The sequence below is a fragment of the Paraburkholderia dipogonis genome, assembly GCF_046027395.1.
GTDB lineage: Bacteria > Pseudomonadota > Gammaproteobacteria > Burkholderiales > Burkholderiaceae > Paraburkholderia > Paraburkholderia dipogonis_A.
This window is the reverse complement of the sequence record NZ_JAQQEG010000015.1, coordinates 114,741-196,213: the sequence shown is the minus strand read 5'-3', so window position 1 is coordinate 196,213 and position 81,473 is coordinate 114,741. Positions and strand designations below refer to the sequence as shown.

Annotated in this window: 77 protein-coding genes and 1 pseudogene (1 of these 78 only partly in view); 27 read left to right on the top strand and 51 right to left on the bottom strand. The window is 62.7% G+C overall.

The features are described from left to right. Positions 1-104 precede the first annotated feature (104 nt). Genes PQR32_RS17490 through PQR32_RS17480 form a run of 3 tightly spaced genes read right to left on the bottom strand, consistent with a single transcriptional unit; the run spans position 105 to position 3,300 of the window. A complete protein-coding gene (locus tag PQR32_RS17490; RefSeq protein ID WP_408229153.1) occupies positions 105-854 on the bottom strand; it encodes an electron transfer flavoprotein subunit beta/FixA family protein in 750 nt (249 codons plus the stop codon). Between the two features lie 30 nt (positions 855-884). Beyond that, the gene (locus PQR32_RS17485) at positions 885-2,024 is read right to left on the bottom strand and encodes an acyl-CoA dehydrogenase family protein (RefSeq protein ID WP_408229150.1); all 1,140 of its coding nucleotides are present in this window, start codon (positions 2,022-2,024) and stop codon (positions 885-887) included. Further along, on the bottom strand, positions 2,017-3,300 hold the full coding sequence (locus PQR32_RS17480) for a CaiB/BaiF CoA transferase family protein (protein WP_408229147.1): 1,284 nt from the start codon (positions 3,298-3,300) through the stop codon (positions 2,017-2,019). The genes PQR32_RS17485 and PQR32_RS17480 overlap by 8 nt, the downstream gene beginning before the upstream one ends. A 92-nt stretch (positions 3,301-3,392) precedes the next feature. Here PQR32_RS17480 and PQR32_RS17475 point away from each other — a divergent pair, with 92 nt between their 5' ends. Then, positions 3,393-4,325: a LysR family transcriptional regulator gene (locus PQR32_RS17475; RefSeq protein ID WP_408229144.1), complete on the top strand. Its 933-nt coding sequence runs from the start codon at positions 3,393-3,395 to the stop codon at positions 4,323-4,325. 17 nt (positions 4,326-4,342) lie between these two features. Here PQR32_RS17475 and PQR32_RS17470 read toward each other — a convergent pair whose 3' ends face one another. Then, positions 4,343-5,074 (bottom strand): DUF899 family protein, encoded by a 732-nt coding sequence (locus tag PQR32_RS17470; protein WP_408229141.1) that lies wholly within the window; start codon positions 5,072-5,074, stop codon positions 4,343-4,345. Between the two features lie 234 nt (positions 5,075-5,308). Here PQR32_RS17470 and PQR32_RS17465 point away from each other — a divergent pair, with 234 nt between their 5' ends. Then, complete coding sequence (locus PQR32_RS17465) at positions 5,309-6,247, top strand: LysR substrate-binding domain-containing protein (protein ID WP_408229139.1); 939 nt, start codon at positions 5,309-5,311, stop codon at positions 6,245-6,247. Positions 6,248-6,355: 108 nt separating this feature from the next. Next, complete coding sequence (locus PQR32_RS17460) at positions 6,356-7,606, top strand: MFS transporter (protein ID WP_408229136.1); 1,251 nt, start codon at positions 6,356-6,358, stop codon at positions 7,604-7,606. A gap of 76 nt (positions 7,607-7,682) precedes the next feature. Here PQR32_RS17460 and PQR32_RS17455 read toward each other — a convergent pair whose 3' ends face one another. Then, positions 7,683-8,288, bottom strand: coding sequence for a peroxidase-related enzyme (locus PQR32_RS17455; protein ID WP_408229133.1), 606 nt, complete (start codon positions 8,286-8,288; stop codon positions 7,683-7,685). 187 nt (positions 8,289-8,475) lie between these two features. Between PQR32_RS17455 and PQR32_RS17450 the strand changes: the two genes are divergently transcribed. The 4 genes from PQR32_RS17450 to PQR32_RS17435 all read left to right on the top strand — a co-directional run bounded on the left by PQR32_RS17450 (position 8,476) and on the right by PQR32_RS17435 (position 12,081). Next, positions 8,476-8,892, top strand: a complete 417-nt coding sequence (locus PQR32_RS17450) for a cupin domain-containing protein (protein WP_408229130.1) — start codon at positions 8,476-8,478, stop codon at positions 8,890-8,892. A gap of 334 nt (positions 8,893-9,226) precedes the next feature. Then, the gene (locus PQR32_RS17445) at positions 9,227-10,246 is read left to right on the top strand and encodes a VTT domain-containing protein (protein WP_408229127.1); all 1,020 of its coding nucleotides are present in this window, start codon (positions 9,227-9,229) and stop codon (positions 10,244-10,246) included. A gap of 108 nt (positions 10,247-10,354) precedes the next feature. After that, on the top strand, positions 10,355-10,888 hold the full coding sequence (locus PQR32_RS17440; protein ID WP_408229124.1) for a MarR family winged helix-turn-helix transcriptional regulator: 534 nt from the start codon (positions 10,355-10,357) through the stop codon (positions 10,886-10,888). After that, entirely contained in the window at positions 10,885-12,081 is a 1,197-nt protein-coding gene (locus PQR32_RS17435) for an MFS transporter (RefSeq protein WP_408229121.1), read from the top strand. Before PQR32_RS17440 ends, PQR32_RS17435 begins: the two co-directional genes overlap by 4 nt. A 40-nt stretch (positions 12,082-12,121) precedes the next feature. On the opposite strand, the gene speB is transcribed toward PQR32_RS17435, so the two are convergent. The 3 genes from speB to PQR32_RS17420 form a co-directional block, all read right to left on the bottom strand. After that, the gene (gene speB / locus PQR32_RS17430) at positions 12,122-13,090 is read right to left on the bottom strand and encodes an agmatinase (RefSeq protein ID WP_408229118.1); all 969 of its coding nucleotides are present in this window, start codon (positions 13,088-13,090) and stop codon (positions 12,122-12,124) included. A 136-nt stretch (positions 13,091-13,226) separates the two neighbouring features. Next, positions 13,227-14,720: an aldehyde dehydrogenase gene (locus PQR32_RS17425; RefSeq protein WP_408229115.1), complete on the bottom strand. Its 1,494-nt coding sequence runs from the start codon at positions 14,718-14,720 to the stop codon at positions 13,227-13,229. An 89-nt stretch (positions 14,721-14,809) separates the two neighbouring features. Then, complete coding sequence (locus PQR32_RS17420) at positions 14,810-15,361, bottom strand: cupin domain-containing protein (RefSeq protein ID WP_132377566.1); 552 nt, start codon at positions 15,359-15,361, stop codon at positions 14,810-14,812. A 446-nt stretch (positions 15,362-15,807) separates the two neighbouring features. Here PQR32_RS17420 and PQR32_RS17415 point away from each other — a divergent pair, with 446 nt between their 5' ends. The 12 genes from PQR32_RS17415 to PQR32_RS17360 all read left to right on the top strand — a co-directional run bounded on the left by PQR32_RS17415 (position 15,808) and on the right by PQR32_RS17360 (position 29,935). Next, positions 15,808-16,029, top strand: coding sequence for a hypothetical protein (locus PQR32_RS17415; protein WP_370577238.1), 222 nt, complete (start codon positions 15,808-15,810; stop codon positions 16,027-16,029). 304 nt (positions 16,030-16,333) lie between these two features. Beyond that, positions 16,334-17,128 (top strand): gamma-glutamyl-gamma-aminobutyrate hydrolase family protein, encoded by a 795-nt coding sequence (locus tag PQR32_RS17410; RefSeq protein WP_408229112.1) that lies wholly within the window; start codon positions 16,334-16,336, stop codon positions 17,126-17,128. A gap of 32 nt (positions 17,129-17,160) precedes the next feature. Continuing rightward, positions 17,161-18,495, top strand: a complete 1,335-nt coding sequence (locus PQR32_RS17405) for a glutamine synthetase family protein (RefSeq protein WP_310818137.1) — start codon at positions 17,161-17,163, stop codon at positions 18,493-18,495. A gap of 27 nt (positions 18,496-18,522) precedes the next feature. After that, complete coding sequence (locus PQR32_RS17400; RefSeq protein WP_408229109.1) at positions 18,523-19,962, top strand: aspartate aminotransferase family protein; 1,440 nt, start codon at positions 18,523-18,525, stop codon at positions 19,960-19,962. A 73-nt stretch (positions 19,963-20,035) separates the two neighbouring features. Beyond that, entirely contained in the window at positions 20,036-21,157 is a 1,122-nt protein-coding gene (locus PQR32_RS17395) for a polyamine ABC transporter substrate-binding protein (RefSeq protein WP_408229106.1), read from the top strand. 213 nt (positions 21,158-21,370) lie between these two features. After that, a complete protein-coding gene (locus PQR32_RS17390; RefSeq protein ID WP_408229103.1) occupies positions 21,371-22,534 on the top strand; it encodes an ABC transporter ATP-binding protein in 1,164 nt (387 codons plus the stop codon). Continuing rightward, positions 22,531-23,505 (top strand): ABC transporter permease subunit, encoded by a 975-nt coding sequence (locus PQR32_RS17385; protein ID WP_012426546.1) that lies wholly within the window; start codon positions 22,531-22,533, stop codon positions 23,503-23,505. The genes PQR32_RS17390 and PQR32_RS17385 overlap by 4 nt, the downstream gene beginning before the upstream one ends. Further along, the gene (locus PQR32_RS17380; protein ID WP_106277415.1) at positions 23,502-24,413 is read left to right on the top strand and encodes an ABC transporter permease subunit; all 912 of its coding nucleotides are present in this window, start codon (positions 23,502-23,504) and stop codon (positions 24,411-24,413) included. The genes PQR32_RS17385 and PQR32_RS17380 overlap by 4 nt, the downstream gene beginning before the upstream one ends. Positions 24,414-24,451: 38 nt before the next feature. Continuing rightward, a complete protein-coding gene (locus PQR32_RS17375; RefSeq protein WP_408229099.1) occupies positions 24,452-26,029 on the top strand; it encodes a DUF3138 family protein in 1,578 nt (525 codons plus the stop codon). Positions 26,030-26,100: 71 nt separating this feature from the next. After that, a complete protein-coding gene (locus tag PQR32_RS17370; RefSeq protein WP_408229096.1) occupies positions 26,101-27,393 on the top strand; it encodes an NAD(P)/FAD-dependent oxidoreductase in 1,293 nt (430 codons plus the stop codon). Further along, positions 27,393-28,724, top strand: a complete 1,332-nt coding sequence (locus PQR32_RS17365; protein WP_408229093.1) for an NAD(P)/FAD-dependent oxidoreductase — start codon at positions 27,393-27,395, stop codon at positions 28,722-28,724. The genes PQR32_RS17370 and PQR32_RS17365 overlap by 1 nt, the downstream gene beginning before the upstream one ends. A gap of 200 nt (positions 28,725-28,924) precedes the next feature. Then, entirely contained in the window at positions 28,925-29,935 is a 1,011-nt protein-coding gene (locus tag PQR32_RS17360; RefSeq protein ID WP_408229090.1) for a DUF2891 domain-containing protein, read from the top strand. A gap of 195 nt (positions 29,936-30,130) precedes the next feature. Here PQR32_RS17360 and PQR32_RS17355 read toward each other — a convergent pair whose 3' ends face one another. After that, entirely contained in the window at positions 30,131-30,556 is a 426-nt protein-coding gene (locus PQR32_RS17355) for a PRC-barrel domain-containing protein (protein WP_408217505.1), read from the bottom strand. Between the two features lie 230 nt (positions 30,557-30,786). Between PQR32_RS17355 and PQR32_RS17350 the strand changes: the two genes are divergently transcribed. Then, positions 30,787-33,162, top strand: coding sequence for a DNA polymerase II (locus PQR32_RS17350; RefSeq protein WP_408229087.1), 2,376 nt, complete (start codon positions 30,787-30,789; stop codon positions 33,160-33,162). Positions 33,163-33,210: 48 nt separating this feature from the next. Next, positions 33,211-34,191, top strand: coding sequence for an LLM class oxidoreductase (locus PQR32_RS17345; RefSeq protein WP_408229084.1), 981 nt, complete (start codon positions 33,211-33,213; stop codon positions 34,189-34,191). A gap of 26 nt (positions 34,192-34,217) precedes the next feature. On the opposite strand, the gene PQR32_RS17340 is transcribed toward PQR32_RS17345, so the two are convergent. The 4 genes from PQR32_RS17340 to PQR32_RS17325 are packed head-to-tail and all read right to left on the bottom strand — an operon-like array spanning position 34,218 to position 39,321. After that, on the bottom strand, positions 34,218-35,486 hold the full coding sequence (locus tag PQR32_RS17340; RefSeq protein ID WP_408229081.1) for an MFS transporter: 1,269 nt from the start codon (positions 35,484-35,486) through the stop codon (positions 34,218-34,220). A 1-nt stretch (position 35,487) separates the two neighbouring features. After that, the gene (locus tag PQR32_RS17335) at positions 35,488-36,042 is read right to left on the bottom strand and encodes a GAF domain-containing protein (protein ID WP_408229078.1); all 555 of its coding nucleotides are present in this window, start codon (positions 36,040-36,042) and stop codon (positions 35,488-35,490) included. A 33-nt stretch (positions 36,043-36,075) separates the two neighbouring features. Next, positions 36,076-37,488, bottom strand: coding sequence for an MFS transporter (locus PQR32_RS17330; protein ID WP_408229075.1), 1,413 nt, complete (start codon positions 37,486-37,488; stop codon positions 36,076-36,078). A 48-nt stretch (positions 37,489-37,536) separates the two neighbouring features. Further along, positions 37,537-39,321, bottom strand: coding sequence for a gamma-glutamyltransferase family protein (locus PQR32_RS17325; RefSeq protein ID WP_408229072.1), 1,785 nt, complete (start codon positions 39,319-39,321; stop codon positions 37,537-37,539). 230 nt (positions 39,322-39,551) lie between these two features. On the opposite strand from PQR32_RS17325, the gene PQR32_RS17320 reads away from it, so the two are divergent. Further along, positions 39,552-40,229 carry a FadR/GntR family transcriptional regulator gene (locus PQR32_RS17320; protein WP_408229069.1) on the top strand — a complete coding sequence of 226 codons (678 nt, stop codon included), beginning with the start codon at positions 39,552-39,554 and terminating at the stop codon, positions 40,227-40,229. Between the two features lie 82 nt (positions 40,230-40,311). On the opposite strand, the gene PQR32_RS17315 is transcribed toward PQR32_RS17320, so the two are convergent. The 6 genes from PQR32_RS17315 to PQR32_RS17290 form a co-directional block, all read right to left on the bottom strand. Beyond that, the gene (locus tag PQR32_RS17315) at positions 40,312-41,079 is read right to left on the bottom strand and encodes a glucose 1-dehydrogenase (protein WP_408229066.1); all 768 of its coding nucleotides are present in this window, start codon (positions 41,077-41,079) and stop codon (positions 40,312-40,314) included. A 78-nt stretch (positions 41,080-41,157) separates the two neighbouring features. After that, positions 41,158-41,925, bottom strand: coding sequence for an SDR family oxidoreductase (locus tag PQR32_RS17310; RefSeq protein WP_408229063.1), 768 nt, complete (start codon positions 41,923-41,925; stop codon positions 41,158-41,160). 93 nt (positions 41,926-42,018) lie between these two features. After that, a complete protein-coding gene (locus PQR32_RS17305; protein ID WP_408229060.1) occupies positions 42,019-42,381 on the bottom strand; it encodes a nuclear transport factor 2 family protein in 363 nt (120 codons plus the stop codon). Between the two features lie 176 nt (positions 42,382-42,557). Continuing rightward, the gene (locus tag PQR32_RS17300) at positions 42,558-43,454 is read right to left on the bottom strand and encodes a 2-hydroxyacid dehydrogenase (protein ID WP_408229057.1); all 897 of its coding nucleotides are present in this window, start codon (positions 43,452-43,454) and stop codon (positions 42,558-42,560) included. 44 nt (positions 43,455-43,498) lie between these two features. Further along, positions 43,499-44,785 (bottom strand): phosphopyruvate hydratase, encoded by a 1,287-nt coding sequence (gene eno, locus PQR32_RS17295; RefSeq protein WP_408229054.1) that lies wholly within the window; start codon positions 44,783-44,785, stop codon positions 43,499-43,501. After that, complete coding sequence (locus PQR32_RS17290) at positions 44,782-45,798, bottom strand: phosphotransferase family protein (RefSeq protein ID WP_408229051.1); 1,017 nt, start codon at positions 45,796-45,798, stop codon at positions 44,782-44,784. Before PQR32_RS17290 ends, eno begins: the two co-directional genes overlap by 4 nt. 272 nt (positions 45,799-46,070) lie before the next feature. Here PQR32_RS17290 and PQR32_RS17285 point away from each other — a divergent pair, with 272 nt between their 5' ends. Together PQR32_RS17285 and PQR32_RS17280 are read left to right on the top strand one after the other, a co-directional pair. Beyond that, positions 46,071-46,847: a fumarylacetoacetate hydrolase family protein gene (locus PQR32_RS17285; RefSeq protein ID WP_408229048.1), complete on the top strand. Its 777-nt coding sequence runs from the start codon at positions 46,071-46,073 to the stop codon at positions 46,845-46,847. 102 nt (positions 46,848-46,949) lie between these two features. Further along, positions 46,950-48,014, top strand: a complete 1,065-nt coding sequence (locus tag PQR32_RS17280) for a LacI family DNA-binding transcriptional regulator (RefSeq protein ID WP_408229045.1) — start codon at positions 46,950-46,952, stop codon at positions 48,012-48,014. Positions 48,015-48,085: 71 nt separating this feature from the next. Here the strand turns inward: PQR32_RS17280 and PQR32_RS17275 are convergent, their stop codons facing one another. The 14 genes and pseudogenes from PQR32_RS17275 to PQR32_RS17210 all read right to left on the bottom strand — a co-directional run bounded on the left by PQR32_RS17275 (position 48,086) and on the right by PQR32_RS17210 (position 58,009). Beyond that, positions 48,086-48,673 carry a VOC family protein gene (locus PQR32_RS17275; protein WP_408229042.1) on the bottom strand — a complete coding sequence of 196 codons (588 nt, stop codon included), beginning with the start codon at positions 48,671-48,673 and terminating at the stop codon, positions 48,086-48,088. Positions 48,674-48,739: 66 nt separating this feature from the next. Further along, complete coding sequence (locus PQR32_RS17270; RefSeq protein ID WP_408229039.1) at positions 48,740-49,591, bottom strand: polysaccharide deacetylase family protein; 852 nt, start codon at positions 49,589-49,591, stop codon at positions 48,740-48,742. A gap of 168 nt (positions 49,592-49,759) precedes the next feature. Further along, positions 49,760-50,209, bottom strand: a complete 450-nt coding sequence (locus PQR32_RS17265) for an IclR family transcriptional regulator (protein WP_408229174.1) — start codon at positions 50,207-50,209, stop codon at positions 49,760-49,762. Further along, positions 50,191-51,024: a shikimate dehydrogenase family protein gene (locus PQR32_RS17260; RefSeq protein WP_408229036.1), complete on the bottom strand. Its 834-nt coding sequence runs from the start codon at positions 51,022-51,024 to the stop codon at positions 50,191-50,193. Before PQR32_RS17260 ends, PQR32_RS17265 begins: the two co-directional genes overlap by 19 nt. A 30-nt stretch (positions 51,025-51,054) precedes the next feature. Further along, positions 51,055-51,198 (bottom strand): annotated as a pseudogene (locus tag PQR32_RS17255) (MFS transporter); the annotation flags it as partial. A 174-nt stretch (positions 51,199-51,372) separates the two neighbouring features. Continuing rightward, entirely contained in the window at positions 51,373-52,191 is an 819-nt protein-coding gene (locus PQR32_RS17250) for a sugar phosphate isomerase/epimerase family protein (RefSeq protein WP_408229033.1), read from the bottom strand. Between the two features lie 15 nt (positions 52,192-52,206). Continuing rightward, complete coding sequence (gene dmpG, locus PQR32_RS17245) at positions 52,207-53,271, bottom strand: 4-hydroxy-2-oxovalerate aldolase (protein ID WP_408229030.1); 1,065 nt, start codon at positions 53,269-53,271, stop codon at positions 52,207-52,209. Beyond that, complete coding sequence (locus PQR32_RS17240) at positions 53,271-54,230, bottom strand: acetaldehyde dehydrogenase (acetylating) (protein ID WP_408229027.1); 960 nt, start codon at positions 54,228-54,230, stop codon at positions 53,271-53,273. The genes dmpG and PQR32_RS17240 overlap by 1 nt, the downstream gene beginning before the upstream one ends. A 21-nt stretch (positions 54,231-54,251) precedes the next feature. Further along, on the bottom strand, positions 54,252-54,470 hold the full coding sequence (locus PQR32_RS17235) for a 2-hydroxymuconate tautomerase family protein (protein WP_408229024.1): 219 nt from the start codon (positions 54,468-54,470) through the stop codon (positions 54,252-54,254). Positions 54,471-54,474: 4 nt separating this feature from the next. Then, entirely contained in the window at positions 54,475-55,242 is a 768-nt protein-coding gene (locus PQR32_RS17230; RefSeq protein WP_408229021.1) for a 2-keto-4-pentenoate hydratase, read from the bottom strand. Then, positions 55,239-56,057 carry a 2-keto-4-pentenoate hydratase gene (locus PQR32_RS17225; protein WP_408229019.1) on the bottom strand — a complete coding sequence of 273 codons (819 nt, stop codon included), beginning with the start codon at positions 56,055-56,057 and terminating at the stop codon, positions 55,239-55,241. Before PQR32_RS17225 ends, PQR32_RS17230 begins: the two co-directional genes overlap by 4 nt. Continuing rightward, a complete protein-coding gene (locus PQR32_RS17220; RefSeq protein WP_408229016.1) occupies positions 56,054-56,266 on the bottom strand; it encodes a tautomerase family protein in 213 nt (70 codons plus the stop codon). Before PQR32_RS17220 ends, PQR32_RS17225 begins: the two co-directional genes overlap by 4 nt. A gap of 46 nt (positions 56,267-56,312) precedes the next feature. Continuing rightward, positions 56,313-57,068 carry a transporter substrate-binding domain-containing protein gene (locus PQR32_RS17215; protein ID WP_408229013.1) on the bottom strand — a complete coding sequence of 252 codons (756 nt, stop codon included), beginning with the start codon at positions 57,066-57,068 and terminating at the stop codon, positions 56,313-56,315. Further along, positions 57,065-58,009, bottom strand: coding sequence for a dioxygenase family protein (locus PQR32_RS17210; protein WP_408229010.1), 945 nt, complete (start codon positions 58,007-58,009; stop codon positions 57,065-57,067). Before PQR32_RS17210 ends, PQR32_RS17215 begins: the two co-directional genes overlap by 4 nt. Positions 58,010-58,218: 209 nt before the next feature. On the opposite strand from PQR32_RS17210, the gene PQR32_RS17205 reads away from it, so the two are divergent. Next, complete coding sequence (locus PQR32_RS17205) at positions 58,219-59,124, top strand: LysR family transcriptional regulator (protein WP_408229007.1); 906 nt, start codon at positions 58,219-58,221, stop codon at positions 59,122-59,124. 109 nt (positions 59,125-59,233) lie between these two features. Here the strand turns inward: PQR32_RS17205 and PQR32_RS17200 are convergent, their stop codons facing one another. The 3 genes from PQR32_RS17200 to PQR32_RS17190 are packed head-to-tail and all read right to left on the bottom strand — an operon-like array spanning position 59,234 to position 60,713. Further along, complete coding sequence (locus PQR32_RS17200) at positions 59,234-59,698, bottom strand: CoA transferase (protein ID WP_408229171.1); 465 nt, start codon at positions 59,696-59,698, stop codon at positions 59,234-59,236. Then, a complete protein-coding gene (locus PQR32_RS17195; RefSeq protein ID WP_408229004.1) occupies positions 59,650-60,390 on the bottom strand; it encodes a CaiB/BaiF CoA transferase family protein in 741 nt (246 codons plus the stop codon). Before PQR32_RS17195 ends, PQR32_RS17200 begins: the two co-directional genes overlap by 49 nt. After that, a complete protein-coding gene (locus tag PQR32_RS17190; RefSeq protein WP_408229001.1) occupies positions 60,387-60,713 on the bottom strand; it encodes an AMP-binding enzyme in 327 nt (108 codons plus the stop codon). The genes PQR32_RS17195 and PQR32_RS17190 overlap by 4 nt, the downstream gene beginning before the upstream one ends. 393 nt (positions 60,714-61,106) lie before the next feature. On the opposite strand from PQR32_RS17190, the gene PQR32_RS17185 reads away from it, so the two are divergent. Then, entirely contained in the window at positions 61,107-62,087 is a 981-nt protein-coding gene (locus PQR32_RS17185) for a M35 family metallo-endopeptidase (protein ID WP_408228998.1), read from the top strand. A gap of 231 nt (positions 62,088-62,318) precedes the next feature. Here the strand turns inward: PQR32_RS17185 and PQR32_RS17180 are convergent, their stop codons facing one another. Then, positions 62,319-63,296 (bottom strand): SDR family NAD(P)-dependent oxidoreductase, encoded by a 978-nt coding sequence (locus PQR32_RS17180; RefSeq protein WP_408228995.1) that lies wholly within the window; start codon positions 63,294-63,296, stop codon positions 62,319-62,321. 121 nt (positions 63,297-63,417) lie between these two features. On the opposite strand from PQR32_RS17180, the gene PQR32_RS17175 reads away from it, so the two are divergent. After that, positions 63,418-63,996, top strand: coding sequence for a TetR/AcrR family transcriptional regulator (locus PQR32_RS17175; RefSeq protein ID WP_408228992.1), 579 nt, complete (start codon positions 63,418-63,420; stop codon positions 63,994-63,996). A 336-nt stretch (positions 63,997-64,332) separates the two neighbouring features. Here PQR32_RS17175 and PQR32_RS17170 read toward each other — a convergent pair whose 3' ends face one another. From PQR32_RS17170 to tssI, 14 genes are all read right to left on the bottom strand, one after another. After that, a complete protein-coding gene (locus PQR32_RS17170) occupies positions 64,333-66,135 on the bottom strand; it encodes a hypothetical protein (RefSeq protein WP_408228989.1) in 1,803 nt (600 codons plus the stop codon). Between the two features lie 115 nt (positions 66,136-66,250). After that, positions 66,251-67,384, bottom strand: coding sequence for a type VI secretion system protein TssA (gene tssA, locus PQR32_RS17165; protein ID WP_408228986.1), 1,134 nt, complete (start codon positions 67,382-67,384; stop codon positions 66,251-66,253). Beyond that, positions 67,381-71,571 (bottom strand): type VI secretion protein IcmF/TssM N-terminal domain-containing protein, encoded by a 4,191-nt coding sequence (locus PQR32_RS17160; protein WP_408228983.1) that lies wholly within the window; start codon positions 71,569-71,571, stop codon positions 67,381-67,383. The genes tssA and PQR32_RS17160 overlap by 4 nt, the downstream gene beginning before the upstream one ends. Before the next feature lie 37 nt (positions 71,572-71,608). Beyond that, a complete protein-coding gene (locus PQR32_RS17155) occupies positions 71,609-72,361 on the bottom strand; it encodes a DotU family type IV/VI secretion system protein (protein ID WP_408228980.1) in 753 nt (250 codons plus the stop codon). 26 nt (positions 72,362-72,387) lie between these two features. Then, a complete protein-coding gene (gene tssK, locus PQR32_RS17150) occupies positions 72,388-73,722 on the bottom strand; it encodes a type VI secretion system baseplate subunit TssK (RefSeq protein ID WP_408228977.1) in 1,335 nt (444 codons plus the stop codon). Between the two features lie 73 nt (positions 73,723-73,795). Next, positions 73,796-74,461, bottom strand: coding sequence for a hypothetical protein (locus PQR32_RS17145; protein ID WP_408228974.1), 666 nt, complete (start codon positions 74,459-74,461; stop codon positions 73,796-73,798). Continuing rightward, positions 74,458-75,876, bottom strand: coding sequence for a dicarboxylate/amino acid:cation symporter (locus tag PQR32_RS17140; RefSeq protein ID WP_408228971.1), 1,419 nt, complete (start codon positions 75,874-75,876; stop codon positions 74,458-74,460). The genes PQR32_RS17145 and PQR32_RS17140 overlap by 4 nt, the downstream gene beginning before the upstream one ends. Then, positions 75,873-76,583 carry a cysteate racemase gene (gene cuyB, locus PQR32_RS17135; protein ID WP_408228968.1) on the bottom strand — a complete coding sequence of 237 codons (711 nt, stop codon included), beginning with the start codon at positions 76,581-76,583 and terminating at the stop codon, positions 75,873-75,875. Before cuyB ends, PQR32_RS17140 begins: the two co-directional genes overlap by 4 nt. A gap of 9 nt (positions 76,584-76,592) precedes the next feature. Next, positions 76,593-77,867 carry a dicarboxylate/amino acid:cation symporter gene (locus tag PQR32_RS17130; RefSeq protein WP_408229168.1) on the bottom strand — a complete coding sequence of 425 codons (1,275 nt, stop codon included), beginning with the start codon at positions 77,865-77,867 and terminating at the stop codon, positions 76,593-76,595. 20 nt (positions 77,868-77,887) lie between these two features. Next, the gene (locus PQR32_RS17125) at positions 77,888-78,865 is read right to left on the bottom strand and encodes an ABC transporter substrate-binding protein (protein WP_408228965.1); all 978 of its coding nucleotides are present in this window, start codon (positions 78,863-78,865) and stop codon (positions 77,888-77,890) included. A 14-nt stretch (positions 78,866-78,879) separates the two neighbouring features. Then, positions 78,880-79,134, bottom strand: a complete 255-nt coding sequence (locus tag PQR32_RS17120) for a hypothetical protein (RefSeq protein WP_408228962.1) — start codon at positions 79,132-79,134, stop codon at positions 78,880-78,882. A gap of 12 nt (positions 79,135-79,146) precedes the next feature. Then, positions 79,147-79,533, bottom strand: a complete 387-nt coding sequence (locus PQR32_RS17115) for a DUF4280 domain-containing protein (protein WP_408228959.1) — start codon at positions 79,531-79,533, stop codon at positions 79,147-79,149. 3 nt (positions 79,534-79,536) lie between these two features. Then, the gene (locus PQR32_RS17110) at positions 79,537-80,289 is read right to left on the bottom strand and encodes a toxin-antitoxin system YwqK family antitoxin (protein ID WP_408228956.1); all 753 of its coding nucleotides are present in this window, start codon (positions 80,287-80,289) and stop codon (positions 79,537-79,539) included. Between the two features lie 26 nt (positions 80,290-80,315). After that, a protein-coding gene (gene tssI / locus PQR32_RS17105; RefSeq protein ID WP_408228953.1) for a type VI secretion system tip protein TssI/VgrG crosses the window boundary here: on the bottom strand, positions 80,316-81,473 show its 3' portion. 756 nt of this gene lie beyond the right edge of the window; 1,158 of the gene's 1,914 nt are visible here — the last part of the coding sequence; its start codon lies off the right edge, out of view — the gene reads right to left on this strand; its stop codon occupies positions 80,316-80,318.

The window sequence follows — 81,473 nt, the reverse complement described above, 5'->3', positions numbered from 1 at the left end:
TATTACAAGATTAACCAGATTCGTCATTTGCTCTGTCTCCGTGTCGACTGGAGTTAGCGCTTTAGCGCTTACTCCAGTCCCATGCAACATAGTTGCCGTTCTACTTAAAGCACCTTGGCTTCGGTTTTCAGCTTATCGACCAGCGTCTTCACATCCGGCACCTTCACACCGGCGGACCGCTTGGGCGGCTCGACAACCTTCAGCGTCTTCAGGCGCGGCGTGACATCGACACCCAGATCTTCCGGCTTGACGACTTCCAGCGGCTTCTTCTTCGCCTTCATGATGTTCGGCAGCGTCACGTAGCGCGGCTCGTTCAGGCGCAGGTCGGTGGTGATGACCGCGGGAAGCTTTAAAGACAGCGTCTCAGCACCACCGTCCACTTCGCGCGAAACGGTTGCCTTGCCGTCAGCAACAATCACTTTCGAAGCAAACGTCGCCTGCGGCAATCCAGCCAGCGCAGCCAGCATCTGGCCGGTCTGGTTCGAATCGTCGTCGATGGCCTGCTTGCCGAGAATGACTAGCGAAGGCTGTTCCTTGTCGACCAGCGCCTTGAGCAGCTTGGCAACAGCCAGCGGCTGCAACTCTTCAGAAGACTCGATCAGGATCGCGCGATCCGCGCCAATCGCCAGCGCCGTGCGCAGCGTTTCCTGCGATTGCACAACCCCGCAAGAAACCGCCACTACCTCGCTGACAAAACCCGCCTCCTTCAACCGCACCGCCTCTTCAACCGCGATCTCGTCGAACGGATTCATCGACATCTTCACGTTCGTGATATCGACACCCGTGCCGTCCGATTTCACCCGGACCTTCACGTTGTAATCGACCACCCGCTTCACAGCCACCAACACCTTCATGTCGCTCTCCTCTCCCAACATCTCAATCGCTCAGGCCAGCATCATCCGCGCAATCACCGTTCGCTGGATCTCCGACGAACCCTCGTAGATGCGCAGAATTCTCGCGTCACGCACCAGCCGTTCGAGCGGCATCTCACGGGTGAACCCGTAACCGCCGTGAATCTGCAAAGCGGTATCGGTAACGAAGCCCACCGTCTCCGACGCATACAGCTTCGCCATCGACGCACAATCGGTGAACGGCTCGCCCGCCCCGCGCCGCACGGCCGCCTGCAAGGTCAGAAGCCAGGCCGCTTCGAGCCGGGTCTTCATGTCGGCGAACATCCATTGCAGACCTTGCTTGCGCGAAAGCGGCTCGCCGCCCACGTGGCGCTGTTTGGCCCATTCGACCGCGCTCGCGCGCGCGGCCTCCGCGATACCGAGACTCGTGGCAGCGACATCGAGCCGGCTATTGTCGAGCACCTTCATCGCCGTGCGAAAACCGGTGCCTTCGGCGCCGAGCCGATTCGCCGCCGGCACGAAACAGTCGAAGGCGATCTCGTGCGCCGGCGCGCCGCGAATGCCCATCAGCTTCTCGGCGGGCGCCACGTCCACGCCGGCGCTGTGCCGGTCGACCACGAACGCGCTAATGCCGCGCGGCCCCGCGTCCGGATCGGTCTTCGCATAGACGACGATGAAGTCAGCCGCCTCCGCGTTCGAGATGAAATGCTTCACGCCGCGAATCCGGTAGCCGTCGCCCTCGCGCGTCGCGCGGGTCGACATGTCGGCGGGATTCGACCCGGCGCGTGGCTCAGTCAGCGCAAACGCGCCGAGTTTCGCGCCCGCTGCTGCTTCGGGTAGATAGCGGTCGCGCAAACCGTCATCGCCGCCGATCAGAATCGAATCGGTCGCGAGATAGTGGGCGCCGATCATCGACGACGTCGACGCGCACGCCTTCGCAATCTCGGCCAGCGACAGAATGATCGCCACCGGCGATGCGCCGATACCGCACCATCGCTCGGGCAGGTTCATGCCCATCACACCGAGTTCGGCGAGTTGCGCGACGTAACGCGTGGTGGAAATTTCATCGCGATCCACCTCGGCCGCGCGCGGCGCCAGTTCGCTTTGCGCAAAGCGTTCGATCGCGTCGGCGAGCTCCAGATCGTTCTGTTCGACGCCCAGTCGTTTAAGCATGATCGGTCTCCTTGTTGAGTGCGTCGGAATGCGCAAATTGCGCACTACCGGCGGCAGCACCGTCGCGACCGAACACGCCCTGCATGCGCAACCCGGCGATTCGGGCCGCATCGAGGCCGAACGTATGCAGTATTTCGGCGGTGTGTTCACCCAATTGCGGCGCGGCGGTGACGCGGTTGCCGTCGTACGCTGAAAATTTGACGGGCTGTGAAGGCAGACGCCGCGTATGGCTCGCAACGCCATTCGCGCGGGGCACGTCGGTCAGCAAGCCTCGAAACGTCGCCTGATCGCTTTCGAGCGCTTGCTGCACGTTGCGGATCGGCGCAACAGGTATGCCGGCGGCGCCGAGAATCCGGTTCACTTCGGCCACCGAGCGCTGAGCCGACCACGCTTCGACGCAAGCCCGCAACGCCGCTTCGTGCACGCAACGCGTCGCATCGTCGGCATAACGGGGATCGCTGGAAAGATGCGGCTCGCCGATCGCCTGAGCGAACGTGTCGAACAGCCTGTTGTTGAGCACCGCGACCACATAGAAACCGTCCTGCGCGCGAAAAGCGCCGAACGGCGCCGACGACGAGTGACGATTGCCCACCCGCTGCGGCGCGATCCCCGTCGCGGCAAAGCGGGCTACCAGCGTTGCGCTGAGGCTCAAGGTCGCGTCGAACATCGAGACGTCGACATGCGTGCCTTTGCCGGTCTTCTCGCGCGACAGCAGCGCGGCGAGCACGCCCCACGACGCGAACAGTCCGCTCACCACATCCGAAACCGATTCGCCGATCAGAGTGGGTGGGCCGTCGGGAGAGCCTGTCGCGTCCATCAGGCCGCACATCGCCTGCAAAATGATGTCGTAGGCGGGACGATGCGATTCGGGACCGGTCTGGCCGAAGCCGGACACGCTCGCATAGACGAGCGCCGGGTTGCGCTCGCCAAGCTCCGCGTAGCCGATACCCAGCTTGTCTGCCACGCCGGGACGGAAATTTTCCACCACGACGTCAGCGCCGGCGCACAGCGTCTGCGCCAGTTCGCGGCCCGCAACGGTTTTCAGATCGATCACGATGCTGCGCTTGTTGCGGTTCATCGCCGCGAACAGGCCGCTCTCGCCATCCGCGAAGGGGCCCACGGCGCGATAGTCGTCGCCGCCTGGCGGCTCGATCTTGATCACGTCGGCCCCCAGATCGCTCAGCAAAGCCGTGCAGAACGGTCCGGCGAGCACACGCGAGAAATCGACGATACGCACGCCGGTGAGCGGCAAATCGGGCAAGTTGGGCAAGGTCACGGCGAACTCCTGTTGGAACAATGCCTCGATTTTCGTCACCCGGACCTATCAAGTAAAATATCGGAATAAATTAGCTGCTATAGGATTTCTTAATGCGTATCTCCCTGCGTCTCCTGCGTTATTTCGCGGCTGCGGCGGAAACCGGCAGCACGACGGCGGCGGCACGTCAGCTCAACGTGTCGCAACCGTCGATCTCTGTTGCGATCCGCGAACTGGAGGCGCTGTTCGAGGAAACACTGTTCGCGCGCGACGCCGGTTCGAAGATGACGCTGACGCGCTTCGGCGCGCGCAAGCTCGCGGAAGCGCGCCAACTGCTCACCGCCGCCAACGCCTTCGAACTCGACGACAGCGGCGACGCCGCGTCGGGAGAAGTCCATATCGGCGTGTTCAGCACGCTGGCGCCGGTCTATCTGCCGGTTTTGCTGCGCATTGCGCGCTCACGCTTTCCGAACCTGACCGTGCGCTTTGTCGAAGGCAATCTGGTGGAACTCGAGGAATGGCTGAACAGCAGCCATATCGAACTGGCGCTAACCTACGATGTGGGTTTGCCCGACGAGCTCGAACTGGAGTCGCTGGCATCGTTGCGCCCGTACGGCCTTGTGCCCGCCGATTCGAAGCTGGCCAAAACGCGTGGCGGCATTTCGCTGTATGAGCTGGCCAAGGAGCCGTTGATCCTCATCGATCTGCCGCACAGCCGCGAGTTTTTGATGGCGCCGTTCTGGCAATGCGGGCTGACGCCGGAGGTGCGTTACCGCGCGACGTCGATCGAACTGGTGCGAAGCATGGTCGCTAACGGGCTTGGCGTATCGCTGCTGATTACGCAAAGCCCCGCGGCGACGGTCAGCGCGGCGGTCGCCGAACGGCCGATCCGCGAAGAGACGATCCGGCAGCCGCTGGTGATCGCGCGCTCGAAACGGGCGGCGCAGACGCAGGCTTCGGAGTTGGTCGCGCAGTGCATCCGCGACGCGGTGCGCGAAGCGATGGCTACGCGCGCCGGCCACGGGCGAAAGAGCAGGAGCGCCTGACCGCCCTCACCGGCGCCCTACCGCGCCGCGGTATCGTATTCCAGCTTCGGATACCAGTCCGTCCCACGGCCGCCGGGCGTCATGTCGAGCACCGTCCAGATCGGCATCACGTCGGGCGCGCCGCGTGGATCCTGGCCGGGGTCCGCTGTCGACGGCCCCATTTCCTCCGCCCAGAAGTGCCGCACGGTACCGCCTGAGCGCGTGAACACATTGAACGCGGGATTGTCGTCACCGGCCGGATCTTCCGCCGCGTAGTCGCGATTGAAGGTGTTGCCGCCCGCCGAATACAGTCGCAGATGCCGCCAGCCCCGCTCCTTCCTGAACGCAACCAGCTTCTCGATCGGCGAGCGGGCGATCACGGCGAACGCCACGCGCTGCAGGATGTCGGGCATTTCGCCATCGTACGCGCTCAGGAGTGACGTGCACATCGGACACGGCCGGGCGCGCTGCGGGCCGAACATCCAGTTGTAGGTGACGAGCGTGTCACGCTCGCCGAACATTTCCGATAGCTTCACTGGGCCGGCTTCGCCCATGAACAGGTAATCCTCGGGCACGGCGCCGCCGGGCGGCAGCGCACGGCGCTGGGCGGCGACCCGTTCGATATGGCGGCGCAATTCGATTTCCTCGGCGAGCAGGTCGTTGCGCGCGCGACGATAGTCGGTGCTTTCGCCGGGAAAGCGGCTCGGCGTGTCAGCCGCTAGTTGCCGGGCCGGCTTCAACGTTGGTGCGGATGCGGGTATGTCAGTCATCAGCCATCTCCTCTTACGGAAAAAGGATAAAGGGCGCGAGCAGCGCGCCGCGACCGCGGGCGCGTTCTCGTCCTCTATATACCCACGACGAGCCGCGCGGCGGCAAATCGACAGCATCGGCGAAATTTTTTTGGCGATGCTTACGCGCAGCCGGACGGCAACCGAAAGCGCCCGGCAAGGTATCCTTGAGCGCAACAGCAGGCGCGCCGGGCGCGCCGTCCATGGGGATGCAACATGCCGCTTCGTCTGCCACCGCTGCCGGCGCTTCGTTTCTTTGAAGCGGCCGGCAGGCATCAGAGTTTCAAACTTGCCGCCGCGGAACTGAATGTCACGCCGAGCGCGATCAGCCACGGCATTGTCGGACTGGAACAGGCGCTCGGCGTCGAACTGTTCGTGCGCGAGCCGCGCGGCATCTCGCTCACGGCGAGCGGCGCGGACTATCTGTCGTATGTCTCCGAAGCGTTTTCGCTAATCGCCGTCGGCACGCAGCGTCTGCCAAATCACCGAGCGGATCGGCCGATCGCGCTGAGCTGCGCGCCGACCTTCGCGTCGCGCTGGCTGCTGCCGCGCCTCGCCGGCTTCCGCGCGCGTTGGCCGAACGTGAACGTGAGCGTCGACACCTCGCATCGTCAAGTCGGCTTTCCCGTCGACGGTTTCGACTTCGCGATCCGCATGAGCCGTGCGCCGGTTGCCGGCACCGCGTGGACGCGGCTGTTCGGCGAGCGCCTCGTGCCCGTGTGCAGCCCCGCGTACCTGGCGAATCTTCGCGACGAGCAAGGCCATGCGGACCTGCGTCGCGCGACGCTCATTCATGTGAACGCCGCCAGCGAGGACTGGCAGGCCTGGCTGGATGCGACCGGGAGCGAAGGCATCGACACCAACGCGGGCCTGCGCGTCGATACGATCCAGCTCGCCTTCGAAGCCGCCGCGATGGGCCTCGGCGTCGCACTCGGCAGACGGCCGCTCGTGGATCGAGATATCGACAGCGGCACGCTTGTGGAAACCTGTTCGGCGACGATCGCCTCCACCACGGCCTATTGGCTGGTCAGCGCGGAAAACGCGGATCGCCGGCCGGAGCTTTTCGATTTCAAACGCTGGCTGGTGAGCGAGGCCGAGCACTTCGACGCGCACAGCAACGCTGCCGACCAGCGACTGCGGAGCGCCGCCAACTAAACTGCATGTCCCGTTCGCACAGGTGAGCCACGCTCACCTGTCGTCGAAAACTTATCTTTTGCCGCTTCTGACGCTCGCTGCGACCATGTGTCGAAGGAGATCAGAACCATGTCCACCGCCAACAGCAGACGCTTCGCCCCCGCGTTCAATCAGACGACGCTCGTGATCCTCGCCGGCGCGCTCATTCTGAGCGCCGCAATGGGCATCCGGCAAACCTTCGGCCTTTTCATCGGACCGTTTTCGTTCGACCGCGGCTTGCCGGTCACGCTGATTGCGTTCGCGATCGCGCTGCACAATCTCGTGTGGGGTTTCGCCCAGCCGTTCGCGGGCGCCGCCGCGGATCGCTATGGTTCGGCGCCGGTGGTCGCGTTCGGCGCGACGACGTTCGCGGCGGGCCTCGGCCTCGCCGCAGTGGCGCCCAGTGGCGCCATGTTGATCGTCGGCATGGGACTGCTGGTGGGCATCGGCGTGAGTTGCACGACCTTCGGCGTGGTGCTGCCGGCGGTCGGCCGCATCGCCTCGCCCGAAAAGCGCAGCATGGCGATGGGTCTGGTCAGCGCCGGCGGCTCCGCGGGCCAGGTGCTGATGGTGCCGCTCGTGCAAGGCATCCGGCTCAGTTCGGGCATTGCCACATCGCTCTTCGTGCTGGCTTTCCTGATGCTGCTGATCGCTCCGCTCGGCATGGTGCTCGACCGGCGCGCGCGGGTCGGCACGCCCGTTCAGGAAGAGCATGTCGCGCCGCTTCGCAAGGTGCTGGGTCAAGCGGCCGGGCATCGTGGCTACCGGCTGCTGACGCTCGGTTTCTTCACCTGCGGTTTCCAGCTTGCCTTTATCGCCACGCATCTCCCCGAATATTTGTCGCTTTGCCATATGCCGGTCGGGCTCGGCGCCACCGCGCTCGCGTTGATCGGGCTATTCAACATGGCGGGCAGTTGGGCGTGCGGCTGGCTGGGCGGCCGGTTCCGGCAGCATCATGTGCTCGGCTGGCTTTACGTGATTCGCAGCGTGACGATCGGCGCGTTCTTTTTACTGCCGAAAAGCCCGGCGTCGGTGGTGATCTTCGCGGCTGTGATGGGTCTGACCTGGCTCGGCACCGTGCCGCTCACGAGCGGACTCGTCGCGAAAGTGTTCGGCACGCGCCACCTCGGCAGCCTGTTCGGGCTCTGCTTTCTGAGCCATCAGATCGGCTCGTTTCTCGGCGCGTGGCTCGGCGGCCTGGTGTTCGATCTGACCGGTTCGTATTCGCTGTTGTGGGAAGCGACGGTGGTCGCCGGCCTCGTCGCCGCGATGCTGCACTTTCCGATCGACGACACCACGGTCAGCACGCCCGCGCTTCGAACTGAACCAGCGGCGGCGTGAGCGTGCATGCCGGCGGTGGCCGCGGACGCAGCCACCGGCTCGAAGTTAAAAGCAGCAGGAAAAGCCCTGTGCGCTGCTATTTTTTCGGCGTGTCTGCCACGGCTTTCGGCACGCGTCCCATCAGATAGAACTCGTCGTTCGGACGCATGGAAATCACGTTGGCCATGCGGTTCGACAACCCGAAAAACGCCGTGATCGCCGCGATATCCCAGATGTCTTCGTCGGAAAAACCGTGTTCGCGCAGTGCTTGAAAATCGGCGTCGCGGACCGTGCCGGACGCGCTGCAAACCTTGACCGCGAAGTCGAGCATCGCCTTCTGACGCGGTGTGATATCCGCCTTGCGATGATTGACGGCGACCTGATCGGCCACCAACGGCGCCTTTTCGTAGATGCGCAGAATCGCGCCATGCGCGACCACGCAATACAAGCATTGGTTGATCGCGCTGGTGGCGACCACGATCATCTCGCGCTCGCCTTTGCTGAGGCCGCCCTCTTTCAGCATCAACGCGTCGTGATAGGCGAAGAACGCGCGGAACTCGTCCGGGCGGTGCGCCAGCGTCAGGAACACGTTCGGCACGAAACCGGCTTTCTCCTGCACTTCGAGAATGCGCGCGCGAATGTCGTCCGGCCATGCGTCCGGTTTGGGCACGGGGTAGCGGCTGATCGGCTGAGGCTTTGCCATGCGATGTCTCCGTCGTATCTGTTTGGGTGTGACGACGATTCTAGCAAGCCGCACAGCCGCAGCACGTCCACGCTCGACAAGGTCCGATATCGACGCCCATATCGTCTAGACTTTCCACTCAAGGGAGCTTGAGGCTTGAGCCGCGCCGCGACGACCGGCGCCGGCCGGATTTCAGCAGGAGCAGACCATGTCAGACGTTTTGCACGACGCGCGAGCGCCCGTCGTCAAGGTGCGCCCCGACCGGGAAACGGCGACGACCCAGCGGCTGCCTTACTTTGTCGGCATTTCCGCCGGCACTGCGGGCACGACGGGTTTGTCCATGTATATGGTCGTGGTGCCGCCGGGCGGTCACGCCGAGCCGCACTTCCACGCCGACTACGAAACCGCGATCTACATGCTCGAGGGCAAGATCGAAACGCGCTACGGACCCGGCTTGCGCGAGTCCGTCATCACCGAACCGGGGGACTTTCTGTTCATTCCGCCCGGCGTGCCACATCAGCCGTTCAATCTGGACGCGGCCACCGCGGCGCGCGCGATCGTGGCGCGCAACCATGCGGACGAGCACGAACGCGTCGTGCCGTACGATCCGGCCTCGGACGCGTGATCCAGCGTCAGACGTGTGATCCAGCAAATGAAGGCTGCGGGGCTAGTACTGGCTAACGGCTGGCTACACACGTCTCGCGGCCGATTGCGACCACGCGCGTTCTCCTCCCCGCCATCCGGCGTCAAGCGCCCCCGCATTCGGCCTCCCCGCAGCGCCGTTTTGCCACCTGTGCTTAAATCCGCTTTTCATATCATTCCCGTATCATGGCGGCCGCCTGCCGACGCAGCACGGTGCTCGCCGTCGTGCGGGAACGGAACATGCGCGGACTGTTCGCCATGCGCCACCCGGGCGCGGACGTTTCAAATCCCTTCATGGCATTCTCAGGAGCGCGGTTGTGTGGCATTTTCCGGTTGCTATTCCACCCTCGCTGGGCGTGTGGGCCGTGTTCATGAGCGTGCTCATCACGCAACTCGGCGTGCCGATTCCGGCCGCGCCGATGCTGATTCTCGGTGGAACCATGGCCGCCATGGGGCAAACCTCGTATACGAGCGTCGTGTGCGCCGCCGTCGCCGCCACGCTGCTTGCCGATTCGCTGTGGTTCTTCACCGGACGGGCCTATGGCCGCCGTTTGCTGAACTATCTCGTACGCTTCTCCCTTTCGCTCGACACCACAGTGCGGCTCGCGCGCAATACCTATGAACGGTACGGCGCGCCGATTCTCACCGTCGCGAAGTTCCTGCCCGGACTCGGCCTGATCTCCGCGCCGCTGCTCGGCACGACGGCCATCAATGTCGGCGTGTTTCTGCTGTGGGATTTTGTCGGCGCGACGCTGTGGGCGAGCGTATGGGTGATCGGCGGCGCCGCGCTGCACGACGAGATCGTGCAACTGATGCTGCTCGTGCGTCACAACGGCGGCACGATTTTCGATGCGTTCGCGGCGATCTTCGTGGCCGTGCTGCTGTATCGCTGGGTGCGCCGCTGGCAGTTTCGCCGCTGGCTCGCGCATACGCGCATTTCGCCGGACCAGCTCGACGAGATGATGAAGTCGAACGAGCCGCCGCTCATTTTCGACGCGCGCCCACGCAGCATCCGTGAAAAGGAATCGCACCGGATTGCCGGCGCGCGGCGGCTGGATCTCGATTCGCCCGAGCCGATCGATCCCGAGTTGCTGAAGCGGCCGATCGTCGTCTACTGCGTGTGTCCGAACGAAGCGACGGCGAAGCGGATCGTCGACCAGTTGCATCGCAAGAATATCCACCATATCCGCGCGCTCAAGGGCGGCCTCGACGCGTGGCAGAAACGCGGTTATCCGGTCGAACCGTTGCCGCCCGACTTCCACACGGCGAAGGCCCACATGATCGAGGACGAGGGCGAAGAAGGCGAATACACGGTGCGCGCGCGGCTGGCGAAGTAACGACACCGCGCCTCGAAGGCCACGCAACGCTCATCAAAAACCGCTTGCGCTTCACGCCCAATGTGTGCAACATGCATATATGCACGTTGCACACATTGAGGCATTCCCATGACGCAGCGCACAGAAAATCTGCTTGGCGTGCTCGCCCTGCTGGTCACGGACGAAATGAACGCGCAACCCACCGTGGACGCGCTCGCCGGCCCCACTGCCCGCGCCATGCTCAACGCGGTCGGTCAATATCCCGATTCATCCATTGAAGTGCTGCGCGAGGCGGTCGATCTGTCGCATCCGGCCGCCGTGCGCGCCGTGGCGGGACTGGTCGAGGCGGGTCTCGTCGAGAAAAAATCGGGCGCGGACAAACGTGCTGTGGCGCTTGCGCTGACCGCATCTGGCAAGCGTGAGGCCAAACGCCTGCAAACGGCGCGCGACCGGATGCTGCAACGCATCGTCGGGCGGCTCGAAGACAGCGAGCGCGAAGTGCTGGAAAGCCTGCTGATCAAGATCTTGTGGAACGAGACCCGTGACCCGGCACATGCCATGCAACTGTGCCGCCTGTGTGACGACGGTCCGTGTCTGAAAGCGGGCTGTCCTGTCGAATGCCGCGAACAGGGATTGCCCATGCCCGCGCGGAGCAGCACATGAAATCCGCCGCGCCGGCGCGCTGGCCGGCAATCGCGGCATTGACCGCGGTGTCGGCGCTCTCGCAGGTCGGCCAGTTCGGCATCGGCTTCATGGTGCTGCCGGTGTGGCTCGCTCATCGCGGCCTGGATGCGCCACGCGCCGGCCTCTTCTCCGCCGCGCAATGGACCGGCATGCTGGCCGGCTTGCTGATCGCGCCGTGGCTGATGGCGCGCATCGGCGCGAAACGTACCGTGTCGCTGGGTCTGCTGGCCACGCTCGTGGCGTTCGCCACCATGAGCGCGCTGTCGTGGCCGCTGTGGCTCGTGCCCGGTCTGCTGACGGGGCTGGGTATCGGCTTACGCTGGATCGCCAACGAAACCTGGCTCTACAGTCTGGTCCCCGCCGAATCGAGCGGACGTGTGGTGGGCGTGCACGAAGCGCTGATCGCCACGGCAGGTGTGATCGGCCCGGCGCTCGCAGTCTGGTGCGATGTCGATGGACGCATCACGTTCGCGGCCGGTGCGGCCTTCACGTTCGCCGCCGCGCTGCCGCTGTGGCTAACTGCATCAGACGAAACATGGCCTGCTTTGCAAGAAGCACCGCCTGTGCGAAGAGAAAGCGCTCAACGACGGTTGCCGATCGGCCCGCTGGTGAGCCTCGGCATGGTGGTCATCGCAGCGGGCGGCATCGGCGATGGCGCGCTTTACGGCCTCTTCCCGCTATTCGCCGACGCGCACGGCCTCAACGCCACGCAAACCGCCACGCTGCTGACGCTGTTCGGCGTCGGCGGCATGGTGCTGCAATTTCCGGTCGGCTGGCTGGCGGATCGCACGGGGCTCGCGGCCACGGTGATCGTGTGCGCCGCGCTCAGCACGCTGGCCATCTGCGGCTTCGCGCTGGCCGCGCCCGCCTCCCGGCTCGCGACCGCGAGCGTGCTCTTGCTCGGCGGCATGAACAGCTCGTTCATCACACTCGGCATGTACGCGGCGGCTTGCAGCGACAAGGCCGCCCTCACGCGCAACATGCGGCTGGTGTCGCTCACGTTCACCGCGAGTTCGATCGTGGGGCCGCTCGCCGCGGGCTTCGCGATGAACGCGCGCGGCAGCGATATGTTGATGTGGCAACTCGCGCTCATGAGCGGCGCGCTGGTGGTCTACACGCTCGGCTTGCGCGAAGGCCGGCGCCAGCCCGAACATTCTTCGTCGATGGGCTGAGCCGGTTTTTTGCATCGATTGGCAGGAAGGTTGGACGTGTCTAAGCCTCGCGTCCTGCAACCTTGCGCTGCCGCCACAAACACAGCAGATCGCACGCGATATGCGCGGCGGCAATCGCCGTGATCTCGCTCTGGTCGTAAGCCGGCGCGACTTCCACGACATCCGCGCCCACCACATTCAACGCGCCGAGCGCGCGCACGATCGCGAGTCCCTGCGCCGACGACAAACCACCCGCCACCGGCGTCCCCGTGCCCGGCGCGAACGCCGGATCGAGACAGTCGATATCGAAGGTCAAATACGCGGGACGTGCACCCACAATCGACACAATCCGCTCCGCCGCCGCTCGCGTGCCATGCTCATGGACCCAGGCTGCATCGAGAATATTGATGCCCATGAAATCGTCATTCCATGTGCGAATGCCGATCTGCACCGAAGTCTTCGGATCGATCAGGCCATCCTTGACCGCCTTGTAGAACATCGAGCCGTGGTTCAGGCTGTCGGGACTGTCGTCGGCCCAGGTATCGCAATGGGCGTCGAAATGAATCAGCGAGAGCGGCTTGCCGTACTTCTCCGCATGCGCGATCAACAGCGGATAGGTGATGTAGTGATCGCCGCCGAGCGTCAGCATCTTCGCGTCCGAACGCAGGATCGTGCGCGCATGCTCGACGATGGATTCCTTGATCGTGAGTGGATTGTGCGCGTCGAACCAGCAATCGCCATAGTCGGTCACGGCGAGGTCATCGAACGGATTGAAACCCCACGGATACGGATGCAACTCCGACAGCTGCACGCTGGCCGCGCGTACCGCCGCCGGCCCGAGACGCGCGCCCGCGCGGAACGTGGTGGCCAGATCGAGCGGCACGCCGGAGACCACGACATCGACACCGTCGAGTTCGCGTGTGTACTTGCGGCGCATGAACGACAGCACGCCCGCATAGGTGTTTTCGATCGACGAGCCATAGAGCGACGTGCGGCGAATCGCGCCGTCGCCGTAGACGAGTTCAGTCATGGATGAGCTGATACCTGATAGACAATCCAGCGTCACGCGCGAGGACGCCAAGGGACACGCGTTATGCCGGCTTCGGATTCATTGGGAACGCGACGGCGCGCCTCACACGCACCGCCGCGCTGGCTGCGCGAATCCTTTAGCGCAGCCGCACCAGCGTGGACTTCAGCTCAGTGTATTTTTCCAGCGCATGCAGCGACTTGTCGCGGCCGTTGCCCGATTGCTTGTAGCCGCCGAACGGGAAGTTCATGTCGCCGCCTTCGTCGTAGCAATTGACCCATACCGTGCCGGCGCGGAGTTGGCGTGAGACTTCGTGCGCGGTGGTCAGGTTCGAAGTCCAGACCGCGGCGGCGAGACCATACTCGCTGTCGTTAGCGATCCTGATCGCCTCCTCCACCGTGTCGAACGTGATCACCGACAACACCGGCCCGAAGATTTCCTCTCGCGCGACCTTCGCGCCGGAGGCCGGAATTTCGAAGATGGTCGGCTCGATATAGAAGCCACCGGATTCCTCGTTGACGCGCGCGCCGCCGAGCAGCAGTTTGGCTTCGGCGCGGCCTGCTTCGATATAACCGAGCACGCGCTCGAGTTGAACCTTGTCGACGATCGCGCCCATCGACGTTTTCGGGTCGAGCGGATTGCCCGGCGTATAGCTGCGCGCGGCGGCGATCAGCTTGTCGAGGAACACGTCTTTAATGTCGCGGTGCACGAGCAGGCGCGAACCCGCCGTGCACATTTCGCCCATGTTGTAGAAGATCGCACCCGCCGCCGCGTTCGCCGCGCGGTCCATATCGGGGCAATCCGGCATCACGATGTTCGGCGACTTGCCGCCGAGTTCGAGCCAGACGCGTTTCAGGTTCGATTGCCCGGCGTACTGCATGATCAGCTTGCCGACGTTGGTCGAGCCGGTGAAGGCGAGACAGTCCACGTCCTGATGCAGCGCCAGCAGCTTGCCCGGCTCGCCCGCGCCCGGCACGACGTTGAACACACCCGCGGGAATGCCTGCGTCGAGCGCGAGTTGCGCGAGGCGGATCGCGGTGAGCGGCGACTTCTCCGAAGGCTTGAGCACCACGCTATTGCCCGCTGCCAACGCCGGGCCGAATTTCCATGATGCCATCAGGATCGGGAAATTCCACGGCACGACCGCGGCCACCACGCCGATCGGCTCGCGCGTGACGAGTCCGACCAGATGATGATCGGCCGGCGCGACTTCGCCGCCGATTTTGTCGATGGCTTCAGCGAACCATTCGACGCAATACGCCGCGCCTGGCACGTCGACGCTGGTGGTGTCGGCGATCGGCTTGCCCGCGTCAAGCGTTTCGAGCAGCGCGAGTTCGTCCATGTGCTCGCGGATCGACGCGGCCCAGCGCAGCAGAATGGCTTTACGCTGGCGGGGATTGAGGCCCGACCACACGCCGGAGTCGAACGCGCGGCGCGCAGCGGCCACGGCGGCGTCGACATCCGCTGCGCCGCTATCGGCGATCTTGGCGAGCAGCTTGCCGTCGATCGGGCTCAGGCAGTCGAACGTGCGGCCGCCTTCGGCATCACGGTACTCGCCGTCGATAAACGCGCGCCCTTCGATCGATAGCGTAGCGGCCTTGTCTTGCCAGAAAGCGAGAGATTTCTTGTCCATCAGGATGCCTCAATGTTATGCGCTCGACGCAAACCGGCATCGACTTCATGCGGCACTGAACTGCGTCGCGGCGCGTTGGCGCGGAGTCTTTAGAAAGTGGGCGGCGAATTGGCCGACACGATCTCGCAGAGATGCTCCGCGCTGGGATTGCGAAAACGGTGCGGAAGACGGCTTTCGAAGTAATAGCTGTCACCGGGGTCGAGCAGCCACGTGGTGCCGTCCACCGTCAGTTCGATCTGACCGCTGACCACCACTCCGCCCTCGTGCCCTTCGTGCTCCAGCATTTCCGGCCCCGTGTCCGACAACGGCTGATAGACCTCGCGCAGAATGCCCATGTTGCGATCTTTCACGCTCGAACCCGCGAGATAGAACTCGATCGACTCATTGCCGAGGTTCGGCATGTCGGCACGGCGCGACACCACCGAACGCTCCGCTTCCACTTCGAAGGTGAAGAATTCGGCGAGACTCATGGGTATGCATTCGAGCAGTTTCTTCAGCGAGCCGACCGAGGGGCTCACGCGATTCTGTTCGATCAGCGAGATCGTGCCATTTGTCACTCCCGCCCGTTTCGCCAGTTCACGCTGGGACAAGCCGTTCTTCTTGCGGATGTATTGCAGACGGGTCGCTACTTCTATGGACATCGCTAGGTTCTCTGACATTGAAGACGATCGGGGCGCTAAGTGACCAGATGAATGGACCACATGACTCGGGCAACGAGAGATGCCCGCGAGTGTTGAATATTCTAATCACTTTGATTGTTGCGCCGCTGGGGAAAACCCTGAAAGGATTCCGAAATATGAATCGCGCAACGAACGTTCCCACTGGGCGGGATTCTAGTCGGACCCTCGGGAAAGCCCTGATAAATGTTTTATCAAAAAGGGTTTGACGGCTTTATTGGCTCGTATATGCTGGTTCCCAGGCGATCGTCATGCCGACGTCGCGAGACACAAAAATGTGTTTTGCAACGCAGCGAATTCACTTCGCACCGGTTCGAGGCGATCATCCCAGCGTCCTGTTTCTTTAAACGCCCCGTGCGGATTTCGAGCAGGCCGTTCAATACTTTCAACGTCGCTAGTCGAGTGTAATCGTGAGAGTCCGAGGCCCTTTGGTGAGATGGAATCGTAGTCAGGCGAGTTGTCCTCGCGCTGACGGCGCCATCGCCGACGGCAGCAGCGGCAGCCTTGCGTTCCGCCGCTTTCTGTCCGTCTTCACGATCCTGTCCCGCCGTTCAGTTCGACGTCACAACTCTATCTCCGCGCGCGCCTTCATTGCCGTGCGCACGGACGAAGTCGCCTCGCTGCTGCCGTAGCGCCTCCCTCTTTTCGCCGTTCGATTCATCCGTTTGCGTGAGCGCGCTCTTTCGAGCCGTGCGTTCCTGCATGGGCGGTGTCGTCTGCCGCCTGCGCGTTTCATGCCCATCGGATCAGTTGCGCACCGCAGCGGATCGAATCGAACAGCCCATCTGACTATCACGCGCGGCGCGTTTCTGTTGACGACGACCGCCTGCACTACCCCGGTGGCCTTGCGCCTTGCGCACGGCTGCGGAATCGTGCCGCGCTGTGTTTAACGTTGTTCATGCCGCGTCCCGCGGGGAACACACACGTCTATTCGTTATGCGAAACAAACCTCTGGTCGGCATCAGCGCCGACAGGACGATGATGGGAGTCCACCCGTCGCACATGGTCGGCGAGAAATACATCGCCGCGGTCGTGGACGGTTCACAGGCGCTGGCCATGCTGCTGCCGGCGCTCGGCGAGCGTCAGTCCGCGGCAGACGTGCTGGCGACAGTCGACGGCCTGTTGTTTACAGGCAGCTATTCCAACGTCGAGCCGCACCGCTACGGCGGCCACGCCAGCACGCCGGGCACGCTGCACGACGCCGCCCGCGATGCGACGACGCTGCCGCTGATGCGCGAGGCGATTGCCGCCGGCGTCCCGGTGTTGGCCGTCTGCCGGGGCTTCCAGGAAATGAACGTGGTTTTCGGTGGGACGTTGCATCAAAGCGTTCACGCGGTGGACGGTCTGAACGACCATCGCGAGAACAAGGAAGACGACCTCGACGTGCAATACGCACCGTCGCATTCGATCACGCTGACGCAGGGCGGCTTGTTGCAGCGCCTCGCGGGCGGCACGAATGAAGCGCGTGTGAATTCCTTGCACGGTCAGGGCGTCGAGCGGCTGGGCGTGGGCCTCACGGCCGAAGCCACCGCGCCGGACGGCTTGATCGAAGCGGTGAGCGTGAAAGATGCGCGCGCCTTCGCGCTGGGTGTGCAGTGGCACCCGGAGTGGAAGCATGCCAACGACGCACTATCTACCGCGATCTTTCGGGCGTTCGGCGACGCCTGCCGCGATCGAATGCGCACCAAGGCCGGCTATGGCGCGGCATCCGCCGCTGCCACGCATGCCTGAGCCGGTCGCGCACCAAAACTGAGAGAATAAACATGCATGACATCGACGATTTTCTGAAGAAGAACCGTGTCACCGAAATCGAAGCGATCATTCCGGATATGGCCGGGATCGCGCGCGGCAAGATCATTCCGCGCAGCAAGTTCGAATCCGGCGAGTCCATGCGCTTGCCGCAGGCGGTGATGATCCAGACCGTCACAGGAGACTATCCGGAAGACGGCACGCTCACCGGCGTCACCGATCCGGACATGGTGTGCGTGCCCGACGCCAGCACCATCCGCATGATTCCGTGGGCCGTCGATCCGACCGCTCAGGTGATCCACGATTGCGTTCACTTCGACGGCACGCCCGTCGCGATCTCGCCACGCCGCGTATTGCGTCGCGTGCTCGAACTCTACAAGGCCAAAGGATGGAAGCCGGTCATCGCGCCCGAGCTCGAGTTCTATCTGGTCGATATGAACAAGGACCCGGATCTGCCGCTGCAACCGCCTATCGGCCGTACGGGTCGTCCGGAGACCGGCCGTCAGGCGTACTCGATTGAAGCCGTCAACGAATTCGATCCGCTTTTCGAAGACATCTACGAGTACTGCGAGGTGCAGGAACTGGAAGTCGACACGCTGATTCACGAAGTCGGCGCCGCGCAGATGGAAATCAACTTCATGCACGGCGATCCGCTCAAGCTCGCCGACAGCGTGTTCCTGTTCAAGCGCACGGTGCGTGAAGCCGCGCTGCGCCACAAGATGTACGCGACTTTCATGGCGAAGCCGATGGAAGGCGAACCTGGCTCGGCGATGCACATGCATCAAAGCCTCGTCGACGAAGAAACCGGCCACAACCTTTTCACCGGCGCGGATGGCAAGCCGACGTCGCTGTTCACGGGCTATATCGCCGGTTTGCAGAAGTACACGCCCGCGCTGATGCCAATTTTCGCGCCGTATATCAACTCGTATCGCCGTCTGTCGCGTTTCATGGCCGCGCCGATCAACGTGGCATGGGGTTACGACAATCGCACGGTGGGTTTCCGGATTCCGCATTCGGGACCGGCTGCGCGCCGCATCGAAAACCGTATCCCGGGCGTGGACTGCAACCCGTATCTGGCGATTGCCGCGACACTCGCCGCCGGCTATCTCGGCATGACGCAGAAACTCGAAGCCACCGAGCCGCTGCTCAGCGACGGTTACGAATTGCCCTACCAGTTGCCGCGCAATCTCGAAGAGGGTTTGACGTTGATGGGCGCATGCGAGCCGATTGCCGAAGTTCTCGGCGAAAAGTTCGTCAAAGCCTACCTCGCTCTGAAGGAAACCGAATACGAAGCGTTCTTCCGCGTGATCAGTTCGTGGGAACGCCGGCATTTGCTGCTGCACGTGTAAGGCAAACGCAAAAAAATTGGAGGCAGTATGAGCTACAGAACAGAAGAAGTCGCATACGTGCAACCGGCCCAGCCGGCCGCGAGCGCGCAAGCCGTGCAACAACAACGCAGCACCGCCGAATATCGCGCACTGGACGCCGCGCATCATATCCATCCGTTTTCGGATATGGGCTCGCTGAACCGCAGCGGCAGCCGCGTGATCGTGAAAGCGCAAGGCGTGTATCTATGGGACTCGGAAGGCAACAAGGTGATCGACGGCATGGCCGGCCTGTGGTGCGTGAACGTCGGTTATGGCCGCAAGGAACTGGCCGATGCCGCGTACAAACAGATGCAGGAACTGCCCTACTACAACACCTTCTTCAAGACGACGCACCCGCCGGTGATCGAACTGTCGGCCTTGCTTGCGGAGTTGGCTCCGGAACCGTTCAATCACTTCTTCTACTGCAACAGCGGCTCGGAAGGCAATGACACGGTACTGCGCATCGTTCACCAGTACTGGGCAACGAAGGGCAAGCATTCGAAGAAGTTCGTCATCTCGCGCAAGAACGGCTATCACGGTTCGACGATTGCGGGTGGCACGCTCGGCGGCATGGGCTACATGCATGAACAGATGCCCTCGAAAGTCGAGAACATCGTGCATATCGACCAGCCGTATTTCTTCGGCGAAGCACAAGGCAATCTGTCGCCGGAAGAATTCGCACTGGCTCGTGCGCAGCAACTTGAAGCGAAGATTCTTGAAATCGGCGCGGACAACGTCGCCGCGTTCATCGGTGAGCCTTTCCAGGGAGCAGGCGGCGTGATCTTCCCGGCATCGACGTACTGGCCGGAAATCCAGCGCATCTGCCGCAAGTACGACATTCTGCTGGTCGCCGATGAAGTGATCGGCGGTTTCGGGCGCACCGGCGAATGGTTCGCGCATCAGCACTTCGGTTTCGAGCCGGATCTGATCACGCTGGCGAAGGGTCTGACGAGCGGCTACGTGCCGATGGGCGCGGTCGGCCTGCATGACCGCGTCGCCAAGGCGATCATCGAAAACGGCGACTTCAATCACGGTCTCACGTATTCGGGTCACCCGGTTGCCGCCGCAGTGGCAGTCGCCAATCTCAAGCTGCTGCGTGACGAGAAGATTGTCGATCGCGTGAAGAACGACACCGGTCCGTACTTCCAGAAGCAACTGCGTGAAACCTTCGCCAATCACCCGATCATCGGCGAAATCTCCGGTGCGGGTCTGGTGGCCGGTCTGCAACTCGCGCAAGACCCGAAGGCGCGCAAGCGTTTCGCCAATGGCGGCGACGTGGGCACGATCTGCCGCGACTTCTGCTTCAACGGCAACCTCATCATGCGCGCCACCGGCGACCGCATGCTGCTGTCGCCGCCGCTCGTGATCAATAAGCTGGAAATCGACGAAATCGTTTCAAAAGCTAAAAAGGCCATTGACGCAACAGCACAACAACTCGGCATTTCGTAACGGCAGTCCGTTCCGGCATGGGCACACCCACAAATCACGCTCATGCCGGTTCTTCATATCAAGGGAAAAAACCATGAGCGTTAGTCATCTTCGTCATGCGGTCGCGGGGGCCGCGCTTCTCGCCTTCACCGGTTTTGCGGCGCTGTCGGTTACGCCGGCCCTTGCGGCCGATACGGAACTGAATGTGTATAACTGGTCCGACTACATCGCGAAGGACACGATTCCGAACTTCGAGAAGCAGGACGGCATCAAGGTCAAATACGACAACTACGATAGCGACGACACCTTGCAGGCCAAGCTGCTCGCCGGCAGCTCGGGCTACGACATCGTGGTGCCGACCTCAAACTACATGGCCAAACAGATCCAGGCCGGCGTGTATCAGAAGCTCGACAAATCGAAGTTGCCGAACCTCGCGAACCTCGACCCCGTGCTGATGAAGATGATTGCCGACGCGGACCCGGGCAACCAGTACGGTGTGCCCTGGGCATACGGTACAGACGGTATCGGTTACAACGTGCAGGCCGTGCAGAAAGCGCTCGGCGTCAATGCGCCGGTGGATAGCTGGGCACTGGTTTTCGATCCGGCCAATCTCTCCAAGCTGAAAGGCTGCGGCGTGTCCATCCTCGACCAGGCCGTCGACGTCTTCGCCGCCACGCTGCAATACATGCACAAGGATCCGAATAGCACGAACCCCGCCGACTATCAGGCCGCGTTCGAAGTGTTGAAAAAGATCCGCCCGTATATCACTCAATTCAATTCGTCCGGCTACATCAACGACCTCGCCAACAACGACGTGTGCGTCGCGCTGGGCTGGTCGGGCGACGTCGGCATTGCCAGCCGCCGCACCGAAGAAGCCAAGCGCTCGTACCAGATCAAGTTCTCGAACGTGAAGGAAGGTGGCCTGCTGTGGTTCGACGTGATGGTGATCCCGAAAGACGCGCCGCACCCTGAAGCCGCGTTGAAGTGGATCAACTACATCTCGGACCCGAAGGTCAATGCCGCAATTACCAACGAAGTGTTCTATCCGACCGCGAACAAGGCCGCACGCCAGTTCGTGACGCCGGCTGTCGCACAGGACAAGACCGTTTATCCGGGCGATGAAGTGTTGAGCAAGATGACGCTGATGAAGCCGATGCCGACCGACATTCTGCGCCTTGAAAACCGTCTTTGGGCGCAGCTTAAAACCGGCCATTAATCCAGCCACTCAAATCGATTATTGATCCGCGCTCAGGGATCGCTTGAACCCTGAGCGCATGAATAGCAGTAACGGTAGTCAGCCTGCGCGCTTCTTTTAAAGTCCCATCCGCGCGCAGTCCCATGTTTTCCGATCGCAGCGCACGTTGCGAGACGCTTCCCGCGCCTCGTATGGAGACACTTGCGCCCGCGATCCGCAAGGAACGGTTACATCATGAACTCGACGACCTCAAAAAGCGCAGCCGGCGCCACCCAGATGGCCCGCCCCGCAGTGACGACAAAATCGAAATCGGACGAATTCGTTCGCATTGAAAATGTCGTGAAGAAATTCGGCGACAGCATCGCTGTCGACAACGTCAATCTGAGCATTGCCAAGAACGAGTTGTTCGCGCTGCTCGGCAGCTCCGGCTGCGGCAAGTCCACGCTCCTGCGCATGCTCGCGGGGCTCGAGACGGTGACCTCCGGGCGTATTTTCGTCGACGGCGAAGATCTCGCCGCGATGCCGCCGTACAAGCGGCCGGTCAACATGATGTTCCAGTCGTATGCGTTGTTCCCGCACATGAGCGTGGAGGCGAATATCGCCTTCGGCCTGAAGCAGGAAGGCACGCCGAAGAACGAGATCAAGGAACGCGTCGCCGATGCGCTCAATCTCGTGCAGATGAGCAAATACGCGCAGCGTAAGCCGCATCAACTGTCAGGCGGCCAGCAGCAGCGTGTGGCGCTCGCGCGTTCGCTCGTGAAGCGCCCCAAGTTGCTGCTGCTCGACGAGCCGATGTCGGCGCTCGATAAAAAGATCCGCCAGAAGACCCAGCTCGAACTGGTGAACATCATCGAGAAGGTCGACGTGACCTGCGTGATGGTCACGCACGATCAGGAAGAAGCGATGACGATGGCCGGACGCCTCGCCGTGATGAGCGAAGGCCGCATCGTGCAGATCGGCTCGCCGAGCCAGGTGTACGAGTTTCCGAATAGCCGCTTCTCCGCCGAGTTCATCGGCTCGACCAACCTGTTCGAAGGCACGGTGGTCGCGGACGAACCGGATCACATTTTCGTCGAAAGCGAAGACCTCGAATCGCATATCTACGTGAGCCACGGCATTACCGGGCCGCTCGGCATGCCGGTGGGCATCTCGGTGCGTCCGGAACGCATCAAGGTATCGCTCGACAAACCGACCACGCCGCACAACTGGGCGCGTGGCGTGGTTTCGGATGTGGCGTACATGGGCAGCTATTCGCTGTATCACGTGCGTCTGCCGAGCGGCAAGACCGTCGTGTCGAATCTCTCCAGCTCGCATCTGATGAGCGAAGGTGCGCCCTCCTATAACGACGACGTGTTCGTCTACTGGTCGCCGGCTAGCGGCGTGGTGCTGACGCAATGAGCAATCCCACTACCTCCTCCCCCGCGGCGCTCGGCGCGCCGTCCGGCAGCCGCCTGCTCGGCTCGCTGAAAAAACGCCTGTCGATGCTGGTGCCGTCGGGCCGCTCGACCGTGATCGGCGTGCCGTTCCTGTGGCTCACGGTGTTCTTCGCGTTGCCGTTCGTGCTGGTGCTGAAGATCAGTTTCGCCGATCTGCGTCTCGGCATTCCGCCGTACACGGATCTCGTCACGGTCAAGGACGGTATGGTGCATTTCGCCATGCAACTCAGCCACTACGCGTTCCTGCTGCAGGACGACCTGTACGTCGCCACGTATATCAGCTCGCTGAAGATGGCCGCGGTCTCGACCTTCTTCTGTCTGCTGATCGGCTATCCGATTGCGTACTACATCGCCCGCTCGGAACCGACGAAACGCAACCTGCTGATGATGGGCGTGATGCTGCCGTTCTGGACGTCGTTCCTGATCCGCGTCTACGCATGGATCGGCATTCTGAAGGACGACGGCCTGCTCAATCACACGCTGATGGCGATCGGCATGATTCATTCGCCCTTGCGCCTCTATCACACGGATATCGGCGTCTATATCGGCATGGTCTATTCGTACCTGCCGTTCATGGTGATGCCGCTGTATGCGCACCTCGTGAAAATGGATCTGACGCTGCTCGAAGCAGCCTACGACCTCGGTTGCAAACCGTGGACCGCGTTCACGCGCATCACGCTGCCGCTGTCGAAGAACGGCATCATCGCCGGCAGTCTGCTGGTGTTCATTCCGGCGGTTGGCGAATACGTGATTCCGGAGCTGCTCGGCGGCGCCGACACGCTGATGATCGGCCGCGTGATGTGGGATGAATTCTTCAACGATATGGACTGGCCGATGGCATCCGCCGTCACCGTCGCGATGGTTCTACTGCTGCTCGTGCCGATGGCCGTGTTCCAGTACTACCAGGTCAAGGAACTGGAGGGCGCGAAATGATCAAGCCTAATAAGACGCTTTCTAATAGCGTGCTGACGTTCGGATTTCTGTTTCTCTACATTCCGATCATCAGCCTCATCGTGTATTCGTTCAACGAGTCGAAGCTCGTCACGGTGTGGTCCGGCTTCTCGCTCAAATGGTATGGCGCACTGTTGCAGGACGGCGAATTGCTGAACGCCGCATGGCTCTCGCTGAAGATCGGTCTGCTGACCGCATGCGCCTCGGTTGTGATCGGTACGTGGGCCGGTTTCGTGCTCGCGCGCTTCGGACGTTTTCGCGGCTTCACGCTGTTCGCCGGCATGATCAACGCGCCGCTCGTGATTCCTGAGGTGATTCAGGGCATCTCGCTGCTGCTGCTGTTCGTCGCGCTCGAACAGATGCTCGGCTGGCCGAAGGGCCGTGGTCTCTTCACGATCTGGATCGGCCACGTGATGCTGTGCGTGTCGTACGTGGCGATCATCGTGCAATCGCGTGTGAAAGAGCTGAACAAGTCGCTCGAAGAAGCCGCGCTCGATCTCGGCGCCACGCCCTTCAAGGTGTTCTTCCTGATCACTCTGCCTCTGATCTCGCAGGCGCTGATGTCGGGCTGGCTGCTGTCGTTCACGCTGTCTTTCGACGACCTCGTGCTCTCCGCGTTCCTCTCCGGCCCCGGTTCGACCACGCTGCCCCTCGTCGTGTTCTCGCGGGTGCGTCTCGGCCTGAATCCGGAAATGAATGCGCTCGCCACGATCTTTATCACCACGGTGACGATCGGCGTGATCGCCGTGAACCGCTGGATGCAATTGCGCGAACGCAAACGCAATCGCGACATGCAGATGGCTTTCGCACTTGCCGAAGCCGCCGACCCCTTGCCCGCCGCACCACAACAAGCCGCCGTACGAAAGTCGCTCGATACGGCACGCGCATAAGAAGTCCATTCGCAATACGACCAATAAGGAGAATTTGAATGAGAAAGAAGCTCATCTGTCTGTTGGTGGCGGGGAGTCTGCCTGGCATGGCCATGGCGGATGCCACCAGCGACCAGATCAAGGCGCTCCAGGCCCAACTCAATGCACTGCAAAAGGAGGTGAAGCAGTTGCGGGCAGAAGTCGCCACCAAGCCGAAGGCAGCCACCGCGGCGACGGCGGCGACTGCGGCTCCTGCCCCGGCGGTGGTGGCCGCGCCGGTGGATGTCTCGTCGCCTGATTACGGCAAGGCTCAGGCGACACTGAGCAACGACGACGTGACCGCGATGAAGCAACAGATCGCCAATCAGCAGTTGAAGGTCGACTCGCTCGAAGACGCGGCGCAGACCGGGCCGATCGCCGGCTTGTCGGTGACGGGTTATATCGACCCGACGTACCTGTATAACCGTGCACAGAGCAGTTCGTCGTTCCTGTTCGCGAACCACGAAAGCAGCTACAACTACTTCAACAGCACGTTCGGCGATCTGTACCTCGACATCAAGAAGACGTTCGGTGTCGGTCCGATGGCGCCGTCGGCTGAAATCACGTTGATGCCGAACCGCGGCAACGGCATTACGCTGCTGCAGAACTCGCATGGCGATATCGGCAACAACATCCTGAATACGGCCGTGGTGAATGTGCCGTTGACGGCGACCACGACACTCGTGGCCGGTTTGATTCCGAGCTTCGGCGGCTATGAAGTGCAGCAGTCGAATCAGATGCTCACGCTCACGCACAACCTGCTGTACGACTTCTCGGATCCGGGCAGCTATGTCGGGATCGGCGCGAACTACACGGTCGGTAACTGGGCGTGGAAGTTCTTCGTTGGCAACGAACAGTACCGCACGTTCGGCGCAGTCACGCAGACGGGCACGAACGCGTTGGGCGATCCGATCACGACCAGCAACAAAATTCCGACGTTCACGGCTCGCACCGACTACACGTGGTCGAGCGCACTGGATCTCGGCGCGTCGATCAACATCGGCCGTCAGACCTTGCCTAGCTCGATCGACGCGAACGGCGCGGTCAGCTACGGCGTAGGCGGCCAGGCGCCGAGCTCGGGTGGCACGTTCTTCTTCACCGAAGCCGACCTGACCTACACGCTCGCCGACGTGCAGTACAACGCCGAACTCGACTACGGCCAGCAGCAGAACGCCGCGTACAACGGCGGCCAGGCTCAGTGGTACGGCTTGTCGCTGCTCGCGCACCGCAAGTTCAATCTGCCGGTGGTGGGCCGCATGGGCGCGACGGTGCGTTATGACCTGCTGGTCGACAGCAAGAACGGCGGCGGCGGCGGTGGCATCGCGTTGAACGGCAACGGCATGGACACGGCGAACGGCTTCGGTATCGGCGCGGACTGTCTCGCCAATTCGCAGGCGAACGGTGGCCTCGGCTTCGAATGCAAGGGCGCGACCCGCCAGGACGTTTCGCTCGACCTGCTGTTCTATCCGACCCAGCAGATCACGGTCAAGGTGGAATACCGCCACGACTGGGCCAACAAGCAGGTGTTCCTGAAGAACGACGGTTCGTATGGCAAGTCCAACGACCTGCTCGCGACCCAGTTCATCTACTCGTTCTAATCTGTTTTGCCGGCGCGTGGCCTTGCTGTCCAAAAGGCCACGCGCACAGGCTCTTTCTGCATGCTCTGCCTATGCTCCGATTCTCGAACCAGCCTCACGTCGCCTCGTACTACGCCGCCACCGCCAACGACAGCACTCGCCATCCCGCACTCGACGAAACGATCAACGTCGATGTTTGCGTGATCGGCGCCGGGCTGACCGGCATTTCCGCGGCACTCAATCTTGCGGAACGTGGCCACTCGGTCGCGGTGCTCGAAGCATCGAAAGTCGGCTGGGCGGCGAGCGGCCGCAACGGCGGTCAGTTGATCGGCGGCTTCGCGTGCGATATCGATACGTTCGCGAAGTACTTGCCCGCGCCCGACGTGAAGCGTGTTTGGGACATGGGGATCGAAACCCTCGATATCGTCAAGGACCGCGTCGCGAAGCATCAGATCGACTGTGATCTGACTATCGGTTATCTGACCGCGGCCAACAAGCCGCGCGATACCGACGCGCTGCAAAAATGGCGCGACGAAGCGCAGCAACGCTTCGGCTACGACCGTTTCAGTTACGTCGATGCCGACGGCGTGGGCAACTATGTTCAATCTCAACGCTACCTCGGCGGCCTGTTCGACGCGGACAGCGGCCATCTGCATCCGTTGAATTACACGCTGGGTCTGGCACGTGCGGCGCGCGAGGCCGGCGTGCGGATTTTCGAAGACAGTTGCGTCACGGCCTTGCGCGAAGAAAACGGCCGACATGTCGCCGAAACCGCGCGCGGCCAGGTGCAGGCACGCTTCGTCGTGCTCGCCTGCAACACCTATCTCGGCCAACTCGCGCCGGACGTGGCGAACAAGATCATGCCGGTCGGCACCTACGTGATCGCCACTGAACCGCTCGACCCCGATCGCGCCGAAGCGCTGATGCCCGCCAAAGCCGCCGTGTGCGACAGCCGATTCGTGCTCGACTACTTCCGCCCCTCGTCCGATAACCGCTTGCTGTGGGGCGGCAAAGTGAGTTATTCGACGTTCGCGCCGCGCAACCTCGGCGAAGCCATGCGCCGCGATATGCTGAAGACCTTCCCGCAACTCGACGATGTCAAAATCGACTACGCGTGGGGCGGTTTCGTCGATATCACCATGAACCGCGCGCCCCATTTCGGCCGGCTCTCGCCGACCGTGTATTTCGCGCAAGGCTTCTCGGGGCACGGCGTGAATACCACCGGCCTCGCGGGTAAACTGATCGCCGAGGCGATCGACGGCCAGGCGTCGCGCTTCGATCTGTTCGGCAAGATTCGTCACCGCGACTTTCCCGGCGGCGCTACACTGCGCACCCCTGCCCTCGTACTCGCGATGGCCTGGTATCGAATGAAGGACCTGCTTTGATGAATGCTCCGACTCTCGGCTTCAACACGCTTAACACGCTCGACCGTCGCGCCGATGCGCTGATCGCCAACTCCTACTATGAAGCGAGCGCCGCCCGTCCGCTCGCCGACGACCCAGCACTCGACGGCACGCTGGAAGTCGACGTGTGCGTGATCGGCGCGGGCTTCTCCGGATTGTCGGTGGCGCTGGAGTGCCGGGCGCGCGGTTTGTCGGTGGTCGTGCTCGATGCGCATCGGCCCGGCTGGGGCGCGTCGGGCCGCAATGGCGGCCAGACGCTGGTGGGTTTCGCGAAAGACGAGATCATGGAGCGCCAACTCGGTCTCGACGGCGCGCGCGCCGCATGGGCGATGTCGGTGGAAGGCGTGGCGCTGGTGCGCGAGCGCATCGAACGCTACGGTATCGACTGCGATTTCACGTCCGGCTATCTGACCGTCGCCACCAAACCGAAACGCGTGCCCGATCTGCGCTCGTGGATGGAATCGGCTTCGCAACGCTGGGGTTATTCGAAACTCTCGTGGCTCGATACGGACGAGGTCCGTTCACGGGTCGCTTCGAAGCGCTATCTGGCCGGTGTCTACGATCCGTTTTCCGGCCATCTTCATCCACTCAAATACTGCCTCGGTCTGGCGGATGCGGCACGCCGCGAGGGCGCGCAACTGTTCGCGCATTCACCGGTAATCGAGGTCGTGCGGGGTGCCCGGCCTGTCGTGCGAACCGCTCGCGGCGAAGTGCGCTGCCGTTTCATTGCGGCGTGCGGTAACGCCACGATCGGCGACGTGCTGCCCGCGCCGGTGGCCGCGCGGATCGCGCCGATCGCGTCGTATATCGTTGCTACGGAACCGCTCGGCAAGGAACGCGCGGATGCGCTGATCAAAGGGCGCGAGGCGATTTGCGACAACAACTTCTTCCTCGACTATTTCCGTTTGTCGGCGGACCATCGCGTGCTGTTCGGCGGGCGGGCGAGTTCGACCGGCGCTTCGCCGGTACAGCTTGGCGAAGAGATTCGGCAGCGCATGATCGGCGTGTTCCCGCAACTCGGCGATGTGAGAATCGACTATGCGTGGGGCGGTTTTGTCGACGTGACGCGCAATCGCGCGCCCGATTTTGGGTCGATCGATCCGAATTACTTTTACGTGCAGGGGTTTTCGGGGCATGGCGTGGCGTTGACCGGGATTGCCGGGCGCGTGGTTGCCAAGGCGATGGCGGGTGACACGAAGGCCTTCGATCTGTTCGCGCAGTTGCGGCATGCGCGCTTTCCAGGCGGGCCGGCGTTGCGAGGACCGGCGCTAGAACTCGGGATGATGTATCACCGGATTCTGGAGTTGTTTTAGGCGTCGCCGGCTCGCGGCGCGGCTTTTACGTTGCCGCGACAACCCCGACGACACCCATCCTCAATATCGCGCCGGCAGCGCTGCTTTAACGTCGGAACGAGGCACGGCGCAATCCGGTCAGATGCCGGCTACTTTACTATTGGTGACCCTCAACAGCATACTGTCATACTTATTCGTATTCCGCTTTTGAGGAGGCGCCGATGACTATTCAACTCACTCGCCAATTCGCATCAAAATTCGCCAACCTCGCGCTCGCCCATCTCACGCGCGAATACCCGAACAAGCTGACGCATTCGCTCGCCGGACCGCAAGACGTGCAAGGTCCGCGTGCGCTGCATCCGATTTTTTACGGCAGCTACGACTGGCATTCGTGCGTGCACGGCTACTGGTTGATTCTGCATCTACTCGAGCGCTTTCCCGATCTGCCTGAAGCGGCGCGCATCGTCGCGGTGGTCGACGAGCATTTCACCGCAGCGAATGTGGCCGGAGAAATTGCCTATCTCGAACTGCCGCACAACCGTGGTTTCGAACGTCCGTATGGTTGGGCCTGGCTGCTCGCGCTCAGCGCGCAACTCAATTCACTGAAGCTCTCGGAAGCCGCGCGCTGGTCGAAAACCTTTGCGCCGCTCACCAGGGTGTTTGTCGAACGCTTCGAGGACTTTCTGCCGAAAGCGACTTACCCGCTGCGCGTGGGCACGCACTTCAACATGGCCTTCGCGTTGGCGCTGACGCTGGATTTTGCACGGCAAACGTCGCGTGAATCGCTGGAAGCGCTGGTCGTGAATACCGCGGAACGCTGGTTTATGAACGACGTCGCCTGTCAGGCATGGGAGCCGGCCGGCGACGAATTCCTCTCGCCTTCACTCATGGAAGCCGAGTTGATGCGCCGCATATTGCAGCCCGCACAATTCGTCGACTGGTTCGGCCGCTTTCTGCCGGATCTCGGCGTGAAAAAGCCCGCTACGCTGTTCGAGCCCGTCACCGTGACGGATCGCACCGACGGCAAGATCGCTCATCTCGACGGCCTGAATCTCAGCCGCGCATGGTGCCAACGTTCGCTGGCGCGCGCACTGCCCGCAGGCGATATTCGCCGGACGATATTGTTCGATGCAGCCGAGCGGCATCTGCAAACCGCACTGCCGCACGTGGCCGGCGATTATATGGGTGAGCACTGGCTGGGCACATTCGCCACGCTTGCATTGGAAGCCTGAATAAAGGCCTGATTCAAGGCTTCGAATCGAACTCAACCCAGCGGCATGGTCCGCTGAAATACGAAAGCGGCACCGCACGCGCGAAACGGTTTCTCCTACCAACCGATTCGCGCCGCGAGCGCCGCTTTTCCATGATTGCGTCGATCCAGAGCCGCATCCTGCGGCTCAGCCGGCGAGCGCGCCGGCTTCCTGCATTTACTGCCCCGTCAGCTTTTTAGGCTTCGGCGGCGCTTGAACCTTGTTGTACTGGAACTCGGGCGTCGCCTTTAGCGCGTCCTTGGTGGCGCCGGCCAGATAGAAATTCCCCTGGCGGATGTCCAGCGCTGCAATGGGCACCGCCACGTCGTGCGACGCCACGCCCAGGAAACCGCCAGCAGAGACGATGGCTGCGGACAACGAACCGTCCGGTGCAATCACCAGATCGCGGACCGTGCCGATTTTCGCGTTCTGGTCGTTGTATACCGATTTGCCGAGAATGCTCTTCTTCACACTCCAGCCGCTCAGCAGCGCATTCGACTGCTCGACCGTGACGCTCAGCGGTTGCGTGCCGGCGACTTGCGCCTGTGCACCGAGGCTGGTTGCAGCTACTGCGACGACAACAACAAGTTTGCCCAATGTCATATCGTTCACTCCACTCTTAGTAGACTTGACCGGCGCATGACGTGCGCCGAAAGGAATCGCTGCACCACGATCATACAGACTGCGCGGCATGGCTGCATCTAGCGTGCCGGAAGGCCGCACACGAACACCGCATCGAGCCTGCGCGGTAACGCTCGGGGATGGCGTCACGGCCTGCAGCGCATGGCGGTAAAATCGCGCAAGGCGATCATGCCGGTTTTAGAGGTGGCAGTTTGACTGAGCTTGAACAGGGTTTCATTTTGACCCGACATTGGCGGGACACGCCCGCCGGCACGGAGGTCGATTTCTGGCTGGCAACGGACAGCGGGCCCCGTCACGTGCGCCTGCGCCCTCAGCCCTCGGTGGCGTTCATTCCCGCCGAACATCGCGAGCGCGCCGAAACGATCCTGCGCCGCGAAGCGCCGCTCGATCTGCGAACGCTCGATCTGTGCGACTTTCAGCATCGGCCGGTCATGGGACTTTACTGCCCGCAGTACCGGCAATTGACGGGCTTCGAAAAGCGCCTGAAGCAAGGCGGCGTCGACGTCTACGAAGCCGATATCTTCCCGCCCGAGCGCTACATGATGGAGCGCTTCATCACGGCGCCGGTGTGGTTCAGCGGCGACACGCAGAGCACCGGAAAGAGCGGCACGCTCCTGAACAGCGAACTCAAGCCGGTCAGTGGCTATCGTCCGCCCTTGAAACTGGTTTCGCTCGATATCGAAACCAGCGCTCACGCCGAGTTGTATTCGATCGCGCTGGAAGGTTGCGGACAGCGCCAGGTGTATATGCTGGGGCCGCCCAATGGCGACGCGAGCACGCTCGACTTCGACCTCGAATACTGTGAAACCCGCGCACAGTTGCTGGAAAAACTGAACGTGTGGCTGGAGCGGCACGATCCCGATGCGATCATCGGCTGGAATCTGGTGCAGTTCGATCTGCGGGTGCTGCAGCAGCATGCCGAACAATATCGCATACCGCTGCGACTCGGCCGTGGCGGTGCGGTGATGGAATGGCGCGAGCACGGGCTCAAGCAGAATCACTTTTTTGCCGGCGCCGCGGGACGGTTGATTATCGACGGCATCGAGGCGCTGCGCTCCGCGACGTGGAGTTTCCCTTCGTTCAGTCTCGAACACGTCTCGCGTTCGGTGCTGGGCGAAGGCAAGGCGATCGACAATCCGTATCAGCGCATGGACGAAATCCAGCGCCGCTTCGATGAGGACAAGCCCGCGCTCGCGCGTTACAACCTCAAGGACTGCGAGTTGGTCACGCGCATCTTTGCCAAAACGGAGTTGCTGCCGTTCCTGCTGGAGCGCGCGAGCGTCACCGGTTTGCCGGCAGATCGCAGCGGTGGATCGGTGGCGGCATTCACGCATCTGTACATGCCGCGCATGCACCGGCAAGGCTACGTCGCCCCCAATCTCGGCGACGTGGCCGGCGCCGCGAGCCCCGGCGGCTTCGTGATGGACTCGCGCCCCGGTCTCTACGATTCCGTACTCGTGCTGGACTACAAGAGCCTGTATCCGTCCATCATTCGCACCTTTCTCATCGATCCGGTCGGCCTCGTCGAAGGCATGCTGAATCCGGCCGACGATCAATCGGTGCCGGGCTTTCTCGGCGCGCGCTTCTCACGCACGCGCCATTGTTTGCCGTCGATCGTCGGGCAAGTCTGGCAAGGCCGCGAAACAGCCAAACGCGAGAAGAACAAGCCGCTTTCGCAGGCATTGAAGATCATCATGAACGCCTTTTACGGCGTATTGGGATCGACCGGTTGCCGCTTCTTCGATCCGCGTCTCGCGTCGTCGATCACCATGCGCGGCCATGAAATCATGCACGCCACGCGCGAACTGATTCAGGGCGAAGGCTACGAGGTCATTTACGGCGACACGGATTCGACCTTCGTGTGGCTGAAACACGCGCACAGCGAGGAAGACGCGAGCCGTATCGGCCGTGGGCTGGTCGAGCATATCAACGCGTGGTGGCGGCAGAATCTGCAGGAGCGGTTCGGACTCGACAGCGCGCTCGAACTGCAATTCGAGCGGCACTATCGGCGCTTCTTCATGCCGACGATTCGCGGCGCCGAGGAAGGCAGCAAGAAACGCTATGCCGGCCTCACCGTTTTGCCGGACGGCAGCGAGGATATCGTCTACAAAGGACTCGAAACGGTACGCACCGACTGGACGCCGCTTGCGCAGCAGTTTCAGCAGGAACTGTATCGGCGCATCTTCACGCAGCAACCGTATCAGGACTACGTGCGCGACTATGTGCGCGACACGCTCGAAGGCAAGCTCGACGATCAACTCGTGTATCGCAAGCGCCTGCGCCGGCCGCTCGAAGAATACGAGCGCAACGTGCCGCCGCATGTGCGCGCGGCGCGTGTGGCGGACGAGTTCAATCGGCGGCAAGGGCGCCCACTGCAATACCAGAACGGCGGCTGGATCAGCTATGTGATGACGGTTGCCGGACCCGAGCCGCTGGAAACGCTGCGCTCGGCGATCGATTACGAACACTATCTGACGCGGCAATTGCAGCCCGTCGCCGACGCTATTCTGCCGCTGCTGCGCGACGATTTCACAACCTTGATGTCAGGGCAAAAGCAGTTGTTCTGAGGCAGTGCTAGCATCGAGCGTATCGACGAAGCACAGCAAAGGCCACGCATGAACGAGTCGCATCTGATCGCGGCAGACGAACTGAAAGACCAGCCGCAAACCGCCGCGAACCGCGTGTTTTCAGAGGGTGCGCTTAGTCTCGGACTCACGATGCCGATGCTGCGCGCCGGCACGATCGTGGCCGATTTCGACGAGCAGCTGGCGCTCGCGCGCCTTGCCGACGAACGCGGCTTCCGCGCACTCTGGATACGCGACGTCCCGTTGAACAGCGCGGACTACCCGGACCCTGTCGGCCACCTCGACCCGTGGGTGTTGCTTGGCGCGCTCGCCGCGAAAACGCGGCGTATCGCGCTCGTGAGCGGCGCCATCGTGCTGACGCTGCGGCATCCGCTGCATATCGCCAAGGCGGCGCTGTCCGTCGATACGCTCAGCCACGGACGCTTTATTCTGGGTTTGGGTTCAGGCGATCGTCCGCCGGAATATGCGGCATTCGGACGGGATTCCGACGAGCGGCGCGAGTTGTATCGCAGTCACTGGGAGACGGTTGCCGCCGCGCTCGGCGAACCGTCGCGCGTGATTCCCGATCGCACGCCTGAAGGCGCACCAACCTTTCAGCTGTTGCCCGAGAATTCGCACACGGTGCCACTGCTTGCAGTGGGCTCGGGCGGTCAGAGCGTCGACTGGATCGCACGCCATTCGCTGGGGTGGATGACCTATCATCGCGAACCCGACGCGCAGCGCGCCCGTTACAGCATGTGGCGCGCCGCCGTCGAGCGCGTGGCGCCCGAGGCCTTTCGTGCGTTCGGTGTCGCGATGCGGCTCGAACTCAGCAGCGATCCGCATGAGCCGGCTCAGGCCGTGTCGCTTGGCTATCGGACCGGCCGGCATGCGTTGATCGACATACTCAAAGCGCTACGCGCGGACGGGACACATCATGTGACGTTCAATCTCTCTTCGGAGCGTCCCGTTGCTGACGTCATCAATGAACTCGCCGAAGAGGTCTTGCCGCAGTTTCATCAAGAGAAATAGAAAGCGCGTTGCGCACCTGCTTCGACTCACGGCGTGGACGGACGGTCCGTGTCGTACAAGCGGTCCGGGATGAACAGCGCGGTCACGCCGCTCAGGAAGAACACCGCGCCGACCACGAGGAAGCCCAGACCGATGGAGAACTGTGTGGCCAGGAAGCCGATGACGATAGGCGCCGCGCCCGAACAGAAACGGCCCAGGTTGTACGAGCCGCCCACAGCAGTGCCGCGGATGGACGTGGCGAAACTCTCGGACATGAAAGTGCCAATCGTGCCCAGCGGTACGCCGTACAGAAACCCGAAGAAAAGCATGAGAACGGCAATGTTCTCCCGCGTATGCCAGAAGATGATCACCGGCAGAAAAATCGCGGCGCCCACGCAGCCGAAGACATACACGCCACGCCGGCTCCAGCGGTCGCCCAGCCAGCCGGCGAAGATCTTGCCAATGAACGCGACGACGTAAGTCCCGATCATGTATCCAGTCAGCGCGCTGAACTTGATATGCAGTTCTTTTTCGAGGTACGTCGGTAGCCAGTTATTCAACCCATAGAACCCGGAAAGAATGAAAACCGAGGTCAGGGTCCACAGGATAAACAGAGTTCGTGTCTGTCGATTGCTGAAAATCACGTGGTAGCGGCTGTCGCGCCATCGACGTTGACTCGTGCGCTCGACGGCGTGGCTCGCCCGCCAGCTAGCCGGCTCGGGCACCGCGAACTTGATCGCCAATGCAAACACCACAGGCAGCGCCGACACGTAGTACAGCGTGCGCCAACCGTAATGCGGCAAAATCCAGCTGCTCAGCGCAATGACGACGATGTAGCCGGCCGAAATGCCGGTCTGCAATGCACCCAGAATCAGTGACCGCCGTTCTGTGGGGACGTATTCGGCAACGAGCGTAGTGACCAGCACCATAGAGCCGATGCCCAACGAACTGATGAAGCGGACGATCGCGAATTCCAGAAAGCTGTGCGTGAGCCCAAGCAGCCCCGCACCGACCGAAAAAAGCGCCAGTGCCCAGACCACCACCCTCACCCGCCCTATGCGATCGCTCGCCCATCCGCCGAAAATCCCGCCGACCGCCATGCCTAACAACGTCAGGCTGCCCAATGCTCCGGCCTGGACATTGCTCAGCCCGAAGTCGTCCTTGATTCGCGTCAGCGTGAGGCCGTACATCATAACGTCGGCGCCATCGGCCATGAGCGCAAGATAGCCGAGGATGAAAACAAGCAGCCAGCGTCCTTGCGATTCGGAGGTTTGGCTCACCGGTGACGCGGTTGCAACACGATGGGTAGTGGTCATATCAGAGAGGCGTCAAGCTGCTGGCGGATATCGTATGGCGCGAAATGAGAGCGGGAGCCAGGAAGGAACCGATCAGTAATCCCAACTCTTCGTGTCTCGTCGTGTACCACCGCTCCTGATGCGTCAGGTTCATCGTGCCGATGCACACGCCGTCGTACGCGATCGGGATGTTCAGTATCGATCCGAGCCCCATCTCGGTCATCACGGCGTGATCGTCGAACGCTTCGCGAATGCCTTGCGGCGTCTCTGCGCGAAACGGCTTGAGATCGTGCAGTATCTGTCTGGCCCACGGGGTGCCGTGCTTTTTCTTGCGTCCGCCGACCGGATAGACGTCGGGCATATTCGTATAGACGCGCTCCACCTCCTGGTTTTGTGCGTCGTAGGACATGATCGTGAACAGGCTGAAGCCGATTGCGCTTGCCGCCACCTCATGAACCGCTCGGAAAATCGCCATCGGCTGACCCGTGAGCCGCATGGCCTTCGCGAGATGTTCAAGGTTCGACATGTTCAGCGCTTGCGGGGTTGGCGGCGCAGTTTCGATCCGGTTGACTTGCATCGTCTGTATGAGAAAGTTGGCAAACCACGGTATTCAGCCGTGTATTTCAGTGGAATTGAGCGGGCCTCGAACATCCTGCGTGCGTCCGAACTCCTCGGCCTCGATGTCTTCGAGCGAGCGGTTGCGAGTCTCGATCCCCAGGAAGAAAACCACGCAGGCTCCGATGAGCAGAACCGTCGTGGTCATGGCGAATACGCCCAGGAATCCGAGCACGGGATAGACGAGTCCGACCAGAATCGGCGCGCTCACCGAGCCGATGCGGCCGAACGATGAAGACGATCCGGTGCCCGTCGTGCGCACTGCAGTCGGAAACACCTCCGGGGTATATGCATACACGCCTGCGAACGCGCCGTTCATGAAGAACGACAGGCATATGCCCGCGACCATGATCCCGATTCCGGTGTGAGAAAACGCAAGCGCAATCGCCGCGATGCCCCCCAGCAACATGTAGGATGCGACCACGCCCTTCCGGCCGATCCGTTCATTGAGCCATGCGGCCGAGAAATACCCCGGAATCTGCGCCCCATAGATCGCGATGGAATAGCCGAAGCTCTTCGTCATGGTGAGCCCCTCTTTGAGGAGCAAGCTCGGAATCCAGGAGAAGAACGAGTAGTACGCGAATGCAACCGAGAACCACATCAGCCAGCTTACTGCCGTGGTGCGCGCGAGTCGTGGCGACCACAACGTCAGCACGTTCTGCAACGCGCTACCGCTTGCACGTGCCGATGCGGGAATCATGCCGAAGGCGGCGACAGGTGGAAGATGAATGCCTTTGCCGGTAAACCATGACTCGATCGTGCTCACGATACTGTTCGCTTCATCCGTTCGTCCCTGGCTCTCGAGCCATCGTGGCGACTCAGGCAGCGTTCTGCGCCACCAGAGCAGCATGACGACGGGCAACGAAGTCACCACCGCCAGGTAGCGCCAGCCATCGGCAAAATTTCGCACCACGACGAAGCCGAGGATGGATGAACTCAGATAACCGAACGACATGAAGCCGACCAGCGCGCCGCAAAACATGCCTCTGTAACGACGTGGCACGAATTCCGCGAGGAATGGCGCGATCACCACCGTCTCCGCGCCAGAACCAAATCCCGCGACGATGCGCAACGCGAAGAACGTGTGCCAGTCCGTAGCGGCAGCACTCGCGAGCGACGCGACACAGTAGATTGCCAGCGCCGTCATCATGATGCGGCGACGGCCGATCAGATCGGCGAATACGCCCGACAGGAAGGCCCCGAAGAAGTAACCGATATAGGTGCTGCTCGCGACGAGGCCGGTCTCGGCGCTCGTCAGTTGCCATAGCTTGCTCACGACCGGCAGCAGGAACGCGAGTGACGATGAATCGAGTCCATCGAACAGATACCCCAAACCACCGATGAGCAGGAGTTTCCGATGAAAGCCCGATAACGGAAGTCTTTCAAGACGAGCGGCTACGGCAGACACGGTAACTTTCTCCTTGAAGGAATGGACACGATCTCCGCCATGCCGACGTCATCGCCCGACCGCGTAGGCCTGCATCTGGCGAGGTGTCGCTGCGCCACGCATCAGACCGTTTCTGATCCCGACCGCGCAGACCCGCCCCAGCGCCCACGGTTCGGCCACGGTCAGGTCGTGCCCACGCGCGCGTAACTCGGCGATGGTGCTTTCCGGAAAACGGGACTCGGCGGACATCTTGCCGAGATGCATTGCGCGCGGGTAGAACGAACCCGGAAAGTGCGCAGTCTGGAACGACGGCGAATCCGCGGCAGCCTGAAAATTCATGCCGGCGTGCACGTGTTTGAGGAACAGCTGGATCGACCATTGATCCTGCTGGTCGCCACCGGGCGTGCCGAACGCCGCGTAGGGTTTGCCCGCGCGAGTGACGAGCGTCGGCGACAGCGTCGTGCGCGGACGGCGTCCCGGCCCGAGCGACGAAGGCAAGCCTTCTTCCATCCAGAACATCTGCGCGCGCGTGGTGACGTTGAAGCCGAGACCGGGCACCGCCGGAGACGCCTGCAGCCAGCCACCCGACGGCGTGGCCGACACCATGTTGCCCCAACGGTCGACGACGTCGAGATGAACCGTATCGCCTCGCAGTTCGGGCAACGGGGCGAAGGTCGGCTCGCCCTGGCCAAAGCCGCCGGACTGTTCCCTGCCAGCCAATGCCATGATGCGCGCGGCGCGCTGGTCGCTGTCGCCCAGCCTGCCGGGACGGAATTCGAGTGACGCCCGGTAAGGGTCGATCAGCCGACGACGTTCGTTGTTGTAGGCGTCGCTCAGCAGTACATCCATCGGCACGTGCGCGAACGCAGGGTCGCCGTAGAACACCTCGCGATCGGCGAACGCGAGCTTCGAGCATTCGATGATCGTATGGACGAAGTCCGGGCCCATCGGGTCCATGGCCGCGAGATCGAAGCCTTTGAGCAGCGCGAGCTGCTGCAGGAACATCGGCCCCTGGCCCCACGGACCGGTCTTGTGGACACGGAGGTCCCCATAGTCGTATGAAACGGGGTCTTCATAGGACGGTTCCCAGCGAGCGAGGTCGCCGGCGTCGAGCAGGCCGCGGTTGCGCTGACCCGACGTGTCGAGAACAGCCGTCGAACCAAAATACTGGTCGATGGCGTCGGCCACGAAGCCGCGATAAAAGACCTCGCGGGCGCGTTCGCACTGTTCGCCGCGGTCACGCCGGGTATTCGCTTCTCGCAGAATGCGCTTGTACGTGTTGGCAATGGCAGGATTGGCGAATAGCTGGTTTGGCATCGGTGCATCGCCGTCACGCAGCCATTGCTCGGCCGAAGTCGGCCATTCGGTCCGGAAGAAATCCTTGATGGCGAGGATCGATGACGTCATGCGCGGCAGCACCGGATAGCCGTTTTCCGCATACCCGATCGCGTAGCTCAGCACGTCCTCGAGCGGCAACTGGCCATAATCGCGCAGCATGGCCATCCACGCGCCGAATGCACCGGGCACGACGGCAGGCAACAATCCCGTACCCGGAACCACTTCCAACCCTAACTTCCGCATGCGCTCGATGGTCATGGCCGCGGGCGTCACGCCCTGCCCGCAAAGCACACGCACGCGGTCTTCGCGCGCGCTGTAGAACACGACCGGCAGTTCGCCGCCCGGACCGTTCAGATGCGGCTCTACGATCTGCAGAACAAAACCGGCAGCGGCCGCGGCATCGAATGCATTGCCGCCTTTCTCGAGCACGGCCATGGCCGATGCACTGGCTAGCCAGTGCGTGGAAGCCACCATGCCGAATGTGCCGATCAGTTCCGGGCGGGTTGTAAACGACATGCGCTGCTCCTTTGCGATCGCGGGTGACTGGTGACTGCTGGGTGAACCAATCGCCATAGGTACGGGTTAGACAAACTACGAAGATACTGCTGAAACCAATCGGTTTCGCTTGATGCTAACCCGAAATCTCCTTGCAATATACCGGGTCAAAAAGTTTTCTGTAAACTCCGCGTCACGGCGTACCAATTCTGCTATCGTTTGAACCAATAATTATTGGTTCAAACGAAGAAATGGAAAACACGGTACTGGAAGGGTTACTCGGCTATATCGCCGACCATCAACTCAAGGACGGCGACGCGCTGCCGCCTGAAAGAAAGCTGGCCGAAGACCTTGGCGTCAGTCGAAGGGAACTGCGTTCGGTGCTGGCTTCGCTGGAGGCGTCAGGCCGGGTCTGGCGCGGTGTCGGGCGCGGCACCTATCTGGGCGCGCGGCCGCTGAAGTTCGGTCCCACGCTGCGTGGACTGCGCGCGGGGACCAGTCCGGCGGATATCGCCGAAATGCGGCTGCTGTTCGAGCCCGCACTCGCGGAACTCGCCGCTACGAAAGCCAGTTGGGACGATCTGCTGGAACTGGAAAAGTGCGCGCGCAAAAACGCCGCCGCGAAAAACGACGAAGAGTGGCAGCAATGGGATCATCGCTTCCATTTGCTGATCGGCCAGGCCACCCGTAATCCCGCACTCATCGCGCTGATGGAAGTCATCAACGGCATGCGCGTAAAACCGGACGTGCGTGAGAAGACGGTGGCGCAGGAGACCCGGCAGTATTTCGCCCAGCAGCATCAGGCTATCGTCAATGCCATGAAAGCGCGGGATGGAGAGACAGCGGCCCGATGTATGCGCGAGCATCTGCTGAGTGTTCAGGGACGCGCATCCGCCAGAGTGGGCGGACTCACTGATCAACAGGTTTGAAGCATCGGTCGTCTGCGCGACGTTCGGCGCAAGCGGGTGCAAGCGGGCGCGCGTGCAGCGCCCGCCCGCGTGGTCAGAAGACTTAGACAGTCGTCCAGCCGCCGTCCACTCCCATCGAGTGACCGGTGACGAATGAAGCTGCATCCGACAGCAGCCATTCCGCAGCTTTAGCTATTTCCTCCGGCAGTCCGACACGGCCCACCAGATGTTGCGCCTTGTACTTTTCAAAGTGCGACGCGTACTCGGGGTCGCGTAGCGCTTCCTTGACGAGCGGCGTCATGATCAGCCCCGGCAACACCGCGTTGACACGAATGTTGCGACAGCCGTAATCCACCGCCGCTGCCTTGGTCAGCCCGATCACGCCATGCTTCGCGGCAATGTAATCCGCCGCGCTCGGCACGGCCACGACACCCAGCGCGGAAGCAGTGTTCACGATGGAGCCGCCACCGGTTTGCAACATGGCGGCAATCTCGTGCTTCATGCAAAGAAACGCGCCGGTAAGGTCGACGTCGACGACGCGTTGCCATTCAGCCGCACTGATGTCGTGAAACGACTTGTGGCTAGGAGCAATGCCAGCGTTGTTGAACGCGCCGTCCAGTTTGCCGTATGCCGAGACCGTCTGCTCGACGAGCGCCACCACGCTCGCTTCATTTGCGATATCCGTCTTCACGAACATCGCCGTGCCGCCCTGAGCAGAAATCTGCTTGACGGTTTCTTCGCCACTCCCGACGTCGATGTCGGAGACGACCACACGCGCACCGGCCTGAGCAAAAATCAGGCTTGCTGCGCGCCCGATTCCGCCGCCCGCACCCGTCACAATGATTGCACGACCATCCAGGGTTCCTTGCACGTCTACCTCCATGTAAGTTTGCGTCGTCGAGGCCGTCAAGAGACGACGCCTGCCGGCCCGTGAGTCGATACGTATCGTTCAGACTGCCGTCCAGCCGCCGTCGACGGCCATCGAATGGCCCGTCACGAACGACGCCGCATCGGACAGCAACCACTTCACTGCCGCGGCGACCTCTTCCGGCTGTCCGGGACGCCCCACCAGATGCTTGGCCTTGATCTCGTCGAAATGCGCGGCATAGGCCGGGGCGCGCAGCGCTTCCACGACGATGGGCGTCATGATGAGGCCCGGCAGGACTGCATTGACCCGCACGCCACGCGTGCCGTAGTCGACCGCTGCGGCCTTCGTCAGACCGATGACGCCGTGTTTGGCCGCGGTGTAATCGCCAGCCACGGGCATGCCGACCACGCCAAGCACCGATGCGGTGTTCACAATCGCGCCGCCACCGTGTTTGAGCATTGCTTCGATTTCGTACTTCATGCACAGGAACACGCCCGTCAGGTCCACATCGATCACCCGCTGCCATTCTTCGAGACTCACCTCGTGCAGCACCTTGTGACTCTGTGCGATGCCAGCGTTGTTAAAAGCGCCGTCGAGCCGTCCGTATTTGGTGAGCACTTTCTCCACCATCCCTGCGACGCTGTCTTCGTTGGCGACGTCCGTTTTGATGAACATCGCCGTGCCGCCCTGCGCCGCGACCAGTTCGACCGTCTCCGCGCCGTTCTTCTCGTCGCGATCAGACACGACAACCCTGGCACCTGCAGCGGCCAGCGAAAGGCTCGCCGCCCGGCCGATTCCACCACCTGCGCCTGTAACGATAATTGCGCGGCCGTCCAGTTCCTTGTCCATAACTTCCTCCATGTCTCAGATTGGGGTGTAACTGCATTACGGTGAACAGCCGCGCGGCACCGCCTTCGCGAGTTGCCTCACGACCCTGAGTCGTTATTGCGGCCGATTCAGTTGCGACGCATCGACATACACGCGGTAATCCGTGATAAGGCCGTGCGCATTGACGTTGAGGACATCGACGAAGGGAGCGTCGAGCTTCTGACCCAAGCCATCGACGTACAGCACGCGACCCTCGCAGATGGCGACGCCATCAACCGACCAGAACCGTTGAGCTGTATGCGCAATCGACTTCAGCGACTGAAGCACTGACGTCACCACGCTCACGATCGGCTCCCGACCATGAATCGCTTCGCCGTTGCCGAATACGAAACGTGCATCGTCGGCGAGGAAGGTTCTAAAAGCCGCCATGTCCTGCTGGTCGATCGCAGAGAGCATGTCGCGAATTTTCTGTTCCATAGGTTGTCCTGTCTCCGTCCATTCAGTTGAAAGCGGCTGGCAATCCTGCCTGTTTGCCTCGGCCGCACGTGTGACACCAGAACAACGTATCTGATGTCCTCTCCCAGCTCCACCATCTATGTAGCATTACTAACTTAAGTGGAAAAATTTTCATCAAGGCCGCGCACCGACTCCGACTACACCTGATTCAGCAGCGCTTCGCCCTCTTTCAGTCTGCGGCAATTCTCTATCAGCACCGCAATGCTGCGCGCGAGTGTCTGCGGTGTGAGCCATGCCACATGAGGCGTAGCAATGACATTCGGCAGTCCAAGCAGTGGATTGTCCCGGGGAACAGGTTCTGTAGCGAATACATCCAGCCCGGCGGCGGCTACCTTGCCCGATATCAGCGCGTCGTGGAGCGCCCGCTCGTCGACCAGTTCACCGCGCGCGGTGTTGATAAGGACAGCGCCTTGCTTCATTGCACTGAATGCCGCGGCATCCAGCAGACCGCGCGTGTCCGGCGTTAGCGGGATGTGCAACGAGACGATATCGGCCTCGTGAAGCAAAGCTTCCAGCGACGCCGCCTTCCGCGCAGCGTCATCCGGCACCGCATGGCGGGCGTGATAGATGACCCGCGCGCCGAGCGCGACAAGGGCGGCCGTCAGCTTGCGCGGTATCGAACCGTATCCGACAAACCCGACCGTGCGGCCAGACAGTTCGCTCACGCTGTCATACGTATCGGGCGGCAGTTCCCAACCCGCACCGTGCCGGCTCGCATTGTCGAGGTAACCCAAACGACGCAGCGAGGCCAGCATCAGCGTCAACGTGTGTTCCGCGACGGCCTGACTGTTGCAACCCGGCATGTTGGCCACCGCTATGCCAAGGGACCGGGCTGTCTCGAGGTCGATCGTGTTCACGCCCACGCCAATTTTCTGCACCAGCTTCAGCTTTGGCGCCGCCTTGAGGACAGCCCCGGTCACAGGCGTCAGGACGTGAAGCAGGACGTCTGCATCCTTGAGTTCGTGACGCAGCGCGTTCGCATCGTGTTCACCCACAAAGGCGATATCGAGCCACTCGGGCGCGCTCTTCAGCAAGGCCTCGCGAAAACCCGTGCTCGCGCGATATTGCAGGACGGCTTTCATGCAGGACTCCGCACCGGCAACGCGGACCAGCCGGCAAAAGTGGCGCTCGCGCCGAGTTGCTCTTCGATGCGCAGGCCCTCGTTCCACTTCGCCATCCGTTCGGAGCGCGAGAACGAACCGACCTTGAGTTGTCCGGTGTTCCAGCCGGTCGCAAGATGGACGATAGTGGTGTCCTCGCTTTCGCCGGACCGGGCCGACACGATCGTGCCCCAGCCGAGCTTCCTGGCGGTGTCCATCGTGTCGCGCGTTTCCGTGACGGTGCCCGCCTGGTTGGGTTTGAGCAGCACGGCGTTGCACTGACCTTGCGCGGCGGCAGCGCTCACCCGACCCGCATTGGTGACGAGGAAGTCGTCGCCGATGACCTGAACCGTGTCGCCCACCGCCGCCGTGAAGGCACGCATGCCTTCGGGATCGTCCTCGCCGAACGGGTCTTCGACTGATGCGATCGGATAGCGCTTCAACCACCCGAGCATGACCTCGAGCCATTCGTTCGTGTCGTACTCACGGCTCTCGAGCGCCAATTTGTAACGCCCTTTCCGGCCGAATTCCGAAGCGGCGATGTCCAGCGAAATGGCGACCTCGTCGTGCCGGTACCCGGCCCGCTCGATGGAACGGGTCAGCATCTCCAGCGCCTCCTCGTTCGAAGAGAATTCCGGCCACCATCCGCCTTCGTCAGCCACACCCGTCCGGCGGCCGAGCGAGTCCATCAAATCGCCCGCCGCGCGATAGACTTCAGCCACCATAAAGAGCGCTTCGTCGAAACTCTGTGCCCCTACCGGCATCACCAGAAAATCCTGAATGTCGGTGCGTCGACCCGCATGCGCGCCGCCGCCGAAAATCTGGATTTCCGGTAGTGGCAGGCGCACCGGCTCACCTGCCGCGAGGTATCGCCACAACGGCACGCCAGCCGCCGCAGCGGCGGCATTCAGCACCGCCATCGAGGTCGCGATGGTCGCGTTGCCACCAAGGCGCGCCTTGTTTGGCGTCCCATCGAGGGCGATCAATGCAGCGTCCACGCCGGCCTGGTTCATCGCGTCCATGCCGGTCAACGCGGGCGCGATGATGCCGCGGACATTGGCCAGCGCGCACTGCACGTCAAAACCGGCGAGCCTCGTGCCACCGTCGCGCAGATCGATCGCTTCGTTGCTCCCGCGCGATGCGCCCGCAGGGGCAATACCGCGGCCGCGCGTGCCGTCGGCCAGTTCGACCTCGACCTCAACCGTGGGGCGCCCGCGTGAATCCCAGATGCGGCGCGCGGTGATTTTCCTGATCAGTGTTTTCATGCCTGTTCCTTGCTCCAGCGGTTCCGGATGGCGTCGAGCGTGCGGGGTGCTTCCACGACGAATCGTTTTGCAAAGCGTCGCACCTTGGCGCGGTCTTCTTCTGTGTTCAGATATTCCACGGGAGACTTCCCATCGACCCTCGCAAGTAGCAGAGCCGGGAGCAATCTTGCCGCGCGCGCCTCGAGTGCCGCTGCGTTTTCCCATGAAGCGCCTGCGAAATAGGCATCGTTGAGCGCGTCGAAACAGGCGAGATAGCCCGCCGTAGCGTCAGGGCGATGCATGCATTTGAGCAGCAGATGCGTCATGCAGAACGCGACATCGAATGCTGGGTCGCCATACCACGCGCACTCGGCGTCGAGGAACACCGGACCGCCTTTGCCGATGAGGATGTTCTTCGGACTGACATCGCCATGCACAAGCGCGCGTCTTGTTTTCGCGGTGTCTTCACTCAGTTGTTTCAGCGCGTCTGCGCAATCCGGATTGGCTGCCGCGCTCGCCAGAAAATACGGTTCCAGACGCAACGCGAAAAAGTTCGCATCAGTCGAGAACGTACTCGCCAGTGTTTCGTCATTCGCGGTGGCGCGATGAATGGTGGCAAGCGTTTCGCCGACGGCACGGGCGGTCTCGACACTGGCGACGCCGCCAAGAAGGTCGCCCTTCCACAGGCGATAGTCGCGCGGATCGAGAAAGGTCATTGCAAAGGCGCGGCCCTCTCCATCTTCACCCAGAATCGACGGAACGCACCCTGGCACCAGCGTCGACGCGAGCCGCATCCATGCCACTTCGGCTGCGTTGCGTTCGAGAGGCGCCGACCAGTCGGCAGCGACCTTGAGTTTGGCGAGTGCCCGTTTGACACAGACAACTCCCTGCGAGGTTTGGACGCGCACGATTTCCGAGGAAACGCCGCCGGTCAGCGGCGTCAGAACCGGCTGCTCCGCCGGGCCGACAAGCCGCATTCTGCGTAACGACTCCAGAAGCGCGAGCGCACTATCCGCGTCCAGGACAACTTCCATTCCGCTGTCTCCTACTTGTTGGGTTGTGTTGAGACAACTATAGTCGACTAGGCACACGTGTGCAATGAAATTTCTATAAACTCTGATCATCGGTGTTCACGCGTCCCAAGCAGTGGCGGATTGTTCGCGTTTACCCCGCTATAAATGACCTTTAACGCAGGAGCGAACGCTTTGACAAACCCGATATCGACTCCGATAATGGGCACACGTGAACCCAGCCGATTAACCCTGGAACACATTGTGGTTCCGACCGCTTACCACAGGAGCACCGTATGAAAATCACCCGCTTCCAACAGGGCGAACTCGTCGCCTTCGGCAATCTGCGCGACGACGGCAGAATCGAATATCTATCTGGCTCGCCGTTCGAGGGAGAGCCTCACCTGACGGGCGAGTTCGTTGCACTCGACAGTGTGAAACTGTTGTCACCGGTCGCGCGGCCGCGCATTTTTGGCGCCGGATTCAACTATGTTTCGCACATCAAGGAGACTGGTTGGGAAACGCCGACGCGCCCGGCGCTCTTCGTGAAACCTGAATCGACACTCGCCGGCCCGAACGACCCGATCGTGTACCCGGCGGCCGGCGAGGTGGTTCACTACGAGGCTGAACTCGTCGTCGTTATGGGTCGCACCGCAAGGCGCGTGTCGCAAGCCGATGCGCTCAGCCACGTGCTCGGCTACACCTGCGGAAACGACGTAAGCGATCGGGTGGTCCAGAAGGAAGAAATGGCCTTTGGCTGCCTGTTCGCAGGCAAGGCCTTCGACACGTTCGCCCCGCTCGGCCCCGTTATCAACACTGAGCTCGACCCGTCGAACCTGAACATCATTGGCCGCCTGAACGGCGAAGTCGTGCAGAAAGGCAACACCTCCGACCTGCTCTTTTCGGTGCCCTATCTCGTCGCTTACCTGAGCTCCTTCATGACGCTGGAACCCGGCGACGTCATCATGACGGGCACCCCTTCCGGCATCGGCGAAATCAAGCCGGGCGACGTCTTCGAAGTCGAGATTGAAGGCATTGGCGTTCTCTCCAATCCGGTGATTGCCGAGCGATAAAGGAGCCGCGCCGGTTGGAACCTGCCGGCGGCTCGACTCGAGCCGCCGACGTTGCATGCTATAAAAGCATCTATACACAAAAACGGAATGCAGGTAACCAACATGTGGAGCGACGCAACGTCGGACCCCAAGGCTCCCACCCGCGGCGGAGCGGGCGTCACCATTCGAGACATCGCGCAGGCGCTGAACGTCTCGCATACCACCGTCTCCCGCGCGCTCGCGGATAGCCCGAAAATCAGCGAAGAGACCAAGGCGCGCGTTCGCAATGCGGTCGAGCAGCTCGGCTACGTGCCGTCAGCGTCCGCGCGCATGATGCGCGGTGCCCGCAGCTCACTGGTTGGGTTGGTCATCCCGGACGTTCAGAACGATTTCTACGCGACGGTCGCAAAGAGCGTCGCCGACGCGCTTGCCGCCCGCTCGATGCATCTGCTGCTGTCGGTCACCGACGACAACAGCGACCGCGAGCTGCGGGAACTGCGCGCCATTCTGGAAACCCGGCCCGCCGGCATCATCATTGTCCCCACGGCTTCGCCGCGCGCTGAAACGCTCGCGCTGCTTGAGAACGTCGAAACGGTCCAGCTGGTACGGGTCGCGTCGCGCCTGACGACGCAAGCCGTCGTCATCAACGACCGCGAGGGCATCCAGATGGCGACCCGGCACCTGCTCGCCTATGGTCACAAGCGCCTTGCCTTCGTCGGCGGCGACGCGTCGCTCAGCACAGGACGCAACCGGCTCGCCGGCTTCGAGGACGCACTCAAGGAACACCGGCTCAAACCGGCTGCGGTCGCGCTCGGCGCGCCAAGGCCGGAATTTGCACGGCATGCCGTCACCAGCATGATGTCAGCCCGAAACAGGCCGACCGGACTCGTGCTTGGCAGCGCCGAGCTGACGCTGGGCGCCCTGCAGGCGCTGCGCGCGCTGCACCTCGACTGGCCACGCGATGTCTCCGTGGTCGGCTATCACGACCCGGCCTGGTTCGAACTCGCGGTCGGCGGTATCACGACAGTTCGCCTGCCCGTCGAAGACATCGCAGCAACCGCAACGAGCGTGCTGCTCTCGCGCGCGCTTGAAAACCATTCCGACGAAGCGCGCACCGAACCGGCGGCCAATATCGAGTTCGCGCCCACGCTGGTTTTGCGAGGATCGACTGCCCCGTACGCCGGCTAGCAGGTCGACCGGGCTTCGCATACAGGACCGGCCCTCGCTGCGGCCGGTCCTGTATGCCTTCAACGCCGCGGTCAGTTGCGCGTGGCCGCCCACTTCTTCAGCTCGGCATGCGCAACCTTCTCCGCGCGCAGCATGAACTCCTCTGCCGACGGCGGCGAATAGCACAGTTCGAGATTCATACCGCCGGGGTCTTTCAGGTACAGCGAGTGAAACGCCCCGTGATCGACGTAAGTGCAGGCGTAGCCCTCAGCCTCGAGTCTGGCGCGGAAGTACTCGATCGATGCATCGCTGTCCACGTTGACGGCAATGTGATGGTGATACACCGTGGGCACGGTGAACGGCGGCTCGCCGTCATAGAAATCGGGATAGTCAAAGAACGCGATTGAGCTTCCGTCGCCCATTTCGAAGAAGAAATGGCAGTACGGGGACGCCTTGCCGGTGAAAACCTCATCCGGAATACGCAACGCGATTGTCATCGGCATCTCCAGAATGTCTTCGTAGAAATGCCGGGTCTTCTCGACGTCGCTGCAGTAGTACGCATGGTGGTTCAGCCCGCGAACCCGGCTTTTCGCACGACGGGCGATGACCAGTTCCTTGTCCTTCGGGTCAATCGCGGTTTCGCCGACCGCGCCAAGGACATTGTCTTCCTGATGGGACATTCTTGTGCTCCTCCGTTGGATTGGTGAACCCGGCCAGTGACGGCCGGTTATGATGCCGCGCGGTGTCTAGGCGAGCGGCCTTGAGTCGACAACCGTTCTGTTTGCAAGTCGAGGCGCCAGCCATTCGGCCACCTCGGAACAGGGTGCGAGCCACACGTCGTCGTGAGCCTTGAGCCTCGCGAGGAACCGGCGCATGACCTGCCACAAGCGCTCGTCCGCGCCAAAGAGGTACGGGTGAAAAATGACCGTGAGCTGCTCGCCGCCGGCGAGTGCCGCGTCGAATCCGTCGTTGAGTATCCGCTCCCATTCGTCGGCCGACGCGGGACTCGCGCGGTCACCGTGCGCGGCACGAAAGTCGCCGAGGTCCGCGTCGATCAGATAGGCATCGACGTGGCGCCAGGCGAAAGGGAGGATCGTCAGCCCTTCTTCAAAACGAACACCGGGTTCGCTGGCCACGGGAGAGCAATAGGAAAAGCCGTGCTCCCTGAGGAGCGCGAGGGATGGCGCGTCGGCCACTCCGCCGGGTGGCCGGAAGCCTACGGGAACGATGTCGATCGCCCGAAGGGCAGCCAGGCTTTGTGCGAGATTCGAGCGTTTCTGTTCGAGCGGCATGCGCCCCCAGTTCTCATGGCCCCACGTATGCCAGCCAATTTCATGTCCAGCGGCCTGCAGCTCTTTCATCTGCTCCGGATATCGCTCAGCATTCACCGCCTCGATGAAGTAGGTGATGCTCAGGCCATCGAGGTCTTCCAGCAACTTCGGCAGGACATCAGTCGCGGTGAAGTGGCTGCCTATCGCACTGCCTGGGGGCCACCGTCCCATGTTGATGTCGCAAGCCTCGCCCAGGTTGTCGAGCGTCACGCACACACAGGCGCGACGACGTTGCGGCCCCCACGCCGTTGACTCGGACAGTGCCATTGCCTCTCCCGCAAAAGTGACGGCGAGACGCCTCGCCTCTTCCAAACTTCAGTTTTCAGACTCAAGCATAGGAGATAAGGCACACGTGTGCAATCTGGTTTACCCGACTCGCGTGACAGTAACGATTCGCCGCGATGCGATTCTCGCGATCATCGAAGCACCGCCAATTCACGCCGAAGTCGCGGCGCTGCCCGGCGTTTCAACCCTTTCCGACGTGATCGCTCCGGCTGAGAAGCGAAGTGCGCGAGACAACTCGTCGGCAATTTCCAGCGCCTTTGGCGTAGCGATCTCGACGAGTTGCTCAATCGACATCCGGTCCGCGTCCACCGTCAAACTGACGCCTGCTACCGGCACATTGCCGCTATCCAATACCGGTACGGCAACGGTGCGCAGGCCGTACGCATTTTCTCCGTCCGACACCGCATAACCCTGGTTGCGAACTTGCCGCAATCGTTCGAGCAGCGCATCCAGATCGGTCAACGTGCGTTCCGATAGCTTGGTCCGCTCGGAGCTTTCCAGAATCTCAATCTGTCTCGCTTCGGGCAACCATGCGAGCATGGCGTGGCCGTGTGCGGATGCGTAAGCGTCACCTTGATTGCTTACTGTTTGATCCGGGATACCGCGCGCAACTCTTCAGGCGTGGCCGTGCCGAAGCCAAAAAACTCCAGATAGGCCGGAATCATTTCGTACAGCATGTCGGTACCGACTTGCACTGCGCAGCCCTTGTCTTTCGCCGCCCGTAATAACGGCGTGTATTCGGCTTTCATCACGACTTCGCCAACGAAGGTCGTGGGATCGATGCGGTCGACGTCGAACGGAATCGGATCACCGTCTTTCATGCCGAGCGGCGTCGCGTTCACGATCAGATCGAAACCAGCCGGGTCTTTCGATCCAGTGGTCACACGAAGCTCCGGATAGTGCTCACGCAGCCGGTCAGCGAGTGCTTCCACCGAAGGCGTCGCCATATCGAACAACGCCATTTCGCCGACGCCCGCACCGGCCAGCGACGCCGCGATCGCCGAACCCACACCGCCGCTGCCGAGCACCAGCACGCGCGCGCCCTTCAGCTCCCGCCCCTTTCGCTGCACGCCGCGCACGAAGCCGGCGCCGTCGAACTGGTCGCCCAGCAGCGTGCCGTCTTCACGCTTGAGGATCGCGTTGCACGCCCCCGCGATACGGGCAGTGGGCGTCATTTCGTCGACGAGGCCAGCGGTCGTCACCTTATGCGGCATGGTGACGAGCGCGCCACGAATGTTGGTCATGCGGAACAGCAGAGGCAGCAAGGCCTTGTAGTCGTCCGCCAGCACGCCCATCGGCACCACAACCGCATCGATAGCGTTTTTGTCGAACCACGGGTTGTAAATCAATGGCGCCTTAAAACCCTCGGTCGGATAACCGAGGTGGGCAATAAGGGTCGTCTTTCCGCTAATCATGGCTGCACTCCTTCTTCAGGTGTGTCGGATTCAGGCATCAATCTCGACACGCCGCACATCGCCGACAATGAAGATGTACGAAAGCGCGCCGATCAAAGCCGCAACGCCAACATAACCCAGCGCGTAGAAAAACGAGCCGGTTTTTGCCACAATCAGGCCGATCACGAGGGGCGTTTGTTCACGGTGTGTCTCCGGAAGATATCTTTCTAATGATTCGCGGCGTCTGAAGTTCCCGCGTTTGCTTACGATATGCGGCGCCGTGCCTTTCCTCTGAGCGCAATCATGTTCGACTGATCGGATACCGTCCAATACTTAATTTCAATTTCCGATACCGTTCTGGCATGGCAATCATTTTTGAGCCTGATCACCCGCGACCCGCTTCGCGGCAGCCAGAGTCGCACGCAATCGTTCGTCCAATTCCAGCGACTCGGCGAGCCGGCGATTAGGCACCTCAAGACCGAATGGAATGCCGGCGGGTAGCGCGGCGACAAACTCTTGCAGCGGCAAGCCGCCCTCACCCGGCAGCAAACGATCGTAACGAGCCTCTTCAGAGATCCCCGCTGTCGTATCTGGCGCTGTTCCACTGGCGTCGCAGAATTGCGCGTATCTGATGCGAGCCGGATCGACGACTGCGATGTCGCTGACTTTTCCGCCGCTGCGAATCAGGTGAAATGGATCGAGCAGCATTGCACCATTGGTTTGCCCCGCTTCACTCACGATCGCATTGGCAGCCTGAATGCTGCCGACGCCAAGCCACGCTGCGAATTCGAGCGCGCACCAAATGCCAAAGGGCGCCGCCAGTTCGCACAGTTGCGCAAATTTGTCGACTGCCAGCGAGCGGTCGGCAATATCGATCAAGGTCAACGCATTGTGCGCGCCAAGACGCGCGGCGGTCTCGAACACACGCCTGAAGTCCTGCACGTCGCGCTCGGGCGTGAGTAGCATCACTTCGATATCCAGCACTTCCAGACCGGTATCGCGCAGCCGTGCTTCCGTTTCAAGCAGCATTGGCGAGTCGTCGAACATCGGATGCTGCGGCTCGCCTGCACGGAACGGGCTCAAGCGCAGACTAACCGCGTCGTAGCCCGTGCGGCTCGCTGCCGCCACCAGTTCGGGTGGCGGCAGCTGGATTGCGGTGAGCGGTACAAGGGAGTAGAGCCGTGTCATCGCATCGTCCCCGCGTTAACCTGCTTCACTCATGGTGGGCTCGGCATGCATTTGCTCGTGCGCAACCCGTTTCAACAGATCGAGTGCGACGTCGACAATCATGTCTTCCTGGCCACCCACCATCTTGCGACGACCCAGTTCAACGAGAATGTCCACGGTTTTAAGGCCGTACTTGCTCGCCGCCACTTCCGCGTGACGCAGGAAGCTCGAATACACGCCGGCGTAGCCGAGCGCGAGTGTTTCGCGGTCCACGCGCACCGGACGGTCCTGCAATGGACGCACCAGATCATCAGCGGCATCCATCAGGCGGTACAGATCGCAGCCGTGATTCCAGCCCTGACGCTCGGCCGCCGCAATGAACACTTCCAGCGGCGCATTGCCCGCGCCTGCACCCATGCCGGCCAGACTCGCGTCGATGCGGTCGCAACCTTCTTCCACCGCCACCAGTGAGTTTGCGACGCCGAGACTCAGATTGTGATGCGCGTGCATACCGGTCTGCGTTTCCGGCTTCAGCGCATCCTTGAACGCGCGGAAGCGATCGCGAATATCGTTCATGCCGAGTGCGCCGCCCGAATCCACCACATACACACAGGTCGCACCGTAGCTTTCCATCAGCTTAGCCTGTTCGGCGAGCTTCTGCGGCGAGGTCATGTGGCTCATCATCAGGAAGCCGACCGGGTCCATGCCGAGTTCACGGGCGAATTCCAGATGCTGACGCGAGACGTCCGCCTCGGTGCAGTGCGTGGCGACCCGCACGACGCGCGCACCGGCGTCGAACGCATTGCGCAGATCGTGCGTGGTGCCGATGCCCGGAATCAGCAGCGTGGCAATCTTCGCCGTCTTGACGCTTTCCGCCGCGGCCGCGATCCACTCGACATCAGTATGCGCACCAAAGCCGTAGTTGAAGCTCGATCCTTCGATACCGTCGCCGTGCGCGACTTCGATACTGTCGACGCCCGCTTCATCCAATGCCGAAGCAATCGCCTTCACGTTCGCGATGCTGTACTGATGGCGGATCGCATGACTGCCGTCGCGCAGCGTGACGTCGGAGATATAGAGTTTTTTATCGAGCGATGTCATTACACGGCCTCCTTGTGACCGCGCGCAATGCCGGCAGCCATGCGGCGGCGCGCCATCCTGTCAGCGCACGCGAGCGCGGCCGACGTCATGATGTCGAGATTGCCCGCATACGAGGGCAGATAGTGAGCGGCGCCCTCCACTTCGAGAAACACCGAGGTTTTGAGGCCGTGCTTCGGACCGATGCCAGGCACGTTCAGCGGTTGCTCCGGCGGAATCACATCGAACTGCACCTTCTGCTTCAAACGATAGCCGGGCACGTAGGCCTGCACGCTAGCCACCATCTGCGCAATGCTGTCTTCAATGAGCTGTGTGTCGACCAGATCTGACAACACGAATACCGTGTCGCGCATGATCAGCGGCGGCTCGGCCGGATTGAGCACGATGATCGCCTTGCCGCGTGTTGCGCCACCCAGTATTTCGATCGCACTGCGCGTGGTCTCGGTGAATTCGTCGATGTTGGCGCGTGTGCCCGGGCCTGCCGATTTGCTTGAGATCGACGCGACGATTTCCGCGTAATGCACCTTCGCCACGCGTGACACTGCCGCGACCATCGGAATCGTCGCCTGACCGCCGCAGGTGACCATGTTCATGTTGTTGGCGTTTTCGGCTTCGAGGTTGATCGCAGGAATCACATACGGGCCGATCGCCGCAGGCGTCAGGTCGATCACCTGCACGCCGTGTTGCTGAAGCACATCGTTGTGACGCTTGTGCGCGCCTGCCGAGGTGGCGTCGAACACGATGTCGATGTCCTTGAACACGTCGAGTTTCAGCAAGCCGTCGATCCCGTCAGCGGTCGTCGCCACGCCCATGCGTTCAGCACGCGCGAGGCCGTCCGATTCTGGATCGACGCCGACCATCGCGCCCATTTCGAGGTGCTTGCTGTTGCGCATCACCTTGATCATCAGATCGGTGCCGATGTTGCCCGGCCCGATGATCGCCACCTTAACCTTGTCAGTCATTTCCCCTCCGGAATCATTGCTTCATGCCTTGGGAAGCGCCGCGCTGCCATCCACGACGCGGTCCGCAACGGTCTTGCCGCCACGTCCCCAGCAATCGGGCGGCACTTCTTCAACCAGTACGCGCACGCCGTCAATCGGCATGTCGAGGCTTTCCGCCATTGCCTGCGACACGCTTTCGATCAGGCGCCGTTTCTTCTCGGGGCTACGGCCCTCGAGGATCTTGATCAGAGCAATCGGCATCGCCTTACCCCTTGATGTGAAAACCCGCACTGCCGAGCTGTTCCATATCGACCGATACGTACTGGCCGGGCTTGATCCATTCGGCCGGCGTCGCGCCGCCCGCCATCACGATCCAGCCGGCCTGCAGCGGCTCGCCCGCCTGGGCCGACAAACGCGCGGCGGCAACCAGCGACCGCAGCGGATGACCGAGCAGCGCCGCCGTCGAACCGACCTGCACGACACGGCCGTCGATGTTCAGCGTGAGACCCAGATTCGCGAAGTCGATCTTCGGATCGCGCCACGCGCCGATCACAAAGCCGCTAGAAGATGCGTTATCCGCGATCACCTCGGGCAACGTGAACTTGAAATCCTTGTAGCGGGAGTCGATGATTTCGAGCGCCGGCGCAATCGCTTCGACCGCAGCGAGCGCTTGCGGTCCGGTCACGTCACCTTCGAGCGAATGCTTCAGCACGAACGCGATCTCCGGTTCAACGCGCGGATGCACGAAGCGCGAGAAGTCGATCGCGGTGCCCTCTTCGATCTGCATGCCCGCGGTGAGGCGGCCCCAGATCACGTCCGAGAGACCCATCTGAACCATCTTGGCGCGGCTCGTGAAACCCATCTTCACGCCGACGCGGCGCTCGCCCCGCTCGACTCGCCGTTTGATCGACGCGGATTGAATTTCGTAGGCCTGATCCAGCGACAGGCGTCCTTCAGGATCGAACTGTGCGACTTCGTTTGCATGGCGCGCTGCATCGTCGAGCAGCGTCGCGTATTCGGTGATGGAGCTCATTGGCGTGCCTCGCTCGCAGTTTGCCTGGAATCGGCTTCGAACACGGCGCGCACCGAGCCCAATCCGTTGATGCGTGTTTCGAAGATGTCGCCGGGCGTGACGGCCACCATCGGTCCGAGCGCGCCGGACAGTACCAGGTCGCCAGCAAGAAGCGGCGTGCCGAGCGCAGTCATCTTGCGCGCGAGCCACAGAACCGCATTAATCGGGTTGCCCAGGCATGCCGCGCCCGCGCCGACCGACGCCGGCTCTCCGCGCCGCTCCATCACCATGCCGCATAGGCGAAGGTCGAACTCGGACAGCTTGCGTGGGCTGTTGCCGAGTACATAAGCAGACGACGACGCGTTGTCCGCGATCGTGTCGGTGATGCGGATATTCCAGTTCGCGATCCGGCTACCGACAATCTCAAGCGCCGGCAGCGCGTAGTCGATCGCGTTCAGCACGTCGAGCTGGCCCGGGTTCGACATGCGCAGATCGCGGCCGATCACGAAGGCGACTTCGGCCTCGATCTTCGGTTGAGTCAGAATGGACGAGGGAATGGGTTCGCCGTCGCCGTAACCCATGTCGTCGAACAGCATGCCGAAGTCCGGCTGGTCGACGCCGAGTTGCTTCTGGACAGCTGCCGAGGTCAGTCCGATCTTGCAGCCGACAATGCGCCGTCCTTCGGCCACGCGCCGGTCCGTGTTGGCGCGCTGGATCGCGTATGCGTCATCGATCGTCAGTTGCTCGTATGTTTCGCGCAGCGGCGCGATGTACTTGCCGCTACGCTCGGCCGCGACCAATGCGATCGCCGCCTGTTCTATCAGTTGAGGTGTCATTTTCCGTTCTCCTGTGCCGCTGCGGCGAGCTCGTCCTTGGTTTGATCGCCGACGGCCCAATGCGTGGCTGGTGTGACCGTCGCGTACACACGGATGGTGCTGAGCGGCGCGCCCAGCGTCTCGTGCACCGTGCGGGCTACGGCCTTGACGCACGCTTTGATCGCGGCATCGTCACGTCCTTCGACGAGTGAAATGTGAATGATGGGCATGGCTTTCCTGTGTGCGTGACGCTGCGTGATGCGACGCCAGGTTGGATTACGGTGCTGCGGGCGGAGCGAGCGCAGCAGCCGTCTGCCCGCTACGTGCGAGCGAATCGGCAACATTCCCCTTAGCCTTCATCTGTTCGATGAAAACAGTGAGCGCTGACGCTGCCTCGGTGCGATCCTTCGGCACACCCATCGCCTGGCGGATCGTCATGAAGCTGTCGTCGAGGACGCGCAATCCCTCATGCGTCGACGCGTACCGGCTCACCACCTGACGAACGCCGGCGGCTGCGTCAAAGCCTTGAGTCATGAATGCCTCGAACGCTTCGGCAGCTGTGGCATAACGTTCGATCTGCGCCTCTTTGAGCGTACGCGTCAGGTAGAGGTCGTACGCGCTGCCAGCACCCACGGTAATCCGCGCGCCGGTGCGGTCGACCTGTTCACTGCGCTGCAATCGCGACGCTTCGCGCACCATGTACGCGCCCTCAATCAGCACATACGGCGGGGAGAAAGCGATCTGCTCGCCGCGTGTCGGATCGATGGCGAGAAACGCGACGTCCCATGCGTTGCTGGCGAGTGCTTCGAAAACTTTGCCCGCCGCGTCGAAGGTGACGAATTGCACCTCGACGCCGAGCCTTGCTGCGAGTTCACGCGCGAGATCGACGGAAACGCCGCTGAGTTCGCCGTTGTCTGCGCTGCGTTGCGCGAGCACCGTATTGCCGAGATTGATCGCCGCGCGCAGCACGCCGCCCGGCGCAAGCTGTTCACGCGCCGACTGAAGTGCCTGCTGGAGCAGTACGTCGCTCATGACTTGCGCTCCAGCACGGACCAGACCGGCCGCGGACCTTCCGCCTTGCCGGTGATCGGTGGCTTCGGCAGTATGGCCTCGCCTGCTTCGATCCTGAAGTGATGCGCGAGCGAATACCACGGTCCCTGAATATCGCCAGACGGCGCGGGTTCGTTTTCGTGCAACACGTATTGCCCCACAAGCGCCTGGGTTACGCCGAATTGCACGTCGGTGTCGAGGTTAGGATCGTCGCTCGAATAGACCTGCGAGAACTGCGTCTTGAAGCCCGGTTTGTAGATCATGAAGTGAATGTGTGCCGGACGCATGTTGTGGCGTCCTTGCGCGCGCAGTAATTCGCCGACTGGACCCGACAGCGGAATCGGATAGCCCGCGGGCTTCACGCTGCGAAACGAGACATGCCCTTCGCTATCCGTCGTCAGTTTGCCGCGCAGGTTCATGTCGGCCTGCTCGGGGTCCTGGTTCTCGTAGAAACCTTCGGCCGACGTGTGCCACACATCGATCTCGGCGCCTTCCACAGGTTTCCCTTCGGCATCGTGCACCCATGCATCGACAAAGATCGGTACGCCAGGCGTTTCCGAGCGAACAATCGAACCACCGTTCGGCGTAGCGGGCGAATCCATGCGCCAAAACGGCCCCATCAGGTTGGCGGTGGTTTCGGTCTGGCCGTTGTCGCCGTTATTCAGCAGACAAACCAGCGATGAGAGTCCGATCGAACCGGCCGCCAGCACCACTTCATTGTGCGATGCGGTCGACAATTGCCCGAGCTTCGCGATGAATCCACAAGCCTGATGGAATTCCGCTTCGGTGAGTTTGGCATCGCGTGCGAAGTTGTGCAGGTGCTGCACCGCGGCGGACATGATTTCGCGGAAGCGCGGGTTGGGTGCGCGGCTGAGTTCTGCGAGAACCGCTTGAGTGACGTCTTTCTGGTTACCGATGATCATGCGTGTCTCCAATCGTGGGCGCATTACGCCGCTGTTCAGTCGCATTGGACTCTGCGGGCGATGCGCGGCTTGACGTATTGCAGTCATGATGCACGCTATGAGAACATACCGTCCAATACCGTTTTTTAAACTCCTGATACCGTATCGGTATGACGCAAGCAGCCCCGGATGCTCCACTGGTGTCGGCGTACAGACTGGGAAGACAGACAATGGAACTGAAGCAGATGCGCTATTTCCTCGCCCTCGCGGAAGAGCTGAACTTTGGGCGGGCGGCAGAGCGCCTGCACATGGCGCAACCACCGCTCACCCGGAATATCCGAGCCCTCGAAGAGGAACTCGGCACCCAGCTATTCATCCGCACAGCCAAAGGGGCGGAATTGACGGAAGCGGGGCGCGCCCTGCTCGACGAAGTGCCGAACATTCTCGCGCTGTCCCGCCGCGCCGAAGAGCAGACCCAACTCGCCGGACAAGGATATCTGGGGCGGCTCGACGTCGGCATCTTCAGTTCCGGCATCCTGAATGTGATCCCGCGATTGCTTGCCGACTTTCATACCGAGCGTCCGGAGGTGAAGATCGGCTTGCATAACATGTCGAAGGCCGAGCAGATCGCGGCGCTTCGCGAACGTCGCATCACAATCGGTTTTAACCGGCTGGTGCCGAACGAAAGCGATATTGCGGTCGACTGGGTGCAGCGTGAGCCGTTTCTCGTCGCGCTGTACGAAGGGCACGCATTGTGCGAGAAGAAATCCGTGACGCTGAGAGACCTCGATAACGAGCGCATGATTCTGTATCCGAATGCGCCGGTGCACGGACTCGCGCAGGAGGTGACGGCCGCGTTTCGCGCCGAGGGTGTGCGACTGCGTGTCGAACAGGAGGTCGAGGACGTCGTCACATGCATCGCACTGGTTGCGAGCCGTTTCGGGGTTTGCGTGACGACGGAGTCAGCGGTGAATCTGCGCTTGCCCGGGGTAGTGTACCGGCCGCTGAAATCATCACAGCTGCGGGAGATCGAATTGAGTTGCCTCTATCGGCGCGAAGATACATCGCCGATTCTGCAGGCGTTCCTTAGGTTGATACGGGCGTCCCGATCAAAGCACGCCCGTATGAAGCACTGAGCGCTGGCCATTGCGACCTGGCGGATGAAAGCATTGAGCGAAGCACGGCGCCGTCTCCAGACGACCTGTGACGACCCCGGAATGCAACGTGGACTTCAGCATTGGTTGACTAGTGGTCGTTTCGCATAACGTCCATTCGTATCACCTCCTCGGTGTGCTCGCCGAGCAGTGGCGGTGGCAAGCGTATGTCCACACAGTTCGCCGACATCTTGATCGGATTTCTGAGGACCGACACATCGCCGGCCGTTGGATGCCGGACTGACTGCACGATTCCATCACGGACCACCGGATCGGCGAACACCTCTTCGAAGTTGCGGACGGGCGCAAACAGAACGCCGGCTTCGGTCAGACGATCGCTCCAGCCGGTCAGCGTATCTGCCGCGAATGCGCTGCTCAGTTCCGCTTCGAGGGCCTCCCGATGTGCCAAGCGCTCTCCATTCGACTTGAAGCGGGGATCTTCCAGCAGGTCCTTCCGCCCGACGGCTATCGCGAGCGCGCGCCAGAACTTTTCCGCGTGAGCGACGATCATGACGTGCCTGTCGTCGCGCGTTCTATATGTGTTCCACGGCGATATCTGATAGTGCGCATTGCCGAATCGACCCGGCGTTTGTCCGGTCGAAAAAAATAAAAACCTTCCCGAGGGATCATCGAAAAAACCGTTGCGTCCAGCATGGAAACGTCGACGCGCTGCCCTTGCCCGCTCGATGAGCGCGCGTACAGAGCCGCCATCACGCCAATAGTTCCAAACAAAGGCGGCACGAAGTCAGAGATCAGCACGCCCGCCTTCAATGGACCACTTTCCGGCGTACCGGTAAGTTGCATCACGCCGGACATCGCCTGAATGACCGGATCAAGCGCCGGCCGGTCGCGATAGGGGCCGTCGTTGCCGAATCCGGACATGCCGCAATAAATGAGCCCCGGATTGAGTTCGGAAAGCACGTCATATCCAATACCGAGCTTTTCCATCGTGCCCGGCCTGAAATTCTCGACGACGATATCCGAGTGACTTGCGAGCGCCTTGAGCGTCTCGATGCCCTGCGCAGACTTCAGGTCCAGCACGACGCTGCGCTTGTTGCGGTTGAGACTCAGGAAATAATCGCTCTCGCCGCATTCGCGGTTCACGCCGATCTGCCTGCTCGCGTCACCATCGGGCGGTTCGACCTTGATCACATCGGCGCCCAGGTCGCCGAGCAGCAGCGTGCACAGCGGACCCGCCACCATCTGCGTCAGGTCCAGTACACGAATTCCATCAAGAACGCCGTTCATGATTTCTCCGTCGGAGAGGCAGGCGAACCTGAGTCATGGGACCAACGCTGCACGACGTCGCGCTTGACGACCTTGCCTGATGCGTTGGTTGGCAGCGCTTCGTAGGTCAGCCACCAGCGCGTGGGCACTTCGAATCTGGCCAGGTGGTGTGCCGCGTGACGCGTCAATTCGGCGGCACTGTCGGTCGCGCCGTCTCTCAGCACGACCGCGGCTCCCACCTCTTCGCCGAGATCCGCGTGCGGCAGCGGAACAACGGCTGCCTCGAGTACATCGGGATGCATGCGAATGCAACGCTCGACGTGAAGACATATGCCAGAGGGCAACTCTGATACGATAGTGATCGGTATAGCTGGCCGTTTTTTCTACATGAATTTCAGAAGTCGAGACGTATAAAAAGATACTTGCGCGCAGCAGTGGCCGCGCGCGTTACTGGCGTCAAAACGGACTATGCCAAGATATCTCACGACTCTGTTTCCTATGTCGTACGCAGGGGCGTTGTTGCGCTGCGCCGGCGTTACGAATTTGAGGTCGCTGTGTTTGTGATCGGGCGGGACCGCAAAAACCGAGGCAGTCGGCTTGAGGTGACGCGTCAACTATCTCGACAACCGGCATTAACAGATCCACCGGCGCCGGCAGGCAATACCGACACATCGCCGACACATCGCCGACACATCGAGCCAGCCAATACAAACAAAGGAGTTTCACTGATGGCTATCATGTCGTACGAGGAGTGGAAGCGCCGCACCGGCCTGGCACTGAAACCGAGAAGCAAGCCGCTCAAGTTTCTCGATGCCTGCCTGAAGGAATATGACAAGAATCGCGGCTCGCGGCCCCATTTCGACGCCATCGTGGTCGCCTACCAGGCGTGGGCGGCAACCAAGGCCAATGCAGAAGGCAGCGAGCGCAATGCAAAGGGGGCGGTCAGCGACCTGCTGGCTCAACTCGTCGAATTCCGCGACCGGCACATGCCATTCGCGCATCGCAGCAGTGCACCGCCGCGGCCCAACGCGCTCCTGCTCGACATCAAGGAGGGCGCCAAGCTGCTTGGCGAGGGCAATCTCAGGCCGCAAATCAAGGTGAACATTCCGGTCGGCATCAAGGATATCGGACGTGGCACAGTGATCTGGGAGGAATTCGACGACAGGCAACTGCCCCAAGCGCGCCAAGGTTGGGCCGATGCCTTCGAATGCGCGGAGAAGGCCGTCGCTGCAATCGCGACGGTAGACGGCAATGCCGCCGAAGAGCAGCGCTTCCAGCGTTGGTTCGGCGCACCCACCCCGCAGGCGGTGGCCACGGTCAAGCAGGGGCTGCAGCAGATGCTGGATGCATTCAGCTCAAGCCCGGTGACGATCGTGCTGCGCGAAGATGTGACCGTCCACATCGTCAACGGTAACGATCCGTTCGACGAGATGGAGCAAGGCTTCAAAGGCGACGGCGTGTATGGCTATGTCTGGAACCATCATGCCGGCAGTGGCTATCGCATCATCATGGGCAAGTGGTTCCTCGCCGACCCGGATCCGCTCGAAGGGGCCGCACAGACCATCTACCATGAGCTCACGCATAAGGTGCTGAAGACCCAGGACCACGTCTACGGCAAGATCAAGTGCCGCGGTCTCTCCGCGACGAACCAGGCGCATGCGTTGACCAACGCCGACAACTGGGCCTTCTACGCGCTTAGTTTCATGAAGAACATCTGAGTGCCCGCTTGAAAATTCCGTCTGAATGAATGCGCCTTGAAGAAGTGTTGGCCCGACCTGAAGAATCTCATTGCGGATGCGCCTTGACCGACTGACTATCTCTCACGCCCGCGCTGGGCAAGCGCTGCCGCTACTCCAGTTCCCGGTCCAGCATCCACACTACGTCGTGCAGCGTGCGAAAGTGAACTAGTGGCGTCGGAGAACCGTTGCAATGGTGTTCGACGCGTCGTGTCAAAACGATTCGCCAACCATCTCTTCACTCTTGCGCCACAGCGCGTCAGCGTTGGCAGCATCGAGCGCATAGCGTCGAACACCCTCGCTGACGGGCGTAATGACAACATCGTCGGCGACGGTTTCGCTCACATGGCAGTTCTCGCAGTACCTGCCTCCGAGCTCTTCGGCCGACGCCACCACTGCGGCCCAGACCGAAGTCGCCGCCCCTTGTGGAACAGTCTTGAACTGAAACGGTCCTTTCCCTTCCGATGCAAGTTGAGTGTTGATCCTTTCGAGCAGCACCGTCATCTGGCTCTCGTCCATGTGGCGGGCGAGCTCCGTGTGAATCCCACCCGGATGAACAGCGGCTGCGCGCACTCCACGCGCCCGATGTCGCTGATCGAAAGCCACCGCAAAGAGGATATTCGCCGTCTTGGCGCGCCCGTATGCAACGAACGGATCGTAAGGCGTACGCTCGAAGCCCGGGTCGTCGAGATCCACATCCGCGAAACGGTGCCCCGACGACGCGAGCATCACCACCCGGCCGCCAGCCGGAATCAGCGACGCCAGGCGGTTCACCAGCACGAAATGCCCTAGATGATTCGTGCCGAACTGCGTCTCGAATCCGTCCGTTGTCTTGCCAAAGGGAGTCGCCATCACGCCCGCGTTCGCGATGATGACGTCGATGGGTTTGCCGTCCTCTTGCAGCCTGTCGGCGCAAGCCCGAACACTCTCGAGACTCGCGAGATCGAGCGCAATCAACTCAATGTCGCCGCCTGCGGCACCGGCCTCGCGCCGCGCGTCAGCAATCGCCTGCTTTGCCTTTTCCAGGTCTCTGGCCGCGCCGATAACGGTGGCCCCGCGTGCTGCGAGCGCCCGCGCAGTCTCCACGCCCAGTCCCGCGGACACGCCCGTTACAAGAATTCGCTTGCCATGAAGATCGACGCCTCCAAGCACGTCGTCCGTTGTCGAGGTCGCACCAAATTTCTCAGTCATTTCCGCCGCTCCAGCACAATGAAGGTTGACGTCATTCCCACCCCGGGATAAAACGGAGCCTCCCTCCGTTTTTACGATACTAAACGGAGTCACCCTCCGCTTGCAAGCCTTCAACGTATAAATGAACGATTCGACGCCAAAAGAACGAAAACCTAGAGCCGACGCGCTACGCAATCGCGAGCGCATTCTTGAAGAAGCGAAAGCGGCGTTCACGCGCGCCGCAGGCGAAATCAGCATGGAGGACGTCGCCCGCCAGGCGGGGGTCGGTGTAGGCACGCTGTACCGGCATTTTCCGACACGCGAGGCACTGCTGGAGAGTGTCTACCGTGCCGAGGTCGCGAAACTCGCGGAGGAAGAGCGAAGACTGTCCGATTCACTGCCCCCACTCGATGCATTGCGAGCCTGGATGTTGCTCTTCATCGACTACATCGCTACGAAGAAGATCATCGCGCCAGCCTTGAATTCGATCGTCGGAGGGCCGACGAAGCTATTCGAATCGTCCGGCGCGCAGATCAAGGACGCAATCCAGTCGCTCGTTATGCGCGCTATCGCGAGTGGGGATATCCGCCCCGATCTCGAGCCATTGGATCTGCTTCGCGCGCTCGTCGGCGTTTCCAATGTCGCGTCGGCTCCGGACTGGCAGCAAAGTGCAAAGAGGCTGGTCGATATACTTTTGCTTGGATCCAGGCTCCCCGACTAGTTCCAACAGCCAGCCTCGCCGCGTTTCGCGCTCGCAGCTCAGTCAACCGATGAACACACAACTGGATCATCGTTGCGAGTCAGGAGTGCGGTGCTGTGTTTCGTCGCTGCGATTGACTTGTCAGGACGCGGCCTGCAGGCCTGCATCCGCAGGCAAGGACAAGGACAGCTCATGGACGACACGCCTGCCCTGAATCTTGGCGAGGATCGAGTTGAACCCCTGGGCTGCACTGAATTTGAGTTTCTGCGTTACCGTTTCAGCCTCTCCTGTCAATGGTTGAAATCACGTGACGGCCGGCGCCACGAATCGGCGCCGCCCGTTTCAGCTCAGGTCAGGTCAGGTCAGCGGGTTATGCGGATCATTCGTGAGATGCGTCCACATGCCGCCCTGCCCGAATATATTGGTGCCGACGCGATGATGTTTCGCACCGTAGCATTTGGTGCCTGCGTGGCGGCAGTTCTGATGACCATCCTCCTCGCGAAGCCATTCCGACACGCTCTGCTCCATCTTTTGCCAGAGGTCGTGTTCTTTTTCGCTCCAGTCGTAGCACTGCTTGCACAGCACATCGACGATACCGACGCAGGGGCCGGCATAACGGCTCACCTTTTCCATCTGAGCGATGATTTCCGCAGTCTTGGTGGCGAACGCCATGGCGTCGTTACACGATTTGATTTCCTGCGGCGACTCGTCGAGCGCTTTCAGCGCTTCGGCCGCCTTCTTGAAGTGCAGCATCAGCTTGGGCAATAGTTTCTCGATCCCGGCGCCCGCTTCCCGAATCTCGTTCGTGGCGTGCGCGTCCACCAGTGCGTGATCCAGCAGGCTGGAACGGATGGGAACGCCATCCGCGCCCTTCAGCAAATTAAGGCCGATCTTGTCGCCCGCCAGCACCGCCGTGGAGACGCTGCCGGAAACGGCGCTCGCGCCGATCTTGGTCAACGCGCTCGCATCGCCGATGAACGGCATGAAGATCGAGCCCACCGAGAGCATTTCGCTCAGCAATGCACCGGCTTTCTCGCTGCCTGTATTGCGGGTGTACCAATGCCCGGCCCGCCGGGTTGCGCGTGAGAAATAACCCGGGCGGTCCACCTGACGCCACACGGTATCGAGCAGCGCATCGAGACGGCGTCTATGCATGTTGTCGACGACCGACACACCACCGGACCTCGCGCGGGTCGTGACGGGCCGCTCCGCGCTGTAGTTCCAGGTCGCACCGCTGGAAGCATGCATGCCTGCGACAATTTTGTCGCGGGCCGCAATCATGCCCTCGAGCAGCGTGCTGATCTGCACCGCGCCTGGCGAGCCGGGCGCCGGCGCGACAGCGCCGAATGCAGCCGGCATGGTGGAACTCGCCTCGGCATGCCGCTTGGCAGGCATCGCCGCCGCGCCGCGTCTGAGTGTCAACCCGCTGAACGGCGCGTAGCAAACGTCGTTACGGCCACCGCCTGGACAGCAGCTATGCTCGCCATGTTTTTCGAACCAGCTTTGCAACGCAGTGCTGATCTTCGCCTCGGCCGTACCCCATTGCTCGGTCAGCTTCTTGTATTCGCCGAGATAGAAAATCAGCAGGTCGAGCACGGGCAGCGTGTAGTTGCGCACCTTGTCGCCGTGGTGAATGAAGCGCGACAACGCCTTGACGTAGTTGATCGCTTCCTCGCAATTGATGAACTCCGGCACCGCCGCGGTTTCCACTTCCTTCACGATGGTGCGCATCATGGTGAAGTGATCGACCGCCCGGCGCAATGAGTCGCTCGCCTCGACCGTCAGGAACGCGCCGAGGTCCTTGCCTGCGGCCGCCGTTGCAGCCGGATAGCGTTGCAGCCAGTTGCGGTTCACGCGCCGCTCATTCGCGCCGATACTTTCGATGGCGTTCTTGATCGCATAGCTGCCCGCCGCGATACCGATCAACACTGGAATCGCAATGCCGCCGGTCGCGACGCCGGCAATCGCCACGCCCACCGTGATGGCGACGCCCACACCCAAACTGACCTGGCTTTCAGTCTGCCACGTGGCGACGAACGTTCTGGCCTGGTTGGACAGGTAGTGTTTGGTGAGGCCCGTATGCGCCTTGGAAACAGACTCGAAGGCATCGTGCATCATCATCCTCGCCGATCGCGTGGCGACTTCTTTTGAGTGAGGCATGACAATTCCTGAATAAACGGCGTATTGAATGAAGAAGAATGAAAACCCGTCCGCAACCGGTGGCCTGCCCGGCGGCATTCGCGCGACAAGGCACGTCTTGCTCAACCGACCAATGTCACGGCAGTCCAAGCATGGCGAGATAGCGGCTCAGATCGCCTTCCTGATGCACGACCTCGCGCAGCAGATCGGGCAACGGCATGCCGCCCCACGCCACCGCGCGACGCAGCAGATAAGGCGTCGGGCTGTGCGGTTCATGCTTCGACAGATAGTCCGCGACGTCCTGCAACAGCCGGTAGGCGTGAGCGCGATCCCGGATCGGACCGTGCGCAACAGCAGGCGCCGCAGAAGCGGGCCGGACATCATCCCCGGCCGCATGCGGGGTGTGAAGATCGCCATCATGGGTATCGCTGAAGCCGGACGCGCTCGGAACCGATTGATCTTCACCGGCCTGCGCGGCGTCGCCGAAATGAGCCGACCCGGTTTGACGATCGCCTCGCAGCGACCGCGCCGCCCGTTGTAAGTCCATGAGTGCCTCCATGACGCGCGAAAAACCCGGAGCGTCGGGACCCAGACGCTCGTCGAGACCGCGCTCCAGCGTCGCGGTGATGTCGAGCGCCGCGCCCACGCACTCCTCCAGTCGCAGCAGATCGGCGAGGTTGCTGCCTTTATCGACCTCGCCATCCAGAAACTCGCGCGTGAGCCCCTCGTCGCGCTCCGAAGGACGTCCCGTGAGACGCGACCAGTCGTCCAGATTGATCGACGACGGCTCGATGCTCAGACTCAGAAGCGGGATTTGCAGCCGCAACACCAGCGCGAGCGTGTGGTTGATCCACACGAACGGCGCAATCCGCGCGTCGGCATCGCCGTCTTCGAGTTGCGGATAGCCGTGCTCCCAGAACTGCCCGGCGAGCGCATGCATAAGCCGCATGCCGTCCACGAAACCTTCCATGCGGCGTTGATGCGTCCACGCCTCGCACAGCCACGCCGCGAGCTGGAAATCCTTGCTGCGCGTGCGCAGCGCGTCGCTCGTGAGCGTCGCTACGGTTCTCCAGTCGGCTTTGGTGAGCGGACGCTCCCACTCGCGCATCGGCAGCGAGGGATCGTCCTGACGCCGCGCGTCGCGGATTTGCTGGTAGACGGGATCGTTGCGCAGCGAAGTGCCCACACCCTCGCCATGGTCGAGCGGTGTGAGCAAGGCGTCGAAGCCGGCGCTGGCCGGCGCGCGATCCAACACAAGGGATGCGTTCATAGCGAGGTCCATTCAGGCGCACGGGTCGGAAAACTGGCGGGCCACGGCAGCGCGGTTTTCTTGCCTGCCGGGCTCAGCACGAGCCGCACGAAAACCTGGCCGCGCGCCTGCTTCGGCAGCAGGGCTTCATCGGCGACATTCACCACGCCGAGCGGAAACTCGAACTTCAGCAGTTGCGAGGTGTTGCCGCCGCGCGCGCCCACATCGGCCATCCGCTGCCGGGCGATAAAAGACATCAGCGCCCACGGATCGCTGAACTGCCAGGTCAGCGTGCGGCCGTCAGTCGAATACGCGCGCTGCTGCGGATCGCTGGCCGCCTGCAGCGGCGAATCCTTCGCGAAGCGCAGCGAGAGCGAGACCGGCACGCCGTATTCCCAATGCAGCGGATGCTGCGCGTCATGCAGGGAAACGCTCTGGTCGCCCACATTCAAAGTCCAGTCGATCACCTGATTCGCGGCGATTTCCCCGCTGCGGTTGGCGCGGAAATCGACGCTGACGTCCAGTCCCGCCGGCGCACCATCGGTGGCCGGATACAGCGGCGAGAGCAAGGCATCGACCTGGTCGAAGTTGTCGACGAACTGGCGGATCGGCGTGTTGCCGCCCATCACCCGCTCGCCCGCGCCGTTGCGCGCCTGCTGGAACACGTGCGAGACGCGCTCGTAATGGCGCAGCGCCTGGCCCACTTCGTTGAAGTCGGCGGTGCCGACATCAGCCGTAGTACCGCGCGCCGGCACGCCGAACGGCGCATGTCCGCCCACACCCTGGTTGAACGCACTGGCAAAGCCGGCCCATTGCTGACTCAGATCCGCGACATAGCCCTGGCCGCAGCGCGCGAGCAGCGCGTCGTACAAACGCGCATGCAGCGTGCTGAAGTAGTCGCCGGACGCGAGCCCGGACGGCCGCGCCGGGAACCGGCCGAGACAGTCGCCCGCGCCCGGATCGGCCGCCACCGTCTGCACGAACTGCTCGAGCGCGAACAGGCTGCTGTTCGGGTTCTTCAACTGATAACGATCGAGGTCGCGCACGATCGCCTGCCAGCGCATTGCAAGCGGCGAGCCGGTATCGGCCGGGCCGAGCGCCGCGAGATACACCGAGGCCTGACGGCCGAGCGCAATGGCGCGCGTCGCCTGCTGATCGAGATACGCGCCGAGCGAGCCCGCGTCGTTGATGCCGAACGCCGCCAGCATCGTCGTGCGCGTACCGCTCGCGGCGAGCGGCGCGGGCCGCGTCGAATACAGTTCCGAGCGCGCCAACGCATCGTCGACGAGCCGCAGATGCGCGAGTGCGTCGCGCGACACGAGCGTGTCCAGTTCGTCGAGTTGCGTGCTGGCGCCCATGTCGGCGAGCGCGGCGCGAATCTTGACGAGCCGCAGGCGCGCGGCCTCGAACGCGGCGCTGTCGCCATCGCCCTGCGCGGGCGCTACAGCGGCGGCCGCCGCGACCTGATCCGAGATCAGCCGTGCGAACTGCACGTCGAGCGCCTGCTCGATCGCCGGCTGCACCGCTTCCGGCAGGCTGGCCAGACCGTCGCCGAGGAAACGCTTACGCACGTCGCCGAGCGCCAGCGCCTGGTCGAGCTGCGCGCGATCCCACGCGACGATCGAACCGTCCGGCACTTCCGGCAGATTCAGATTGCGCGGCGCGACCATGAACGGCTGGTTGAGCAGTTTGCTGAGGCCATCACGCAGTGCGATACGCTCGGGCGCGACTTCATAGCGCGCGCCTTTATCGGCCCACACGATGCCACTGTCGGGGCCGCCGAAGCTCAACGCCATCTGGCTTCTGAACGCCTGGAAGCCGCTCGCCGAGCGTTCGCGCGTACGGCCGACGAGGTCCGGCCCGAGCAGGCGGTTCTGCGCCGCGCGTGCAAAGGTGCGTTCGTAGACCGAGCCTGGCGCGAACTGCGTCTGGCGCATCCATGCACCCTTGCCGGTGGCGAGCAGATCCTGCTCCGTACCGATGCCCGCGGCGATCGCGCGGTAATTGCCGGTGATCCTGGCAAAATCCGCCGTGCCCGCGTCCGCCACGGAGAGCGTGTTCAGATGCGAGCTCACCGATTGCTCGGCGGCCAGCAGCGGATTGGACGTGAACAACGCGTCGTCGACCTGTTGCGCGCCTTTGTCGAAAGAACAACGCAACGCTTGCTGCACGGTCGGCTGGCTGATGCCACCGGTGCCGTCGGTGGCATACGCGCCGCCGTGACGCGCGTTGCGATAGAAATACGGCAGGCTCGCCGCCACGTTGCCTTGCAGTTCGGTGCCGAACGCGTAACGCACCGCGAGCCGCAGCGCATCGGCATTGTCCGGCGAAGGCTGTTGCAAACGCTCCATCGCCTGCAGCGCGGCATCGAGCTGATCTACCGAGCCGACATAGCGCTGCAGCGCTCGCATCGACGGCTGGTCTTCGGGCGCGAGGCTCGCCGCCAACGGCGTGTCCGCGCCAAGCATCTGCGGGGCGGCGCAATCGTCGCCGACAATCAGTTGCCCCGTGCCGGGATCGCGCGCGACGCCCGTCAACTGCCCGACATGCGCGAGCATCTCGCGCTCGAGCGCCGTCACCGCGATGCCGCCGAATTCACGCTCGAAGCGTTCGCGCACGCGCTCGTTCAGATCGTCGACGATGCTCCACGAGCCAGGCATGAACACCGTCCACGCGGTGCCGGTTTGCAGCCGGTCGTTCAGGCCGATCAGCGCGAGCGCCTTGCGGCGATACCAGTCAGCGGGCAATTGCACGCCGCCCTGCTCGGCCGCCGCGCGCTCCTGGCCGTCCTTGCTCAATTCGCCGAGCGCCGTGACCAGCGCGGCATTGCGATGACTGAGCTGAACCGTCGCCACGACGAGACCCAGTCCCCAACCGCCGAGCAGTACGATGCCGCCCCAGCGCAACGCGCGATGCAACACGGGGCGCGTGAGATGCTGCGAGCGCGAAGGACGCGTCAGGCCGTATTCGAGGAAGATTTTCTTGTCGAACAGATCCCGCAGGAAGGCGGGTCGCAGCATCAGATCGTTGACGCTGCGCCCGGCGTCGAAGCCTTCCGCGCCGCCGTCGGCAGCCGTCTCGCGGGCGACCACCAGCGCCTTGCCGCCCTCGCCTTCCCTGGCCGCGTCCGCGCTGATGAGCGCGGGTTCCGCGCCACGCCCGTAGGCGTCGTGCTCGCCATTCAGGTAGTCGAGCGCCGGCGCGGCGACGCTACGCTGCGCCAGTTCGCTGCTGTCACCGGTCAAATAGATGCCGCGGAAAAAGAACGGCTCGTGATAAGCGCTCGGGCGCAGCAACTCGTCGATATAGAGCTGCAATTGCGCGCGCAATGCGTCAATGCGTGCAGGCAGCAGCAGACATTCGCGCGCGTCGAGCTCGCCCGTGTCGAGCGTAAACAGTTCGGCGGTGGCGTCGGAGACCGCGCGCTCGATGCTGCCGAGCGCTGTATCCACCCAATCCGACTGATAGGTCACCGAAAGATCGAACGGCGAGGACCAGCCGAGCATGCTCGCGCGCAACGGCTCCGGCAACGCGCGGGCGAAACTCGCGAAACCGGTGAGCGCTTCGCAACCGGTCACCACCACATACACCGCGAAGCGCATCGCAAAGCGGTTCTGCGCGAGCCACAGCCGGCGATGCGCGAGCTTCGCGTGGCGCACGAGTTCGAGCTGCGCGTCGGTGTTGTCGGCGAGCAGCATGGCGGCCGGCACCGTGATCACGACCGAGTCGAATGGCCGCTGCGGCCGGTAATTGCGGCACAGGCTGAGAAATTCGTCCCACGGCTTCTCGTCGCCGTCTTCATCCGGCGAGCCGAGATAGGCCGCCTTGATGTCGACGACAATGCCGCGGTCGAAGAACTGCCATGAGATGCCTTGCGTCGCCGCGGGACTCGCGGCTTCCGCACTCAGCACGCTCGCCACGCCCGACTGCGCGATCGGCAAAGGCCGCGGATCCTCGCCTTCGTTGAGCACCAGCACCCAGGGAATGTTATAGCGCTCGGCGCGCGACGCGATATTGCCCTCGACCAGCTCGACCGCCTGACGAAACGCATTGCGCAGCGAGTCGGCCCGCAGACGCACGATCTTGCGCTCTGCTTGCGGCTTGGCCTGCGCGCCATGCAGCGCGAAATACACCACCACGCCGAGCACCGCGCACACCACGATGATCAACAGCGCGAGCGACAATAAAAACAGATTGCTGGTCAGCATGCGCCCACTCCCGCCGACAGCGAACGATTCGCGTGCGTCATGAACTCACTCCCGTGACCGCGTCGCCATGCAGTGCTGCGCGCACCGGCCACGACTGCCACATCCACAACATCTCCGAAATCGCCAGCAGTGCGGCAAGCGCGAGCAGCCCAATCACGGTCCAGCGGCTCACCGACGGCAACTTGCGCGGCGCAATATGTGAAATCGTATTGCCATAGGCGGCATCTGCCAGCACGCGGTCGCGGCCGCCGAGATCGGCGCGCCGTTGATAGACGAACTCGTACAACTCTTCGCGGTAGCTGCGCAGCCGCGCGGCGCCGTCCGCGCCACGAAAACGGCCCTGAAAACCCATGGCGAGCGCGAACAGGCAGATCCGCGCGACGTCGCGGCGCGACGGTTCGCGATCGGACAGCAATTGCTCGATCTTGCGAAACACCAGGTCGCCCGCCACGTTGGTGCGAAACAGTGTCGATTCGAGCAGGTAGGCCGTCCAGCGTTCGCGGCCGGTCCACGGCGTATTGAGCAGGATCTCGTCGGCGAGCACCGCTTTCAGATAACGCGCGTCCGCGAGATTTTCCATGTCGAAGCGCGTGCTGTCGCGATGCGACTGCAGCGTTTGCACTTCCAGCAGATTTAGCAAATGCCGGCTCATGCCTTGCGCAGCCAGTTCCCCATCTGCCTCGGGCGCCTCGGAGAAGCGCTTCTGCGCTTTCGCGAGTTCGTCGAGAAAGACGCGGAACTGCGTGACCACCAGGTCGTTTTCTTCAGATTCGATTCGATTGCGTGCCATGCCCGCCTACCTTTATTCCCCGACCCTCAGCCTTTGACGAACAGCAGCATTTCCTGCGGCCGTTGCGCGCTCGCGCCTTCATTCGGATTGCTGATGACAAGTGTTTCGCCGGCGACCACGAGAGCCGGGTCGGCCTGAATCTCGAACAGCAGATAACCGGAGCCGGAGCGGATGCCCAACTCTTCCGCGTAGTCGACCGCCCGCCGCATCGCGCCCAACACACGGCGGCTGCGCAGCGATGCATAGACCGACTGCGAACCGACCACCGCGCCGTCCATCCACGCGAGCAGATCGCGGTCCGATTGCCCACGCAAGCCCACCACCAGCCGCTCGCCGAGCCATTCCGGATTCAGCGCGATCTCGAATGCGTCGTGACGGAATTCGAACTTGTGCTCGCGATACCCTTCCGCGACTTCGGACACCGCGTCGCGCAAGGTGCGCAGCAGCGGCGTGAAAACCGTCAGCGGATCACCGTGGTCGTAGTCGGGCGGCACCGGCGGCAGGCCGCCGGGCACCAGCATGCTCAGCGTTCCGCTCAGCGACGCGAGCGCGTGATAGAGCGCCAGCGGATGCAGATGCGGCGTGCGCAACACCGCTTCGGCAAACGGCAGCGCGGCGAGCAGGCTGCGCAGCCGGTCTTTCAGTTCGAGTTGCGTCAGCCGGTCGTCGACCTTCGACGAAGGATTCGCCGTCTGGCGCGCGACGAAAGCCGCCTTGCCGCGCAACTGGCCGAGCAGCGCGGACACGTTGGCCCATAGCGGTGTGTCGCGCGAGACTTCGATCAGCGGCGGCAAACGCTCGGCCAGACGCACCACTTCATTGTCGCGGTACACGGTGCCAAGGCGCAGCGACACCATCCTCGCCGGCGGCAACTCGCCCGCGCTCAGCACGAGGTTCGGCAGCAGGCGCGGCACGTCGGCAGGTGGCGCTTCCGAGATTTCGTCTTCCACGGGGGCGCCGAGCGTCGAGCGGAAGCGGCGCGCTTCGCCGTCGCGCCGCATCGACGCCGTAACCGGCAACGTCACGTAGAAATCGACCGGCCCTTTGGCTAGTGCTTCGACATACGGTTCGAGCGACAGATCGAGGCGTCCGTGCTGGCTTGCATCGGCGGAGTACGACACAGCCGTGCCGTCGGGCATGATCGCGTCGAGCGCGAGCACGCGCACCATGCCGGCGGGCAGCAGCCCCGCATCCAGCACGAGGCGGCGCACACCCCAACTGAACGGCGCCGCGGCCAGCGTCTGCCACGCGACGAGCGAATCGACCCGCGCGCTCATCAACTGGAAGTGCTGCGGCGAGAGCAGCATGCCCTCATGCCACTCGACACGGTCGACGACCGGCAACACGCGATCGGACATCATGCGTGCTCCGGTGCTCTGCCGCGGGCATACGCCGGCGCGGATTGGATTGAATTCATGGCGAGTCCAGACGCTGTCATTTGACAGCCGATACGGAAAATGTGTGGTTATCCAGTTGCACGGCGACAGCACCGTTCAACGGCTCGATCCGCACGCGATGCGCGCCCGGATCCGCATAATTGGCAAACAGAAACGCGGCGAGCACCCGCGGCCGGCCGAAGACATCGCTTGGCACGTCGATCCGCTGACCCGGCACCAGCTCCCAACTCTTGTACTGGACCGATTTCGGGAACGTGCTCGCCAGATCGGCGCGCGCCGCGAACCATTTCGAAGCCGGCAATTCGGCGACCCGCGCGAGCAAGGCGTCGTCGGTGACGAACACCACGTCGACCGCGACGGGGCTGTTGTTGTTGACGTCGTCGGTGGCGACGAGGCTCAGGCGATCCCAGCTCACCTTGTCGCCCTTGCCGCCGAACATCGCGCAGCCGCTCACGAGACCCATCACGCAGCACGCGAGCAACGCGAAGCGCAGGCGCCGCGCGATACGGGGAATGCCGGCAAGCCACGCGAATTGCGCGACGCGCGCGGCGCCAGCCGCGTTGGGCATATCCGCCACACGCTCTGCCGCGACACCCGGTGCGCAAGCCGAATTGACCGCGTGCGCCACGCGCTTTGCCGCCACGCCTGCTGCCTGTCCCGGCCCGCGTGCGTTGCTGTTCAGAACCGCCCGCCCCTTCGTCATTTCGCTCCTACTCCCACACCCATCAGGACAATCAGCGACGCCGCGAGCAACACGCAGCCCGTCGCCAGCGCGAGTTGCCCGCGCGTGAATGCAAAGCGCAGCACCGCCGCGCCTTCCTGCTGCACGCCGATTTCGACGAACGGCGTGCGCTCGGCCGGCAAACCCGCCGACACCAGTGCGACCACCGTGCAGACCGACAGCAGGCTCAGCAGATTGCGCGGCCCCTCGCAGATCAGATCGACGGCGATCAGCAACACGCCCGCCGCCTCGACCGGCAATTGCAGCATCGACAACACCATGCCGACGTAACCGATCCCCGCCACTCCGCTGCGTCCCGCCGACACGAACGCGGCTACCGTGGCCGCCGCGCCGGTCAGCACCAGTTCGCCAACGCCGAGCGGCCGCTCGTACAGGTTCGCGATGAAGACAGTGGCGAGCGCGAAATACAGCGCCGAGCCTGCGCGCACGAACACGCTGCCGAACGGCACCACAAGTTCCGCGACGCCGCGGCTGAAACCCAGCCGCGTGCTCATCGCCTCGATCGCGTGCGGAATCGGCGCGGTGGCGCTGCCCGACATCAGACCCACGAGTACCGACGGCTTGAGCGCCGAAATCACACGGCCAAGCGGCTCGCGCGTGCGCGACGCGATCACGAGCACGGCGGCGCCGCACAGCAGCACCGCGCATAGAACAAAACTGAGCAGGAAACCGCTCATCGCATCGAGCGTGGCGTGCTCGGTCTGCGCGGCGATATGCGCGGCGGTGCCGAATGCGAGCACCGGCAGCAGCAGGTTGGCGTATTCGATCAGGTTTTCGAGGGTCCGGTAGATGCCCTCGAATACACTGTGCAGCACCCGCGTCTGCTCGCTCGACAGTGCGGCGAACGCCATGCCGAACAGGATCGTGCCGGTGAGAATGCCGAGCGCGTGCCCGCCGGCCAGCACGCGATAGAAGTTGTCCGGAATCACGTCACGCAACGCGAGCGCGCCCGCCGCGACGCTCGCGGGATCGCTGCCGAACAGTTTCATGCGCATGTCTTCGGCGTCGCTCGCGCTTTGCAGCACGAGCTGACCGAGCTGCCGGTGTGCCGCGTCGGACAGATGCAGACCGGGCGCGGCCACCAGACCCGCCAGCGCGCCGCCCGCCGCGCACACGACGACGATGCCCACCGCGAGCGCCAGCATCGTGCCGATCCGCAAGCCCGGATGCGATAGCAGCATCAACTGGCGCAACCCGAAGAACATCGCCACCATCAGCAGCGGCACCGCCGCCATGTTGACCAGCGCGAGATAGATTTGCCCGACAAAAAACGCAAAGCCACCGACCGGCGCCACGAATGCGCCCGCCAGTCCACCGAGCACGAGGCACAGCAGCAGCACCAGCGTGCTGTTCGAGAGCCGCTTGAGCCTGTTCATGAGCGCATGTTCCAGCCACGCTCCATGCCGTACGACACCGTGACGCGCGCCAATTCGAGCGTGCTGTCGATCAGCGTCATCGGGGCCGCTGCGATGCGGCGGGCGGCAAGCGGAATTTCCGTGCAGCCCATCACCGCGGCTTCGGCGCCACGCGCGGCGAACTCGGCCAGTGCCGCCGCAAGTTCGGCCGCCGACGCGTCGAGGTCGCCTGCCTTGACGGCGTCGATGCATGCGTCGATATGTTGCTGGGTTTGTCCGCTGGGCACGAGTGGCTCGATGTCATGGCGCTCGAGGATCTTCTGATACAGGCCCGCTGCCAGCGTGCCGCCCGTCGCCAGCACGGCGGCGCGGCGCGTGCCGCGTGCGATCGCGGCGACGCAGGCTTCCGCGATGTGCAGGATCGGCGCGCGGCTGCGCGCCCGCATCGCGTCGTACCAGTAGTGGGCCGAATTGCACGGAATGGCGATCAGATCGACTTCGTTGCGATTGAGCATGTCGATGCCGGCCAGCAGCGCGGGCAGCGGATCCGCGCCACTCATCAGCATGGCCTTCGAGCGATCGGGAATGTGCGGCAGGTTCGCGATCAGGAGCGGCAAGTGTTCCTGGTCGCAGGTCGCGCCCGCCGCACTGGTGAGCTGGATCACGCGGTCGAAGAAATCGACCGTTGCAAGCGGGCCCATGCCCCCGAGAATGCCAATCAGCGCCATGTCAGATTCCTAGATCTTCAGCGGACGCGGACAGATCACCGTCACCGCGGCCGTATTGCCGATCACAAGAATCAGCGTGCGCAGCATGTCGCACAACGGATCGACGGCGAGGAACAGAATGAAGGCTGCTTCGAACGGCAGGCTGAGATAGACGCAGGTCATGCCGACCAGCGACACGGTCACGAGACCCGTCATGCCCGCCGATGCAAAACCGGCCAGCACCGAGGCCAGCAGCACCGTGCACACCTCGGCGACGCCGAGCGGGTGGCCGTACAGTTGCGCGATGAAGAGCGTCGCGCACACGTAATACACCATCGGCCCGACCCGCAGCAGCGAGACGGTCAGCGGCACCATCAGCTCGACCCGCGAGCGCGCGAAGCCGAGCCCGTCCACGAGGCTTTCGATCATGCTCGGCATGCAGGCCGCGCTATTGCGCGTGGCCAGCGCCAGCGCGAACGGCGCGCGCAAGGCGTCGAGCGTCGTGCCGAGCGAGTGGCTGGAGCGCTTCCAGATCACGATGGCAGCGAGCGAGATCAGCAGCAGCGAGACCACGAAGAACGCGATCACGAATTGCAGCATCGCGTGCAGCGGTCCGACGCCCGATTTGCCGAGCTGCGCGGCGCTCATGCAAAAGAGAATCAGCGGCAGCGGATAGCTCAGCCAGTGCATCAATTTCTGGCACGCGTGATACACGGTTTCGAGCGCCTGGCTCAGACCGACCGAGATCCGCTCCGGCACGCGGCCCACCGCGAGACCGAACAGCAGTGCGAACACCAGCGCCTTGAGCGCGTCGCCGTTGGCGAGCGCGGCGAAGATATTGGTCGGCACGAGGCTGGTCAGCACGTCGTAGAGGCTCACGCCTTTCTCCGCCGCGTCGGTGCCGTACAGGTTCATCACCGTTTCGTTCGAGGTCGATTCGTTGCCGACCATCAACCCGAACGTATGCATGGTCGCGGTGGAAAGATTCACGCCGGGCCGCATCACCAGCAGCACCAGCGCGCCCACCACGGCGACCGTCAGCGAGGCGCCGATGAACACCGTGACCACGCGCAGCAGCAGCTTCGAGGTACCGCCGTCGCGGAACAGGCGCTGCAAACTGAAGATCACCGCCGACACCATGAACGGCAGCGTCGTCATCTTCAGCAAGTTCACATAGATGTCGCCGATGATCGCGAACTTCTGCGACAGCTCCGGCAACAGCAGGCCGAACGCGCCGCCGAGCGCGAGGCTGCCGATCACCGCCCACGGGTTCACAGCCAGCGCGTAAATCCTGTTTGTATTGATCATGTCTGGTGGAATCCCGGTTAATCGTTGGACGCTTGCAGCAGCGTCATCACGTCGATCTTGTTGGTGCGCTCGGCAAGGAACTGATTGACGAACGCGAGCAACGCCGGGTTGCAGACATTCACGCCGATCGAGATGGTGTCGTCGAGATCTTCGAGCGTCACCACGCGCAGGCGCAGTGAAGCGGTCGGATCGGCCTTCAGCACGTGCTTGACTTCGAATTCGTCGCGATAGGCGGCGGTCACGTCGCCCGCGTCGAGCGCCTTGAGCAGCGCCTCCCAGCTCGGATAGCTGATCACCTTGGCGTGCGGGAAATTGCTCACCACATAGGTTGCGTACGACGAGTTCGTGACCACGCCGATCGTGCCGTCATAGGTGCGTACCACTTCGGGCACCGCGCGGCCGCGCGCGAGCTGCGCGAACTTCACACGGTTGAGCAGCAAGGCGCGGTGCAAACGGATGTAGGGCGTGCTGAAGCTGACCACCTGCGCACGTGACAGCGTGCGCGAGAGCTTGCTGATCGCCATGTCGGCGTCGCCGTTCGCGAGCAGGCTGACGACGCTGTCGAAGGTTCTGGCATCGCGATTGAAGCGCACTTTCACGCCGAGCTTCGCGGCGATCTCCTTGGCCATGTCGATATCGATGCCGACCAGCTGACCGTTCTGCTGTTCGAAAAACGGCGGCTGATCGACGCCGAGCACCGCGACCACGAGTTCGCCGCGTGTCACGATACGCGCGAATTCCGGCGCGAGCACACGGCCATCGGGCATCCGCACGAGTCCGGTCGAGGTGGTCGGCAAGGCCGCGGCTCCGCTCACCGCGGCCGCCTGAGGGGTCTGCGCGCCGGCGGACGCCGTGGGCGCGGCCGCGGCCGGCGCGGCGGCCAGCGTCAAGCCGGTCGCGAGCGCCGCACTCCAGCGGGACAGCCCGCGCAGCGCGCGCGTCACGCGCGAGCGGCCTGACGGCTGCGAACAAGCAAAGAAAGACGGAAACGACATCTCGGGTACCGGTTTTAATTGGTGGAGGAATCGGAGGCGGGTGATGCAGCACTCATCTGGTTATCGGCCGGCGCAGCGAATGGCGTAGGGGTCGGCGCAGGTATTGCAGCCGGCGCGGCGCTAGCAAGGGCCGCCACGGGGGCCGCCGGGGGCGCAACGAAACGCGCGCCGATCTCGAAACCGAGCGCGAACAGCAGCACGCACAACAACAGCGCGCAGCCGAGCGCGATGGTCACCATCCGCGAGGTCATCGAAAAAACGTATTGCATGTCGTGTCGTCCTCAGGGAACCATGGTTGTAAACTGCGCCGGCGCGACGATCGAAATCACCCCGCCCCATGCGCACATCAATTTGGAAGAATTCTGCAAAGCCGGCATGTTGCCGATCAGGACGGTCGGCGAGCCCGGCACCCACGGCGCCACCGTCATCGGCACACAGGGCATCGGGGTCAACGCGCCGAGCGCGGCCGCGGTCGCGGCGGCCACCACCGGATTGCCCATGCACGTGCAGGTGCCGAACGGCATCACGTTGACCATCGGCGCGTGATCCATCACGGTGGCGGCCGGCGCGCCGGCGAATACGCCCGTGGTCGGCAGCACGTTCAGCGTGCCGGGCGCCGCGCCGAAACTGCACTGGATCGTCGTGCCCGTGGTGACCAGAATGCCCATGCGTCAGCCCCTCACCCATTTTTCGAGCTGCCTGACCATGCGTGGCGGACCATCGGCGCGCGTGGCCGCCGAGGCCGCCGGGCTTTGCCAGGCGCCGAGCGGTTTGCCGTCCGCATAGCGGCGCTCGGCGCTTACCTGGCCGTCCGGCGCAAAGCGGCGCACCGTGCCGTGCAGCAGGTCGAGACGATAGGGCGAGGTTTGCACCAGCGTGCCGTCGGCGGCGTAATCGCGCGTCTCGCCTTCGAGCAAACCGTTGCGGTAAGTGGCGCGACGCACCACCACGCCGTCGTGCAGGAACACCGCTTCGCGCGAGAGCTTGCCGGCCTCGTAGGTCAGACGCGAGGTCACGAGACCGGACGGCGCATAAGTCAGGCTCTCGCCCTGCAGCACGCCCATCGCGTATTGACGGCGCGCGCTGGCCCGGCCGTTCGCGTAAAGCGTCGTGGGGCCGTGCAGGACGCCCGCCTCGTAGGCCGATTCCTGAATCAGCACGCCTTGCTCGTCGAACAGGCGCAGCGGGCCGCACAGCTTGCCGGCCACGTAATGCGCCTGAAACACGCGCACGCCGCCCGCCCCGTAGCGCAGCGCTTCGCCATGCGGCACGCCGTCCAGCAGCGAGGTGCGGGCGATGCACTGGCCCGCTGCGTCGTGCTCGTCCACGATCACGGGCAAACTCGCGGCCGCGCCCGCGCCCGCGCTCACGCCGTCGGCTTGAGCCGCGGCAGAGAGTGGCGCGAGTGGGGAGAGTTCGGTCATGGCGGGCATCGATGGAAGTGGCTCGGTCAGTTCGCCTTGATCAGTCCGCCCTTGAGCGTCAGCATCGCGCCGCCGTCCACGGTCTGCATGGCCGAAGCCTTGCTCTGGATTTCCACGCCTTCATTGCTGAGCGTGGTGCCGGCCTTGTTGCCGAGCGTCGTACCCGCCTGACTGGTCAGCGACGTCCCGGCCTGAATAGCCAGCGAAGTGCCCGACTTGATGCTGATGGAACCGTTCACGTCGATCACCAGATTGCCGCTGATCTTCAGCGTGTAGTCGCCCGTGGTGGTGTGCCTGAAGGTGGCGTGACTGGTGTGCGTCTCGTCGCCGGTGACATCCACGGCGCGGGTGCCCTTGACGGTATGCGTCTCGTTGCCGGTCTCCACGGTGAGCGCGCGGTTGCCCTGCTTGACGAGGTGCGTCTCGTCGCCCGCGATGACCGTCGTGGTCAGCGCGTTTTCGATCGCGACATTCATGTCCTTCTGCGCGTGGAAGTACAGCTCCTCGCTGTTGAGCTTGTCTTCCATGCGGATTTCGTTGCCCGCCGTGCCACTTTTGGACGAACGCGAACGCATCACACTTTGTGTCTGCGAAGCCGGCAAGCCGACCGGCGGCGACATCTGGCCGTTATAAACACTGCCGGTCACGAGCGGCCGGTCGGGATCACCGTCGACATAGCTGACCACCACTTCCTGGCCGACTCGCGGCAGGAACAGATGCCCCCAGCCCGCCCCCGCCGATGCCTGCGCGACACGCACCCAGCACGAACTGTTCTGGTCGGCGGCGCTCACGCGGTCCCAATGGAATTTCACCTTGATGCGGCCGAGCGAATCAGTCCAGATTTCCTCGCCCGACGAGCCGGTGACGATCGCCGTATGCGTGCCCGCCACCACCGGCCGCGGCGTGACACGCGGCGCCCGGAACGCGACCGCTGCGGGGAACACGTCAACATCGTTGTCGTACTGGCCGTCGGCTGCGCGATGCTCCAGGCGGCGCACCACGTAGGACACATTGAATGCGCTGTTCGCGTGCCCCGCGAGGCTCACCTGGGTGCCGGCCACGAGCGCGTAGCAGGCGCTCGTCGCGCGCCCGGTCTGCTGGTCCATCTGCTGTGCGGCGAGCTGCAGCGTGGCCGCGCGCTCGCCGTCCGCGGCCGCCGCATAGCGGCCAGGAAAGGCATAGCG

Excerpts from the sequence above, each read along its gene's own strand:
- PQR32_RS17285 (WP_408229048.1), top strand. The coding sequence starts at position 46,071 with ATGAAAATCACCCGCTTCCAACAGGGCGAACTCGTCGCCTTCGGCAAT.
- PQR32_RS17320 (WP_408229069.1), top strand. The coding sequence starts at position 39,552 with ATGGAAAACACGGTACTGGAAGGGTTACTCGGCTATATCGCCGACCAT.
- PQR32_RS17275 (WP_408229042.1), bottom strand. The coding sequence starts at position 48,673 with ATGTCCCATCAGGAAGACAATGTCCTTGGCGCGGTCGGCGAAACCGCG.
- PQR32_RS17355 (WP_408217505.1), bottom strand. The coding sequence starts at position 30,556 with ATGACATTGGGCAAACTTGTTGTTGTCGTCGCAGTAGCTGCAACCAGC.
- PQR32_RS17225 (WP_408229019.1), bottom strand. The coding sequence starts at position 56,057 with ATGACACCTCAACTGATAGAACAGGCGGCGATCGCATTGGTCGCGGCC.
- PQR32_RS17280 (WP_408229045.1), top strand. The coding sequence starts at position 46,950 with ATGTGGAGCGACGCAACGTCGGACCCCAAGGCTCCCACCCGCGGCGGA.
- PQR32_RS17125 (WP_408228965.1), bottom strand. The coding sequence starts at position 78,865 with ATGTCGTTTCCGTCTTTCTTTGCTTGTTCGCAGCCGTCAGGCCGCTCG.
- PQR32_RS17380 (WP_106277415.1), top strand. The coding sequence starts at position 23,502 with ATGATCAAGCCTAATAAGACGCTTTCTAATAGCGTGCTGACGTTCGGA.
- PQR32_RS17215 (WP_408229013.1), bottom strand. The coding sequence starts at position 57,068 with ATGAGCGACGTACTGCTCCAGCAGGCACTTCAGTCGGCGCGTGAACAG.
- PQR32_RS17185 (WP_408228998.1), top strand. The coding sequence starts at position 61,107 with ATGTCGTACGAGGAGTGGAAGCGCCGCACCGGCCTGGCACTGAAACCG.
- PQR32_RS17375 (WP_408229099.1), top strand. The coding sequence starts at position 24,452 with ATGAGAAAGAAGCTCATCTGTCTGTTGGTGGCGGGGAGTCTGCCTGGC.
- PQR32_RS17250 (WP_408229033.1), bottom strand. The coding sequence starts at position 52,191 with ATGACACGGCTCTACTCCCTTGTACCGCTCACCGCAATCCAGCTGCCG.
- PQR32_RS17115 (WP_408228959.1), bottom strand. The coding sequence starts at position 79,533 with ATGGGCATTCTGGTCACCACGGGCACGACGATCCAGTGCAGTTTCGGC.
- cuyB (WP_408228968.1), bottom strand. The coding sequence starts at position 76,583 with ATGGCGCTGATTGGCATTCTCGGGGGCATGGGCCCGCTTGCAACGGTC.
- PQR32_RS17260 (WP_408229036.1), bottom strand. The coding sequence starts at position 51,024 with ATGATTAGCGGAAAGACGACCCTTATTGCCCACCTCGGTTATCCGACC.
- PQR32_RS17120 (WP_408228962.1), bottom strand. The coding sequence starts at position 79,134 with ATGCAATACGTTTTTTCGATGACCTCGCGGATGGTGACCATCGCGCTC.
- PQR32_RS17475 (WP_408229144.1), top strand. The coding sequence starts at position 3,393 with ATGCGTATCTCCCTGCGTCTCCTGCGTTATTTCGCGGCTGCGGCGGAA.
- PQR32_RS17235 (WP_408229024.1), bottom strand. The coding sequence starts at position 54,470 with ATGCCGATTGCTCTGATCAAGATCCTCGAGGGCCGTAGCCCCGAGAAG.
- PQR32_RS17405 (WP_310818137.1), top strand. The coding sequence starts at position 17,161 with ATGCATGACATCGACGATTTTCTGAAGAAGAACCGTGTCACCGAAATC.
- PQR32_RS17305 (WP_408229060.1), bottom strand. The coding sequence starts at position 42,381 with ATGGAACAGAAAATTCGCGACATGCTCTCTGCGATCGACCAGCAGGAC.
- PQR32_RS17370 (WP_408229096.1), top strand. The coding sequence starts at position 26,101 with ATGCTCCGATTCTCGAACCAGCCTCACGTCGCCTCGTACTACGCCGCC.
- PQR32_RS17440 (WP_408229124.1), top strand. The coding sequence starts at position 10,355 with ATGACGCAGCGCACAGAAAATCTGCTTGGCGTGCTCGCCCTGCTGGTC.
- speB (WP_408229118.1), bottom strand. The coding sequence starts at position 13,090 with ATGACTGAACTCGTCTACGGCGACGGCGCGATTCGCCGCACGTCGCTC.
- PQR32_RS17390 (WP_408229103.1), top strand. The coding sequence starts at position 21,371 with ATGAACTCGACGACCTCAAAAAGCGCAGCCGGCGCCACCCAGATGGCC.
- tssA (WP_408228986.1), bottom strand. The coding sequence starts at position 67,384 with ATGAACGCATCCCTTGTGTTGGATCGCGCGCCGGCCAGCGCCGGCTTC.
- PQR32_RS17400 (WP_408229109.1), top strand. The coding sequence starts at position 18,523 with ATGAGCTACAGAACAGAAGAAGTCGCATACGTGCAACCGGCCCAGCCG.
- PQR32_RS17325 (WP_408229072.1), bottom strand. The coding sequence starts at position 39,321 with ATGTCGTTTACAACCCGCCCGGAACTGATCGGCACATTCGGCATGGTG.
- PQR32_RS17310 (WP_408229063.1), bottom strand. The coding sequence starts at position 41,925 with ATGGACAAGGAACTGGACGGCCGCGCAATTATCGTTACAGGCGCAGGT.
- PQR32_RS17155 (WP_408228980.1), bottom strand. The coding sequence starts at position 72,361 with ATGGCACGCAATCGAATCGAATCTGAAGAAAACGACCTGGTGGTCACG.
- PQR32_RS17360 (WP_408229090.1), top strand. The coding sequence starts at position 28,925 with ATGACTATTCAACTCACTCGCCAATTCGCATCAAAATTCGCCAACCTC.
- PQR32_RS17230 (WP_408229021.1), bottom strand. The coding sequence starts at position 55,242 with ATGAGCTCCATCACCGAATACGCGACGCTGCTCGACGATGCAGCGCGC.
- PQR32_RS17340 (WP_408229081.1), bottom strand. The coding sequence starts at position 35,486 with ATGACCACTACCCATCGTGTTGCAACCGCGTCACCGGTGAGCCAAACC.
- PQR32_RS17450 (WP_408229130.1), top strand. The coding sequence starts at position 8,476 with ATGTCAGACGTTTTGCACGACGCGCGAGCGCCCGTCGTCAAGGTGCGC.
- dmpG (WP_408229030.1), bottom strand. The coding sequence starts at position 53,271 with ATGACATCGCTCGATAAAAAACTCTATATCTCCGACGTCACGCTGCGC.
- eno (WP_408229054.1), bottom strand. The coding sequence starts at position 44,785 with ATGAAAACACTGATCAGGAAAATCACCGCGCGCCGCATCTGGGATTCA.
- PQR32_RS17335 (WP_408229078.1), bottom strand. The coding sequence starts at position 36,042 with ATGCAAGTCAACCGGATCGAAACTGCGCCGCCAACCCCGCAAGCGCTG.
- PQR32_RS17460 (WP_408229136.1), top strand. The coding sequence starts at position 6,356 with ATGTCCACCGCCAACAGCAGACGCTTCGCCCCCGCGTTCAATCAGACG.
- PQR32_RS17180 (WP_408228995.1), bottom strand. The coding sequence starts at position 63,296 with ATGACTGAGAAATTTGGTGCGACCTCGACAACGGACGACGTGCTTGGA.
- PQR32_RS17290 (WP_408229051.1), bottom strand. The coding sequence starts at position 45,798 with ATGGAAGTTGTCCTGGACGCGGATAGTGCGCTCGCGCTTCTGGAGTCG.
- PQR32_RS17160 (WP_408228983.1), bottom strand. The coding sequence starts at position 71,571 with ATGCTGACCAGCAATCTGTTTTTATTGTCGCTCGCGCTGTTGATCATC.
- PQR32_RS17210 (WP_408229010.1), bottom strand. The coding sequence starts at position 58,009 with ATGATCATCGGTAACCAGAAAGACGTCACTCAAGCGGTTCTCGCAGAA.
- PQR32_RS17140 (WP_408228971.1), bottom strand. The coding sequence starts at position 75,876 with ATGAACAGGCTCAAGCGGCTCTCGAACAGCACGCTGGTGCTGCTGCTG.
- PQR32_RS17270 (WP_408229039.1), bottom strand. The coding sequence starts at position 49,591 with ATGGCACTGTCCGAGTCAACGGCGTGGGGGCCGCAACGTCGTCGCGCC.
- PQR32_RS17470 (WP_408229141.1), bottom strand. The coding sequence starts at position 5,074 with ATGACTGACATACCCGCATCCGCACCAACGTTGAAGCCGGCCCGGCAA.
- PQR32_RS17170 (WP_408228989.1), bottom strand. The coding sequence starts at position 66,135 with ATGCCTCACTCAAAAGAAGTCGCCACGCGATCGGCGAGGATGATGATG.
- PQR32_RS17145 (WP_408228974.1), bottom strand. The coding sequence starts at position 74,461 with ATGACGAAGGGGCGGGCGGTTCTGAACAGCAACGCACGCGGGCCGGGA.
- PQR32_RS17240 (WP_408229027.1), bottom strand. The coding sequence starts at position 54,230 with ATGACTGACAAGGTTAAGGTGGCGATCATCGGGCCGGGCAACATCGGC.
- PQR32_RS17485 (WP_408229150.1), bottom strand. The coding sequence starts at position 2,024 with ATGCTTAAACGACTGGGCGTCGAACAGAACGATCTGGAGCTCGCCGAC.
- PQR32_RS17455 (WP_408229133.1), bottom strand. The coding sequence starts at position 8,288 with ATGGCAAAGCCTCAGCCGATCAGCCGCTACCCCGTGCCCAAACCGGAC.
- PQR32_RS17345 (WP_408229084.1), top strand. The coding sequence starts at position 33,211 with ATGAACGAGTCGCATCTGATCGCGGCAGACGAACTGAAAGACCAGCCG.
- PQR32_RS17110 (WP_408228956.1), bottom strand. The coding sequence starts at position 80,289 with ATGACCGAACTCTCCCCACTCGCGCCACTCTCTGCCGCGGCTCAAGCC.
- PQR32_RS17410 (WP_408229112.1), top strand. The coding sequence starts at position 16,334 with ATGCGAAACAAACCTCTGGTCGGCATCAGCGCCGACAGGACGATGATG.
- tssK (WP_408228977.1), bottom strand. The coding sequence starts at position 73,722 with ATGATGTCCGATCGCGTGTTGCCGGTCGTCGACCGTGTCGAGTGGCAT.
- PQR32_RS17435 (WP_408229121.1), top strand. The coding sequence starts at position 10,885 with ATGAAATCCGCCGCGCCGGCGCGCTGGCCGGCAATCGCGGCATTGACC.
- PQR32_RS17420 (WP_132377566.1), bottom strand. The coding sequence starts at position 15,361 with ATGTCCATAGAAGTAGCGACCCGTCTGCAATACATCCGCAAGAAGAAC.
- PQR32_RS17220 (WP_408229016.1), bottom strand. The coding sequence starts at position 56,266 with ATGCCCATCATTCACATTTCACTCGTCGAAGGACGTGACGATGCCGCG.
- PQR32_RS17365 (WP_408229093.1), top strand. The coding sequence starts at position 27,393 with ATGAATGCTCCGACTCTCGGCTTCAACACGCTTAACACGCTCGACCGT.
- PQR32_RS17395 (WP_408229106.1), top strand. The coding sequence starts at position 20,036 with ATGAGCGTTAGTCATCTTCGTCATGCGGTCGCGGGGGCCGCGCTTCTC.
- PQR32_RS17195 (WP_408229004.1), bottom strand. The coding sequence starts at position 60,390 with ATGAACGGCGTTCTTGATGGAATTCGTGTACTGGACCTGACGCAGATG.
- PQR32_RS17465 (WP_408229139.1), top strand. The coding sequence starts at position 5,309 with ATGCCGCTTCGTCTGCCACCGCTGCCGGCGCTTCGTTTCTTTGAAGCG.
- PQR32_RS17205 (WP_408229007.1), top strand. The coding sequence starts at position 58,219 with ATGGAACTGAAGCAGATGCGCTATTTCCTCGCCCTCGCGGAAGAGCTG.
- PQR32_RS17425 (WP_408229115.1), bottom strand. The coding sequence starts at position 14,720 with ATGGACAAGAAATCTCTCGCTTTCTGGCAAGACAAGGCCGCTACGCTA.
- PQR32_RS17490 (WP_408229153.1), bottom strand. The coding sequence starts at position 854 with ATGAAGGTGTTGGTGGCTGTGAAGCGGGTGGTCGATTACAACGTGAAG.
- PQR32_RS17175 (WP_408228992.1), top strand. The coding sequence starts at position 63,418 with ATGAACGATTCGACGCCAAAAGAACGAAAACCTAGAGCCGACGCGCTA.
- PQR32_RS17385 (WP_012426546.1), top strand. The coding sequence starts at position 22,531 with ATGAGCAATCCCACTACCTCCTCCCCCGCGGCGCTCGGCGCGCCGTCC.